Here is a 109108-nt window from a genome sequence, read left to right on the forward strand (position 1 = left end):
GGAGCCCACTCTCCGCGGGGGGCGCTGCTTCGATGTTCCCGAAATATGCCCGCCGGAGGCACCGGCGGCGCGGCCTGGCCGACGCGTGGGACAGGGCGGTCGGATGATCGCCGGGGGTCCGGGGGGCGTCCCCCGGCCGTGCCGCGGGCGCGGCCGGATCAGGCAACGCGGCGGATGCCCATGACGCGGGCGCGGGCGCGGGGGTCCGCGTCGAACAGCGCGGCCAGCTGTTCGGTCATCGCCCCGGCAAGCTGTTCGACATCGGTGATCGTCACCGCGCGGTCGTAGTAGCGCGTCACGTCGTGCCCGATGCCGATGGCCAGCAGTTCCACCGCGCGGCGCTTCTCGACCATGGCGATCACGTCGCGCAGGTGCTTCTCGAGGTAGTTTGCGGGGTTCACGCTCAGGGTCGAGTCGTCCACTGGTGCGCCGTCCGAAATCACCATCAGGATCTTGCGCGCCTCGGGACGGGCCACCATCCGGCGATGCGCCCATTCCAGCGCCTCACCGTCGATATTCTCCTTCAGGAGACCTTCCTTCATCATCAGCCCCAGATTGGGCCGCACGCGCCGCCACGGCGCATCCGCCGACTTGTAGACGATGTGCCGCAGGTCGTTGAGCCGTCCCGGCGCGGCCGGGCGGCCCGCCTTGAGCCATTCCTCGCGCGCGAGCCCGCCCTTCCACGCGCGCGTCGTGAACCCGAGGATCTCGACCTTCACGCCGCAGCGCTCCAGCGTCCGGGCCAGCACGTCGGCGCAGATCGCAGCGATGCTGATCGGTCGCCCGCGCATGGACCCGGAATTGTCCAGGAGCAGCGTCACGCAGGTGTCGCGGAACTCGGTGTCGCGTTCCATCTTGAAGCTGAGCGGCGTGGTCGGGTTCGCCACCACCCGCGCCAGGCGTCCGGCATCGAGGATGCCCTCCTCGAGGTCGAACTCCCAGGACCGGTTCTGCTGCGCCTGAAGCCTGCGTTGCAGCTTGTTGGCCAAGCGCGAGACGGCGCCCTTCAGGGGCTCGAGCTGCTGGTCGAGATAGGCGCGCAGACGCTCCAGCTCCTGCGGCTCGGCCAAGTCCTCGGCCCCGACGATCTCGTCATGGGCGTCGGTGAAGACGGTGTAGTTCGGGTCCGCATCCGAGACGGGCGGGGGCGGGGGCGGGTCCATCGACTCCTCCGCCTCGGGCATCTCGGCCTCTTCGCCGGCCTCCTGATCGGCCATGTCGTCCATCGACACGTCGGCCTGGGCGGGGTCGTCCTGCTGGTCCTGCGACTGCTCGGGCGAGGCCTCGTCGTCCTGCTCCTGATCGTCGTCGTCGCCGGTCGAGTCGGGCTGCTCCTCCTCATCCTCGGGCTGGCCCTCGTCCTCGGGATCGTCCTCGGCATCCGGGTCGTCGCCGAGCTGGTCGCCATAGCCCAGATCGTCGATCATCTGGCGCGCCAGTCGCGCGAAGGCCTGCTGGTCGCCCAGCACGTCCTGCAACCCGTCGAGACGGTTGCCCACGCTTTCCTCGATGAAGCCGCGCCAGAGCTCGAGCGCGTTCTCGGCCCCGCGCGGCAGATCGCGCCCCGTGGCCATCTGGCGGATGAAATAGCCCGCCGCCGCCGCCAGCGGGATCTGCGCCTTGTCGGTGACGTCGCCGTAGCCCTTGCGCGTCGCCTCGACCCCGATCTTCGCGTCGATATTGCCCGCCGTGCCCGGCATCGCGCGGGCGCCCACGGCCTCGCAGCGGGCCGTCTCCATCGCGTCGTAGAGCTCGCGCGCCATGTTGCCCTGCGGCAGGTAGCGCGCATTGGTCGAGGCATCGTGATGCCGGTGGCGCAGCGCGAACGCATCCGCCGTGCCGCGCGCCAGCAAGACCTCGTCCCGGGTCATCCGACGGCTGACCTGCGGCAGGCGGACGGCATCATTCGTCTGCCCCGGCGGATCGACCGAATAGGTCACCGCCAGTTCGCTGTCGTTGGCCATCGTCTTAGTGGCTTCGGCCAGGGCCTTCTTGAACGGATCGGCCGGGTTGTCGCTGGGCTTGCTCATGTCATGCCTCGATTTGCGCATCCGGGTGCGGTCCGGGCCCGCCGGGCGCGCGCGTGCCCCGGCCCGCCAATCGTCATCCCAGGCTCAGGCTTACGGCGCTCTCCGGCAGCTCCTCGTCGAAGCAGCGCTGGTAGAATTCGGCGACGGTCTGGCGTTCCAGCTCGTCGCATTTGTTGAGGAAGGTCAGGCGGAAGGCATAACCGACATCGCGGAAGATCTCGGCGTTCTGGGCCCAGGCAAGCACCGTTCGCGGCGACATCACCGTCGAGAGGTCGCCGTTCATGAACGCCGTGCGCGTCAGGTCGGCGACGGTGACCATCTGGCCGATCGTGCGGCGACCTTTCTCGGTGTTGAAATGCGGCTGCTTGGCCAGCACGATCGCCGCCTCGGCGTCGTGGCTGAGATAGTTCAGCGTCGCGACCATGGACCAGCGGTCCATCTGGGCCTGATTGATCTGCTGGGTGCCGTGGTAGAGCCCGGTCGTATCCCCGAGGCCGACCGTGTTCGCCGTCGCGAACAGCCGGAAGGACGGGTGCGGCGTGATGATCTCGTTCTGGTCCATCAGCGTCAGCTTGCCGTCATGCTCCAGAACGCGCTGGATCACGAACATGACGTCGGCGCGGCCGGCGTCGTATTCGTCGAAGACGATGGCCACGGGATTGCGCAGCGCCCAGGGCAGGATGCCCTCGTGGAACTCGGTCACCTGCACGCCGTCGCGCAGCTTGATCGCATCCTTGCCGATCAGGTCGATCCGGCTGATGTGGCTGTCGAGATTGACGCGCACGCAGGGCCAGTTGAGGCGGGCGGCGACCTGCTCGATATGGGTCGATTTGCCGGTGCCGTGATAGCCCTGGATCATCACGCGCCGATTCCATCCGAACCCCGCGAGGATGGCGAGCGTGGTGTCGGGGTCGAACTTGTAGGTCATGTCGATGGCGGGCACGCGATCGGTCCGATCGGTGAACCCCTTGATCTTCATGTCGCTGTCGATGCCGAAGAGCTCGCGAACCGAGACCTCGTCGGTGGGCTTCGCGCCGATATCCATGCTGCCATCCGCCATGCGCCGCGTCCTCCGTTCCCGACCGCCCGTCGGATTGCAACATATGCCGGGGCACCGCAAGGGCCAGCGCCGACCGTCGCGCCGGGCGCGCGGATATGGCATGATCGGGCACATGAAACGCATCGTGATCTTCTGCGACGGCACGTGGAACGCGGCGGCTGCCGACAACCCGACCAACGTAGTCCGCATCGCGCAGGCCCTGTCGCCCGTCGATACCGACGACATCCAGCAGGTGCCGATCTACGTGCCGGGCGTCGGCACGGGGCGACGGGGTGTCACACCCGTGGGGCGCTGGACCGACCGTGTCCTGGGGGGCGCGCTGGGCCTCGGGTTCGCGGCCAACATCATCGAGGCTTACGAGGCGCTCGTCTTCATGCACGAGCCGCGGGACGAGGTCTTCGTCTTCGGCTTCTCACGCGGGGCCTATGCGGCATGGACGCTGGCGGTGTTCCTGCGGCTGGTGGGGCTTTTGGGGCGGGGCGACCTGCACCGGCTGGACGAGGTGGTGGCCTGGTGGCGAGCGCATTCGCGCGGGCGCCAGTCGCCCGACACACCCGAAGCCATGGCGCGGCGCTTCGCCTTCTCGCCGCAGGTCACCACCGGGCCCGAGGACGCCGCCTTCTGGGCCGCGCAGGGCGTCCCCGAGGCCGAGCCCCTGAACATGCGCTATCTGGGGCTTTTCGACACGGTCGCCTCCTTGGGGGTGTCGTGGCTGGTCAATCGCCGGGACATGCCCTCGGACACGCGCCTGCCGGATTTCGTCGGTCTGTGCCGTCACGCGCTGGCCCTCGACGAGCGGCGCGCGACGCTGCGTCCGACTGTGCTGGCCCCCGCGCCGGGCCATGATGACCGGCTGGAGCAGCTCTGGTTTGCGGGCGAACACGGGGCGGTCGGCGGGGGCGGGCGGCTCGACGGGATGTCGTCCATTCCGCTGAGCTGGATGATCGAGGGGGCCGAGCGGCAGGGCCTCTATTTCGACAGCCACCTGCCGAAAGAATACGCCCGGCGGCACGCGCCGCTTTCATCGGTCTATGACAGCGAGCCGCCGCGGGGCGGACTGCCCTCGGCGATCCTGCGGAGGGCAGGCCCCGATCGTGTCGGTCCCGACTGGCCCGAGGCGGTGGCGCCGTCCGCCGTCACCCGCTGGACGGACCTGCGGCCGCGCTGGCGACCCGGCAGCCTCCGCCGGGTCGCGCGCGACTTGCCGGACGGGCCGGACGACCCCTCCGCCGATACGTAGATCCCTCGGGGACGACGTGAACGCCGTGCCGCAACTACTTGAAGTTGCGGCTGTCCTTGAGCTGATCCCAAGCCCAGACGACCTCGGCCAGCTGCTCCTCCTGGCTGCGGTCGCCGCCATTCATGTCGGGATGCAGAACCTTGATGAGCGACTTGTACGCCTTGCGGATATCCGCCTTGGTCCAGTCGTCCTTGGCCTCGAGAATGTCGATCGCCTTGCGCTCGGTCGGCGGCAGCTTGCGCCCCACCACGCCGCGCCCCGGGTTGCGCGTGGCGTTGCCGCCCAGCACCTGATGCGCGTCCTCGATCCCGAGCCGGGCCCAGGCCCGCTCCTCGACCGTGCGGCGGAACGGCTTGGTCGGCTTGTCGCGCGCCTCCTGTGCTGCGATCTCGGCCTCGGTCGCGCCGTCGAAGAAGGACCACTTGGCGTTGTACTCGCGGACGTGGTCCTTGCAGAACCAGTAATAGTCGTCGCTCGTGTCCCGCGATTTCGGAGCGCGGTATTTTCCGCCTTCCTCGCAGCCGTCGTGGTCGCAGATCCGCGTCGACGTCTCGACAGCGCCGGACATGCCCCGCTTGCCTCGCGGATTCCGCTTCTTGGCGGTCGACACACGCATGTCGAAATTGAACGGATCGCTCTTGCTCATGGACGGCCCCTTCCGGTCGGAGGCGTCACACTCTAAGCATGGCTGGCCGGAAGGAAAGGCCTTGACGTGCGAAAAGGCGGGGGAAACGTCATGACGATGGAAACACTGATGCGGGAACGGCTGGAGGCGGCCCTCGCGCCGACGCGTCTGGAGGTCGTGAACGAGAGCCACAGGCACGCCGGGCATGCCGGCGACGACGGCTCGGGCGAGAGCCATTGGCACGTCGTCATCGCCGCCCCGGCCTTCGCGGGCCAGTCGCGCATCGCACGGCATCGCATGGTCCATGCCGCGCTGGGCGACGTGATGCCCCGGATACACGCCCTTTCGATGGATCTCAGCGAAGGGTAGGGATTGCCCGACTTGGCCGCCGTGATGGTCATGGTATTTCATGAAATCGCCACACGAGTCGGGGAGACGAGCACATGTCCGCATCGGAATACCTCCGCACTCTGCCCGAGCAGCCCGAGATCCGGGCGCTGACGCGTGCTCATGGCGCGCTGGGTCTGGGCGCGGGCGAGACCGATGGCCTGGACGCGGCGCTGGCCGAGGCCGCGCCCGAGACGACGCGCGCCGACCGCGTGGCCCTGCATGTCGAAACCAACCCCGACGCGCGCGCCGCGCTGATCACCCGGATCATGACCGCGCCCGAGGACGGTATCGGACCGATGGGCCTGGCGCTGGTGATCGCCTGCCTCGGATCGCACGGTGCGATGCCCCGCGTCCTCGCGCGGGTCATCGGCCACGCGACGGCTGGCGCGATCCTGGTACAGTTCGACGATGGTGTGGACCTTGCTGACATGGATTGCGCACTGATCCTCGACGTCGCCTATCCCGCGCCCGGCCAGATGACGGCGACCGTCTCGACCGCGCTCCGGTCCGAGGCCGAGGCCCGCATCGCGCGCGGCAAGCTGCACAATGCGGGCGGCGGCATCGTCGTGGTGCATGGCGGATTGCGTGGGCTGCTGCGACGCACGGGGCTCTGGCTCGACAACGGGCTCGAGCGGCTGGCCGGTGCGGTGGGCGAGGCCTGGCTCGCCGTCTCGACCCATATCTCGGGCCAGATGATCCACGCGATGGGCCGCGCGATCGAGGCGGTCGACCTGGCCGCCGCGCTGGAACACGATCCCGACCTGCGGGCCGCGTCCCCCGGCTCGGACCGCGGCCGCAAGGATGGCGCCGAGGTGGGCGCCTCGCTGGCCTTCCTCGCGGGGCTGGCTTTCGGCGGCGCGGAATGGACCAGCGCACGGGCCTTCGCGTTCGCGGGTGACGGGCACGGCTTCGACGACTGGACCCGTGTCCCGTTCGAGCCGATCGCCGATCCCGAGCTGACTACTCCGCAGCCAGTTTAGGCGCCGCGCGCGCGGCCAGAATGTCGATGATCTCGGCCTCGTGGACCTCCTGATCCTCGAACCCGGCCCATTCCGGCGCCGACCGCGTCAGGAGAAGCGGCGGCCGCGGGGCCTCGATCACCGGCTGGACGACGATCGGCTGCGGCGGCGCGGTCGCACGGCGAAACACCAAAAGCGCGTAATACCGGGTTTCGGTGCCGGTCAGGCCGACGCGCTCCTCGGACGGGAGGGTGTCGGCGCGGACATATTCCCAGCCCTCGGCCCCCATTCGGTTGAAGAGACGCGACATCGCGAGCGCGAACCGTCCCTCGCCGGAGCGGACGCCCTTGGCCTTCTCGCCCTTTCGCGGGGCCGGGACCACGCGATATTCGTAGGTCTGGAGCGGATCGTCGGCGTCATCTGACATGGGGCGCGACGTTACGCGGCGCCCGCGCCGGAGTCCCGCCAACCGACGCGAACAAGGTGTTTCCGCGCGGGATACGGTTCAGGGCAGGGCCAGCACCTGGTCGCCGTCGCGCCGGGTCTTGCGTGTCGTGATCGCCGCCGTGGGCCGGCCCGCGACGACCTGCGCCATATCGGCCATCGCCACCGGATCATCGAGCCACCACCCGTGCGACCGGATCACGCCCGGATCGCCGGGCCGGATGCGCGCGTCGTAGTACACCCGGCCGTCCACGTCGCCTTGCGCTGGCAGGCGGTGGCCCATCAGCCCGTCCTTGCCCAGCCGCGGCCCGAAGCCCCAGACCGCCGAGGACGCCAGCAGCACGCGGTCGAGCGCCGAGTGATAATTCGTCACCCGCCGCGCGGCGACGCTCAGGGCCTGGCGATAGAGCGTGCCCGGTTTGGCGTCGGCGGCGCGCACGTCGGCGGCGCAGAACATCACCTCGTCGAGCGGGCGCAGCATCCGCACCCCGTCGGGACGCACCTTCGAGATCGCCTCGAGGAAGAGATAGGCGCCCATCGAATGCGCAAGCAGGCTGATGCGGCTGGCGGGCAGGGCACGCTGGACGGGCGCGATCAGGTCGGCGATCAGCGTTGTGGCCACCCGCTCTGCATCGGAGCGGTCGCCGTTATAGACGAAGAAGTTGCCGTCGCTGGGCCAGTCGAGCCCGACCACGAGATCGTCGCGCCCCTCGGCGGCCAGCCCCTTGGCCAGGCGCGTCATCGCCGCCAGCATCCGCGATTGCGGCGTGTTGTAGCCATGCAGGTAAAGAACGACACCGCGCGTCCCCGCCGCCGCCCGGACCTCCGCGATCCAGCGGTCCCGTCCGATCAGCCGCCGCTCCCACCCGTCACCGTTGCCGGTGGCGCGCACGTCGAGGTGATGGGGCGTGTGGGAGACCGCGTCGCGGAACGTGCCGCCGATGATCCGGCGACGGCTGAGGACGAAAGGCATGGGCCGACCCCGAACTGGACCGGGTCAGCCTAGCACGGGGCCGCGACGGCGCAAAATGTGGGGCGCTAGAGCCCCAGCTTCGCGGTCACGATCTGGTTCACGGCAGCCGGGTTGGCCTTGCCGCCGGTGGCCTTCATCACCTGTCCCACGAACCAACCGGCGAGCTTGGGGTTCGCCTTGGCTTTCTCGACCTGCGCGGGGTTGGCGGCGATGATCTCGTCGACCGCGGCCTCGATGGCGCCGGTATCCGTGACCTGCTTCATGCCTTCGGTCTCGACGATCTCGGCGGGGTCGCGGCCGCTCGTATAGGCGATCTCGAACACGTCCTTGGCGATCTTGCCCGAGATGTCGCCCGCCTCGATCAGTTTGAGGATCCCGCCCAGCTGCGCGGGCCTCATCGGGCTCGCCTCGATTTCGGTCTCGTCCTCCTTCAGGCGCCCGAAGAGGTTGTTGATGACCCAGTTGGCGCTGGCCTTGCCATTGCCCGAGACCGCCGCGACCTCCTCGAAATAGGAGGCGGAATCGGTGTCCGCCGTCAGCACGCTCGCATCATAATCCGACAGGCCGAAATCGCCCACGAACCGCGCCTTCTTGGCGTCGGGCAACTCGGGCAGGTCGGCTGCGATGTCGTCGACCCAGCCCTGCTCGATCTCCAGCGGTAGAAGGTCGGGATCGGGGAAGTAGCGGTAATCATGCGCCTCTTCCTTCGACCGCATCGACCGCGTCTCGCCCTTCTCGACATCGTAGAGCCGCGTCTCCTGCGTGACCGCGCCGCCCGCCTCGACGATGGCGATCTGGCGCCGCGCCTCGACCTCGATGGCGGCCTGGATAAAGCGCAGCGAGTTCATGTTCTTGATCTCGCAGCGCGTGCCGAGATGCGAGAAATCCTGCGTCTCCTGGTACTTCTCGTACTGGCCCGGACGGCAGATCGACACGTTCACGTCCGCGCGCAGGTTGCCGTTCTGCATGTCGCCGTCACACGTCCCCAGATAGCGCATGATCTGGCGCAGCTTGGTGACGTAGGCGGCGGCTTCCTCGGGGCCGCGGATGTCGGGGCGGCTGACGATCTCCATCAGGGCGACGCCGGTGCGGTTCAGGTCCACGAAGGACATCGCCGGGTCCATGTCGTGGATCGACTTGCCCGCGTCCTGCTCGAGGTGGATGCGTTCGATGCGCACGACCCGCGCGGTGCCGTCGCCCAACTCGACCAGCACTTCGCCCTCGCCGACGATGGGGTGATAGAGCTGGCTGATCTGGTAGCCCTGTGGCAGGTCGGGATAGAAGTAGTTCTTCCGGTCGAAGGCCGAGTTCAGGTGGATCTCGGCATTCAGGCCCAGCCCGGTCCGCACCGCCTGCGCGATACAGAATTCGTTGATGACCGGCAGCATTCCGGGCATCCCGGCATCGACGAAGGCGACGTTGGAATTGGGCTCGGCGCCGAAGCGCGTCGACGCGCCCGAGAAGAGCTTGGAGTTCGACGCGACCTGCGCATGGACCTCCATGCCGATCACGAGTTCCCAGTCGTGGCGTTCGCCCGCGATGACCTTCGGGCGCGGGGCGGGCAGGGCGGTGTCGAGCATGGAAGCCTCCGGATGGACGGGCCGGGTTTACGGCCCCGGCCGGACGGGAGCAAGCGGGAGGACGGGATGCGTGTGGAACTGCCGGCGTGGAGCCGGATGGCCGGGGCGCTTGCGCCGGGGGACTACGTCGATTGCTTCGCGCGTGACACCGGGGGTGAGGTGCCGCTCGCCCGCTTCGTCAGGGCGTTTTTCGGGTCGCGGATGTTTGCGCCCGAGGGGGCGATTCTCCGCGCGGTTCTCGGCAAATCGGGCGATCTTGAGGCGTTCGCGCTGGGTGAAACGAATTGTTTCGCCGCCTGGACGGTCGCGGATCGCGATACGCGTCAGCTCTGGCTGGCCGATGTCGCAGGGGCGACCCAGACATGGCTCGCCGTGGCACCCGAGCTTGGAAAAACCCGTTTGTTTCTAGCATCTCGCGTGGTCGCACGGTCCGGGACGCTCGGTTGGCCGACCCGCGCGCTCATCCCCGCGCACCGGGCCTATTCGCGCGCCCTTCTCGGGGCGGCGGTTCGTGGCCTGCGCTGACGTCTCGCCTCGCTCGTCTTTGCCGTAAGGTTGCTTTCTGCTAGGACAGCCGGGCCCGACGGGGGCCTCGGCCGCGGCCGATTCCCGCCGGGCCGTTCTCATGCGCGGTTGCCGGGTCTTGCCGGCGTCCTAGCTGGCGGGCGAGTTCGGGTGGCATCGCGACGATGCGCCCACGGCTGGAAACGGTGTCCGGGGGGACGATGGAACGAGCGACGGCAATGGGGCAGGCCCGCAGGGTGCTGACCGGACTTCTGGCCGCGTTCGTGTGCTCAGCCGGCATCGCCACGGCCGAGACACGCCCCGTCGCACGCCTCCTCGAGACGACCGGCAGTTCGATGTCGCTCGCCGTCACGCCGACCCCGCCCGACCTGTCGCTGCTGGCCCCCGATGCCTCGCTCCGCCCGATCCTGCGCCCCCGCGTCGAGGAGATGCCCGATCTGCGCTGGGACCACGTCCGCGGCTCGTCGCGCTGGACCCGCGCCGCGATGCGCGCGCTCGACAGCCATGGCGACCGGCTGATCGACACGGTGCCGCGCGATATCGAGCAATGGTGCCCGGCCTATCCCGAGGCCGATCGTTGGACGCGCAAGGCGTTCTGGGCCGGCCTTCTGTCGACCCTGTCGAAGCACGAGAGCACGTATCGCCCGACGGCCGTCGGCGGCGGTGGGCTCTGGTACGGCCTCGTCCAGATCCTGCCCGCGACGGCGCGCGGCTACGGCTGTCAGGCCCGTTCGGGCGAGGCCCTCAAGGACGGCGCGCTCAACATGTCCTGCGCGGTGCGCATCCTCAACGTCACCGTGCCGCGCGACGGCGTGGTCTCGCGGGGCTATCGCGGCGTCGCCGCCGACTGGGGCCCGTTCCACTCCAACAAGAAGCGCGAGGACATGCGCCGCTGGCTGACCCGCCAGCCGTTCTGCAACGGGTTGCACCGCTCGGCGCGACCCGTGCTGCGCCCCGACTGGCTGCTGGAGCCCGCGGGCGAGCCCGAGGAGATCCCGACCTTCGTCGCGTGGGAGCTGGACAAGGCGTTCTTCTCGCGGGTCCGTCTCGAAGTCTCCGCCGAAAGCGAGATCGCGCAGGTCGCCGCGGTCGACGGCTGACCCGGCTCAGAGCACCAGAAGCCAGCCCGACGCCGTCAGCACCGACAGGGCGGTTCCGATCAGAACCGCCGAGGCCCCGATCCGCACCGCGCGCCCGTGCATCGCCGCGAAGAGATAGCTGTTGACCCCCGGCGCCATCGCCGCCGTCAGCACCGCACCCCGCAGCTGGCCCTCGCTCAAGGCCAGCGCCGTGCCCACGCCGTAGGTCCAGGCCGGATGCACCAGCAGCGACAGCCCGCAGACCAGCACGATGCCCCGCGCGTCGCCCTCGGGCCGGTACTGCACGAGGACACCGCCCAGCGCGAAAAGCGCCGTCGGCAGGGCCGCGCGGGCGATCAGGTTGGTCGCCTCGTCCACCGGGCCGGGCAGGGGCAGCCCGGTCAGGTTGACCAGAAGCCCTAGCCCCACGCCGATCATCAGCGCGTTGGTCGACAGCGCCCGTGCGACCGATTTCATGCCATGCACCATCCCGCCGCCCCCGGCGCGCACGATCTCCATCGCGGTCGTGCCCAGCAGGTAGCAGAACGCCGCATGGACGGCGATGATCGCGAAATTGGGCGTGAGGCTGCCGATACCGTAGGCGCGCTCGGCGATCGGCAGGCCCAGCAGCACCGTATTGGCGAACATCGCCGCGAAGCCGATCGCGACCGCGTCCTCGGGGCCGCGCTTGAGCCAAAGCCGCGCGCCCAATATGCCGCCCGCGAAACAGAGGATCGAGCCCGAGTAATAGGCCGCCAGCAGCCGCCAGTCGAAGCCCGCCGCGAGGTCCAGCCGCGCGATCCCCAGAAACAGCAGCGCCGGAATTGCGAAGCGCTGGGTGAAGACCATCAGCCCGTCGACCTGGGGCTGCGTGAAAAGACCGCGCCAGACCGCGAGATAGCCCGCGCCGATGATCAGGAAGACGGGCAGCGTGACCGAAAGGACGTCGAGCATCTCAGGCGCGATCCCCGCCGGGCACCCGCTCAGTCATCCTCGAGCTCGATGACCATGCCGTCGAAGGCGGCGGAGACGTGGTCGGGCGTCTCGGCCTCGACCGTCGCGTGGTCGAGGTCGATATGCATGTTTGTCAGCACCGCCCGCTCCGGCGTCATCCGCTCGATCCAGGCCAGCGCCTCGCCATAGCTCAGATGCGACGGGTGCGGTGTCCGTCGCAGCGCGTCCAGCACCCAGACCTTCAGATCGGTGATCAGCCATTCGGCCTCGGGCGGGATCGTGTTGACGTCCGGCATGTAGACCAGATCCCCGATCCGCAGGCCCAGCGCCCCCATGTCGCCATGTCCCACCGGCACGGGCGTCACCGTCACCGGCCCGCCCGCCCCGTCGACGGTGATCGTGCCCTCGAACGGATGCCGCGTCAGGATCGGCGGATAGGACGACCCCGGCGGCGTCTCGAACGCGTAGCCGAAGCGGTGGTCCAGTGCGGCCCATGTCGGCGCGTCGGCCCAGACATCCAGGATGCGGCGCCGGTTGAAGACGATCATCCGAAGGTCGTCCAGCCCGTGGACATGGTCGGCATGGGCATGGGTCCAGACGACGCCGTCGAGATGCCCCACGCCCGCATCCAGAAGCTGCGCGCGCATGTCGGGCGAGGTGTCGATGAGCACCGTCGTGGTGCCTTCCGCAGTCACCCGCTCGACCAGCATCGAGCAGCGCCGCCGGCGGTTCTTGGGGTTCGCGGGATCGCAGTCGCCCCAATGCCCGCCCAGACGCGGAACCCCGCCCGAGGAGCCGCAGCCGAGGATCGTGAAACGCAGTCGGGCCATGCCCGCTTCATGCGCCCCGCGCGCGGCGGGGGCAAGGGCGCGGTCGGGCGCGCATGCCCTTCGATGTTCCCCAAATATGCCGGGGGTCCAGGGGGCGGAGCCCCCGGCGTCCCGCCAGGCGGATCAGAGCGGCCAGAAGACGAGGATGGCCGGGATCGACACCGCCACCACCAGGATCTCAAGCGGCAGGCCCATCCGCCAGTAATCCCCGAACCGGTAGCCGCCGGGTCCGAGGATCAGCGTGTTGTTCTTGTGCCCGATGGGGGTCAGGAACGCGCAGGACGCCGCCACCGCGACCGACATCAGAAACGGGTCGGGCGACACGTCGAGCGTCTGCGCCATCGAGATGCCCACGGGTGCGGCCACGATCGCCGTCGCCGTGTTGTTGAGCACATCCGACAGCGTCATCGTCACGACCATCAGCACGGTCAGCGCGACCCAGGCCGGCTGCCCCGCCGTCAGCGTCGTCAGCCATCCCGCGATCAGTTCGGTCCCGCCCGAGGTCTGGAGCGCCGCGCCCAGCGGGATCATCGAGCCCAGCAGCACGACCACCGGCCATTCGATATGGTCGTAGAGCTCGCCCAGCGGCACGATCCGGGTCACGACATAGGCCATCACGACCACCCCCAGCGCCACGGTCAGGTCGACCAGCCCGAAGCTCGCGAAACCCACGGCGGCGGCGAAGAACCCGACCGCCGGCCAGATCTTGCGGTTCTCGGTCACGGCCAGGCCCCGATCCGCCAGCGGCAGCACGCCCAGCCATGCCACCACGTCCTCGGCCTGTTCGGTCGGGGCGAGCAGCAGGAGGATGTCGCCCGTCCGCACCTTGGTGCGCCGCAGCCGGTCGGTGATCCGCCGCCCGCGCCGCGAGATGCCCATCATCACCGTCCGCTGCCGCCAGGCGAGGCCGATCTCCTGCGAGGTGCGCTTGTTGATGCGCGAATTCTCGGGAACGACCACCTCGATCAGCGACAGCCCCTGTTCGGCGGCATCGAGGAGCGTCATCCGGCGATTGTCGGCAAAGGTGAGGTTCGCACCCGCCCGGAACTCGTCCAGCGCATCGGGCTCGGCCTCCAGAACGATCGCGTCCCCGGCCTTCAGCGCGACTGCGCGGGCCGAGCCGAACATCCGGCGCCCGTCGCGGATCAGGCCCATGACCTGCACGCCCGTCTCGTCGGCCTCCTCGTGGAGATCGCCCAGCTTGGTGCCGATCAGCTTCGAGCCCTCGGGCACCGAGAGCTCGGCCATGTAGGACGCGACCTCGATCTCGGTCTCGCCACCCTGCGCGCCCTCGGCCACGCCGGGGATCAGCCGCCAGCCCACGATGGCCACGAAGATCAGGCCCGCCGCCGCCGTCACGAGGCCCACGGGCGCGAAGTCGAACATCGAGAAGCTTTCGCCCAGCTGGTCGCGCCGGATGCCCGCAATGATGATGTTGGGCGGCGTGCCGATCAGGGTGATCATGCCGCCGAGGATCGTCGCGAAGCTCAGCGGCATCAGCGTGGCCCCCGGCAGGCGACCGGCCTTGCGCGCCGTCGCGATATCCACCGGCATCAACAGCGCCAGCGCCGCGACGTTGTTCATGAAGGCCGACAGCACCGCGCCGATGCCGCCCATGATCGAGATATGTGCGAAGATCCCGCGCGAGCTGTCGACCAGCGTCCGGGTGATCAGGAGGACCGCGCCCGACCGCACCAGCCCCGCCGAGACGATCAGCACGAGCGCGACCACCAGCGTCGCGGGATGTCCGAAGCCCGAGAAGGCGTCGTCCTTCGGCACCACGCCCAGCAGCACGCCCAGCAAGAGGGCCGAAAAGGCGACGATGTCGTAGCGGAACCGGCCCCAGAGCAGCATCGCGAAGACGCCGCCGAACAGGGCGAAGAGAATGATCTGGTCGGTTGTCATGGCGCCCCTCGTTTCGGAGTGATCTAGCAGTCGGCGGGCCGCCGTCCAAACCTGTCTTCGGGGTGAGTGGGTGCGGGGGTGCCGCCCTCAGGCGATGGGCTGCCCGAAGAACAGGAGCGTGCCGCCCGGATCGAGCACATGCAGTTCGCGCTGGCCGTAGGACTGATCGAAGGGCGCGCGGACGCGGTCCTCGGGCAGCGTGTCGAGGAACGGGCGCAGCGCCGCGTAGGTCGCGTCCACATCCGTCACGTCGAGATAGACCATGTGTTGCCGCGCTGCCGCCGCCGCCTCCGGCGCATCCGTCTCCAGCAGACGGACGGCGCCGCCCTTCGCGCGCATGAACGCGTAGCCGGGCTCGGTGCCCCGGAAGGTGCAGGAAAAGCCCAAGCCTTCGTAGAACGCGATCCCCGCATCGAGCTCGGGCAAAAGGATGAACGGCGTCAGGGTCTGGATCTCGAGCATGGCGACCTCCTGTCGGGAACGCGCGCCAGTCTAGGCGGTCGCCTCAGGCCTTGGAACCGGCCTGCGTGGGGCCCCGCACGGTGCCGCCATTCCCGCGCCGCGACCCGCGCCGGACCCCTCACGGGGTTGCGGAGGGTCGGGGCAGGGCGCTATCTCGCGCGCAGACGCGGGACCAGACGGGAGGCCACCCATGGCGGGCCACAGCAAATGGGCGAACATCCAGCACCGGAAGGGGCGGCAGGACAAGCTGCGCGCCAAGATCTTCAGCCGCCTCTCGAAGGAGATCACCGTCGCCGCCAAGATGGGCGACCCCGATCCCGACAAGAACCCGCGCCTGCGCCTCGCGGTGAAGGAAGCCAAGTCCAACTCGATGCCCAAGGACAACATCGAGCGCGCCATCTCCAAGGCGACCGGCGGTGACGGCGAGAATTACGACGAGATCCGCTACGAGGGCTACGGCCCCGGCGGCGTGGCCGTCATCGTCGAGGCGATGACCGACAACCGCAATCGCACCGCGTCCTCGGTCCGCTCGCTCTTCTCCAAGAACGGCGGCAACCTGGGCGAGACGGGCAGCGTCGGGTTCATGTTCGACCGCAAGGGCCAGGTGATCTACCCCGCCGCCGCGGGCTCCGAGGACGACCTCATGATGGCCGCGATCGAGGCGGGCGCCGAGGATGTCGAGAGCGACGAGGAAAGCCACGTCGTCTGGTGCGCCGATACCGATCTCAACGCCGTGTCCTCGGCGCTGGAAGAGGCCTTGGGCGAGAGCGAGAGCACCAAGCTCGTCTGGCGGCCGACGACCACGACCGAGCTCGATCTCGAGGGGATGCAGGCGCTCATGAAGCTGATCGACGCGCTCGAGGATGACGACGACGTCCAGAACGTCACCGCCAATTTCGAAGCCAGCGACGAGGTCATGGCCGAGCTCTAGGCGATCCGGCATCGGAACCGCAGGTTCGCCCCGGCGGTTCGCCCTCCGACCCCGAACCGGAGGATGCCCGCCATGGACGCCAATCTCGACCCCCGCGACATCCCCGAGAATCCCGGCGACCCGCTCCCCGAGCATCCCGACATCCTGCGCGGGATGGCTTGGATCGCCATCGGCGGCTGTGTGATCTTCACCCTCTCTATCCTGATCGCCGATTTCGTCGTGCCGCATCACGACTGGATGGCCGACACGATCAGCGACCTCGGCGCGGGCGAATACGAGTACATCGTCGATATCGGCATCTACTGCTTCTCGGCCGCGCTGATCGCCTGCGCGGTCGGCGCGTCCCACGCCCATCTCGGCGGGCGCGGCTGGACGACCGGCATCTACGGGCTGATCGTCACGGGGCTGATCGTCTTCCTCGTGGGCGCCCGCAACGAATACGGCGACCAGGATCAGGACGGCACCGTCATCCACATCTACCTCGTCTATGCGCTGGGCGTGGCCTTCGCGATCATCCCCTGGGCCATGTCCTACGGCGCGGGCGCGATCTCGTCGCGGCTGGGGCTCGCCTGCAAGACGGCGACCGTGCTCTGGATCCCGATGGCGCCGATCTTCTTCTTCCTGCCGGACAGCATCGACGGTCTCTACGAGCGGGTGCTCGGCGGCATCACATTTCTCTTCGTGATCGCCATCGCCCTGACGCTGCGGGGCCGCGCCGCGGCAATCGAGGCGCGCTGATCCCGCTCAGCCGTCGGACCGGATCAGCGCCGCCCGCGCCGCGCGCCGCATCGCGCGCGTTAGCGGCGACAGCACCTCCGCCATCGCGCGCCCGACCTGCCAATGGAGCGGCGTGTCAAGCGGCGTGTCCGCGATCATCTCGACCAGCCGCCCCGAGGCGAGATCGCCCGCGACCGCGACCTCGGGGTTCAGCCCCCAGCCGAGCCCCGCGCGCGTCGCGTCGGTGAAGGGCCCCGGCGCTGGGATGCGATGCGCCGGCGGCGGCCTGCCCGGCGCGTGGGAGGCAAGCCAGCGATGCTGGAGCGCGTCCATCGACGTGAATTGCAGGACCGGCGCCGCGGCGATGGCCGCTGCCGTCACGCCATCCGCGAAATACCGGTCCCGAAAGTCGGGCGTGCAGGTCGCGCGGTAGCGGAGCGCGCCCAGCGGATGCGCCAGGCAGCCGGTGATCGCGCGCGCCTCGGAGGTGACGGCCGCGCTGACCTCGCCCCGGCGCAGCGCGTCCGCCGTGTGATCCTGATCCAGAACGACGACGTCGAACCGGAAGCCCGGCGCATCGGCCAGCGCATCGACGGCCCATGTCTCGAGGCTGTCTGCATTGATCGCAACGGTCACCGGGCGCGGGCCCGCCGTCGCGCCCAGATCGGCGGCGAGGTCGGCCTGCAAGGCTGCGACATCGCGCGCGTGGCGCAGAAGGCGCAGGCCCAGGGGCGTCGCTTCGGCGGGCCGCGTGCGCGTCAGCACCGGGCCGCCCGCCGCCTCGGTCAGCGTTCGCATCCGCTGGCTGATGGCGGGCGGGGTGACGCCCAGCCGTGCCGCGGCCCGCTCGAAGCTACCGGTCTCGATCACGGCGGTCAGCGTCTCGAGCAGGGCTGGCGCAAACATAAACGTTTCTTATCCGACACGTCCGATCCTAAATTGCGTATTTCTCGTCGGGCGTCCATTCCCGCCCCCATGACCGCCTCGCTCCTCTCCGGCTTCGGCCTCGGCCTCTCGCTCATCTTAGCCATCGGCGCGCAGAACGCCTTCGTCCTGCGCCAGGGCCTCCGGGGCGAGCATGTCGTCGCCGTCGTTCTCGTCTGCGCGCTCTCCGAAAGCATCCTCGTGACCTCCGGCGTCCTCGGCTTCGGCGCGCTCGTTTCCGCCGCGCCCTGGATCGTGCCGGTCTTCCGCTGGGGCGGCGCGGCGTTCCTGGTGGCCTATGGCGCACGCGCCGCGTGGTCGGCCTGGACCGGTGGCGCGGCGCTCGCCGCCGAAGGGCAGGGCGGGGACCTGCGCCGCACCGTCCTGACCGCGCTCGCGATCACCTGGCTCAACCCGCATGTCTATCTCGACACGGTGATGCTCCTCGGCTCGATCTCGACGCAGGCGCCGGTGCCGCTCGCCTTCGGGGCGGGAGCCATCGTCGCGGCCTGGGTCTTCTTCGGCGCGCTGGGATTCGGCGCGACGCTCCTCCGGCCGCTCTTCGCCCGCCCCGCGGCGTGGCGCGTGCTCGACGCTTGCATCGCGCTGGTGATGTGGGCCATCGCGGCGGGCCTCCTCCTCGGCTGAGACCCGGCCCCCTTGCCATCGCCCGAACCCGGGCGCAGGGAAGGGCCATGACGACGCCGTCCCGCCCGCTGCAAGGCATCCTGTGGATGATCGCGACCGGGCTCTGCTTCATCGCGGTCACGGCCATCGTCAAATACGCCGCCCAGGACCTCCCCGCCGCCGAGGCCGCCTTCCTGCGCTACCTTCTGGGGCTCGTCTTCCTTCTGCCGGTCGCGCGCACGCTGCTGTCCGAGCGCGTGTCGCTCGGCGATCTGCGGCTCTTCGGGCTGCGCGGTCTCGTCCACGCGCTGGGCGTGATCCTTTGGTTCTACGCCATGACCCAGATCCCCATCGCCGAGGTCACGGCCATGAACTACCTCAACCCCGTCTACGTCACGCTCGGGGCCGCGATCTTCCTCGGCGAACGGCTGGCCATCCGCCGCATCGTCGCCGTCCTCGTGGCGCTCTGCGGTGTCGTCGTGATTCTGCGGCCCGGCTTTCGCGAGATCGAGACGGGGCATCTCGCCATGCTCTTCACCGCGATCCTGTTCGGGGCGTCCTATCTCTGCGCAAAACCGCTCTCGGGGCGCTATTCGGCGGCAATGGTGGTGGCGATGCTGTCGATCACGGTAACGATCGGCCTGGCGCCCTTCGCCTTCGCCGTCTGGGTCACGCCGACGCCGACCGACATCGCCTTCATGTTCGCCGTCGCCTTCTTCGCCACCGCCGGGCACTATGCCATGACGCGCGCCTTCGCGGCCGCGCCGATTTCGGTCACGCAGCCGGTGACGTTCCTCCAGATGGTATGGGCGGTGCTGCTGGGCTGGCTCGTCTTCTCCGAGCCGCCGGACGGCTTCGTCATCCTCGGGGCGGGGATCATCATCGCCTCGGTCAGCTTCATCGCATGGCGCGAGGCACGGCTCCGGCGGCAGGTGACGCCCTCCTCCTACGCGACCAAGGGGTAACCGGGCCACAGGTGTTAACCTTTCCCTAACGTTGCCGCTTGAACCGGCGCGATCCGGGGGGCATCTCCCGGCCATGTTCAGACTTTGTTCACTCCTTCTGGCCGGCGCGCTCGCTGCGCTCCCCGCCGCCGCCGAGACCCTCTCCGGCCCGATCCGCGTAATCGACGCCGACACCATCGATATCGGCGCGGCCGCGAATATCCGTCTGGTCGGCATCGACGCCGCCGAGGGCGAGCAGACCTGTCGTGACGGGGCCGAGATCCTGCCCTGCGGCCGCATCGCGACCGATGCGGCGCGGGCGTTGTATCAAGGCCTTACGGCGCGTTGTTCAACCGAAGGGCGCGACCGGTTCGACCGCTACCTTGCGCGGTGCCGGGTCGGTGGCGTCGAGATGAATGCCGAACTCGTGCGTCTCGGCCTCGCGCGCGTCTACCGCGACGACCCCACCTATTTCGAGGAGCAGAAGGAGGCCGTCCTGATGGAGCGTGGCCTCTGGCGCTACGACATGCAGGACCCGGCCGCGTTCCGGGCCGAGGCGCGCGCCACACGCGCCGGTGACGCGCCGTCCGCGACCGGCACCTGCGCCATCAAGGGCAACATCTCGGGCAACGGTCGCATCTACCATATGCCCGGACAGGAGTTCTACGACCGCACCCGGATCAATCCCGCGCGGGGCGAGCGGATGTTCTGCACCGAGGGCGAGGCCCGCGCCGCCGGCTGGCGCCGCGCGCAGCGCTAGGGCCGGGCGCCAGAAATCTTCGGCGAAGATTTTTCGCCCGCGTCAGGCGCTGGCGTCGGTGCCCTCGACCTGCGCCTGGAAATTCTCGAAGAACTGGTCGGCCATCTTGGCCGCGAAGCTGTCGATCAGGCGCGAGCCCAGCTGCGCGATCTTGCCGCCGACCTTGGCGTCGACGGCATAGCTGAGCGCCGTGCCTTCGGGCACTTCGGCCAGCCGCACATCCGCGCCGCCCTTCGCGAAGCCCGCGACGCCGCCCTTGCCCTCGCCCGCGATGCGGTAGCTTTCGGGCGGGTTCACGTCCGAGAGGGTGACCGCCCCCTTGAACGTCGCCTTCACCGGACCGACCTTCTGCTTGACCACCGCCTCGAACCCCTCCTCGGGCGAGCCGGTCAGCTCCTCGCAGCCGGGGATGCAGGCCTTCAGCGTTTCGGCATCGTTGAGCTTGGCCCAGACGATGTCGCGCGGCGCGGCGATGGTACGGGTGCCGGTCAGTTCCATGTCTCACTCCCTCGGTTCCGCCCAAGACTTGGCGCGGACGCGCGCGCGCTACAAGTCGTAAGGCAACCGCCCGCGATCATCGGGGTCGATGCGCACCGGACGCTCCAGCGGCGGGACGGCGCGCTGGGCGCAGGCGACGCGCTCGCAGATCCGGCAGGAGATGCCGATCGGCTCGAACCCCGATCCGAGGTCCAGCCCATCCGCATAGACCAGATGGCGCGCGTGCTTGACCTCGCAGCCAAGCCCGATCGCCTGCCGCCGCGTCGGCGCGCCGAAGGATCCGCCCGGCTTCGAGACGTCCCGCGCCAGGCAGAAATAGCGCACGCCGTCCGGCGTCTCGGCCAGCTGCCGCAGGAACCGGCCCGGCGTCTCGAAGGCGGCATGCACATTCCAGAGCGGGCACGCCCCGCCGAACCGCGCGAATTGCAGCCGCGTGGCCGAATGGCGCTTGGTGATCTGGCCCGCGGGATCGACGCGCACGAAGAAGAACGGCACGCCCTTGGCGCCCGGCCGCTGCAGGGTCGAGAGGCGGTGTCCGACCTGTTCGAGCGACGCGCCGAAGCGGCGGGCCAGCGCCTCGAGGTCGTGGCGGAGCTCGGCCGCGGCTGCGCGGAACGTAGCATAGGGCATCAGCGCGGCCCCTGCGAAGTAGTTGGCGAGGCCAACGCGCGCGATGGCGCGCGCATCGTCGGAGGCGAAGCGCCCCTCGTCGAGGATCGCGTCCAGAAGGTCCGCGCGCGTCACGAGGGCGAGCTGGTGGAGTTGCTGGAATCGCAGGGTCGGCGCGTCGGCACGGGCCGCGAGCGTCAGCGTTCCGGCTCCCGCGTCGTGGTGGCGCAGGCGGTCGCCCTCGGCCAAGACGACGCGGATGTTCCGCCGATCCCAGACCCGCGCGAGCCCCGCATCGACGTCGGGCCCGAGCTTGCCCGCGACCTCTTCAGCGGCCCGGTCCAGCGCGTCGAGATAGTTGTCGCGGTAGTGGAAGAAGTCGCGCACCTCCTCCCACGGCGAGGGCGCCGACAGACCCGTCTGCCCCAGCGCCGCGTCGAGCGAGGCCAGCCGCTCGGCCCCGTCCCGGTAGGCGCGGTGCAGCGTCAGGAACGCGCGGGCGAGGCCGGGCGCGTTCAGTCCAGCCATCCGCAGATCGGCCAGCGGTACGGCATCGGCGAAGATCGGGTCGGCCAGCGCCTCGCGCATGTCCGAGACGAGGCGTTCGTCGTCGCCCGCACCCAGCTCGGTCACGTCGAAGGCGAATTCGCGTGCCAGGGCCAGCAGCACCGTCGTCGAGACGGGCCGGTTGTTGTTTTCCATCTGGTTGAGATACGGCAGCGAGACGCCGAGGCGCGCGGCGAAGTCGGTCTGGGTCAGGCCGAGGCGGGTGCGGACCTCGCGAAGCTTCGCCCCGGCATAGAGTTTCGGCGCAGCCATGGCGTCCCCCTGTTTGCAAACCCGCGCTTAGCAGGCTTAGCAGGTAGGGGTCGAGAGTCTGTCAGCCCGCTCCGGCCAGCCGGGCGTTCCGCCGGATCGTCAGCACCGTCGCCGTGACCGAGGCCGCACCCGACGCCACCATCAGGATCACCAGCGGCAGCGCGCCGCCGCCGAAGCCCAGAAGCCAGCCCGCGATGGCCGAGAGCGCGGCACCTCCGCCGATCATCATCGCCCCGCCCAGCCCGCTGGCCGTGCCCGCGAGATGCGGCCGCACCGAGAGCATGCCCGCCGTGGCGTTCGGGATCACGAGGCCATTGCCAAGCCCCACGAAGGTCATGAACCCGAAGAAAACCCAATGCGAGGTGAAGCCCGAGAGCGTCAGTACGAGGAGAAGCGAGAGGCCGAATACCTGCCCCAGCGCGCCCCATAGGATCATCCGGTCGATCCCGAACCGCTGCGAGAAGCGGCCCGACAGGCCGTTGCCCACCAGGTAACCCAGCGCCGGCGCGCCGAAGAAGAGGCCCAGCGTCGCCGGGTCCATGCCGAAGACCTGCGTGCCGACAAAGGGCGCGCCGCCGAGATAGGCGAAGAACGCGCCCGACGCGAAGGCCGAGGACGCGCAATAGCCCCAGAAGCGGCGCGAGGTCAGGAGTTCGGGATATTCGCGGACCTGGTCGCGGAACGAGCCGCCGGTCTTGGGCGCCGTCTCGCCGAGATCGGTGTATGTCACGACCCAGAGAAGCGCCCCCGCCCCGAGCAGCAGCCAGAAGTTCGCCTGCCAGCCAAACCAGCCCTCGAGGACGCCGCCGATGGCCGGGCCGACCATGGGCACGACCGACATGCCCATCGTGACGTAGCCGAGCATCGAGGCGGCCTTGTCCTGCGGGTAGAGGTCGCGCACGACCGCGCGGCTCAGCACCATGGCGACCACGATCGCGGCCTGCGCCATGCGGAAGGCGAGGAAGATCTCGACCGTGGGCGCGAAGATGCAGCCGACCGTCGCGATCATGAAGAGCACGAGCCCCGTCAGGATCACCGGGCGACGGCCGTAGCGGTCCGAGACCGGCCCGACGACCAGTTGAAGGACGGCGTTCACCGCAAGGTAGAGCCCGACCGAGAGCTGGATCAGGCCGTAATCGGCAGCGAAGAATTCGGCCATCGCGGGCAGCGACGGCAGGAACACGTTCATCGACAGCGTCGAAAGCCCCACGAGTGCCACGAGCGTGAGGATATGCGGCGGCGTGCGGGCCGCTGGTGCGGTGTCGGTGAGGATGGCCATAGGGTGGGAGATATGCCGCAAAGCGCCGCGCGTCCAACCCGGTCGTTGCACAGGCGGGTGTGCGCGATGCGCGGCGATGGCGGACGCGGCCACGGCGCCGCGGGTTTTGCTGATTTGCAGATCAGGGGCGGGTGCTGACTCCGCCTTTGCAAATTATCCAGATCGGGCTTTTCCGCCCCCGGCCGCGCGCGTAGGCATGGGGAAACGGGAGGGTCTCTGCCATGAAGGACATACTCGGAGAGCTGGAGGCGCGGCGCGACGAGGCGCGGCAGGGCGGCGGCCAACGCCGCATCGACGCCCAGCACGCCAAGGGCAAGCTGACCGCGCGCGAGCGGATCGAGCTTCTGCTCGACGACGGTTCGTTCGAGGAGTTCGACATGTTCGTGGCCCACCGCGCCACGGATTTCGGGATGGCCGAGGACCGGCCCGCGGGCGACGGTGTCGTCACCGGTTGGGGGACGATCAACGGGCGTCTTGTCTACGTCTTCAGCCAGGATTTCACCGTCTTCGGCGGCTCGCTCTCCGAGACGCACGCCCAGAAGATCTGCAAGATCCAGGACATGGCGATCCAGAACGGCGCGCCGGTCATCGGGCTCAACGACTCGGGCGGCGCGCGCATCCAGGAGGGGGTGGCCTCGCTCGCGGGCTATGCCGAGGTGTTCCAGCGCAACATCGATGCATCCGGCGTCATCCCCCAGATCAGCGTCATCATGGGACCGTGTGCGGGTGGCGCGGTGTATTCCCCCGCGATGACCGACTTCATCTTCATGGTGAAGGATTCGTCCTACATGTTCGTCACCGGCCCCGACGTCGTGAAGACGGTCACGAACGAAGTCGTCACCGCCGAGGAGCTGGGCGGCGCGGTCACCCATACGAAGACGTCCGGCGTGGCCGACGGCGCGTTCGAGAACGATGTCGAGGCGCTGGCCGAGGTGCGGCGGCTCTTCGATTTCCTGCCGCTCTCGAACCGCGAGATCCCGCCGGTGCGGCCATTCTTCGACAGTCCCGACCGGATCGAGGACAGCCTCGACACGCTGATCCCAGACAATCCGAACGCGCCCTACGACATGACCGAGCTGATCGCCAAGCTGGCCGACGAGGGTGATTTTTTCGAGATCAAGGCCGCATTCGCCAAGAACATCCTGACGGGCTTCATCCGCATCGAGGGGCGCACGATCGGCGTCGTCGCCAATCAGCCGATGGTGCTGGCCGGCTGCCTCGACATCGACAGCTCGCGGAAGGCCGCGCAGTTCGTGCGGTTCTGCGACGCCTACGACATCCCGCTGCTGACGCTCGTGGACGTACCGGGCTTCCTGCCGGGGACGAGCCAGGAATATGGCGGCGTCATCAAGCACGGCGCGAAGCTGCTGTTTGCCTATGGCGAGGCGACGGTGCCCAAGGTCACGGTCATTACGCGCAAGGCCTATGGGGGGGCCTATGACGTCATGGCGTCGAAGCACCTGAAGGGCGATTTCAACTATGCCTGGCCCACCGCCGAGATCGCGGTGATGGGGGCGAAGGGCGCGGTCGAGATCCTCTACCGCTCCGAGCTGGGCGACGCCGAAAAGATCGCGGCGCGCACGAAGGATTACGAGGACCGCTTCGCCAATCCGTTCGTGGCCGCCGAGAAGGGTTTCATCGACGAGGTGATCCAGCCGCGCGCCACTCGCAAGCGCATCGCCCGCGCCTTCGCCTCGCTCCGCCACAAGCGGCAGGAGCGGCCGTGGCGCAAGCACGACACGATCCCGCTGTGAGCGGATGGATCCCCGACGGGCGCGGCTGGCAGGCCCGCCGAGACGGCGCGACCTTCGCGTTGACGCGGCGGGTGCCCGTGCGCTGGGATGTGGCAGCCGAGACGCGGCTGCCCGATCTGGGGCGGCGGCGACTGGCCCATGCCGTGCGGCAGGACCTCTGGCGGGCCCTGCGTGATTTGCGGGGGTTCGCGCCCGCCGTCGAGGTGACGCGCGACGCGGGTGGCTGTCACGTCCGCGCCGGGGGCCGGGTCGAGGGCGCCGTGACGGTTGGGCTGACGGCACGGGTCGCGGCGGTGCTGGCCGATCCGGACCTGCGGGCCGGTTGGGTCCGCGCGGCGCGGCATCGGGAGAGAGCGGCATGATCGGACGGAGCATTCTCGCGGCGCTGGTCCTGGCCGGGCCCGCCGCGGCGCAGGACACCATTCCGTCCGGCCAGGCCGTCGTGCTCTGGCAGGTGCTCTGGGAGCGCGTGGAGGGGCAGGGGACCCAGGCGATCCTGCGTTTCATCGCGCCCGGCGTCGCCCGCGACGGCGGCACGGTGGATTTCGAGGCGGCGCAGGCCGACATGGACTGGCTCTGCGCGACCCATGCCGTGCCGATCGCCGCATTGCCCCATGCGCGCACCGAAAGCGTGCTGGTCAACCTGATGGACCGGCCCGTGCCGCGCGGCGCGACCGATCCCGAGGCCCAGCAGTTCTTCACCGTCTACACCATCGAGAACGGCGCATGTTCGCCGGAGGCGTTCTAATGCAGGTTGAGGAACCACGTCGTCCGGGTATGTGTTACGGTCAGGGGGGAGCCGCGAATCCGCACCGCATCCCGACCCGAAACGACAGGAGAGAGACTCTATGCGTAAGCTCATCAAGACCGTCGCCGTTCTCGGCATCACCGCCACCCTCGTTGCCTGTGGCGCGCCCGCCGAAGAAGAGATCGTCTTCGTCGAGCCGGTCACCGTCGACCCGGTTTCCACGAAGTTCTGATCGCGCGACGGGCCGCGCGCACGCGTCCGGCCCGTCCGCCCACCGGGAACAATCCCGGCGGATCGACGCCATTGATGCCACGTCGCCACAAGGGCCCCATGCAACTGGGGCATTTCTGGGGCACCCGTATCGCGGTGATCTGACGTCTGATAAGTTCTCCACAGGCCGCAGCCATGCGGTCCGCATCACGGGCGGCGTGAGGGTTGAACCCCTCGCGCCGCCCGTCAACGTCAGGAGACCTGGATGTCCAACGTCATCAAAGCCGTCGTCGGTCTGGCCGCGCTCACCGCGCTGTCGGGCTGCTTCCTCTCGAATCCCGAGCCGGAAGAGATCATCATCGTCGAGCCCGCACCCGTCGTGGTCGAGCCCGTCAGCGGCAAGTACTGATACGCGCACGGGGCGGGGCTTCGACCTCGCCCCGGCCACCCCGACCGCGGGCGCCGCGACATGAGCGGCGGGCGCGATCCGATGCACAAGCATCGCGGTTTTCCGGGCCGTCTTCCGGGCACCGATCTCCAGTTCACCATCCGGCGCGCGAACCCCAAGGGCGTGACGCCTCTGAAGCGGCTCGAACGCTACCGCGACCGGCGCCATACCGATCGGCTGGCGGACGCAGCGTTTCTCGGCGCGCTCTGGGACCATTTCGAGGACCAGCCTTTCGAGCGCGGCAATCTCGACGCCGGACGACTATCCTGGCTCTTCGGGCGCGAGGTGGTCCCGGCGGAGGAGCCGTTCGATCCCGCCTCCTACGACGCGATGCTCCGGATCGACGAGCGTCAGGCCCGTGCCTCCTTTCCGGACGTGTTCGCCGAGGATGATGCGCCATCGGGCGATACGGATGACGAGGATTGGGCGTGAAGGCGCCGATCCGGACCCCCCATGGGCGGAGGAGCGCCGATGGCGCCGAGCGCGCCATTTTGCGTTTTGACGTGCGCCCCGCCCGGCGCAGCGTGACGTCGTGCCCCACCGGCCCGATCCTCTCCGGGAGATGGCCGGACACGCACGAGTGGAACCGTACCCCTTCCCCTCCCGGACGATGGGTCTGCCTGCGGGCCGAGCCATCGTCCGGACCCTTTTCCGACTGCGCCATACAGGCAGAAGCGCGGCGGTTCGGGGGAGGATGCGGACCCGCTCTGACAATAACGAAGAAGGCAGGAGCAGTTCCATGTTCAACACACCCATTCGGGCCGCCGGCATCGTCGCCGCGCTGGCCCTGTCCGGCTGCATCGGGACCGATGTGGAGCGTGCCGCGGGCGGCGCGGTCCTCGGCGGACTCGGCGCCAAGGCGCTGGACGGAAACGTCGCGGCGGGCGTCCTCATCGGCGCGGCCGGCGGCGCGCTGGCCGACGACGTGGCGGATTGGGGGCGGTAATCCGCCACGGCCGCGGAACTTTTCACGCGGCCTTGCAACCCGGTGCCAAATCGGTGCGTTACGGTCAGGCATAACCTACGGAGATTTTCCATGCATCGTACCTTCATCGTGCCCGCCATCGCCCTCGTCACGCTGCTCGCAGCTTGCAACACCGGCTCGGATCTCGAGCGCGCGGCCGTCGGCGGCCTCATCGGTTGTGCCGTGGGCGAGATCGTTCAGGACGGCGCATGTGTCGCGGGTGGTGCCATCGGCGCCGCGGGCGGCGCGCTGGCCAACGACATCTGATCACCGGCCCCTCGGGGCCGCCGAAACCAGCTTCGGGGCTGTCCGGTCATGTGACCGGGCGGCCCTTTTTTGCGTCGGCCCGGCGGAAGACCGGGCGAGGGGGACCGCATGTTCGAGAAGATCCTGATCGCCAACCGGGGCGAGATCGCCTGCCGCGTCATCAAGACGGCGCGCCGCATGGGCATCAAGACGGTGGCCGTCTATTCCGACGCCGATCGCAATGCGCTGCACGTCAAGATGGCGGACGAGGCGGTGCATATCGGCCCGCCGCCCGCCAACCAGTCCTATATCGTGATCGACCGCATCATGGATGCCATCCGCCAGACCGGCGCGCAGGCGGTGCATCCGGGCTACGGCTTTCTCAGCGAGAACCCGAAATTCGCCGAGGCGCTGGAGGCCGAGGGCGTCGCCTTCATCGGCCCGCCCAAGCGCGCGATCGAGGCGATGGGTGACAAGATCACGTCGAAGAAGATCGCCCAGGAGGCAGGGGTCAGCACGGTGCCCGGCCATATGGGCCTGATCGAGAACGCCGATGAGGCGATCCGCATCTCGGGCGAGATCGGCTATCCGGTGATGCTCAAGGCCAGCGCGGGCGGCGGCGGCAAGGGCATGCGGATCGCGTGGTCCGAGGACGAGGTGGCCGAAGGCTTCCAGGCGTCGAAGAACGAGGCGGCGTCGAGCTTCGGCGACGACCGCATGTTCATCGAGAAATTCGTCACCCAGCCGCGCCATATCGAGATCCAGGTGCTGTGCGACCAGCACGGCAACGGCGTCTATCTGGGCGAGCGTGAGTGTTCCATCCAGCGCCGCAATCAGAAGGTTGTCGAGGAGGCGCCGTCACCGTTCCTCGATCCCGAAACGCGCCGCGCCATGGGCGAGCAGAGCCTCGCGCTGGCCCATGCGGTCGGCTACGCCAGCGCGGGCACGGTCGAGTTCATCGTCGATGGCGACCGCAATTTCTATTTCCTCGAGATGAACACCCGGCTTCAGGTCGAGCATCCGGTGACCGAGCTGATCACCGGCGTCGACCTCGTGGAGCACATGATCCGCGTCGCCGCGGGCGAGACGCTCGCTATGGCGCAGGAGGATGTGACCCTGACCGGCTGGGCGATGGAGAGCCGTCTTTACGCCGAAGATCCCTATCGCGGCTTCTTGCCCTCGATCGGCCGGCTGTCGCGCTACCGCCCGCCCGCCGAAACCGAGGGCTACCTGCCCGGCACCGCCGGTGGCGCGGTGGGCGACGTCGTCGTGCGCAACGATACCGGCGTCTACGAGGGCGGCGAGATCAGCATGTTCTACGACCCGATGATCGCCAAGCTCTGCACCTGGGGCCCGGATCGGGCAGCGGCCATCGCGGCGATGCGCGACGCGCTGGATGGGTTCGAGGTCGAGGGGATCGGGCACAACCTGCCCTTCCTCAGCGCGGTGATGGACCACCCCAAGTTCGTCGCGGGCAACATGACGACCGCCTTCATCGCCGAGGAATATCCTGACGGGTTCGAGGGCGTGGACCTGCCCGAGGATCATCTGCGCCGCATCGCCGCCGCCTGCGCCGCGATGCACCGGGTGGCCGAGATCCGGCGCACCCGCGTGTCGGGCCGGATGGACAACCACGAGCGAAAGGTCGGCTCGGATTGGGTGGTGACCTTGGGCGGCGCGCGATTCGAGACGGTGATCGCGGCCGATCCCGACGGCTCGGACGTGACGATCGAGGGCGAGACGCTGCGCGTCACCGGCGCCTGGACGCCGGGCGACGCGCTGGCCCGGATGGAGGTCGCGGGCGCGCCCGTGGTGATGAAGGTCGGCAAGATATCGGGCGGGTTCCGCATCCGCACGCGCGGCGCGGACCTGCGCGTCCATGTCCGCACGCCCCGGCAAGCCGAGCTGGCCGCGCTGATGCCCGAGAAGGTGCCGGCGGATACCTCGAAGCTGCTTCTCTGCCCGATGCCCGGCCTGATCGTGCGCGTCGACGTGGCCGAGGGCGACGAGGTGCAGGAGGGGCAGGCGCTGGCCGTGGTCGAGGCCATGAAGATGGAGAACATCCTGCGCGCCGAGCGCCGCGGCACCGTCTCGAAGGTCAATGCGGCGGCGGGCGACAGCCTCGCGGTGGACGACGTGATCCTCGAGTTCGAGTAGGCGGGTGCAGGACGGCTGGCCCATTTTCCTCGGGGCGGTGGCGGTGTCGGCCGTCATCCTGTTCGGCTTGTCCGCCGGGTGGTTCGAGGGCCTGAGCGCACGGGCGCTGAGCGACTGGTTGCGGGGGCTGGACGCGCGCATCTGGCAGGCGGTGATCGCCGGCTTCTTCGTGGCGGCAGGTTGGCTGGTGAACGGGTGGCAGAACCGGCGGGTTGCGGCCAAGCTGCGGGCCGAGCGGCTGCGCGATGCGCACCGCGCCATCTTCGCCGAGATCGACGCGAACCTGTCGAACCTGCTGGACGAAGGCGCATTGCGGCGGGCGGGCGCGCAGATGGTGCGGCGGATGCGGGCGGACGCGGGTTTCGTGCCCCTTGTCCCGCGCGAGAAGCATGACCGGATCTTCAGTGCCCTCGAGGCCGAGATCCATATCCTGCCCCGGGTGACCATCGACCCGATCGTGGCCTATTACTCGCAGCTCGGCAGTCTGGCCGACCATGTGGAGGACATGCGGGACGGCACGTTCACCATCCTGTCAACGCGTCGGAAGATCGCGATGTATCTGGATTATCTCTACATGAAGATCGCGGCGTTACGCCTTGGTCGCAAAGCCGTTTGGCTGATCGAGGTCTACGCGCGCGATGGCAAGGATGCGGCCGAAGCGGAGGTCCGGCGGCTGAACGTCAGTAGCCTTCGGGCCGGGGCCCGGTCCGGCCGGTGACCGGCGGGGTCGGAACATACGGGATGTCGTCCGGCGAGGCCTGGCGGGGTGTGGCTGTCTTGGACATGGCGTCCTCCTTGGACAACAACATAAGCGTCGGCCGGGTGCGTCGCAACTCCTGCAGCACCTACGACCCCTCGCGCAACTCGCGCTGGCGCATGGGCATCTTGTCGATCGAGCGCGACAGCTCGCGCGTTGTCCAGGGCAGGGGCTTGCGCAGTTTGACCTGCCCGTCCTTGCCGATCAGCACCAGCATGAAGCCGCGCGGGCGCAGCCGCGTCCGCAGCTCCGACCGGGCGGCGGGATCGGTGTCGACGACGACCACCACGTCCCGGTCGACCATCTCGGAGAGCCCGTCCTCCAGCTCGCCCATCTGTTCGATGAAGGCGGGGTCGCGCGGCGAGTTGGCGAAGACCACGACGGGCCGCGCGGCATACAGGAACTCCGCGAGGTCGATCTCGGTCGCGTCGAAGACGAGGGTCGGATCCTCCTCCCACGCGGCCAGCGGATCGAGCGTATCGGCCGCGTGCCCGCCCGCGCCGAAGGTCAGGGCGGCGGCGAGGATCGGCAAAAATGTCTTGAGCGTCATGGGCGTCCGTGTCCGTGCGGTTGCCCTAGATATAGGGGCACGGGCGCGCGGGGCGAAGGCCCCACGTCACGGATGCGGCGCTTTTGCCTTGAATTCGCGGGTTAACGCGCCGGTCAGGCATGGTGGGGCAGGCTCCGGGCCGACCCGATATCGCGCCCCGGAGGTTCCATGCCGCGCCTGACCCAGACCCCGCCCGTTACCCTTCACCTCGGCGCCCATCGCAGCGCGTCCTCGTCACTGCAGCGCCTCCTCGAGCGCAACGAGACCCATCTGGGCCGCTGCGGCACCGCCATCTGGACGCCGCGCCGCACCCGCGCGGGCCTTCTGACCGGCGTGCTGGGCGATCCGGGCCGCCAGGAGGCGCGGCGCGACGCCGCGGCACATCGCGCGGCGGGCCGGGTGGCGATGCTGCGCCACGAGATGTCGGGCCAGGGCATGAGCCGCCTGATCGTCTCGGACGAAAACGGCTTGGGCGGCCTGCGCGAGAACGTGTTGATGGCGCGGCTCTATCCGACGGTGTCGGGGCGGTTGGCCCGCTTGTCGCTGGTCCTGCCGGGGATCGACCGGGTGTGCCTCTGCATCCGTTCGCCCGACAGCTGGTGGTCCAGCGCCTTCGCCTTTCTCATGACGCGCGGCTTCGCGCCGCCCGACCGCGCCACGCTGGACGCCATCGTGGCCGCGCGGCGCGGCTGGCGTGACGTGATCGCCGACCTTGCGGCGGCGTTGCCGGATGCGCGGCTCACGGTTTGGGACTATGATGGCCTGGGCGGGCACCCCGAGACGGCCTATGCGCATATGACGGGCCACGCGGCGCGCTACGCCGATGCGGGCCGGGTGAACGCGTCGCCGGGCCTGGCCGATCTTCGGGCGCGCCTGCGTGACGAGGGCTGTTTCGAGACCGTCGCCGGCGAGGGCGACCGTTTCATGCCCTTCGCGCCCGCGGCGCGCGACCGGCTCCGGACGCGCCACGCGGCGGATCTCGCCTGGCTGCGCGCGGGCGCGGACGGGCTTGCGACCTATATCGAAGGGGCACGCGACGACGATGCCCCACGGGACGATGGGAAAGGACGACGGCATGAGCGCCAAGGACACCTCCGACAGGACGGACGGCTCGGGCGGGCCGAGGGACAGATGGGCGCGGCTGGCCGAGGGTGAGCTGCGCAACAGGTCGCTGGACGACCTGACCTGGGACACGCTGGAGGGCATTCCCGTCCAGCCGGTCTACACCGCCGACGATCTCGACGGGCTGGACCATCTGGGCACGATCCCGGGCGAGGCGCCGTATACGCGGGGCGTGAAGGCCACGATGTACGCGGGCCGGCCCTGGACGATCCGGCAATATGCAGGCTTCTCGACGGCCGAGGAATCCAACGCGTTTTACCGCCGCGCGCTGGCTGCCGGGCAGCAGGGTGTCTCGGTCGCCTTCGACCTCGCGACCCACCGCGGCTACGACAGCGACCATCCGCGCGTCGTCGGCGATGTCGGCAAGGCGGGTGTCGCCATCGACAGCGTCGAGGACATGAAGATCCTGTTCGACGGCATCCCGCTGGACCAGGTCAGCGTCAGCATGACCATGAACGGTGCGGTGATCCCGATCCTCGCGAATTTCATTGTCGCGGGCGAGGAACAGGGCGTCGCGCGGTCGGCCCTGTCGGGCACGATCCAGAACGACATCCTCAAGGAATTCATGGTGCGGAACACGTATGTGTATCCGCCCGAGCCCTCGATGCGGATCATCGCGGACATCATCGAATACACCGCCGACGAGATGCCGAAGTTCAACTCGATCTCGATCTCGGGCTACCACATGCAGGAGGCGGGCGCGAACCTCGTCCAGGAGCTGGCCTTCACGCTGGCCGACGGGCGCGAATATGTCCGAACCGCCATCGCGCGCGGCATGGATGTCGACCGCTTCGCCGGGCGGCTCAGCTTCTTCTTCGCCATCGGTATGAACATCTTCATGGAGGCCGCCAAGCTGCGCGCCGCGCGCCTCCTCTGGCACCGCATCATGTCGGAGTTCGAGCCGAAGAACCCCAAATCCTCGATGCTGCGGACCCATTGCCAGACGAGCGGCGTCAGCCTGCAGGAGCAGGATCCCTACAACAACGTGGTCCGCACGGCCTACGAGGCGCTGGCCGCCGTCCTCGGCGGGACGCAATCGCTCCACACCAATTCCTTCGACGAGGCGATCGCGCTCCCGACCGAGAACTCCAGCCGGATCGCGCGCAACACCCAGCTCATCCTCCAGGAGGAGACGGGGGTCACCAACGTCGTCGACCCGCTAGCCGGGTCCTACTACGTCGAACGGCTGACGGCCGATCTGGCCGAGGCCGCCTGGACGCTCATCGAGGAGGTCGAGGAGATGGGCGGCATGACCAAGGCCGTGGCCTCGGGCATGCCCAAGCTGCGCATCGAGGAGAGTGCCGCGACCCGCCAGGCCCTGATCGACCGGGGCGAGGAGGTGATCGTCGGCGTCAACAAGTACCGCCGCGAAACCGAGGACGCGATCGACATCCTCGATATCGACAATGACAAGGTCCGCGAAGCGCAGGTCGCCCGGCTGGAGCGCATCCGCGCGTCCCGCGACACGGCCGCCTGCGACGCGGCGCTGGCCGAGGTGACGCGCCGCGCCGCCGAGGGCGGCAACCTTCTGGAAGCGGCGGTCGAGGCGGCTCGCGCGCGCGCCACGGTGGGGGAGATCTCGATGGCGATGGAAGACGAGTTCGGGCGCCACCGCGCCGAAGTGAAGACCCTCGCGGGCGTCTACGGCGCCGCCTACGAGGGCGACGAGGGCTTCGCCGCGATCCAGAAGGATGTGGACGCCTTCGCCGAGGAGGAGGGGCGCCGCCCCCGGATGCTGGTCGTGAAGATGGGACAGGACGGGCACGACCGGGGCGCCAAGGTGATCGCCACGGCCTTCGCGGATATCGGCTTCGACGTCGATGTCGGCCCGCTCTTCCAGACCCCCGAGGAGGCGGCGCAGGACGCCATCGACAACGACGTCCACGTGGTCGGCATCTCGAGCCAGGCCGCCGGGCACCGCACGCTCGCCCCGAAGCTGATCGAGGCGCTGGCCGCGGCCGACGCCTCCGAGATCATCGTGATTTGCGGCGGTGTCATCCCCCAGCAGGACTACGATTTTCTCAAGCGTGCAGGGGTCGCGGCGATCTTCGGGCCGGGCACCAACATCCCCGCCGCGGCGCGCGATATCCTCGGGCTGATCCGGGCCGCACGGGACTGAAACGGGCCGGGTCGCAAGGCCGGATTTTTCCCTTGCGACCCTTTGGACCCTCAACTATCTCACGCCGCACGGTTGGGGTGTGGCGCAGTGGTAGCGCGACGGTTTTTGGTACCGCAGGTCGTAGGTTCGAATCCTACCACCCCAGCCAATCCGCACATCCCCGACAGATCCCTTCCTCCCATGCCGTGCCCGGGTCCTGCACGATCCCGGGCTCGCGCGGCGTCGCGTTCCGGCTATGCTGCCCCGCGACAGCAGGGAGAGTGCAATGGTCAGGACCGTCATCATCGAGGCCGCCGGGGGCGCGGAGCAGTTGAAGCTCGTGGACCGCGAGGTCGGCGCGCCGGGCGCGGGCGAGGTGCGGATTCGGCACCGGGCCTGCGGGCTGAACTTCATCGATGTCTATCAGCGGATGGGCCTCTACCCGCTGGAGCTGCCCCACGCCCTCGGGATGGAGGCGGCGGGCGACGTGGTCGCGGTGGGCGAAGGCGTCACCCACCTGTCGGACGGCGACCGCGTCGCCTATGCCGCCACGCCTCCGGGCGCCTATTGCGAGGAGCGGGTGATGCCCGCGGCTCAGGTGTGCCGCCTGCCGGACGAGGTCTCCTACGAGACGGCGGCGGCGATGATGCTCCAGGGCATGACGGTCGAATACCTGTTCCACCGGGTCACGCCGCTCGGGCGCGGCGACCGGGTCCTGTTCCACGCGGCGGCGGGCGGCGTCGGGCTGATCGCCTGCCAATGGGCCCGATCCGAGGGGATCGAGCTGATCGGCACCGCCGGTGGCCCCGAGAAATGCGCGCTGGCGCTGGAGCATGGCGCGACCCATTGCATCGACTACACCGCCGAGGATTTCGTTGCCCGCGTGAAGGAGCTGACGGGCGGCAAGGGCGTCGACGCGGTGATGGACGGGGTCGGCGCGGACACGTTCGACGGCTCGCTCGACTGCCTGCGCCCGATGGGCTTCATGATCTCGTTCGGCAATGCGTCGGGGCCGGTGCCGCCGGTAAGCCTGCTGACCCTGGCGCAGAAGGGCTCGCTCAAGCTGACGCGGACGACGCTGTTCAACTTCATCGCGCGCCACGAGGACTGCCAGGAGATCGCGGCCCATCTCTTCGAGAAGGTGGCGGCGGGGGCGGTGAATGTCCGGATCGGCCAGACCTTCCCGCTCGGCGAGGTGGCCGAGGCACATCGCGCGCTGGAGGGGCGGCGCACCACCGGCTCGACGATCCTGACGCTCTGAGGACAGGGCCGGGGCCCGGACGGGCGACCGTGCCGGTCCCGTGCGCCATCCGAGAGACGGGCGCGGATCGACGATGCGCTCGCATCCCCGTCCGTGTCCCATTAGGGACGGCATCGGGCGGCAGGGGATCGCCGACGGGGGGATCATGACCGAGACGACACGCATCCTCGTGGTGGGCGCGGGCCTCGTGGGGCGGCGCCACGTCACCGCGATCGGGCAGGTGGCGGGGGCCGCGCTGGCCGGTATCGTGGACCCCGGTCCCGAAGGCGCGGCCTATGCCGCCGGGATCGGCGCGCCCCATTTCGTGGATCTGGATGCGGCCCTCGTGGCAGGGGCGGACGGCGTCATCCTTGCGACGCCCACGCCGCTCCATGTCGGGCAGGGCCTCGCCTGCATCGCCGCGGGCGTCCCGGTCCTGATCGAGAAACCGTTGGCGGTCACGGCGGAGGAGGCCGAACCGCTCGTCGCCGCCGCGCGCGCGGCGGCCATTCCGCTCGCCACAGGGCACCACCGCCGCCACAACCCCCTGATCGCACGCGCGCACGAGTTGATCTCGGGCGGGGCCATCGGCGCGGTCCGGGCCGTGCAGGCGAGCTGCTGGTTCCAGAAGCCCGACAGCTACTTCGCCGAAGCGCCTTGGCGGACGCAGCCGGGTGCGGGTCCGATCTCGGTCAACCTCGCCCATGATATCGACCTGATCCGCCATCTCTGCGGCGAGGTCGCGTCGGTGCAGGCGCAGGCCGCGCCCTCGGCGCGGGGCCACGCCAACGAGGACGTGGCCGCGGCCGTCTTGCGGCTGGCGAACGGCGCGCTGGTCACGATCACGGTCAGCGACGCGATCCCCGCACCCTGGTCGTGGGAAATGACGTCGGGCGAATACCCGATCTATCCGCGCGTGCCCGAAGCCTGCCTGCGGATCGGCGGCACGACCGGCTCGCTCTCGGTGCCGGATCTGACGATCTGGCGGCACCGGGACGACGGAGGCTGGTGGACGCCGCTTACCACCGAGGTGGCTCCGGTCGCGGCGGCGGACCCGCTGATCGTTCAGATCGCGCAGTTCGTCGAGGTCATCCGAGGCCGCGCCGACCCGCTGGTGTCGGGCGAGGAGGGCCTGCGGACGCTGCGCGTGATCGAGGCGATTCAGGTGGCCGCGCGCGACGGCGGCACGGTCGCGCTGACGCCCGCCTGACGCGCGGCCGCGATGGCGCGGCCCGCCGCGACGCCCGACGCCCAGGCCCACTGGAAGTTGTAGCCCCCGAGCCAGCCGGTCACGTCCACCGCCTCGCCTATGGCATAGAGGCCGGGGACCGCGCGGGCCTCCATCGTTTTCGACGAGAGCCCGTCCGTGTCGATGCCGCCCGCCGTCACCTCGGCCTTGGCATAGCCCTCGGTTCCCGTCGGGTGGAAGGTCAGCGCGCTCAGCGCCGCCGCCACACGGTCCAGCGCCGCGTCCGAGGCGTTGCCCAGTTCGGACCCGAGCCCGATGCGGTCGGCCAGCACCTCGGCCAGACGGTTCGGCAGGTGTTCGGACAGGGCGGCGCGCAGACGGGCGCGCGGCATCCGGGTCCGTGCGTCGCGCAGGCGGGCGCCCGCTTCGGGCAGGATATCGAGCGTCACCGCTTCGCCCGGCGACCAATAGGACGAGACCTGCAGGATCGCGGGCCCGCTCAGGCCCTTATGCGTGAAGAGCGCCGCCTCCTCGAAGCGCGCGCCGCCCGCCATCGCCACCGACGGCACGGCGACGCCCGCGATGCCCAGCATCTCGCCCTCGGCCAGGGTGAAGGGCACCAGCGCGGGGCGCGGGGGCACCACCGCCAGCCCGAAGCGCCGCGCGATCTCGAAGGCCACGCCGGTCGCGCCCATCTTCGGGATCGACGGCCCGCCCGTCGCGATCACCAGCGCGGGCGCCTCGGCCCCCGCGACGCGGAAGATGCCGTCGCCATGCCCGATCTCGCCGACCTCGGTGCCGAGCCGGATCTCGACCCCGCCCGCCGCGCATTCTTCCAGCAGCATCGCCACGATCTGCCGCGCCGACCCGTCGCAGAAGAGCTGACCCAGCGTCTTCTCGTGCCAGGCGATGCCGTGCCGCTGGACGAGGTCGAGAAAATCCCACTGGGTGTAGCGGCTGAGCGCGGATTTCGCGAAATGCGGATTCTCCGAGAGGAAGCACTCTGGCTCCACGCCCATATTGGTGAAGTTGCAGCGCCCGCCGCCCGAGATCAGGATCTTCTTTCCTGCCTTCGCCGCGTGGTCGATCACCAGCACCCGCGCGCCCGCCTGACCGGCAGTCGCCGCCGCCAGAAGGCCCGCCCCGCCCGCGCCGAGGATGATCGCATCATATCGCATCCGCGCCTTCTATGCGGCCCCGCGCGCGGCGAAAAGCCATGGCCCCGCTGCCGCATCCGTGATGGCGGCACCGCTGGCCCCCGGCGACCGGGATGCTATGACCGGCCCCATGCGTGTGCCCGATCCGATCCTGACCCGCGACCTCCTCCTGATCGGGGGCGGGCACGCCCACGCGCTGGTGCTGCGGCGCTGGGGCATGGACCCGCTGCCGGGCGTGCGCGTCACGGTGGTCAATCCGGGGCCGACGGCGCCCTATACGGGCATGCTGCCCGGCCATGTCGCGGGGCATTACATGCGGGACGACCTCGATATCGACCTCGTGCGGCTCTGCCGGTTTGCGGGGGCGGCCCTGATCGACGGGGCGGTGACCGACATCGATGCGGACGCGCGAATCGTGCGGATCGGAGACCGGACCGTCGCGTATGACGTGGCTTCGGTCGATATCGGCATCCATTCCGAAATGCCCGAGATCGAGGGTTTCGCCGACCATGGCACGGGGGCCAAACCGCTTGACCGCTTCGCGGCGGCGTGGCGCGCGTTCCGCGACGATGTCCGCGCGGGCCGGACCCCGGCCGAGGTCGCTGTGATCGGCGGCGGGGTCGCTGGCGTCGAACTTGCGATGGCGATGGCCCACGCCCTGCGCGACCGGGCCCCGACCGTGACGGTGATCGAGGCCGAAGCCCGCCTGACGGGCATGTCGGACCGCACCCGCGCCCGCCTGCGGGACGCGATGGCCGACCTGGGCGTCGAGCTGCAGGCGGACGCGCGCGTCGCCCGGATCACCGGCACGGAAGTGGCGTTGGAAGATGGCGCAACCATCCCCGCGCGCTTCGTCACGGGGGCCGCGGGCGCGCGCCCCCACGGGTGGCTCGCGGACACGGGCCTGCCGCTGGTGGACGGGTTCGTGGCGGTCGGCCCGACCTTGCAGGTCGAAGGGCATGATACACTCTTCGCCGCGGGCGATTGCGCGCATATGAGCCACGCGCCGCGTCCGAAGGCGGGGGTCTTCGCCGTGCGCGCCGCCCCGGTCCTCCACGACAATCTGCGCGCCGTCCTGTCGGGACGCGGGTTGCGCCCGTTCAGACCCCAGCGCGGCTACCTCAAGCTCATCTCGCTCGGCGGCAAATCCGCCTTGGCCGAGAAGGCGGGTGTGACGCTGGCCGGGCCGCTGCTCTGGCGCTGGAAGGATGGGATCGATCGCAGCTTCATGGAAAAGCTGACGGACCTGCCCGCGATGTCCTTGCCCGAGCCCAAGGGCCCCCGCGCGCTGGGTGTCGACGATGCGCCCAAGCCGCTCTGCGCGGGCTGTGGGTCTAAGGTGACGGGCGCCGCGCTGGGTCAGGCCCTTGCCGTCTTGCCGGAGGTTCGGCGGGACGACGTCCTGTCGCGCCCCGGCGACGACGCGGCGGTGCTGGCCATAGGCGGCGCGCGGCAGGTCCTGACGACCGATCACCTGCGCGGCTTCACGGGCGATCTGGACCTCATGGCGCGGATCGCGACCGTCCATGCGCTGGGCGATGTCTGGGCGATGGGCGCGACCCCGCAGGCGGCGCTGGCCTCGGTCACGCTGCCGCGCATGTCCGAGCCGCTTCAGGCGCGCAGCCTCGAGACCATCCTCGGGGCGATGGCGGATGTGCTGGGCGACGCGGGGGCCGAGCTAGTCGGCGGCCATTCGACCATGGGCGCTGAGACCACGCTCGGCCTTTCGCTGACCGGCCTCGTCGCCTCGGACCCGATCGGCCATGACGGTGCGCGGCCCGGCGACGCGCTGATCCTGACCCGGCCCATCGGGACGGGCACGATCCTCGCCGCCGAGATGGCGGGCGCCGCACGGGGCCGCGACGTAACCGACATGCTGCATGCGATGGCGCGGCCCCAGGGTGACGCCGTCGCGATCCTGTCTGCGGCGCGGGCGATGACGGACGTGACGGGCTTCGGGCTGGCCGGGCACTTGATGGCGATCTGCCGTGCGAGCGGGGCAGGGGCCACGCTGACGCTCGATGCAATCCCGCTCTACTCCGGGGCCGCGGCGCTGGCCGAGGCGGGGCACCGCTCGACGCTCTGGGCATCAAACCGCGAGGCCGCACCGGTCACGGGCGGGGCAGGTGCGGCGCTGACGCTGCTCCACGATCCACAGACGGCGGGCGGGCTTCTGGCCGCTGTGCCCGAGGGGCAGGCCGACGCTCTGGTGGCGGCGTTGCGTGACGCGGGCCACGACGCGGCCCGGATCGGTGAGGTTACCGAAGCCGCGCCGGGCATCGTCTGCGTCTAGGTCGCGCCGGTCAGTGCCAGGGCCTCGGTCGCGGCGCGCGCGAGGTCGTCGTCGGTGAGGTCGGTCAGCGTGACCTGACCGATGGCCGTCCGGCCCTCGCGCGGGATGCGGTTGTATTTCGGGTCGTAGTGATGCGCGATCAACTCGGCGGCGAGCGCGGCATGACGGCCTTCGCGGGCCAGCATATGCCATGCCTCGATCCGGTCACGCGGTTGGTAGGGGCGCAGGCTGTCGATACGCGGGGTCAGCCGGGCTGCGTCATCCATCAGGTCGGGATATGTCGTCGTCAGGAAGCGCGCGCGGGCCTCGAGCGGCGCCTCCAGCCGGATTACCTCGGCCCGGCCCATCGCCGCCCAGAGCGAGGGCGGCACGCGCAACTGGCCGATGGCATTGCTCTCGGCCTCGACGAAGACGGGCCGCGTGGGATCGGTCTCGGCGAGCAGGGGGAGCAGGCGGCTTTCGAACATCTTCTGGCCGGGCTGCGGCTCGGGCCAGCCGCCGAAATTGGACCCGCGATGATGCGCAAGTCCTTCGAGGTCGAGGACCTGCCCGCCGGCCCGCGCGATATGCTCCAGCAGCACCGTCTTGCCCGTGCCGGTGCCGCCGTCGATCAGCACGATGCGGCGGTCGAGCGGCGTGTCGTAGAGCGTCTCGACCACCGCGCGGCGATAGGCGCGATAGCCGCCGTCGATCGTGTCGGCGCGCCAGCCGACCTGCTTGAGGATCGTTGTGAACGAGCCCGACCGCTGCCCGCCGCGCCAGCAATAGACCAGCGGACGCCAGCCGCCGCCGCGATCGGCCAGCGGCCCCTCGAGATGGGCGGCGGCGTTGCGCGCGACCAGCGCCGCGCCGATCTTGCGGGCGAGGAAGCGGTCCTCCTGCACGTAGGTCGTGCCGACGCGCGCGCGCTCCGCGTCCGACAGCACCGGCAAGTTGATGGCACCGGGAATGTGATCCTCGGCGAATTCCGAGGGCGCGCGGACGTCGATGATCTCGTCGAAGGGCAGGTCGCGCAGCGGCAGGGCCGGAAGCTCGATCGGCATCAGCCGCGGTCGGCGAGCCAGCGCACGGCCACCGGGTAGCCCGCGACGCCGAGCCCCGCGATCACCGCGTCGGCGCGGCCGGAGACATGGCTGTGGTGGCGGAACGCCTCGCGGCGATGGATGTTCGAGACATGGACTTCGACCACTTTGCCCTCGAAGGCGTTCAGCGCGTCGAGGATGGCGATCGACGTATGGCTGTAGGCGCCGGGATTGATGACGATCGCATCGGCGTCGCCGCGCGCCTCCTGGATCCAGTCGACCAGTTGGCCCTCGTGGTTCGATTGGCGGAACGTCAGGTCGGCCGCGTCCAGCGCGCGGCACGTTGCCTCGACATCGGCCAGCGTGTCGCTGCCGTAGATCTCGGGCTCGCGCTGGCCCAGCAGGTTCAGGTTCGGGCCGTTCAGGATCAGGATCTTCATGGCGCTCACATGTCGAGGAACACGGTCTCGGCGTCTCCTTGCAGACGGATGGTCATATGCCAAGCCCCGTCCGCCGCGTGCGCCAGAAGCGTGGCGGCGCGGTCGGGCGGGTCGATCGCGGCCAGGAGCGGGTCGGTCGCGTTGGCCGGGTCGCCGTCGAAATAGAGCCGGGTGTGGAGCCCGAGGTTGATGCCGCGGGCCATGATCCAGAGCGTCAGGTGGGGCGCGTGGGGCCCGATGGCGCCCGGGCGGACGGTGGACAGGTGGACCGTGCCCGCGTCGTCGCAGGCCCGCCGGGCCCAGCCCGCCAGATGCGGATCGCGCGAGGGCAGATGGCCCGCCGCATCGGCCTGCCAGATCTCGACCAGCGCGTCGGCCAGCGGTTCGTCCGCTCCGTCGAGGATGGTGATCGCAACCTCGATCCGCTCGCCTTCGGCCGCGCCGGTGATCATCTCGGCCCCGAGATCGGCGCCGCCATACATCCCGATCCCGGCCGCATTGGGCAGCAGCCCGATATGGACGTAAGGCCCTGCCGTCTGGCTGGCGCTCTCCCTCATCGGCCCGCCTCGAACGGCGTTTCGCGGCGGCCGCGCAGCACGATGTCGAAGCGGTAGGCCCGCGCGTCCATCGGGATCGTCGCATCCATGTCGAGCCGGGCCGTCAGCCGGTCGATGGCCGCCGGATCGGGGATCGACTGAACGATGGGGCAGAGCGCGATGTGGGGATCGCCCTCGAAATACATCTGGGTGATGAGCCGCTGGCCGAAGGCGTGGCCGAACAGGCTGAAATGGATATGGGCGGGCCGCCAGTCGTTGCCGCCGTTGGGCCAGGGGTAGGGGCCGGGGCGGACGGTGCGGAACGCGAAAGCGCCGTCGGCGCCCGTCATGCACCGCCCGCAGCCACCGAAGCCGGGGTCGAGCGGCGCCAGATAGCCGTCCTTCTTGTGGCGATACCGCCCGCCCGCATTGGCCTGCCAGACCTCGACCAGGGCGTCGGGAACCGGCCGCCCGGTCTCGTCACGGACATGGCCCAGCACGATGATCCGCTCGCCGATGGCATCGCCGGTGCCGAAATTCCGGATCAGGTCGGCGTCCATCTCGCCGATGGTGTCGTGCCCGAAGGTCGGACCCGCCTCCTCGGACGGGGTGGAGGGGAACGCGATCGGCGCATGGCGCGGCGACCGGAGCGCGGTGCTGCGATAGGGCGGGTGGAGCGGTGGCGGGTGGTTGCCGGGCGCGCGGGGGATCAGGCGGCCGCCGCCGGCGGTCATTCGGACCGCTCCGCAAGGATGCGCTTGGCCAGCTGGATCGCGTGATTGGCGCGCGGGATGCCCGCGTATATGCCGACATGCTGAATCAGCTCGGCCACGTCCTCGGCGGTGGCCCCGGTATTGGCGGTCGCGCGCAGATGCAGCTCGAATTCGCCCCAGTTGCCTGTCGCGGCAAGGATGGCGAGCGTCAGCATCGACCGCTCCCGCAGCGTCAGCGCGTCCGATGCCCAGACGGTGCCCCAGGCGGAAACCGTTGTCAGGTCGACGAATTTCGCCTCCAGCCCGTCGGGGTCGGATTGCGAGCGGTCCACATGGGCGTCGCCCAGGACCTGGCGGCGGCGGGCCTCGCCGCGGATGCGTCTGTCATCGGTCATGTGGGCAAGGATGGCGCGCAGGCCCCGGAGGCGCAAACGAAAAGGGGCGACCCGAAGGCCGCCCCGTTCCGTGGTCCCGCAAGGGGATCAGCAGCTGTAGTACATGCCGTACTCGACCGGGTGCGGCGTGTGCTCGTAGGCGTAGACCTCGTCCCACTTGAGCGCCATATAGCCCTCGATCTGGTCGCGGGTGAACACATCGCCGGCCAGAAGGAACTCGTGATCCTTCTCCAGTTCATCGAGCGCTTCGCGCAGCGAGCCGCAGACGGTCGGGATCGACGCCAGCTCCTCGGCGGGCAGGTCGTAGAGATCCTTGTCGGACGGCTCGCCCGGATGGATCTTGTTCTGGATGCCGTCGAGACCGGCCATCAGCAGAGCGGCGAAGCAGAGATAGGGGTTCGCCGCCGGGTCCGGGAAGCGGGCCTCGACGCGCTTGGCCTTGGGGTTCTCCGTCCACGGGATGCGGACACAGCCCGAGCGATTGCGCGCGGAATAGGCGCGCAGCACGGGCGCCTCGAAGCCGGGGATCAGGCGCTTGTAGCTGTTGGTCGCCGGGTTCGTGAACGCGTTCAGCGCCTTGGCGTGCTTGAGGATGCCGCCGATGAAATACAGCGCCTCCATCGACAGATCGGCGTACTGGTCACCCGCGAAGAGCGGCTTGCCGTCCTTCCAGATCGACATGTTGACGTGCATGCCGGTGCCGTTGTCGCCCGCGATCGGCTTGGGCATGAACGTGGCCGACTTGCCGTAGGCGTGGGCCACGTTGTGAATGACGTACTTGTACTTCTGAAGCTCGTCGGCCTGCTTGGTCAGGGTGCCGAAGATCAGGCCCAGCTCGTGTTGGCAGGACGCGACCTCGTGGTGATGCTTGTCGACCTTCATGCCGATCCGCTTCATCGTCGAGAGCATCTCGGAGCGGAGATCCTGACTCGCGTCGGTCGGGTTCACGGGGAAGTACCCGCCCTTGACGCCGGGCCGATGGCCCATGTTGCCCATCTCGTATTCGCTGTCGGTATTCCACGCGGCGTCGGCCGCATCGACCTCGAACGAGACCTTGTTCATCGTGTTCGAGAACCGGACGTCGTCGAACAGGAAGAACTCCGCCTCGGGGCCGAAGAAGGACTGGTCGCCGATCCCGCTGGAGATGAGGTAGGCCTCGGCCTTCTCGGCGGTGCCGCGCGGGTCGCGGTCGTAGCTCTCGCCCGTATCCGGCTCGACGATGGAGCAATGCACGCAGAGCGTCTTCTCGGCGTAGAACGGATCGACATAGGCGCTGTCGGTATCCATCATCAGCTTCATGTCGGAGGCTTCGATCGACTTCCAGCCCGCGATGGACGAGCCGTCGAACATGAAGCCTTCCTCGATGAAGTCGGCATCGACCTGATCGGACATGACGGTCACGTGTTGCAGCTTGCCGCGCGGGTCGGTGAAGCGGATGTCGACATACTCGATGTCCTCATCCTTGATCTGCTTGAGGACGGCATCCGTGCTCATGGGCGTTTCCCTTCCTGGTTTGATTTGATTCTGTGCGTGGGGTCAGATCGCGTCCTGACCGGACTCGCCGGTGCGGATGCGGATCGCCTGTTCGACGGGCGAGACGAAGATCTTGCCGTCGCCGATCTTGTCGGTCTTGGCCGCACCCACGATGGCGTCGATGGCCGCGTCGACCATGTCGTCGGCCAGCACGACCTCGATCTTCACCTTGGGCAGGAAATCCACGACGTATTCGGCCCCGCGATAGAGCTCGGTGTGGCCCTTCTGGCGGCCGAAGCCCTTGACCTCGGTCACCGAGAGACCCTGAATCCCGATCTCCTGCAGCGCCTCCTTCACCTCGTCGAGCTTGAATGGCTTGATGATGGCTTCGATCTTCTTCATGGCGTCCTCCCGCAGCGTCCGGGGTGGCTTTGCAGGCTGGACGGGGGGCGTCCATCGGGTAGCCTTTCGGCAGGCGGGGTCGGACGGGGAATCCCCAGCGACCGCCTCCAGATCGGGCAATGTGCCTAATTAATGTGCGATTGGCGAACTCATGGCGGACATCCTCCTGACCGCGGTCCAGATGCGCGCCTTGGAACGGGCCGCCATCGATTCAGGTGCGGTGCGGGGGATCGACCTGATGGAGCGGGCGGGCCGGGGCGCGGTCGAGGCGGTCCTCGCGCATTGGCCCGCGCTGGCCGCCGCACCTTGCCGCGCGGTCGTGCTCTGCGGGCCGGGCAACAATGGCGGCGACGGGTTCGTGGTCGCGCGCCTGCTTCATCAGCGGGGATGGGAGGTCGACGTTCAGCTCCATGGCGGGGCCGAGGCCCTGCCGCCGGATGCCCGTGCCAACCACGACCGCTGGCGTGCGCTGGGCGAGGTCGGGGCGCTCGCCGTCGGCCACGCCCCGGAGGCCGATCTCGTCGTCGACGCGCTCTTCGGAGCGGGGCTGTCGCGCGACTTGCCGGACGACGTTCTGGACCTTGCGACGCAGTGGACCGACGCGCGGGCCGCCCGGGTCGTCGCCCTGGATGCGCCGACCGGTCTCTGCCTCGATTCGGGTCGCCGTCGCGGCGGCTGCCTTCCGGCGGATCTCACAGTCGCGCTCCACGGCCTGAAGCCCGGCCACGTGCTCGCCGACGGCTCGACCGCCTGTGGCACGGTGCGGGTCGTCGGGATCGGGCTAACCTCGCCCGACGATCCGGCGCTGGCCCGTCTGGTCGCGGGCGATCGTCGGGTCCTCAAGGTCGCGGGGCACAAGTACGACCACGGGCACGCGCTCGTCCTGTCCGGCGGGCTCGGGCTCGGGCGCACCGGTGCTGCCCGGCTGGCCGCACGCGGTGCGCTGCGGGTCGGCGCGGGGCTGGTGACGTTGGGCGCGCCGGGGGCGGCCTTGCTGGAATGCGCGGGCCAGGTCACGGCGATCATGCTGCGACGATGCGATGACGGCGCGGCGCTGGCGGCGCGACTGGACGACGCGCGGATCACCGCCCTCTGCCTCGGGCCGGGGCTGGGAATCGACGCACGGGGTAGCGATCTGGTGGCCGCCGCGCTCGCCTCCGGTCGCCCTGCGGTGCTCGACGCCGACGCACTGACCCTCCTCGCGGGGGCGGGCATCGGCGCGCCCCATGGCCGCTGCATCCTGACGCCGCATGACGGCGAGTTCGCACGGCTCTGTCCCGAGATCGCCGCACGCCTCGCCGCGCCGCCGGGCGAGGGGCCCGCGATGTCGCGCCTCGATGCCGCGCGCGCCGCGGCCGCGACGCTCGGGGCGGTGGTCCTGCTCAAGGGGCCGGCCACCGTCATCGCGGCACCAGACGGTCGCGTCGCGGTGAATGCGGCCGTGGGCGCCCGCGCCGCGCCGTGGCTCGCCACCGCCGGGAGCGGGGACGTTCTGGCGGGGATCGCGACGGGGCTGCTGGCGCGCGGTTTCGCGCCGTTCGACGCGGCCTGTCAGGCGGCGTGGCTGCATGTCGAAGCCGCACGCGCCTTTGGGCCGGGCCTGATCGCCGAGGACCTGCCAGAAATGCTGCCGCACGTGTTTTCGGAGCTTGCGCGGGCAGGCTAGATCAGGCCGATCGAGCACGGATCGTGTTGGTTTCGGGCGTTCTACTCGCCACCCGCTGCGCCATCGCTCTGGAGAGGTCCTGAACCGCGATGAAGGCCCGGTGCCACGGGCGGCTGATCTCAACGCGGTTGGGCGAGGGCGCGCGCGGACAGCCGCTTTGTGCCCTTCGTTTGAAGGCGACAGGAAGACCATTGGAATGCGGAGGGCCGACGCGCCGGAGCGGGTGAAACCGCCGTCGAGCAGGGTGTTTTGCGGCCTGCACACCGAGCCGCCGCGACGACCCGCCCTGCGCCCCGTGTCAGGCGGCGGGGATCGCGTCGCGCGCGCCAGAGACGATCTCGATCCCGTCGACATAGAGCGCGGAGGGGGCATCTAGCACCAGCGAGTAGGTCGTCATCGCCGGAGCGCAGACCCGGCGGATGATCGCGCCATCGACCAGTCGCGTCGCGGCGATCCGGGCCTCGCGCGCGTTGTAGATCGTCTTGGCCCGCCAGTCGCGGATGACGACCGGCTGGTCCGGCGGCAGGTGAAGATCCCGCTCGGGCTGGTCGCGGCCCATCGCGCCGGCGGGAATGGCGACCATCGCGGCTCCGGCGGGGACGTCGTTTCTGACGATGTCGCGGAGCTGCACCATGCCGCGATCACGGGTGACGATGCGGTCACCGGGGCGCAGCGTTTCGACACGACATTCGCCCGTCGCGGTCAGAACGCGGCTTCCGGACGGAAGGGCGTGACGGAAGGATCGGTCGGCCAGGACCGGGACCCCGGGCGCAGGCGCCGGGCTTGAATCTGTGGTCATGTCACTGCTCGCGCGATTGTTCGCTTGTCGTGACATCAGGCTAGCCCCCACGGCCATGCGGAGCACCAGGTTTCTCCGCGGCATTCATCATGCCGGGGAAAGTGTTGCGAAATCGTTAATGCGGACGTGAAAAGGCCCGGGCGGGGGGCCCGGGCCAGCGCTCGAATTCTGCCGGTTCGAGAGCGTTCAGTCCGCGTCGGTGATCTCGATCACGCCGGTCTCGGTGCGGCCCGTCGCCGTCTCGAGCCCGTTGGCATAGACCGTCAGCGCGCCGTCGAAGGCGAGCCGGAAGAACGCGACCTCGCCGAAGGCGGCGATCTGCTTGCCGTCACACAGACGCCGTGCCGGCACCATGGCGACATCGGCGTCGAACAGCGCCTTGGCGCGCCAGTCGCGGACGGTGACATGCTGGTCGGCGGCGACGGTCGTGTCGCGCTCGGGGCGGGCGAGCCCCAGGCTGTCGGTGCGGATGGTGCAGGCGGGGGCCTCGATGGCCTCGATGGCGCGGATCACGGCCATGCCGCGCTCGCGGGTGATGACGCGGTCGCCGACCTTGAGCTGTTCGATCGGCATCTCGCCCTTGGCGGTCAGGATCATCGATCCCCGCGCAATGCCGCCGCGCACGGTTGCCTCGGCCACGGGCGACGCCGTCTCGGTGAGCGTGTCTGCATTCTGTCGGAGCTGAACGGTCATGGCAGTGATCCCGTGTCGGTGATTTATGGCAGTAACCATAATCTCTGCGCCAATTGCGGCACGATCTGGGCACGGGTGAGGACTCTTTCGGACACTTCAATGTCCAAATCGCGGGTGCTACAGGGACCGCGGAGCGGGTGTGGCGGAATTGGTAGACGCACCAGATTTAGGTTCTGGCGCCGCGAGGCGTGGGGGTTCGAGTCCCTTCACCCGCACCATACTGACGCCCGAAGGGGCCCGAATTGCGGCAGCGCGCGGGCGATTGCGGGCCATTCCGGGCGGGGGCGGCATGCGGGACGGATTGCGCGACATCTTCATGGCCGGCGTGGCGCGGGCCGATCCGGCGGCGGCCGTCGCGGCGGCCATGCCCGCGGCGCGGCCCGACCTGATAATCGCGCTGGGGAAGGCGGCGGTGGCGATGGCGCGCGCGGCGCTGGCGCGGCATCCGGGCGTGCCCTGCCTCGTCGTGACCAACCCCGAGAACGCGGCGGAGGTGCCGGGCGCGACCGTCCTTCTGGGCGGGCATCCGGTGCCCGATGCGGGCTCGGCCGAGGCGGGGGCGGCGCTTCTGGATGCGGCCGGGGCGCTCGGGGCGGGCGAGCGCTGCCTTGCGCTGATCTCGGGCGGCGGATCGGCGCTGGCGGTGGCACCGGTGGCGGGTGTGACGCTGGAGGACAAGGCGGAGGTCTCGCGGCTGCTGCTCGCGGCCGGGCTGGATATCGCGGCGATGAACCGGGTGCGCCAGGCCCTCAGCCGCCTGAAGGGGGGCGGGCTCGCGCGGGCGGCGGCCCCGGCGACGGTCGAGGCGCTGATCCTGTCAGACGTTGTGGGCGACGACCTCGCGGCGATCGCGTCCGGTCCGACCGTGGCACCGTCGGGCGGCGCAGAGGAGGCGCGGGCGATCCTCGAAGCGGCGAGCCTCTGGTCGCGCATCCCCGAGAGCTGTCGCGCCGCACTTGCGAGGAACACGGACGTGGCGACACCACCCGCGACGGCGCGGCTGATCGGGTCCAACGCCCTCTCGGTCGCGGCGATGGCCGAGGCGGCGTCCGACGCGCGCGTCGATCCGGACCCGCTGGTCGGCGATGTGGCCACGGCGGCGGCGCGGGTCGCAGCGGTCGCGGCGCGGGGCGCGGGCACGACGCTCTGGGGCGGCGAGACGACGGTGATCCTGCGGGGCAACGGGCAGGGCGGCCGCAACCAGGAGCTGGCGCTGCGCGTGGCGCGCGCGCTGGAAGGGATCGACCGGCCCTGGGCGTTCCTCTCGGGCGGCACGGACGGGCGCGACGGGCCGACCGACGCGGCGGGCGCGCTGGTCGATAACGGTACGCTCGGGCGCATCGCGGCGGCGGGTCTCGACGTGGATGCGATGCTGGCGCGCAACGACAGTTATCCCGCGCTGGCGGCGGCGGGCGATCTGCTGATCACGGGCGGGACGGGGACGAATGTCGCCGATCTCCAGATCCTGCGGGTGGGGTGACAGGGTGGGGGCGCGCCCTAGGTGAGCGGCATGGTTGGACGCATTCTCATCCTCGCGGCGCTGGGCGCCGGGGCCGCCGCCGCGATCGGCATCCGCAGTGCCGACATGTCCGCCGAGGCGTGGCATGTCGACCCGGATAGCGGGGCGCGGACGGGCAAGCCGAACGACTACCTCGTGGCCGAGGGCGGCGACCGCGCGCCCTTCGTGTCGTCGCTGGCCCCCGCGGACCTGGGTGCGCGGCTGGACGCGGTGGCGCTGGCCGAGGCGCGGACCGAGGTGCTGGCAGGCTCGGCAGCGGAGGGCTGGGTCACCTATCTGCAGCGCTCTGCCATGATGGGGTTTCCGGACGCCGTGTCGGTGCGGATCGCGCCGGAGGGCGATGGGTCGCGGCTCACGGCCTGGAGCCGCTCGCGCTACGGGCATTCCGATCTCGGGGTGAACAAGGCGCGGCTGGAGCGCTGGCTGGCGGCGCTGGAGGCGGGCTGAGCGCCGGTCTCGGCGGTCAGGCGAGATGCGAGACGGGACGAACGGCGATGCCGGCGCGCGACTCGGCCGGCGCATGGGACGATGGCGCGGAGACCGCCGGGGCGCATCGTGGCAGGCCGGACGGGGCCGGCGGCGGATACGCCGGGGGCCGTGTGCCAGTATCTCGCGAGATCGGTCAGAGAGTGACGCGGCGCCGCGTGCGGGCGGACGTCCCTTCGGATGGATCACCCCCGTGCCACGAGGAGCGATGTCGGATCGGGCCCGATCCGCGTGGTCACGGCGTTTGAGCCGCGACCCCTCGGGATCGTCCTAGGTCGTGATGCTGCAGCGGAGCCCTGTATTCGGACGAGCGGTGAATGGTTCGTTAACGCGCCACGCTCAATAGGGCAGCGGATGCGCCTTATGGGTTTCGTCTATGGCGGCGACCAGCTCCTCCGAGAGCGTCACGTCGGCCCCTGCCAACTCATGCGCGAGCTGGTCGGTGGTCGAGGCACCGATGATCGCCACGCAGCGGAAGGGGCGCGTCCGGAGCCAGGCCAGCGCCATGTGGACGGGATCGACGCCGTGATCGCGCGCGAGGTCAAGATAGGCGGCCACGGCGGGATGAAGCCGGTCGGTCCAGCGGCCGCCAAGGCTGTCGTTCACCGACCGGCGCGAGCCGTCGGGGACGGCGCCGTCCTGGTACTTGCCGGTCAGGATCCCTGCGGCCAGCGGCGAGAAGGCCAGCATCGTGATCCCCTCGTGCACCAGCGTTTCGGCAATGTCGGTATCGGCGAGGCGGGCCAGCAGCGAGTATTCGTTCTGCAGCCCGACGACCGGCGGGCCGCCCGTCGCCTCGGCGGCGGCGTTCCATTGCATCATGCCCCAAGACGATTCGTTCGAGAGGCCGAAATGGCGGATCGTGCCGCGCTCGACCTCGCGGGCCAGCGCGCCTGCGCAATCGGCGAAGTTCTGGCGGATCGCGGCGCGCTCGCCTTCGGGAACGTAGGTCCAGTTCTTGCGGAACTGGAAGCTGCCGCGATTGGGCCAGTGGAACTGGTAGAGGTCGATCGTATCGACCCGCAGACGCTTGAGGTTGCCTTCGAGCGTGACGGGAATGCTCTCGGCGGTGATGGGCGCGCCGTCGCGGGGATGGGCGCCCTCACCGGAATGCTTGGTCGCGATCCGGAGGCCCGTGCCGCCCGCGGCGATCCAGTCGCCGATGATCTCCTCGGTGCGACCGATCGTTTCGGGGCGGATCGGATTGACCGGATACATCTCGGCTGTGTCGAGCCACGTGATCCCCGCATCGACCGCCATGTCGAGTTGGGTGTGGGCGTCGGCGGGCGAGGTCTGGGTGCCGAAGGTCATCGTGCCGAGGATGAACTCGGAGACGGTGTCATCGGACCCGAGGGGGACGGTGCGCATGGAGATGTCTTTCGTGCAGCGGGCGGCCCGGCGGGCGGGCGGCCGGTCAAATGTCGAGGTCGAGCCAGACGGGAACATGGTCCGACGGCTTGGTGCGTCCACGCATCTCGGCCTGGATGGTGCAGTCGGTCAGGCGGTCGGCGATGGCGGGCGACAGCAGGAAATGGTCGATGCGGATGCCGTCGTTCCGGTCCCATGCGCCTGCCTGGTAGTCCCAGAAGCTGTAATGCCCGGGCGTGGGGTTGCGGGTGCGAAACGCCTCGGTCAGCCCCAGATGGCAGAGGCGGCGCCACGCCGCACGGGTCTCGGGGCGGGCGAGGGCGTCGTCGCGCCATGCCTCGGGGCGGGCGGCGTCGCGGTCGTCGGGGATGACGTTGAAATCGCCGGTCATGAGGAACGGCTCCTCGGCGGCCAGAAGGTCGCGCGCCCGCGCTTCGAGCCGGGCCATCCAGCCCAGCTTGTAGTCGTATTTCGGCCCCGGCGCCGGGTTGCCGTTGGGCAGGTAGAGGCCGCAGATGCGGACCGCGCCCGTCTCGCCGATCGCCGTGCCCTCGATATAGCGGGCCTGTTCGTCCGAATCGTCGCCCGGCAGACCGCGCACGACATCCTCGAGCGGGGTCTTCGACAGGAGGGCGACGCCGTTGAAGCCTTTCTGCCCGTGCGTGTGCAACTCGTAGCCCGCATCTTCGACGACCTCGCGGGGGAAGGCCTCGTCTACGGATTTGATTTCCTGCAGGACGGCCACGTCGGGCGCATCCTCGGCCAGCCAGCGGGCGACGGTCTCGTGCCGGGCCTTGATGCCGTTGATGTTGTAGGTCGCGATTTTCATGGGACCGGGCTTAGGGCAGTCGGCGGGGCAAGTCACGGGGCCGGGTGCGGTCGGGCGCGGCTTACCTGTTATCGCATAGCGGCGCGGCGGCCTGCGGCGGTGATCGCATGTCGCGGCGGACGGGACCTATCTGCGCCCATGCCGACAGGCGGCGCACCCGGACGAAGCGGGGCGGCGAGGGTCGGACGACTTCCAACCCCGAACGGCCCCGAGACGGCCGCACCAGGAGACCCGACCATGAAACTGCATCTTGCGCTTGCCGCCCTTCTGACCTCGCTTGCCGCCTGCGGTCCCGGCGGCCCCATCGACAGCGACGTGGAGCGCGGCCTCGTCGGCGCGGCCATCGGCTATGGTGCTGCAAAGGCCGTGGACGGCAACGGCGACCGCGGCGCGATCGTCGGAGGCCTCGCGGGGATCTTCTGCGACGATCTCGGCGGCTGCGCCCGCTCGCGCTGACTCCCAGGCTGCGCGGCCCGGCGGGTCGCGCGGCCCTCAGTCCCGGATCAGCCCGGTGTCGAACCCGTCGATCGTTTCGGCGTTCTTGCGGCGCCAATAGGCGGCGATCTGGTCGTCGTCGAGGCCGTCCCAATAGGGCACCAATTCCTCCATCGCGCGGTCGGCGGTCAGCGTCATGCGCGGCACCCCGGTCCCGCAGGAGGTCTGCACGGCCTCGATCGCGACGTCGAAGATCTGCCGGCTGCCCGACAGGTCGGGAAAGGCCGCGAGCCGCGCCGTCCAGTCTGCATCGTGGGGATGGATGACGCGCGCCGTGCCATAGAGCCGCAGGATCAGCGCATCGCCCTCGAAGGCGCAGAACATCAGCGTGATGCGGTTGAGCTGTGCGACATGGCCCGCCGTCTCGTTGCCGCTGCCCGAGAGGTTCAGCCAGCTCAGATGCGTGTCGTCCACGATCCGCAGCGTGTCGGCCCCCTTGGGCGAGAGGTTGACCCGCCCCTCGGCGGCCGCGCTGGCCACGAAGAACATCGGCTGGCGTTCGATGAACGCGCGGAGCGTGGGGTTGAGCTTGGAGCCGAGCGCCATGACGTCCTCCGTCCGGATCGAGAGAACGTTAGCGGAACATCTGCACGGCGGCAATGCCGGGGTCAGTCGCCCTGAAGCCGGTCCGCGCGCTTCTTGGCCAGCACGGTGCGCAGATCGTGCATCGCCATCAGCAACCGGTCCGTCACCGCGTCGAGCTGGTCGTCGGTGGCGCGCGCCTGCGCCCAATGCGCCGTGAGGTTCAGGTGGTCGACGGTGCGAAGGATGTCGTCGACGTCGCGCGCGGCCAGCGTCGCGCTCCGCTCGGCCATCCACGCGTCGATCGCGGCCTTGTCCGCGGGCGTGAGGATCGTGTCGCCCTGCGGCTTCACGGCACCGTTGTTGATATTCAACGTCGCGATCTGATCGAGTTCCAGCCGCCGCTGCCGGTTCTCGGCATCGACGCGGAACACGAGCGCGCCGTTCTCCTTCACGCGGAAGTAGTAGGGGGGCAGGCCGCTCATGCGAGGATGCTCAAGACAGCCCCTCGCAGAACCGCTTGATGCGGGCGCAGGCCTCGGTCAGCGCCTCGTCCGAGGTCGCGTAGGAGACGCGGAAATGGGGGCTGAGGCCGAAGGCCGCGCCGAACACGACCGCGACGCCTTCTTCTTCGAGCAGCGCCGTCGCGAACGTCTCGTCATCGGCGATCTCGGTGCCGCCGGCGCTGGTCTTGCCGATGCAGCCTGCCACGCTGGGATAGACGTAAAACGCGCCCTCGGGCTTGGGGCAATCGATGCCGGGGCAGGCGTTCAGGCCCGCGACGACCAGATCGCGGCGGCCCTTGAAGAGCGCCTGGTTCGGCCGGATGAAGGCCTGCGTTCCTTCCAACGCCTCGACCGCGGCCCACTGGCTGATGGAGCAGGGGTTGGACGTGGATTGCGACTGAACCTTCCGCATCGCGGCGATCAGCGTCTCGGGGCCCGCGGCATAGCCGATGCGCCAGCCGGTCATGGAATAGGCCTTGGAGACGCCGTTCATCGTCAGCGTCCGGTCGATCAGCTGCGGCTCGACCTGCGCGGGCGTGGCGAAGACGAAATTGTCGAACACGAGATGCTCGTACATGTCGTCGGTCAGGATCCAGACATGGGGATGGCGCAGGAGCACGTCGGTCAAAGCTTTCAGCTCGGAGGCCGAATAGGCGGCCCCCGTCGGGTTCGACGGCGAGTTGAAGATGAACCACTTGGTCTTGGGCGTGATCGCCGCCTCCAGCGCCTCGGGCGTCAGCTTGAAATTGGTCTCGATGCCGGCTTCCGCGATCACCGGCTCGCCGCCCGCCAGAAGGACCATGTCGGGATAGCTCACCCAGTAGGGGGCCGGGATCACCACCTCGTCGCCGGGGTTCAGCGTGGCCACGAAGGCGTTGTAGAGCACCTGCTTGCCGCCGGTCCCGACGGTGACCTGCGCGGGCGTGTAGTCGAGGCCGTTGTCGCGCTTGAACTTGGCACAGATGGCGGCCTTCAGCTCGGGGATGCCGTCGACGGCGGTGTACTTGGTCTTGCCCGCCTCGATGGCGGCGACCGCTGCGGCCTTGATGTTCTCGGGGGTGTCGAAATCGGGCTCGCCCGCGCCGAGGCCGATCACGTCGCGCCCCTCGGCCTTCAATTCGCGGGCCTTGTTGGTCACCGCGATGGTCGGCGACGGCTTCACGCGGGAGAGGGTGTCGGACAGGAAGGCCATTGGGTCGTCTCCGGTTGGCAGCGGGCTCGTGCCCGTCCTAAGTTGCGCGGGACCCGCGATCAAGGAGCCGAGCGCATGAGCGACACCGACACCGCCGAGGGCGACTGGTACGACCCCGACGAGACCACCTTCGGCGACCGGCTGTCCGGAGCGCGATCGGCATCGGGCTACACGCAGGCGCAGCTGGCCGAGAATATCGGCGTGAAGCTCAAGACGATCCGCGCCTGGGAGGAGGACCGTGCCGAGCCGCGCGCCAACCGCGTGTCGATCCTCGCGGGGGTGCTAAACGTGTCGCTGGTCTGGCTTCTGACCGGCGAGGGGGACGGGCCCGCCGATGACGACGCGATGCCGGTGCGCGACGCCCGCCTCGTGCGCGAGGTCCAGATCCTGCAACGCGACGCGCTTCGGATCGCGCGGCGGCTCGACATGCTGGAACGGCGGCTGCGCGAGCGGCTGGATACCCCGTCGTGACCACGCCGGCCGAGGCCCGCATCAAGCGGATGCGCATCCGCGCCTGGCGTCGCGGGATCAAGGAAATGGACATGATCTTGGGCGGTTACGCCGATGCGGAGCTGGGCAATTTGGACGCCGAGGGGCTCGATCTCTTCGAAGCGGTGCTGGGCGAGAACGACCACGACCTGTTCGCCTGGGTCACGGGGCAGGACGAGGCGCCCGCCCGCTTCGCGCCGTTGATGACCGAACTGGCCGCGCGGGTGCCCGGCGGCGCGCGGTGAGAAATCGAATGGCAGTTTAACGGAATATTCGGAAATTTCGGCCAGAGAGGGGGCGAACGACCAAGCCGGGATGACCTGCCATGAGCCGACTCGAGAAGTTCCAGCCGCGCCACACGCCGGATTTCATGTCCGGCTATCTCGATGCCCTGACCCTGGTGGAGCGGCTGCATCGCCTGCTTCTCGATGTCATCAAGGACGAGTTCGAACGCCTCAACATTCTCGAGATCAATGCGGTGCAGGGGCTTTTGCTGTTCAACATCGGCGACAATGAGGTCACGGCGGGCGAGCTGAAGACGCGCGGCTACTATCAGGGCTCGAATGTCAGCTACAATCTCAAGAAGCTGGTCGAGATGGGCTACATGCACCACCAGCGCTGCGAGATCGACCGGCGCGCCGTCCGCGTCCGGCTGACCGCCCGCGGCCGAGAGGTGCGGGACGCGGTGGCCGCGCTCTTCTCGCGCCATGCCGACGGCATTCGCCACACCGGTGTCCTGTCGGATGCGGGCCTGATCGAGATCGTGGGGACGCTGAGGCGCGTCGAGCGCTACTGGGGGGAACAAATCCGCTATATCTACTAGCGCGCCGTTTGCGGCGCGGCGCGGCGCAGTTGGCGGGCACCGGAGCGGGGGCGTGCGAGGGCGGTTGGCCGTGCTCGGTGCGATCCCGACCTTGGGCGTATCCATCCAAACGCACCATGGGTTGATCCGCCTCGCCACCGCGTCATTCGCATCGCGGGACGCCACCCGGTAGCGAGCCGAGGCGACCGCGCGCACCTCGCGCCTGGCCCCGCCGCATCGGGCCGACCGTCGCCGTGCCGGTGCCGTCGCCGCACCCCGTCGGGCCTCGGGAATCCGCTTGCTTCCCCCCACCCGCCTCCATAGACAGGCGCCGATTTGCACCCGCCGCTTCCCGGCGGGGTTTTCGCTTATGGGGGGCCGCGAGCGGCCCGGTATCAAACGACAAGGACGAGACACATGCAGGTGACCGAGACCCTGAACGACGGCCTCAAGCGCGGCTACACCATCACGGTCCCCGCCGCCGATCTCGACGCCAAGGTCAACGAGAAACTGACCGAGGCGCAGCCCACGATCGAGATGAAGGGCTTCCGCAAGGGCAAGGTCCCGATGGCCCTCCTGCGCAAACAGTTCGGCGAGCGCCTGATGGGCGAGGCCATGCAGGAGACCGTCGACGGCGCGATGGCCGGTCATTTCGAGACGTCGGGCGACCGCCCCGCCATGCAGCCCAGCGTTGTGATGACCAACGAAGACTGGAAGCCGGGCGACGATGTCGAGATCACCATGACCTACGAGGCGCTGCCCGAGGTGCCGGATGTCGACTTCTCGGGCGTGAAGATCGACCGCCTGGTGGTCGAGCCCGCCGATGCCGATATCGACGAGGCGCTGGAAAGCCTGGCCAAGACCGCCAAGACCTTCGTCACCAAGAAGGGCAAGGCCGCCAAGGGCGACCAGGTCGTGATGGATTTCGTCGGCAAGGTCGATGGCGAGGCCTTCGAGGGCGGCTCGGCCGAGGATTTCGCGCTAGAGCTCGGCTCGGGCCAGTTCATCCCCGGCTTCGAGGAGAAGCTGATCGGCGTGAAGGCCGGTGAGGAGGCCGCCGTCGAGGTGACCTTCCCCGAGGAATACCAGGCCGAGCATCTGGCCGGTAAGGCCGCCGTGTTCGACTGCACGATCAAGGAAGTGAAGAAGCCCGGCGAGGCGAAGATCGATGACGAGATGGCCAAGACCTTCGGCGCCGAAAGCCTCGACGCCCTGAAGGGTCAGATCTCCGAGCGTCTGGGTGCCGAGTACCAGGGTGCCGCGCGTCAGGTCGTGAAGCGCCAGCTTCTCGACCAGCTCGACGGTCTGGTGACCTTCGAGCTGCCGCCGAGCCTCGTCGAGGCAGAGGCGGGCCAGATCGCGCACCAGCTCTGGCACGAGGAAAACCCCGAAGTCGAAGGCCACGATCATGAGAAGGTCGAGCCGACCGACGAGCACGTCAAGCTGGCGGAACGCCGCGTCCGCCTTGGTCTTCTGCTGGCCGAGCTGGGTCAGAAGGAAGAGGTTCAGGTCTCCGACGCCGAAATGACGCAGGCCATCATGAACCAGGCGCGCCAGTATCCCGGTCAGGAGCGCGAGTTCTTCCAGTATATTCAGCAGAACGCCCAGGCGCAGCAGCAGGTCCGCGCCCCGCTCTTCGAGGACAAGGTCATCGACCTGATCCTCGAGCGCGCGAAGGTCACCGACAAGACGGTGACCAAGGAAGAGCTGCAGGCCGAGGTCGAGAAGCTCGAAGACGCGTAAGCGCCGCAGATCGCATGACCGGAACGGGGCGCCCATTGCGGCGCCCCGTTCTGCTTCAGGGGGTTATCGGGCGACGTTCATGTCGCGCGCGCGTCGGCGATCCGAGTTCCATCGTGGCGGGCCTCGTCGGTTCGGATCGCTTGTAACGGGAGCCCCGTCAGGTGGCCGGAGGCATCGCGCCGCCCCTCGGGGGCGGCTGTGACGGTCCTTGCGGACCATCACCTTGCCGCCGCGGCTTCGCCTGGACGGCGAAGCCCTTATTCCGGCGTGACGTGGAAGACGCTGCCGTTCTCGAAATCGGTCAGGATGATGAAGCTGCCGTCGGGCTGGACCTCGATATCGCGGACGCGGCCGATGTCGCGCAGGAGGCGTTCCTCCTCGACCACCATCCCGTCGGCGTCGAGAGACAGGCGGACGACGCCGCCGGGCTTCAGCGAAGAGGCGAGGATGTCGCCGTTCCAGTCGGCGAAGGTCTCGCCCGCGTGGAAGGCCATGCCGCCGGGCGCGATGACCGGGTCCCAGAAATAGACCGGCTGCTCCATGCCGTCCTGCACGGCCTCGCCCGATCCGATCGGGCCGCCGCCTGTGAAGCCGTAGCGCTCGCCGTAGGAGATGACCGGCCAGCCGTAGTTCAAACCAGCCTCGGGGCGGTTCAGCTCGTCGCCGCCGGCGGGACCGTGCTCGATGGTCCAGAGCGTACCGCTCGCGTCGACGGCCGCCCCCTGGATGTTGCGGTGGCCCAGCGACCAGATCGTGTCGATCGCGCCGTCCTGGCCGACGAAGGGATTGTCGTCCGGCGTGCTGCCGTCGGCATTGACGCGGATGACCTTGCCGTAGGTCTTGTCGAGATCCTGCGCGAAGGGCCGCTCCTCGTCGGAGAAATGCTCGCCCGTGGTGATGGCCACGGTGCCGTCTTCGAGGAAGACGGCGCGGCTGCCGAAATGCATCGGGTTCTGGCTGGCGGGGGTCTGGACGAAGATATCCTCGACACCCGAGACCGATGCGAGGTCTTCGGCGAGCATCATGCGGGCGGCCGCGGTCGCCGAGCCGCCATCCACGGGCTTGGCGTAGGTGACGTAGATCATCCGGCTGTCCGCGAAATCGGGGGCCAGCATGACGTCCAGAAGACCGCCCTGACGCGCGGCGACGACCTCGGGCGTACCGGAGATCGGATCCGACAGCGTGCCGTTGGTCCCAAGGTGGCGCAGGCGGCCCGGTCGTTCGGTCACGAGCCAGCCACCACCCTCCGGCAGCGTCGCAATGCCCCAGGGATGCACCAGCCCGCCGGCGAGGAGCTCGGTCTTCAGCGAGACGTCGGAGGAGACGAGCTCGGCACGGAACTGCTCGGGGAAGGCGGGCGGGAAATCGGTGTTCCGCTCGCCATAGGTGAACCCCTGCGCAGTGGCAGCGAGGGGCAGGGCGACGAAAGCGATTGTAAGGGCGGTATGGCGCATGGGATGGCTCCGGGTCGGCGTTTGCAGTGCCCGAAGATCTAGGGCGCGGATCCCGGTCGTCACCTCAGCGCGCGCGGCGCAGCGAATTGATCAGATAGCGGAATTTCTCGCCCTGCACGGCGACATGGGCGCGCATCAGGTCGGCGGCGGCCGCGGCGTCGCCGTCGGTCAGGGCGGCGAGGATCGCCTCGTGCTCGCGCATGGCCTGCGCCAGACGGCCCCGGACATGGAGCTGGATGCGACGGAACGGGCGCAGGCGGCGGTTCAGGCGCTCGGTCTCGGCGGCGAGGAAGGTGTTGCCCGATTGCTGCCGGATGAGGTCGTGGAAGGTGGCATTGTGGTCGTAGAACTCGTCGGCGTCGCGGCGGTCGACGGCAGCCCGGCAGGCGTCGTTCGCGGCCCCCAGGTCGGCGATGGCGGCATCGGTGGCGCGCGCGGCGGCAAGGCGGGCGCAGGTCGCCTCGAGCTCGGCCATGACCTCGAACATCTCCATCAACTCGACGGGGCCCGGCTCGCGCACGAAGACGCCGCGGCGCGGCAGTTGCTCGACGAGACCGGATTGGGACAGGCGCTGGAACGCCTCGCGGACCGGGGTGCGCGAGACGCCGAACCGCGCCGCGACCTGCACCTCGTCCAGCCGGTCGCCATCGACGTAGTCACCGTCGAAGATCGCCTGCTCGAGGTCGCGTGTCACGCGATCCGCGCGGGTATGGGTGGGGGTTGCGCCGTCCATCGGGGTATGGTGCCCCGGAATATCCACGTATGCAAGGCGGCGGTATTGTATGCAAGAACGTTGACAACGCATGCGGCCGCCGCCTACCCCTAGGGCAAGCGCGCCCCGGGGAGGGGGCGGCGCAGATCAGGGAGAACAGCATGAAACTCGCACTCACGGCCACCGTGGCCGCCTTCGCGTTGACCGGTGCCGTCACGGCCGCCGAACTGCGCATGTCGCATCAATGGTCGACCGGCGATATCCGCCACCAGGTGGCCGAGATGGTGGCCGAAGGCGTCGCCGCCGCCGATGTCGACCTGGAGATCAAGATCTTCCCGTCCGCCTCGCTCTTCAAGGCGCGCGAGCAGTACCAGCCGCTGAGCCGGGGCCAGCTCGACATGACGGTGCTGCCGCTGAGCTATGCGGGCGGCGTCCAGCCGTCCTACAACCTCACGCTGATGCCCGGCCTCGTGAAGAACCACGACCACGCCGCGCGCCTCAACGAGAGCGCGTTCATGGCCGCGATCGAGGAGAAGATGGCCGAAGACGACGTGATGGCGCTGGTCCACGGCTATCTCGCGGGTGGCTTCGCGGGCAAGGATTCCTGCATCACCTCGCCGGACGACATGGAAGGCAAGCAGACCCGCGCCGCCGGCAAGGCGTTCGAGCAGATGCTGGCAGGGGCGGGCGCTTCGATTGCCTCGATGGCCTCGTCCGAGATCTACAACGCCATGCAGACGGGCGTGCTGGACGCGGCGAATACTTCGTCCTCGTCCTTCGTCAGCTACCGCATCTACGAGCAGGTCGCCTGCTACACGCCTGCGGGCGACTACGCGCTGTGGTTCATGTATCAGCCGCTTCTGATCAACAAATCGACCTTCGAGGGGCTCACCCCCGAGCAGCAGGCGGCGTTGACCGAAGCCTCCGCCGCCGCCGAGGCCTTCTACCTGGAAGAGGCCAAGAAGGAGGACGCCGAATCCCGTCGCGTCTTCGAGGAGGCGGGTGTCGAGATCGCCGACATGACCGCCGAGGAGTTCGAGGCCTGGCGCGCGCTGGCGACCGAGACGTCCTACAAGGCCTTCGTCGAGGAGACGCCCGGCGGGCAGGAGCTGCTTGACCTGGCGCTCAGCGTCGACTGATCCCGGCTCGGGCGGGGCGCCCCGCGCCCCGCCCGACGGCACGCCCGCGCCGCGCGCCCCGTCCACCCGAACCGATCGGAGGCCCCATGGCCGGCCAGACCACAGCACAGGCCGCCCGCGACGGCGGCAACCCGTTCCTGCGCATCGTCGCCTGGATCAGCACGCTCGCCGGTTGGGTTTCGGCGGCGATGATCGTCGCCGCGGTCGCCATCACCTGCCAGATGATCTTCGTGCGCTTCGTCCTGAACGGCTCCACCGTCTGGCAGACCGAGGCGGTCATCTACCTGATGATCGCGGCGACGCTGGTGGGGCTTCCCTACGTTCAACGCCTGCGGGGGCATGTGAATGTCGACCTGATCCCGCTGGCCCTGAAGCCGCCGATGCGGCGGGTGCTGGCCATCGTGACGCTCTCGGTCTCGGCGCTCGTGATCGGCGTGATGCTCTTTTACGCCTACGAATTCTGGCATCTGGCGTGGTCGCGGGGCTGGAAGTCGGACACGGTCTGGGGCGTCCGGCTCTGGATCCCGTACCTGTCGCTGGTCGTGGGCCTGGGGCTCCTTCTGCTCCAGCTTCTGGCCGACCTTCTGGCCGTGATCCTGCGGATCGACGCGCCCTTCGGACTGGAGGACTGACGCCATGGATCCGCTCGTTCTCGGACTGCTCGTCGCCCTCGCCACGATCTTCGTCCTCTTCTCCGGCGTCTCGGTCGCCATCGGCCTGCTGATCGTCTCGGGGGGCTTCCTGATGCTGTTCGACGGCCTCCGCTCGCTGGAGCTGATGCCCGAGATCATGTTCGGCAAGCTCGACAATTTCGCCCTGCTGGCGATCCCGATGTTCATCATCATGGGGTCGTCCATCGCCTCGACCCGCGCGGGCGCCGATCTCTACGAGGCGCTGGAGCGCTGGATGACGCGGGTGCCCGGCGGCCTCGTGATCTCGAACCTCGGGGCCTGTGCGCTCTTCTCGGCGATGTCCGGGTCCAGCCCCGCGACCTGCGCGGCCATCGGCAAGATGGGCATCCCCGAGATGCGCAAGCGGGGCTATCCCGACGGCGTGGCCGCAGGCTCGATCGCGGCGGGCGGCACGCTGGGCATCCTGATCCCGCCCTCGGTGACGATGATTGTCTACGGCATCGCGACCGAGACCTCGATCGGGCGGCTGTTCCTCGCGGGCGTGATCCCCGGCCTTCTGCTCGTCGGTCTCTTCATGGCGTGGTCGCTCTACTCGACCTGGCGGTCGGGAGACGTGAACCTCTTGACCCCGCGCGTCTACACCTGGCGCCAGAAGGTCGAGATCCTGCCCCGCGTCCTGCCATTTCTCGCGATCATCGTGGGCGTGCTTTACGCGATGTATGGCGGCATCGCGACGCCATCCGAGACGGCGGCCGTGGGCGCGCTGCTCTGTCTTCTGATCGCGATGGTGATCTACCGGCTGTGGTCGCCCGCGAAGCTCTGGGACGTGCTGCGCGACTCGACGCGGGAATCGGTGATGATCCTCTTCATCATCGCGGCGGCGGGCGTCTTTTCATACATGCTGTCCTCGCTCTTCATCACGCAGAGCATTGCGGAGTGGATCGGTACGCTCGAGGTGAACCGCTGGGTCCTGATGGGCGCGGTGAACGTGTTCCTGCTGATCGCGGGGTTCTTCCTGCCGCCGGTCGCGGTGATCCTGATGGCGGCGCCGATCCTGCTGCCGATCATCCTGACGGCCGGGTTCGACCCGATCTGGTTCGCGGTGATCCTGACGATCAACATGGAGATCGGCCTGATCTCGCCCCCCGTCGGCCTGAACCTCTACGTCATCAACGGCATCGCGCCCGACATTCCGCTCAAGACGATCCTGATGGGCTCGCTGCCCTTCGTGGCCTGCATGGTGGTCGCCATCATCCTTCTGTGCATCTTTCCCGGCCTCGCGACATGGCTGCCGACGGCGGTGATGGGGTGATGCGGCTGGGCGGCCTTCTGGGACGGGTCCTCGACCGGCCGCTATCGCTGGGACGGACCGCGCCCGACAGCCGTCCGCTGGACGCGCTCTGCCGCGCGCTGCTGGATGAGGCGGGCGAGGCGACGGGCCTGTCGCTCACGCGCACGATCCTCGACCGCTACGACGCGCTGGACGATGCCGGGCGGTTGGAGTTCTTCGGGATGCTGGCGCGGGACATGGATGTCGACGCGGGCGAGGTGCGCGGCACGCTCGACGCCTATGCGGACGCGCCCGGCCGGGCCAGCTACCGCGCCTTCGCCCGCGCCGCCGAGCCCGCCCGGCAGGAGTTCATCCGCCGCCTGAACCGGGCGCCCGGTGCGACGGCGCGGCTGGTGCGGATGCGGGCCGACCTCTTGCGGCTAGGCGATCTGGACGGGGTGCTCGGCGCGCTCGACCTCGATTTCCGGCACCTCTTCGCGTCGTGGTTCAACCGGGGATTCCTGCTGCTGTTGCCCGTCGATTGGCGAAGCCCTGCGCTGATCCTCGAGAAGATCATCGCCTACGAGGCCGTTCACGACATCGACGGTTGGGACGATCTGCGCCGACGCCTTCAGCCGCCCGACCGGCGCTGTTTCGCGTTCTTCCATCCGGCCATGCCCGACGAGCCGCTGATCTTCGTCGAGGTCGCGCTGACGCGGGGCGTGCCCGGCTCGATCCAGACGCTGCTGGCCGATGACCGCGCGCCGATCGAGGCCGAGGACGCGGATACCGCGGTCTTCTACTCGATCTCGAACTGCCAGGCGGGGCTGGCGGGGATCTCGTTCGGCAACTCGCTGATCAAGCAGGTGGTGGCGGACCTCTCGGCCGATCTGGCGGGACTGTCGACCTTCGTGACACTGTCGCCGATCCCCGGCCTGATGAATTGGCTGACCGAGGGCACCCGGAGCGCCGACACCACCGATCCCGAGACGGTGCGGCGGCTGGCGGCGCTCTATCTGCTGGACGCCAAGCGGGGGCAGGGGCCGCGCGACCCGGTGGCGCGCTTCCATCTGGGCAACGGCGCGCAGGTCCACGCGATCCATGCCGGGGCCGACACCTCTCAGAAGGGGATGCGGCAATCCGCGGGCGCGATGGTCAACTACCTTTACGACCCCGCCCGGCTGGCCCAGAACCACGAGGGGCTGGCCAATCGCGGCGCGATCGCCGCCAGCGGGCCCGTGAAGGCGCTGGCCGCCGCCGCCCGCCGCCAGAGCTGACGGAGGCCCGCGATGAACCCGCTCTACGACAGGCTGTTCGGTCGCCACGCGTCCCGAGACGCACCGTTCCTCCACCTGTCCGACGGGCGCGCGATCAGCCATCGCGACTTCGGTCACATGGCGGGACGGATGGCCAACGCCCTGGCGGCGCGCGGGCTGGTGCCCGGCGACCGGGTGGCGGCCCAGATCGACAAGTCGCCCGAGGCGCTGGCGCTCTATGCCGCCTGCGCGCGGGCGGGGCTGGTCTTCCTGCCGCTCAACACGGCCTACACCGCGGACGAGGTGGGATATTTCGTCACCGATTCCGGGGCGCGGCTGTTCGTCTGCGATCCGGGCCGGGCGGGCGAGATGGCCGAAGTGGCCAAGGCCGCGGGCGCAACGTTGGCGACCCTGTCGGGCGACGGGCGCGGCAGCCTGGCCGAGGACGCCGCCTCGGCCCCGTCGGAGTTCGCGACCGTGGCGCGAGGGGGCTCGGACCTGGCGGCGTTTCTCTACACCTCGGGGACGACGGGGCGCTCGAAGGGCGCGATGCTGAGCCAGGACAACCTTCTGTCCAACGCCGAGACGCTGGCCGAGGCGTGGCGATTCACCGAAGGCGATGTTCTTCTGCACGCCCTGCCGATCTTTCACACCCACGGGCTGTTCGTCGCGACCAACGTGACGCTGGTGGCGGGGGGCGCGATGATCTTCCTGCCGAAGTTCGATGCGGGCGAGATGATCGCGCAACTGCCGCGCGCGACGGCGATGATGGGGGTGCCGACGTTCTACACCCGCCTCTTGGCGGAGCCGCGCTTCGACCGCGATCTCGTGGCGCATATGCGGCTCTTCGTGTCCGGCTCGGCCCCCCTCCTGTCCGAGACGCACCGCGCCTTTACCGAACGCACCGGGCATCGCATCCTCGAGCGCTACGGCATGACCGAGACGAACATGAACACCTCGAACCCCTACGAGGGCGAGCGACGCGCGGGGACCGTGGGCCAGCCCCTGCCGGGCGTGGAGCTGCGCATCATGGACGGCGGAGTCGAGGTCGCGCCCGGCGAGACCGGGACCATCGAGGTGCGCGGGCCGAACGTCTTCCAGGGCTACTGGAACATGCCCGAGAAGACCGCCGAGGAGCTGCGCCCCGACGGCTGGTTCATCACCGGCGATCTCGGGACGCGGTCCGAGGACGGCTACGTCACGATCGTCGGGCGCGGGAAGGACCTCATCATCTCGGGCGGGTTCAATATCTATCCCAAGGAGGTCGAACTGTTGCTCGACGACCAGCCGGGCGTTCTCGAAAGCGCGGTCGTGGGCGTGCCGCATCCCGATTTCGGCGAGAGCCCCGTGGCCGTCCTGGTGCCCGCGCCGGGGGCCGCGCCGGATGTCGACGCGATCCGCGCGGCGGTGAAGGACGGGTTGGCGCGGTTCAAGCATCCCGCCCGCTACGAGGTCGTGGACGAGCTGCCGCGCAACACCATGGGCAAGGTGCAAAAGAACGTGCTGCGCGACCGCTATGCCGGTGCGTTCGGCTGAGGCCGGTTTGGGGGGCGCCGCCCCCCGTCCTGCGGACTCCCCCCGAGGTATTTCGGGCCAGAGGAGGGGGCGTTGCGCTGGCTAACGCGTCGTGAATGCCTCGGTCACATCGTCATGCGGAAGCGCAGGAAGCCCTCGTCCGAGGTGCCCGCTTCCTCCAGCGTGACGCCGGGCACGCCGTCGGCATAGGACGCGCCGCCGGGACCGGTCTCGAATATGGCGGTCGTGCCCTCCATCGGGACGAAGCTCCAATTGGCATCCGCCGAGGGGCTGATCGTGCCCTGTTCGACGATGTAGCGAACGATGACGTCGCGGTTGGTGTCCGGCGCCTCGAGCACGATGGTCGAGCCGTCCGCACCGGGGAAGCTGCCGCCGCCGGAGGCGCGGTAATTGTTCGTGGCGATGATGAATTCCTGTTCGGGATCAATGTCCTGCCCGTCGAACTTCAGGTCGGTGATGCGGTTGGCATCGGGCGCCACGACCGCGCCCTCGGGGTCGAAGCGGGCGGGTTGGCTGAGGTCGATGCGGTAGGTGACGCCGTCGATCACGTCGAAGTTGTAGCTGGGGAAGTCGGGGTTCAAGAGGATGGCGTCCTCGGCCCCCGGCTCGACCTGGTTGAACATGCCCGCCGAGCGCTCGAGCCAATCCTTGACCTGCGCGCCGGTGACTTTCACGGCGCGGACGGTGTTGGGGTAGAGATAGAGGTCGGCCACGTTCCGGATGGCCACGTCGCCCGCGGGCACGTCTGTATAGTACTCCGGTCCGCCGCGGCCGCCGGCCTTGAAGGGCGCGGCGGCGGAGAGGACGGGCAGGCCCTCGTTCTCGGTGCCCGCAAGAAGCTGTTCGACATACCATTTCTGCGCGATCGACACGATCTGGACCGACGGATCGTCGGCCACGAGAGCGAAGTAGCTGTGAAGCGGGGCATCGGTCTTGCCGACCGCACGGCGCACGTATTCCAGCGTCGCCTCGTGATCGGCCTCCGTCGCGGCGAGGACGGCGGCGACGCTTTCGACCTGCGGCTGCCAGGAGCGATCCTCCTGCCGGACGGCGATGGGCCGCAGCTCTGAGGTGGAGGAGGCGATCCGCCAGCCCGCGCCGTCCCGTTCGAGCATCAGGTCGATCAGGCCCATATGGCTGCCCCAGAAGCCGGGCATCACGGCGGGCTTGCCGTGGATCGTGCCCGCGGCGGCGTCGACATTCGGGATGTCGGAATAGGCGTCGCCCGGGAACTCGCGGTGGTGGTGGCCGGTCAGGACGACGTCGATGCCGGGCACGGCGGCGAGGGGAACGGAGGCGTTCTCCATCATGTCCTCGCGCTCGGCGGGGCCGATGCCGGAGTGGCTGAGCGCGATGATGATGTCCGCGCCCTCCTCCTTCATCTGGGGGACGTAGGCTTCGGCGGTGGCGACGATGTCGCGGGCGGTGACGTTGCCTTCCATGTGACGGCGGTCCCAGAGCATGACCTGCGGCGGGGTGAACCCGATGATGCCGATGCGGATGGGCGCGGTCTCTCCGGCGCCGTCCGTGATCTCACGGTCGAGGATGACGTAAGGCGGCGCGAAGGTCGTGTCGGCGGTGATCTCGGCGGCTTCTTCCCGGACGATATTGGCGAGGACGACGGGGAAGCCTGCACCCGCCAGCGCCTTCTCGAGGAAATCGATGCCGTAGTTGAACTCGTGGTTGCCGATGGTGGCGGCGTCGAAGCCGACGGCGTTCATCGCGGCGATCACGGGGTGGACGTCGCCGGCCTTGAGACCCCGCTCATAGGCCATGAAGTCGCCCATCGGGTTGCCTTGCAGAAAGTCGCCATTGTCGAGGACGAGCGTGTTGCCCGCCTCGGCGCGCACATCCTCGATCAGGGCGGCGGTCCGGGCGAGGCCGACGGTGTCGATCTCGCGGTCGCCGTAATAGTCGTAGGGCCAGACATGGACATGGAGGTCGGTCGTCTCGGCGATGCGCAGATGGGCCTGTCCCGCCTGGGCGCGGGCGGCAAAGGGGTGAACCATCACGAGGGTCGCGGCCCCGGCGGTGGTGGTCAGGAAATTGCGGCGGCTGAGGGACATGGGACAGGCTCCGATCCGGGGTTGGGTCGCGAGCATGATACGCGCCCTTGTGACGATTGCACGTCGTCCGTCGAGAGCGTGCGGGGCGCGCAGCGGATTGCCGCGAACGGGCGCGGCGACGGATGTCGGGGCGTGGCTATCCGGGGACCGGAGGCGCGCGCGCAGCCTGTGCGATTCGGCATAATTCTCCACTCGATGGGCTGCGGGTTTGCCGGGTAGAGGGTCGGGACGTGGTTCGCCATCTGCCCGATAAACCGGCGATGATTGTTTCCCTGTGGCGACCAATGCTGACGTTTGTGCCGATGTTCCGCTCAAGCCCCCGATCCATCGGTTGAATTCGGCTCAAAATTGCCTAGATTTAGCCATGTCCTCGACACCCTGCCAAACGGGGACGCTTCCTCGTTTCGACAGCTTCTCATCCGGATGAGAGACGACGCATGCCGATTTTCTCAGTTGGATTCATTCCATTTTCGGACATGAACGCGCTGCGGGGCAATCCGCTCAGCACGAGCGCGACGGCCGGTGCGTCGGGCCGGTTCTCGGTCGATGCCGATGCGGAACCGGTTCTCATCCAGATCGACGATGACGACAACGAGTTCGACGATGGCTTCATCGATCCGGGTACGCCGCAGACGCTCGCGGTCCCGGTCACGGTGAACGGGACGACCTTTCCGGCCGGGTCGGTCGTGGAGTTGGAGTTCGCGATCATCGCCGATCCGCGCGGTGGCGGGACGGGGCCGGATCAGGTCTTCTACTACGTCCGCATCGATGGCGTGAACGTCGGGATGACCGGTACGAACCTGCCGCAGCCGGGCATAAGCTACGACATCGATGCGTCGTCGGACGGGCAGGAGGTGGCATATGCCTCGATCCCCTGTTTCGCGAACGGCACGCTGATCGAGACGAAGGCCGGTGCGCGGCCCGTCGAGACGCTGGCGGTCGGGGACATGATCCGGACGATGGACCACGGGTGGCAGCCGATCCGCTGGATCGGATGCCGCCGTCTCGCAGATCGCGACCTGGCGGCGCGGCCGGATCTGAAGCCCGTGCGGATCGCGCCCGGCGTGCTCGGCAACGATCGCGCGCTTCGGGTCTCGCCACAGCACCGAATCTGCGTAAGCGGGTGGCGGTCCGAGCTGTGGTTCGGCGAGCCGACGGTGTTCGTCCCGGCCAAGGCGCTGATGGCGTGCGACGGGGTGCATCGCGACGAGGCGCCCGGTGGCGTGACCTATTATCACCTGCTCTTCGACCGCCACGAGGTGATCTATTCCGAAGGCTGCGCCACCGAGAGCTTCCATCCCGGCGACATCGCCCTCGACGCCGTGGGGCAGGGGCAACGGGCCGAGCTGGAGGCGATCTTCGGGGCCGCGACGCTCGATGCCTTTGCGTCCCGGCGGACGGCCTACCCCACGGTCAGCGTGCGCGAGGCGCGGGCGGTCTATACCGCGCACTGAGCGCCGACCGACGGTGCCGGACAACGAAAAAAGGGCCGCCCCGAGGGGCGGCCCTTTCGACTCAAATGGTGAGGGCGATCAGCCCTGAAGCGGCTCCTCGTCGTCGCCTTCGGACATGTCCGCGGAGGGCGCGGGGGCGTCGCCCTCGCCGAACTCGTCCGCGGCCGCACCGATATCGTCGAAGAGCTGGCTGACCTCGAATTCGGCCGCGGCCTCTTCCTCGGCGGCGAGTTCCTGGATCGACTTGCCGGCGGCCTGAAGCTCGGCCTCTTCGGGCGAGCGGGCCACGTTCAGCTCGATCTCGACCTCGACTTCGGGATGCAGCTTCACGGTCACCATGTGGAGGCCGAGATACTTGATCGGCTCTTTCAGTGCGACCTGACCGCGGGCGACGTCGAAGCCACCGTCGGTCGCGGCCTCGGCGGCGTCACGAGTGGTGACGGAGCCGTAGAGCGCGCCGGCGTCGGAGGCCTGGCGGATGATGACGAACTGCTCGCCGTCGAGCTTGTCGCCCAACTTCTGCGCTTCGTCGCGCGAGGCGTCGTTGTCGGCCTCGAGCTGGGCCTTGCGGCCCTCGAACGCGGCGACATTGGCGTCGGAGGCCGAGAGCGCCTTGCCCTGCGGCAGCAGGTAGTTGCGGGCGTAGCCGGGCTTGACGTCCACGACCTCGCCCATCTGGCCGAGTTTGGCCACACGTTCCAGAAGGATCACTTGCATGTCGCGCTCCTCACTTCACGGCGTAGGGCAGCAGCGCGAGGAAGCGCGCACGCTTGATCGCGCGGGCCAGACGCCGCTGGTTCTTGGCCGAAACGGCCGTGATGCGGGACGGCACGATCTTGCCGCGCTCGGAAATGTAGCGCTGCAGGAGACGCGTGTCCTTGTAGTCGATCTTGGGCGCGTTGGGGCCCTCGAACGGATCGGTCTTGCGACGGCGGAAGAAGGGTTTGGCTGCCATTGTTCCGGTCTCCTATCGACGTTCGCGGCGGTCGGGCCGCTCGTCGCGCTTCTGCATCTGGATGGACGGGCCATCCTCGTGGGCGTCGACCTTAACGGTCAGCACGCGCATGACATCGTCATGCAGGCGAGCCAGGCGCTCCATTTCCTGTACGGCATCCGACGGCGCGTCGGTGCGCAGGAAGGCGTAATGGCCCTTGCGGTTCTTGTTGATCTTGTAGGCCATCGTCTTGACGCCCCAGTACTCGCTTTCGACGACGGTGCCGCCGTTATCCGCGAGGACGGTGCTGAAATGTTCGACGAGGCCCTCGGCCTGCGCGTTGGACAGATCCTGACGCGCGATCATGACATGCTCATAGAGCGGCATGCGATCTCCTGACGTATCGGTGCGTGTTTCATAGACCGGGCCATTCCCGCCGCCGGGTCACGAGAGCCACGCAGATGAAAGATGTGGCGGGATGGGCGGGGTATAGCGATGTCGGGGCAGGGCGCAAGGGGCAGCGGGCCGGGTCCGGGCACGAAAAAGGGGGCCGCGCGGGCCCCCTTCCTGTCGTGTCGCCGATCGGGCGGTCGGGTCAGTCCCAGAAGCCTTCGTCGACGCCCGGCAGCTGCTCGAGCTGCTCTTCGGAGAAGCGGGTGACGTAGGCATAGCTGCGATCGTCGATGGCCTGCAGGCGCAAGTCGTCCACCGGAAGCACCACGTGCTTGTCGCCGATGTCGAGGAAGCCACCGATTTCGGCAATCAGGCCGATCATCTGGCCCGAGCGGTCGAGGACGATATCCTCGATCTCGCCGATCTGGTTCACGCCGTCGGAATTGACATCCCAGGCATCCATTGAGCCGGCCGTGTCACCCCAGGTCGCCTCGTCGTACTGAGCGGCAATGGAATAGATCGGGCCACCGGTGATGTCGCGGGTGCGGATCATCTGGGCCATGTCCTCCTCGCTCATCACATGGCCGTCGGCCAGTGCGGGCGTGGCGAGGGTGAGAGGGGCGGCGAGGGCCGCGGCGATGGCGGTCGAGGTCAGAGTGCGAAGCATGTTGCAGGTCTCCTTTGCACGTGGATGCGGTATTGCGTCCTATCAACGCCTTGGCCCCCCACCGCGGTTCCGGCGGATGCCGGCTCACCCTGCGTCACCGCACAGGGTCTGTTGATGTCCCGGCCTTGTCTTCCGCGCGTCCGAAGCTCTCATTTGAGCACGACGCAACCGCCCGTTTCCCAAGGAGATATTCCGATGATCCGCACGACCCTTGCCGCCGCCGCCCTGCTCGCCGCCGCCCCCGCCTTCGCCGATCCCGAGGCCTATGTGCTCGACGCCAGCCACAGCCAGATCGTCTTCAACTACAACCATCTGGGCTTCTCGACGACCTGGGGGATGTTCTCGGGCTTCGAGGGCGAGATCATGTTCGACGCCGATGACCCGGCCAATTCCTCGGTCAACGTCTCGATGCCCGCGTCGATGATGTTCACCGGGTGGGAGCAGCGCGACCAGCATCTCCAGTCGCCCGACTTCCTTGACGTCGCCGCCAACGACACCGTGAGCTTCAGCTCGACCGGGATCGAGGTCACGGGCGAGGATACCGCGCTGATCACCGGCGACCTGACCGTCGGCGGCGTCACGCAGGAGGTCGTGCTCGACGCCAAGCTGAACCAGCAGGCGGATCACCCGATGGAGAACAAGCCGTGGCTCGGCTTCGACGCCACGACGACGCTCCTGCGGTCCGAGTTCGACGCGGGCCAGTTCGCGCCCTTCGTGTCGGACGAGGTCAACGTGATCATCTCGATCGAAGCGCAGAAGGCCGGCGCCTGACGCCACGCGGCCGGGCGGGTTGACCCCGCCCGGCCCCCCATGCCCCATGGGGCGCATGACGACACTTTCCTCCATCGACGACGTACAGGCGGCCCTCGCGGCCCAGGATTACGTCTGCGGCCGCCCGCTCGCGACGGTCGTGTTCCTGTCGCTCAGGCTCGGGCGGCCCCTGTTTCTCGAAGGCGAGGCGGGAACCGGCAAGACCGAGATCGCCAAGGCCATCGCGGCCGCGCTGGGCCGTCGCCTGATCCGGCTGCAATGCTACGAGGGGCTGGATGCGGCGAGTGCCGTCTACGAATGGAACTTCGCCGCGCAGATGGTCGCGATCCGCCGGGCCGAGGCCACAGGCGAGACGCCGCCGGACCTCTTTTCCGACGACTTCCTGATCGCGCGCCCGCTGCTCGAGGCGATGCGGCCCCATCCCGATGGCGCGCCCGTCCTCCTGATCGACGAGATCGACCGCACGGATGCGCCCTTCGAGGCGTTCCTTCTGGAAGCGCTCAGCGATTTCCAGGTCACCATCCCCGAGACCGGCACCGTGGCGGCCCCCGAACCGCCGATCGTCATCCTGACCTCGAACCGGACGCGCGAGGTGCATGATGCGCTCAAGCGGCGGTGTCTCTATCATTGGGTCGACTATCCGACCCATGCCCGCGAGATGGAGATCCTCGCCGCCCGCGCGCCCGAGGCGTCCGAGGCGCTGAGCCGTGAAGTCGTGGCCTTCGTGCAGGCGCTGCGGACAGAGGATCTCTTCAAGAAGCCCGGGGTGGCCGAGACGCTGGACTGGGCCAAGTGCCTTCTGGCGCTGGACATGATCGAGCTCAGCCCCGAGGTGATCGCCGACACGCTGGGCGCGCTGCTCAAGTATCAGGACGACATCCAGAAGCTTCAGGGCTCCGAGGCCAAGCGCATCCTCGACGAGGTGCGCGCCGAGGTGGCGGCCGAATAGCCCGCGCCGCTCAGCCCTCCTCCTCGCGGCGGATGAGCTGCCCTTCGGAGTAGCGGTTCGAGATCTGGCCGAAGGCGCCCGGCTGGAAGCGCGGATCGGAGGGCAGGCAGCCGAGGCCGCAGATCTGTCGCACTTCGCCCCGGTCGATATCCACGAACCAGAACCGCCCGCCGGGCGTGGCGACGTAGCCGTCGATCCCCTCGTCGGTATCGGCATATAGGTCGTCGAGCGATGGCACTTCGGCATCGGCATCCAGGTCGAAGCGGCCATGCGTGTGGTAGGAGGCCAGAAGTTCGACCAGCCCCGAGCTGTCGCGCGGCCGACAACCGTCGCGACCGCCCCGGCGGGGCGGTGTCGCCACGATGCGCCCGGCGGCGTCGGTCCCGATATAGCCGCAATATTCGCGATTGCTCTGGAAGCTGGGTCCTTGCGCCTGCGTCAGCAGCGAGCGGGCGGCACTGGTCGTGGCGCGGTCCTGGGCCGCCGCGACGGCGGGCAGAAGGCAGAGGATTGTGGCAGTGGCGGCGGCGATACGCATGGAGCTTCCTTTCGAACCGGAACGCCGCGCAGACTACGGCGTCATGCGGGTCTGTCCAGCGGCGCGGGCGCGCCCTATCGTGCGGGCGATGGAACACGCACCCCTCGATCTGCCCGATGACCCGAAGCTCGGCGGCAACATCGCCCATTTCGCCGCCGCGCTGCGCCGGGCCGGGCTCCCCGCCGGTCCGGACCGCGTGATCCTCGCGACCGAGGCGGTGGTGGCGGCGGGATTCACCGACCGGACCGACTTCTTTTACGCGCTGCAGGCGGTCTTCGTGCGGCGTCCCGAGCATCGCGCGACCTTCGCACAGCTTTTCCGGCTCTATTGGCGCGATCCGCGCTATCTTGAACACATGATGGGGCTTCTGACGCCAACGGTGCGCGGCGTGCAGGAAGAGCGGCGCGCCAAGCCGGCCGAGAAGCGGGCGGCCGAGGCGCTGCTGGATCAGGCCGAGCCGCCCCCGCGGGAGGAGGAGCCTGCGGCGGAGGAGCTGACGCTCGACGCGGCCGCGACGGCAAGCGGACGCGAGCGGCTGCGGACCCTCGACTTCGAGCAGATGTCGACCGCCGAGATGGCGGCGGCGCAGCGGATGCTCGCCACGCTGTCCCTGCCGGTCCGACCGCTCCCGAGCCGCCGCAGGCAGGCCGCGCCGACGGGCCGGATCGACGCCCGCGCAACCCTGCGCGCCGCCCTCCGGCAAGGCGACCTGGGCGTGCTGCGCCACGCAAGGCCGCGCGTGCGCTGGCCGAACCTCGTCGCGCTCTGCGACATCTCGGGGTCGATGTCGTCCTATAGCCGGGCGCTCCTGCATTTCCTGCATGCCGTCGCCAACCGGCAGGGTCAGGGCTGGGCCGAGGTGCATGGCTTCACCTTCGGCACGCGGCTGACCAACATCACCCGGCACCTGCGGACGCGGGACGTGGACGCGGCGCTGGCGGCGGCGGGGGCCGAGGCCCAGGATTGGGAAGGCGGCACCCGGATCGGCGACGCCCTGCACGCCTTCAATCGCGATTGGTCGCGGCGCGTTCTGGGGCAGGGGGCGATCGTGCTTCTGGTGACCGACGGGCTCGACCGGGGCGATGCGGACCGGCTGGCCTTCGAGGCGCGGCGCCTGCACCTGACGGCCCGGCGGGTGATCTGGCTGAACCCGCTTCTGCGTTTCGACGGCTTCGCGCCGAAGGCCGCGGGCATCCGCGCGCTCCTGCCCCATGTCGACAGCCTGCGCGCGGGCCATTCGATCGCGGCCCTGGAAGGTCTGGCCGAGGCCCTGTCGCGCCCCTATGACGGGGGCGAACTGGCGCGCCTCAGGTCTTAGCGCAGCTTCCGGGTCGGAGGGCGCGCCGGATCGCACCATCCTTGCGTCACAGCAAGGAGAGCCCGCATGCGATTCGATCCCTACGACCAGAATTTCGTCGACGCCGTGCGCGCCGGCGGCCCCGATGCCAATGGCCAGCCCGCCGAGCACGCCGTCTCGGACGGGGCGGGCAATCCATGCCGCTCCTGCCTGCGCGACATCGCGCGCGGCGAGGCGATGCTGGTCCTTGCGGCGCGGCCGTTCCCCGTGCCGCAGCCCTATGCCGAGACCGGACCGATCTTCCTGCATGCCGAGACCTGCACGCCGTGGCGGGGCGACGGCCTCCCTCCGGTTCTCGAAACATCTCCGGATTGTCTGGTGAAGGGCTACGGCGTGGACGATCGCATCCGCTACGGCACCGGAGCGATCGTTCCGCGCGACCGGGTCGCGACCGAGGTGGCGGCGCGGCTGGCGCGCGACGACGTGGCCTATGTCGATTTGCGGTCGGCGCGAAACAACTGCTTCCTGACGCGCGTGCGGGATGCGGCCGATATCGGATAACCGCCCGGCGCTTTGGAACATCGCCCCGGACCCGGCGTTTATTTCGGCATACCAAACTCACCGTCAGCCGGAGGCCGCCATGCGCCGTTCGATCCGTTCCACCACAGCCCTCGTCGCCAGTCTTGCGCTGACCCTGCCGGGTCTGACCCCGGCCTTCGCGCAGGAGGAGGACCCGATCCGAGCGGAGATCGACCGTCTCTGCATCGAGGAGTTCGGCAATGCGACGGCCGAGACGCTGCGCGATTGCCGGATCGAGAACCTGCCGGCGTTCGGGCTTGAGCAGACGGAGGCCGATCTGGACCTCGCGACCTATGCCGAGCTGACCGCCGACGGTGCGGTCGATGCGACCGTCGAGGCGGACGCGACCGTCGAGGCCGAGGCCCCGGCGTCCGAGGAGGTCGTCGTCGAGGAGGCGGCCCCCGTTGCGGAGGAGCCGGTGGTCGAAGTCGCCGAACCCGAAGCCGAGGTGGAGGTCGCCGAGCCGGAACCGGTCGTGGAAGAAGTGACCGAAGAGGCGGTCGTCGAGGCGGCGCCTGTCGTCGAGGAAACGGCAGAGGAAGTCGTGACCGAAGAGGCGACCGCCGCCGAGGAGGCCGTCGAAGAGGCCGTGGTCGAAGAGGCCCCGGTCGTCGAAGAGGTGGTCGAGGAGGCCGCGGTCGAGGACGCGCCCGCCGTCGAGGCGCTGACGGAAGAGACCATCGAAGCCCCGGCCGCCGTCGAGGCCGAAGAAGCGCCCGCCGCCGCCGCACCTACCGAGACCGTCGAAGCGCCGGCACCGCTGGCCCCCGAGACGGGCGAGGTCGCGGCCGATGCCGCTGCCCCCGCCGCGCCGATGCCGCTCACCCGGCAGGTGGCCCGCGAACAGTGCCGCGCCGAGGTGTCGGGCCGCGAGAACGTGCGCGCCTGCATGATCGACGCGCTGACCGCCGACGGCCAGACCGATCTGGCGCAGCGCCTGCAGGATCGCTGGGCCTCCGAAGATGCCAGCGGCGCCGAGACCGAGAGCGCCATCGCCGCCGAGATCGCGGCCCAGCCCGAGCCAGAGCTGACCGCCGAGCAGGAAGAGGCGCGCACCCAGACCGAGGCCGCGCTGGCCACGCTGGGCGCCGAGGCCGGGGGCGACGAGGCTCCCGCCGCGGCGGCCGCCGCTTCGGCGGAGACCTCAGATGCTGCGGGCACGACCGAGGAGGAGACCGTGACGGCCGAGGACGTTCGCAGCTCGGCCGAGGACTTCGCCACCTCCGCCGTAGTCACCGAAAGCGACGATGGCGGCCTGACGCGCAACCAGAAGTTCGCGCTGGGCGCGTTGGGCGCACTGGCCGTCGGTACGATCCTGAACAATCGCACCCGCGTCGTGTCGAATTCTGGGGACAGGGTCGTGGTCCAGCGCGACGACGGCGACCTGCAGGTTCTCAAGGATGACGACGCGCTCCTGCGGCAGGAAGGCTCGAACGTCAGGACGACGACCTTCGACGACGGCTCGACCCGGACGATCGTGACTCGCGCCGATGGCAGCCAGGTCATTACTGTGCGCGATGCGTCCCTGCGCGTCCTGCGCCGGGTGCTCGTCCAGACGGACGGGACGGAGTACACGCTTATCGACGACACCGCGCCGGTCGAGCGGGTCGACGTGTCGACCCTGCCGCAGATCAATCCGGCCAGCGTCTCGACCCGGACGGGTGACGACGCGCTCCGGGCGGCACTCCAGCGCGAGATGGGCCTAGATCGCCGCTTCACGCTGAGCCAGGTCCGCTCGATCCCGCAGGTCCGCGCGCTGGCCCCGGCCTTCGAGGTGAATACCGTCACCTTCCCGTCCGGGTCGGCCGCGATCACTGCCGAGCAGGCGGGCAATCTCACGGGCCTCGCCCAGCAGGTGCTCGACCTGATCCGCGCCAATCCGCGCGAGGTCTTCCTCGTCGAGGGGCACACCGATGCGGTCGGGGATGCGGCCTACAACCTCGCGCTTTCGGATCGCCGGGCCGAGACGCTGGCGCTGGCGCTGAACGAGTATTTCGGTGTTCCCGTCGAGAACATGGTCGTCCAGGGCTATGGCGAGCGCTTCCTGAAGGTGCCGACCCAGAGCGATGAACAGGCGAACCGGCGTGCGACTGTCCGTCAGATCACGGGGCTGCTCCAGACCGCAGCCGCCAACTGACGCGCGAACACGCGCCGAAGAACGGCCCGTCCCTTTCCGGGGGCGGGCCGTTCTGGTTTGGTAGGCCGGTGCCGACGAACCCGAGGACAATATGACCGCATTGGACGACGCGCCGCGCGCGGCCCTCGACTGGCACCGCGCCGGGCAGGGGGCCGCGCTGGCCACCGTGATCGAGACCTGGGGCAGCGCGCCGCGTCCGCGTGGATCGCAACTCGCGATCTCGTCGGACGCGAAGCTCGTCGGCTCGGTCTCGGGCGGCTGCGTCGAGGGCGCGGTCGTGGCCGAGGCGCTGGACGCGATGGGTGATGGTCGGCACCGGGTGCTGGAATACGGGGTCAGCGACGACGAAGCCTTCGCGGTTGGACTGGCCTGCGGCGGCACGATCCGCATCCTGCTGGAGCCCGTGGGCGGCACACTGCCCGAAGACGCGCTGGCCGAGATCGTCGCGCGGCGCGCCCGGTCCGAGGCCGTGGGGCAGGCGGTGGACGTGGAGAGCGGTGCCGTGCGGGTGCTGGATGCCGACGCGCTGACGGACCGCATCCGTGAGGAACGCAGCGGCTTCGATCCCGACGGCAAGGTCTTCGTGACCGTCCACGCGCCGCCCTTGCGGCTGGCCGTGGTGGGTGGCGTCCATATCGCGCAGGCGCTGGTGCCGATGGCACGGCTCGCGGGCTACGCGCCCACCGTGATCGACCCGCGCGAGGCCTTCGCATCGCCCGAGCGGTTCCCCGATACGGTGCTGGTCCACGACTGGCCGGACGAGGCGATGGAAGCCTTCGCGCCCGATGCCCGATGCGCCGTCGTCCTTCTGACGCACGATCCCAAGCTCGACGATCCCGCGTTGGTGGCGGCACTTGCGTCCGACGCGTTCTACGTGGGCGCACTGGGCTCGACGCGGACCCATGCCAAGCGGGTCGAACGGCTGCGCGAGGCGGGCGTTCCGCAGGACCAGATCGACCGCATCGACGCGCCGATCGGCCTCGATATCGGCTCGCGCACGCCAGGCGAAATCGCGGTGGCCGTGCTGGCCGCGATGACGCAGGCGCTCCGGCGGCCATGAAGTTCGGGCCGGTCCCCCTCGACGATGCGCTGGGCGCGGTGCTTGCGCATTCCGTGGCCACGCCGCTCGGGCGGCTGCGGAAGGGCCGCGTGCTGGATCAGCGCGACATCGACAGCCTGCGGAACGGCGGCACGGCCGAGGTGACGGTCGCGCGACTCGAAACGGGCGATATCGACGAGAACGCCGCCGCCGCCCGCCTCGCCGCCGCGCTGAGTGGTGGGGGGCTGACGGTGCGCGATCCGTTCACCGGCCGGGCGAACCTCCATGCGGCGCGCGCGGGCGTGCTGACGATCGACGCCGAGCGGCTGGCCACGGTCAACGCGGTGGACGGCGCGATCACGGTGGCGACGCTGCCCGCGCTGCGGCGGGTCGAGACGGGCGTGATGGCGGCGACGGTCAAGATCATCGCCTATGCCGTGTCGGGCATGATGCTGGAGCGGGCCTGCGAGATCGGGCGCGGGGCGCTGGCAGTGGCGGCGCCGGTGATCGACCGGGCGGACCTGATCGTGACCGAGCTCGACGGGGCCGCGACCGGCATCGCCGCGGTGACCGAACGGCTGCACCGTCTGGGGGCGCAGTGCTCGGTCATCCGCGTCCCCCACGCGCCCGAGCCTCTGGCCGCGGCACTGCGGGACGGGACGGCGCCGCTGCGCCTGATCCTGACCGCCTCGGCGACCTCGGACGAGGCCGATGTCGGGCCGGACGCGCTCGTGCGGGCGGGCGGGCGCCTGATCCGCTTCGGGATGCCCGTCGATCCGGGGAACCTGCTGTTTCTGGGCGACATGCCCGGCGCGCGCGTGGTCGGACTGCCGGGTTGCGCGCGGTCGCCCGCGCTCAACGGCGCCGACTGGGTGATCGAGCGCGAAATCTGCGGCCTGCCGGTCACCAGCGCCGAGATCGCGGCGATGGGGGTGGGCGGTCTGCTGAAGGAAATCCCGACCCGTCCGCAACCCCGCGAGACGTGATCGGCGCGGTCGATCCGCCGCTGCGACGAATTGGTGGTTCTCACCCCGCGACCCTTGTGCTTTCCTGACGGCAAGAAACAGGGAGGGATGACCATGACCAAGGTCACGATGACGGTGAACGGCAAGAGCCGGTCCGCCGAGGCCGAGGGCCGCACGCTGCTGGTGGACTGGCTGCGCGAGGGGTTGCGCCTGACGGGCACCCATGTCGGCTGCGACACGTCGCAATGCGGCGCCTGCGTGGTGCATGTGAACGGCAAGCCGATGAAGGCCTGCTCGGTCCTCGCGCAGGAGATCGACGGCGCCGAGGTGACCACGATCGAGGGTATGGCGGGTGCGGACGGGACGCTGGGCCGCGTCCAGCAGGCGTTTCAGGACTATCACGGGCTCCAGTGCGGGTTCTGCACGCCGGGCATGGTGATGTCCGCGGCCGCGCTGCTGGAGGAGAACCCCAAGCCCTCCGAGGCCGAGGTGCGCCACTATCTCGAGGGCAATATCTGTCGCTGCACGGGCTACCACAACATCGTCAAGGCGGTGATGGCCGCCAGCGGTCAGACGGTCGAGCCGGTCGCGGCTGAGTGAGTTTCGCCCGCGCGCGGGCCGGAAGGGCCCGCGCGTGGAGACACGACGGAGGCGAGGCATCGGCCCCTCCGACACCAGACAGGGAGAGATGACATGCCGAAGGACACCGGAATCGGAGCCAGCCCCAAGCGCCGGGAAGATGTGCGCTTCCTGACGGGCAAGGGGCGTTATACCGACGACATCAACGTGGCGGGGCAGGCGCATGTCGTTTTCCTGCGCTCGGACGTGGCCCACGGGACGATCAACGGGATCGACACCTCGGCCGCCGAAGCGATGGACGGCGTGATCCGCGTCTTCACCGCCGCCGATTTCGACGGCGTGGGCGGCATTCCCTGCGGCTGGCAGATCACCGACCGACAGGGCAACCCGATGCAGGAGCCCAAGCACCCGATCCTGGCCGAGGGCAAGGTTCGGCATGTGGGCGATCCCATCGCGGCCGTCGTGGCCGAGACCGCGAGCCAGGCGCGCGACGCCGCCGAGGCGATCGTGCCCGACATCTCCGAGCTGCCGGCCGTCATCGACATGAAGAAGGCCGTGGCTGAGGGCGCGCCCAAGGTCCACGACGACCTGACCTCGAACCTCTGCTACGACTGGGGTTTCGTCGAGGAAAACCGCGAGGCGGTCGATCAGGCCATCGAGGATGCGGCCCATGTCACGACGCTCGAGCTGGTGAACAATCGCCTCGTCGCCAACCCGATGGAGCCGCGCGTGGCCGTCGGCGACTACGCGGCCCATGACGACCATTCGACGCTCTACACGACGTCGCAGAACCCGCATGTCATCCGCCTGCTGATGGGGGCGTTCGTCCTCGGCATCCCCGAGCACAAGCTGCGGGTCGTGGCGCCCGATGTGGGCGGCGGCTTCGGCACCAAGATCTTCCATTACGCTGAGGAAGCGTTCTGCACCTTCGCGGCCAAGCAACTGGAGCGTCCCGTCAAGTGGACCTCCAGCCGCTCGGAGGCCTTCATGTCCGACGCCCACGGGCGCGACCATGTCACCAAGATCGAGCTGGCGCTGGATGCGGATCACAACTTCACCGCGATCCGCACCGAGACCTACGCCAACATGGGCGCGTATCTGTCGACCTTCGCACCCTCGGTGCCGACTTGGCTCCACGGCACGCTGATGGCGGGCAACTACAAGACGCCGTTGGTCTATGTGAACGTGAAGGCCGTGTTCACCAACACGGTGCCCGTCGACGCCTATCGCGGCGCGGGCCGCCCCGAGGCGACGTTCCAGCTCGAGCGCGTCGTCGACAAGGCCGCGCGCGAGCTGGGCGTCGACCCGGTCGAGCTGCGGCGCAAGAACTTCGTCACCGAGTTTCCGTACCAGACGCCGGTGGCGGTCGAGTACGACACCGGCGACTACAACGCGACGATGGACAAGCTGGTCGAGATGATCGACCGCGACGGCTTCGAAGCCCGCCGCAAGGAGAGCGAGAGCCGCGGCAAGCTGCGCGGCCTCGGCATCAACAGCTATATCGAGGCCTGCGGCATCGCGCCGTCGAACCTCGTGGGTCAATTGGGCGCCCGCGCGGGCCTCTATGAAAGCGCCACGGTGCGCGTGAATGCCACCGGTGGTCTGGTCGTCATGACCGGTTCGCATTCCCACGGGCAGGGTCACGAGACCGCTTTTCCGCAGGTCATCGCCGACATGATCGGCATCCCCGAGGATCAGATCGAGATCGTCCATGGCGACACCGATCGGACCCCGATGGGGATGGGCACCTACGGCTCGCGCAGCCTCGCCGTCGGCGGGTCGGCGATGTATCGTGCCACCGAGAAGATCATCGCCAAGGCCAAGAAGATCGCGGGTCACATCCTCGAGGCCGGGGACGAGGATATCGAGCTGAAGGACGGCACCTTCACCGTCGCGGGGACCGACAAGTCGCTGGCCTGGGGCGACGTGACGCTCGCGGCCTACGTGCCGCACAACTACCCGCTCGAGGATCTGGAGCCGGGGCTGGAGGAGACGGCGTTCTACGATCCGAACAACTTCACCTATCCCGCGGGTGCCTATGCCTGCGAGGTGGAGGTCGATCCCGAGACGGGCAAGGTCGACGTGCTGGCCTTCGCCGCCGCCGACGATTTCGGCAACGTCGTCAACCCGATGATCGTCGAGGGGCAGGTCCATGGCGGGCTGGCCCAGGGCATAGGTCAGGCGCTTCTCGAGAACTGCGCCTATGACGAGAACGGTCAGCTCCTCTCGGCCAGCTACATGGATTACGCCATGCCGCGCGCCCATGACCTGCCGATGTTCCAGGTGGACCATTCCTGCCAAACGCCCTGCACCCACAATCCTCTGGGCGTGAAAGGCTGCGGCGAGGCGGGGGCCATCGGTTCGCCGCCCTCGATCGTGAACGGCGTGATCGACGCGCTGGCCTCGGGCGGGTTCGACGTGGGCCATATCGACATGCCGCTGACCCCCGCGCGGGTCTGGCACGCCATGCAGGGCGGTGCGCCGAACCAGGGCGCCGCGCAGCCGGCGGCGGGATCGGACAACACGGCCTACGACCGCTCGGTCGGCGGCCCGGCCTGACATCTTCGGCCAGGGGGGCTTCCTCTGGCCGTAAATACCTCGGGGAGCGCGAGGGGCTGGCCCCTCGCTCCGCCCTCACCGCAAGAGATTACCGGAGACGGACATGTACAACTTCGAACTCACCAAGCCCGCGACGCTTCAGGACGCGGTGAATGCCCTGAAGGACGAGGAGGCGCAGGCGCTCGGCGGGGGCCAGACGCTCCTGCCGACGATGAAGGCGCGGCTGGCGCAGATGGACACGCTGGTCGCGCTGTCGCAGATCGACGAGTTGCGCGGCATCTGCACCGATGATGACGGACGCGTCTGCATCGGTGCGGCCACCACCCATGCCGAGGTCCAGACGGGCTGCGCCGACAGCTACCCGGCGCTGGCCTCGCTGGCGGGCCGGATCGGCGACCCGGCGGTCCGCGCGCGGGGCACGATCGGCGGCAGCCTCGCCAACAACGACCCCTCCGCCTGCTACCCGGCCGGCGCGCTGGCCTCGAACGCGACGATCCGCACGGACCGGCGCGAAATCGACGCCGACGACTTCTTCCTGGGCATGTTCGAGACCGCGCTGGAAGACGGCGAGATCGTCACCGAGGTGAAGTTCCCGGTCCCCGAGCGCGCCGCCTACGAGAAGTTCATCCAGCCCGCCTCCCGTTTCCCGCTGGTCGCGGTCTACGTCGCCAAGTTCTCGGACGGGGTGCGCGTCGCGGTGACGGGTGCGTCGTCGGACGGCGTCTTCCGCTGGACCGAGGCCGAACAGGCGCTGTCGTCGGACTTCTCGGCCGACGCGATCAAGGGCCTCGCCGCACCCGACGCGGGCGGCATGATCTCCGACCTGCACGGCTCGGGCGAGTATCGTGCGCATCTCGTGACGGTGATGACCGCGCGCGCGGTGAAGGCCGCGGGCTGACCGACCGCGAGGCGATGCGGGGCGGGGACTGGTATCCCGCCCTGACGCCCGAACTGGAGGCGATGCGGCGGACGGCCCGCATCGCCTGCCATGCCCACAGGACGTTGGCCCCGGACGCGCGCGGCGCTATGGCGCCTGAACTGGCCGCGCTCTTGGCCCGCGTGGGGCGCGACTGCTTCATCGAAGCGCCGTTCCACTGCTCCTATGGCTGCCATATGGAACTCGGCGACGGGGTCTACCTGAACGCAGGCTGCGTCATTCTCGACAGTGCACGCGTCACGATCGGCGATCGCACGATGCTGGGTCCGGGCGTGCAGATCTACTGCGCCGATCACCACCGCGACGCGACGGAACGGGCGAAGGGCATCGAGCGGGCGCGTCCTGTCGATATCGGCGCGGATGTCTGGATCGGCGGCGCGGCGATCCTTCTGCCGGGGGTGCGCATCGGTGCAGGCGCGATCATCGGCGCCGGTGCGGTGGTCACGCGCGACGTCGCGGCGGGCGCGCGGGTGGTGGGCAACCCGGCGCGCCCCGTCTGACGGTCCGGACGGCCAAACGCGAAAGGGCGCCCGAAGGCGCCCCGATTGCGAACCATTTGGCTTTTTCAGCGCGCGGACGGGCCGATCATCATCACCATCTGCCGGCCTTCCATCTTGGGGAAGTTCTCGACCTTGCCGACGGTCTCGGTGTCCTTGGCGACCCGCTCGAGCAGCTCTCGACCGAGATTCTGGTGCGCCATCTCGCGGCCGCGGAATCGCAGGGTGACCTTCACCTTGTCGCCGCCCTCGAGGAACCGGAAGACGTTGCGCATCTTGACGTCGTAGTCATGCGTGTCGGTGTTGGGGCGGAACTTCACCTCCTTCACCTCGATCGTCTTCTGCTTCTTTCGGGCCTCGGCCTCTTTCTTCTGGGTCTCGTACTTGAACTTGCCGAAATCCATGATCTTGCAGACCGGCGGATTGGCGTTCGGACTGATCTCGACGAGGTCCAGACCGGCATTCTCGGCCATCTCTCGGGCGCGGGCGGGGCTGACGACCCCGACGTTTTCGCCTTCGGCGCCGATCAGGCGGATTTCGACGGCGCGGATCTTGTCGTTGACACGGGGGCCGGTGTCGCGCTGCGGAGGCGCGTTGTGGGGTCTGCGGGCGATGGTCGTTGTCCTCTCAGATGTTACGACAGGGCGACAAGGTAGCTGTCCTCCGCCGCCGCTTCAAGGCGAGAGAATAGCGTGGAACCCGAAGGTGCGCTTTCGGATTGAGGGTGTAGGGGCGTTGCGCCATGCAACCCCAGGACGAGAATCGCACCGAGGAGTACCGCACATGTCCCGCAACCTGATCGTCGGCCTGGCCGTCGTGGTCGTCGCCATCCTGGCCTGGATCGTGATCGACCGCATGGATGACGGCGAAGTGGCCGCCGTCGAGAGCGACGTCGAAGGCGCCGTCGTCGAGGCCGAAGCCGAAGCGGTCGAGACGACCGAAGAGGTCGAAGCCGCCGCCGAAGAGGCCGCTGCCGAAACCGAAGCCGCCGCCGAAGAGGCCGCTGCCGAGACCGAAGCCGCCGCGGAAGAGGCTGCCGAAGGTGCAGCCGCGCTGGCCGAAGATGCCGGTGAGGCGGTCGAGAACGCCGCCGACGCGACCGCCGAAGCCGCAGGCGACGCTGTCACCGCCACCGGCGAAGCGGTCGAGAACGCTGCCGAGGCCGTGGAGAACGCCGCCGAGGGCGCCGCTGCCGAGGTCACCGAATCGACTGTCGCCATCACCGATGACGCCGCCGTCGAAGCCACCGATGGTGTCGAGGTCACGACGACGACCGTGCCGCTGGAAGGTGGTGACGCCGACCTGAACACGCTGCTGACCGCCGAAAACTTCGATGGCGAGCAGATCCTGGTCTATGTCGACGAATCCGATCTCGACCCGGTCGTGAAGACGACCCTGCGCACGGCCGTCGAGCAGGCCGAGAACAACCCCGACATGGTCGACGCCGTCGTCCTTCAGCTGCGCACCCGCCTTCTGGGCGAGTGATCGCACCCACCTGAAACGAGAAGGGGCCGCGTCCGGTTTGGACGCGGCCCCTTTTTCATGTCCGGCGAGCCATACGGCGTGGCGGGCGTCAGCCCACGAACGCCTTTTCGACGACGTAGTGCTTCGGCTCGGAGTTCGCGCCTTCCTCTAGGCCGAAGCCTTCGAGGATCTCCTTCAGATCGGTATTCAGACCCATCGAGCCGCAGACCATCGCGCGGTCCGTCTCGGGCGTGATCGCGTCGATGCCGAGATCGCGGAGCACCTCGCCCGAGCGCAGAAGCTCGGTGATCCGGCCCATCTTGGGCGACGTCTCGCGGGTGGTCGTCGGGTAGTAGCGCAGCTTGGCGATGTTCTCGGGCCCGATCAGCTCGGCCAGCATCTCGTCGCTCCGCACCTCCTCGATCAGGCGGCGGCCGTATTCCAGCTCGGCCACGTCGCGCACGGTATGGGTGACGATGACCTCTTCGAAGCGCTCGTAGGTCTCGGGGTCGCGTAGAAGCGAGGCGAAGGGCGCAAAGCCCGTGCCCGTGGCGAAGAACCACAGCCGTTTGCCCGGCAGCAGGGCGTCATGGACCAGCGTGCCCACCGGCTTGGGCCGCAGGATGATCTGGTCGCCCGGCTGGATGTGCTGGAGCTTAGAGGTCAGCGGGCCGTCCTGCACCTTGATGGAATAGAATTCCAATTCGTCGTCCCAACTGGGCGAGGCGATGGAATAGGCGCGCAGCAGGGGCTTCTGTCGCCCCGTCTCGGGATGCGGATCGCCCATCAGGCCGATCATGACGAACTCGCCCGACCGGAACCGAAGCGAGGCGGGGCGCGTCACCCGAAAGCTGAACAGCCGGTCGGTCCAGTGGGTGACGGCGGTGACCGTCTGGGCGTCGGGCAGGACGGGCTGCGCGGTGGCATTCACCGGGGTGGCGGGCTGCTGGGTCACGGGGCTCTGCTCGGTCATGGGCTGTCGGACGCCGGTGTGGCGCCCCTCCGGGGTCTAGTCGTTGATCTGGGTCAGGGGAAGGTCAGGCGGCGTCGCGCGTGCGCCCCAGCCGGGCCTGATAGTCATGCGCGCGCCAACCGGCGCGGGCGCGCCATTGGTCCGCAGGCTGGCGGGCGGCGAGGGCCTCGTCGATCTCGACCTCGTCGAACCCCGCGCGCCGGGCCATGGCGTATTGGTCGGCGAGAACGTGCCCCGCGGCCCTCAGACGCCCGGCGAAGCCCGCGCGCCGCAGCTGTCGTGCGATGGTGAAGCCCCGCCCGTCGGCGAAGCTGGGAAACGCCACGCGGATCGTCACGACCTCGGCCAACCGGTCGAGGACCGGCGCGAGGTCGGCATCGGGGGCGATGTCCACGGCGAGCGGCCCATTGGCCGGCAGCGCGTCCGAGGGAACGAACTGCGCGTTCAGGTCGTCGGCGGCGAAGCCGGTATCGGTCACGATGGGCATGGGGTCAGTCCTTGCACGGCCGCGCGGGCCAGATGCGCGCGCCGTCAAGATGGATGCCGCATTCGGTCTTCTCGGTCCGGCGCCAGCGTCCCGCCCGCATGTCCTCGCCCGGCAGCACGCTTTCGGTGCAGGGCGCGCAGCCGATGGACGCGAAGCCCTTGGCGACCAGCGGGTGACGGGGCAGGGCGTGGGCGTCCATATGGGCGGCGATATCCTCGCGCGACCACGCGGCCAGCGGGTTGAACTTGAGCGCGGCGCCGTCGGCCTCGACCACGGCGAGGTCCGCCCGGTCGCCGCCGTGATGACGCTTCCGCCCGGTGATCCAACCGTCGAAGGCCTGCAACGCAAGTTCCAGTGGCTTGACCTTGCGAATGGCGCAGCAGGTGTCGGTGTCCGACTGGTGCAGGAGGCCGTCGGGGTCATGTGCGAAGGTATCCGCGGGATCGGGTCGGATGATACGGATATCGGTGAGGCCGAGGATCTCGGCCACCTCGGTCTGGTAGGCGAGCGTTTCTACGAAGAGCATTCCCGTTTCGAGAAACAGGACCGGACGTGCGGGATCGACGCGCGACAGCAGATGCAGGAGGACGACCGATTCGGCGCCGAAGGACGAAACCATGGCGATCTCGCCCGTCCCGAGCGCGCGGACTAGGATGGCCTCGGCGGGGGCGTCGGCCAGCTCGGCGTTCAGCGCGGCCGCGCGGGCGGCGATCAGGACATGGGCATCAAGCGGCACCGCGGGCCTCCGTGGGATAGAGCGCGGCCTTGAACGGGGCGGCGCCGAGCCGTTTGTAGGTCTCGAGGAAGATCTCGTCGGGTCCGTCCCTCAGGTCGAGATAGGCGAGGATCAGGCGCTCGATCGCCGGCACGATCTGGTCGTAGGCGAAGCCGGGACCGGTGCGCGCGCCGATCGCCGCGTCCGGGCCCTGATCGCCGCCCAGCGTGATCTGGTAGTTCTCGACGCCCGCGCGATCCAGCCCGATGATGCCGATATGGCCCACATGGTGGTGCCCGCAGGCATTGATGCAGCCCGAGATCTTGATCTTCAGGTGGCCGACATCGTGCTCGATCTTGAGGTCGTCGATGCGGGTCGCGATGGCTTGTGCGACGGGGATCGAGCGGGCGGTGGCCAGCGCGCAGTAGTCCATGCCGGGGCAGGCGATGATGTCGGAGGCCAGCCCGATATTCGCAGTTCCGAGCCCTGCGCCGCGCAGTGCGGCATGGATCGCGGGCAGCGCGTCGCGCGGCACATGCGGCAGGATGACGTTCTGCTCGTGGCTGATGCGGAGCTCGCCATAGGCATGGGTCTCGGCCAGGTCCGCGATCAGGCGCATCTGGTCGGCCGTGGCGTCGCCGGGCGTCGCGCCATGGGCCTTTAGCGAGATGGTGACGACGGCGTGGTCGCCCCGGCGGTGGGCCTCGGTATTGGTGTCGATCCAGGACCGCAGGACGGGGTCGAGGGTGGGGGTCGCCTCGTTGTCGCGGAAGGCCGGCGGGGCGAACTGCGCCTCGATCCGCGCCAGCGCGGCCATGGCGCTTTGGTCGAAGAGCGGGCGGATCTCGGCGAAGCGGGCGTCGATCATGGCCCGGATCTCGTCCAGGCCGGTCTCGTGGACGGTGATCTTGATGCGCGCCTTGTACTTGTTGTCGCGCCGCCCGAGCCGGTTGTAGACCGACACGATCGCCTCGCAATAGGGCAGCAGATCCGCCAGCGGCAGCCAGTCGGTCAGCACCTTGCCCACCATCGGCGTGCGACCGAGGCCGCCACCGATCAGGACGCGGATGCCGATCTCGTTCCCGCGCGCGACCAGTTGCAGGCCGATATCGTGGGCGCGGGTGACGGCGCGGTCCATGGGCGAACCCGTGACCGCGATCTTGAACTTGCGCGGCAGGAACTGGAATTCCGGGTGATCGGTGGACCATTGGCGCAGAAGCTCGGCCACGGGGCGGGGATCGGCCACCTCGTCGGCATGGGCGCCTGCGAAATGGTCGGCGGTCACGTTGCGGATCGTGTTTCCGGAGGTCTGGATCGCGTGCATCCCGACCTCGCCCAGCCGGTCGAGCATGTCGGGGATGTCGCGCAGTTCGGGCCAGTTGTACTGGATGTTCTGGCGCGTGGTGAAATGGCCGTAGCCCTTGTCATAGGTCTCGGCCAGGTCGGCCAGCACCCGCATCTGCGCGCTGGACAGCGTGCCGTAGGGGATCGCCACCCGCAGCATGTAGGCATGCAGCTGCAAATAGACGCCGTTCATGAGGCGCAGCGGCTTGAACTCGTCTTCGGTCAGGCTGCCGTCGATGCGGCGCTCGACTTGGGCGCGGAACTGGGCGTTCCGCTCGGCGAGGAAGGCGCGGTCGAAATCGTCGTACTGGTACATCAGGATGCCTCGTGGGCTTTGCCGTGGGCGTAATTCGTGGGGCCGCTGGCGCGGAAGGCCTCGCGGAAATGGACGGGGGCCGGGCCATTCTCGGTCCGCGTCACCTCGGCGAGGTAGGCGCCGACGATATGCGGCTGGGCCAGCGCATCGAGGAGGCGGGCCTCGGCCACGGCCTCGTCGGTCAGCATCTCGGCGTCGGAGAGGGCGGTGACCCAGGTGTCGGCAGCGGACAGATAGACCACGTCGCCTTCGAGCAGGCGATTGGCGGTGACGACCTTGGGGGCGAAGGGGCGGCGGCTCATAGCGCGATCTCCCGAAGGGTTGCGGCGGCCGCGCGGGGGGCGAGGCCGTGGAGAAGGAGGGCGGGGCCGGTCACGTCGGCCAGCACGTCGGGCAGGGTGGCAAGGGTCGCGGGGATCGTCCGCTGATCGGTGCGGGAGGCGTTCTCGACGATGGTGACGGGGGTGCCGGGCGCCGCGCCGTGCATCATCAGCCGGCCCTGCATCCAGCGCGCGGCGCGCTTGCCCATGTAGATGCCCGCGACCGCGCCGGGGCGGGCCAGCGCCGCCCAGTCCTGGTCCGCGAAGCCCTGCATATCGTGGCCCGTCAGCATCCGGACCGATCCGTTCCGCCCGCGCTTCGTCAGGCTCTGCCCGATCGAGGCGACGGCGGCGGATGCGGCGGTGATGCCCGGCACGATGGTCCACGCGACGCCGGCGGCGTCGAGCGCCTCGATCTCCTCGTCGAGCCGGCCGAAGATGGTCGGATCGCCGGATTTCAGCCGCACGACATGCGCGCCGCCGCTGGCATGAGCCACCATCAGGTCGTTGATCGCGTCCTGCCCGGTCGAGGGGCCGAACCCCTCCTTGCCGACGTCGAGGATGACCGCCTCGCGCCGCGCCAGCTCGAGGATCTCGGGTGCCACGAGCCGGTCGTGGATCACCACGTCGGCGCGGTCGAGGGCCCGGCGGGCCTTGACCGTCAGAAGCTCGGGGTCGCCGGGGCCCGCGCCCACGAGGTCGACATGGCCGGGACGCGCGTCCCCGGACAGGTGCCGATCGAGGAGCGTGTCGAGCGTGTCGCGGATCGCGGACTCGCCCCGGTCGGCGGCGCGGGGACCGGCCTCGTTATAGTACTCGGCCCAGAAGCGGCGGCGCACGGCCCCCATCGGCAGCGCGTCGGCGGTCGCGCGGAAGGTCTTGGCGATCCGCGCGAGCAGGCCCGTGGCGGCGGGCAGGCGGGCTTCGATATCGGCCTTGATCTTGCGGGCGAGGACGGGGGCCGCCCCTTCGGTCCCGATGGCGACGACGACCGGGTCGCGGTCGACGATGGCGGGCGTGATGAATTGCGAGTTCTGGAGGTCGTCGACGACGTTGACCAGCGCGCCGTCGGCGGTGGCGAGACGCAGGGCCTCGGCGTCGCGGGTTGCATCCTCATGCGCGGCATAGGCCACGACGCAGCAGAGCGCGTCACCGGGCTCCTGGGCGCGGGGGATCAGGGTCAGGCGGCCGTCGGCAGCCCAGTCCGTGATCTCGGGGGCGGGATCCTCGGCCAGCACGGTGATATGCGCTTCGGTCTTCAGAAGCAGGCGCAGCTTGGCGATGGCGGCATCCCCGCCGCCCGCAACAAGGACGCGGCGACCGGCGAGGGCGAGGAAGACGGGGAAGTGCTGCATGGGGCCGGAACCTGTGTTTCGTCTTTCCCGAATGTAGAACATCGTCCTCGGAATGGGCAGGTGGGCGGCGATGACAAGAACGTTGTCATCGTGGATATCTATCGGATATGCGTTCGTTCCGAACAGCGAAGGATTTGCGAATGGCGGCCCGATTGGATGAGCTGGATCGGAAGATCCTCCGGCGGTTGCAGGCGGATGCGGGCGAGTCGCTCGACGCGATCGCCCGCGAGGTGGGGTCGTCGAAGACCCCGGTGTGGAACCGGATTCGCAAGATGCGAGAGGCGGGCGTGATCGGCCCGAGCACGGTGATCGTCGATCCCGACGCGCTGGGGCTGGAGGCGTGTTTCTTCGTGCTGATCCGCACCTCGGAACACGAGGCGGAGTGGCAGGCGCGCTTCCTCGCCGCGCTCCGCGCTCGCCCCGAAGTGCAGGAGGCGCACCGGCTGGCGGGCGAGATCGACTACATCCTGAAGGTCCGGGTCGAGAACGCGCGCGCCTACGACACGTTCTACCAGGCGCTGATCTCGGAGGTGCGGGTGTTCAACGTCACCGCGCTCCTGTCGATGGAGGAGCTCAAGGCCGAGACCGCGCTCCCTGTCTGACTAGGGGCGTCAGCCGAGGTCCTTCGGGGTCACGAAGGCCAGCACGGCGCCATCGTCGCCAATCACGCAGCACGCGCCCGGCGGGTAGTGCCCGAACGCGGGATGGTCGGGGGGCGGTGCGGCCAATTCGGCGGCGGCTTCGGCGATGCCCGGATTGTGGGCGACGATCATAAGCGGTGCGGTGGCATCGCGCGCGTGGTCGAGCAGCACGCGCGTCGGCGCGTTGTAGAGGTCGTCGGGGAAGGCCGTCTCGGCGGCGAGGTCGAGGGCATCGAGCGTCTCGCGCGTACGGGTCGCTGGCGAGCAGAGGATGCGCGCGGGCAGGTGGCCGTCGGCTCGCAGCCAATCCCCGATCCGGCGGGCATCCGCGATGCCCTTCTCGGTCAGGTGCCGCGCGCGGTCGGGGCGGCCGCCGCCGGCCTGTGCGTGGCGCAACAGGATCAGCATGGGTGAAACGCCGCCATGTGATGCGCGGCCTGCGCGTCCGGCCGGGGCGGCGAGGCGGGGCAGGCGCGGCGGACGGCACAGCCGCGCGCCATGCAGTCGTTGCGCGGATCGTCGAGCCAGGCGTGACAGGCCGGGAGGTCATAGCCGTCGGATGTCAGAGCAAGGACGGGACAGGCCGTGGTACAGGGCGCAGGGCATCCCACGCAGGGCGACGGGCCGGGCGCGGGGAGGACGATCCGGCGCGGCACCCGGATCGCGCCGCGAAAGCTGACGTTGAGGCCTTGGGTCCGGTGCACGAGCAGGCCCACCGGCGAGACATGGCACGCCCCGGTGCCCGTGGCCCAGGTCATGAAGGGCTGGCGCGGCGTGCCGAAGGGAAAGAGCGCCGTGCCCCCAAGATCCCGCGCCAGCGCCGTGAGCACGCGAGCGGACCAGCGATCGATCGGGTCCGGCGCATGGGCTTCGGGTGAGGCTTGCAGAACTCTCCAGAAGCGCGCGGGGTCAGGTCCGTAGAGAAGGAGTGTGCCCTCGCCCTTCTGCATTCCGCCCAGCAGTTCCAATCCCAGCACGGTGGCCTCGGCGGCCAACGCGTCCCAGGTGGCGGCCTCAGCCACCGGTATGGCTCATGTGGCGCGACATCTGCCCCGCGACCCGCTGGCGCGAATAGTCGAAATCGTGGCCCTTGGGCTTGCGCGCGATGGCCGCCCGTATCGCGGCCTCGACGGGTGCGTCCTCGGGCGCGGCCCGAAGCGGCGCGCGCAAGTCCGCCATGTCTTCCTGTCCGAGGCACATGAACAACTGGCCCGTACAGGTCAGCCGCACCCGGTTGCAGCTTTCGCAGAAATTATGGGTCAGCGGCGTGATGAAGCCCAACCGCTGACCCGTCTCGGCAAGCGTGAAATACCGGGCTGGCCCGCCGGTGCGATGCGCGGATTCCGTCAGCGTGAAGCGCTCGGCCAGCCGGGCGCGCAGATCGGCGAGCGGCCAATATTGGTCGAGCCGAAGCGTGCCATCTGTGCCGTCGCCCATATCGCCCATCGGCATGACCTCGATGAAGGTCAGGTCGAGGTCCTCGGCGGCGGCCCAGGCCACGAGGTCGAAGAGCTCGCCGTCGTTCACGCCCTTGAGCGCGACGGCGTTGATCTTGACGCGCAGCCCCGCGGCTTGAGCCGCGGCAATGCCGCGACGGACCTTGGCGAGGTCGCCCCAACGGGTGATCGCGCGGAACCGGTCCGCATCGAGGGTATCGAGCGAAACGTTGACGCGGCGCACACCGACGGCGGCGAGATCGGCCGCGAAGCGCTCGAGCTGCGATCCGTTGGTCGTCAGCGTCAACTCGTCAAGCCCGTGGCCCAGATGCTGGGACATGCCTTCGAAGAAGGACATGATGTTGCGGCGCACCAAGGGCTCGCCGCCGGTGATGCGCAGCTTGCGCACGCCCATGCGGACGAAGGCCGTGCACAGGCGCTCCAGCTCCTCGAGGGTCAGAAGGTCCTTCTTGGGCAGGAAGGTCATGTGTTCCGACATGCAGTAGGTGCAGCGGAAATCGCAGCGGTCGGTAACCGACACCCGGAGGTAGTCGATGGTTCGGGCGAAGGGGTCGATCAGCGGTGCGGACATGGCGTGACGGTAAGCCCCGCCGACGGGGCGCACAAGGCGAGACGAGGGGCTGACAGCCGTCCCGCATTGGCTAGGATGGCCGCCAGGCAACCCAGACGCGAAGGCGCACCCGATGATCCGCACGATTCCCCTTCTTGCCCTGATACTTGCGGGCTGTGCGCAGATCCCGTTCCTGAACCGCGGCGCCTCGACGTCGACGGGAAGCGCGCCGACCGAGGTGCCCGCGCCCTTGCCCGCGGGCAGCGCGACCGCGCCCGACACGGTGGTGGCCCCGCCCCGTGCGGTGACGGCGTCGGCGGCGGCACTCGACACCGTCTCCGAGGAACAGAAGGCCGCCGCCCGCGCCGAGGCCGCTGCCGCGCCGGCCGGGGGTGAGCTGGGGACAGTGACCGTGGCGCTCGGCGATCCGGCCGATCCGGGGCTCTGGGTCAAATCCGACCTCGTGAGTGCCGACACCCCCGGAACCGTGCGCACCGGCGACGGCGATGCGATCGCCGTGACGCTGCGCCCGCTCGGGTCGGACGGCGGCGCGCAGATATCGCTTCCGGCGCTCCGCGCGCTGGGCCTGCCGTTGACCGGGCTGCACCCGGTGACGCTAGCCTCCACATGACCGGGGCCGAGCGGGCGATCCCGTGACACCCGGCCGCCGCACCATCCCCGAGCTTGCGGACTGGGACGCCATGCGCGCGGCCTTTCGTTGGGACATTCCCGACCGCTTCAACATCGCCGAGGGCATCTGCGACGCCTGGGCCGAGACCGAGCCGGACCGTGTGGCGATCATTGATCTCTCGGACGGACGGGACGTCTGGACCTATGGCCGCCTCCGCGACGTCTCCGACCGGCTCGCGGGCGGGCTCTCGGCAGCGGGCGTCGGGCCGGGCGACCGCGTTGCGATCCTGATGCCGCAGCGGGCCGAGGTGATCGTGGCGCATCTGGCGGCGATGAAGCTCGGGGCGGTGTCGCTGCCGCTCTTCGCGCTTTTCGGGGCCGAGGCGCTGGACTACCGGCTGCGCGATTCCGGGGCGGTCGCGGTCATCGGCGACGCGGCGGGGCTCGCGCGGCTGGACGCGCTCGATCTGCCGGACCTCGCGCATCGCGTCGATGTCGACGACTGGGACGCGATGCTGGGGACGCCCGTGCCGTGTGCGGACACCGCCGCCGACGACCCGGCGATGATGATCTACACCTCGGGCACGACCGGGACGCCGAAGGGCGTGCTCCATGCGCATCGCTTCCTTTACGGCCATCTGCCCTGCGTTGAGACCGCGTTCGAAGGCTTCCCGCAACCGGGCGACGTGGCGTGGACGCCCGCAGACTGGGCGTGGATCGGCGGGCTGATGGACCTCGCGATGCCCGCGCTCTGGTTCGGCGTACCGCTGGTCGCCAAGCGCTTCGCCAAGTTCGAGCCGGGTGACGCGTGGGATCTGATTGTCGCCGAGGGCGTGACCTGCGCCTTCCTGCCGCCGACGGCGCTCAAGATGCTGCGCCGGAGTCCGGCTCCGAAGGGGCTGGCGCTCCGCGCGGTGATGTCGGGCGGCGAGGCGCTGGGCGCGGATCTCCTCGGGTGGGGACGCGCCGCACTCGGGGTGCCGATCAACGAGATCTACGGCCAGACCGAGTGCAACCTCGTGATGGCGGCCTGCGCGGGCACCCAGACGGTCGAGCCGGGCACGCTGGGCCGCGCCGTGCCCGGCGTCGAAGTGGAGATACGCGATGGCGACGGGCCGGTCGCCGAAGGCGCGGTGGGCGAGATCTGCACCCGCGGCTCGCCCGCGACCTTCCTGCGCTACTGGAACAAGCCCGAACAGACCGAGGAGAAATGGCGCGATGGCTGGCTGCGGACCGGCGATCTGGGTCGGGCAGGGGCGGATGGCGTGATCACCTACATGTCGCGCGACGACGACGTCATCACGTCATCGGGTTACCGCATCGGCCCGACCGAGATCGAAACCTGTCTCACTGGCCATCCGCAAGTCGTGATGTGCGCCGTCGTCGGTCTGCCCGACCCCGATCGCGGCGAGGCGGTGACGGCATTCGTCGTGGCCGAGGGTGAGACAGAGGGGCTGGCGGCTGCCCTCGTCGATCGCGTCCGCGCCCGCCTCTCGCCGCACATGGCGCCGCGCGCCGTCCGCTTCGTCGACGCGTTGCCGATGACGACGACCGGAAAGATCATGCGCCGCGCCCTTCGGGATGCCTGACGGATGCCGTGGATTAAGATTCCGTTATCAAAACGGGCGACATAGGCGCGCCCATACCGTAGCCTGTCGGCGAGCAGGTAAGATCGAGGCGTGCGGTCCGGCACGCGTCGAACAGGAGGTTCGCGACGTGGCAATCGACGCACCCGGCGGCAGGCCGCAGCCCGGAAACGCGAGCATGATGAAGGTCCCGCCGCGAGTGGCCTATTGGACCGATCGACCGGATGTCGCGACCGAGATTTCGGCGGCCGCGGCGCGGCTCGACGTGCCGCTGCAGCCTCTGGGGCGTGGGGTTCGGCGGCCTCAGGCGGACATCTGGATCATCGATACGGACTGGGTCGAGAGGGGCGTTCAATGGGGCGAGGCGCTGCTCGCGGATGAGGCCGTGACCGTCATCCTCTACGGCGAAGGCGAGGGGGCCCATGTGCGCTTGCCCGTCTATCGCAAATTCGTCGCCCGGTCGGAGCAGAGCGCCGCGCTCGACGACGCGCTGTCCCGCGCCATCGGCGCGCTGGGTCACCGCTCCGGCGGGGCCCTACGGGGCGCCGTCAAGCCGATTTCCGCCGACGCCGCGGACTGACCGATCCGTCAGGCCGCTGGCATCCGGCGCTCGACGATCTCGGCCCACCACGAACATCCCGCCGGAATGGCCTCATCGGTGAAGTCGTATTCGGGATGGTGGACGGGGGCCGTGTCGCCATTCCCGACGAGGATGTAGGCGCCCGGCCGCTCCTCGAGCATGAAGGCGAAATCCTCGCCCCCCATGACCAGCGGCGCGTCCTCGCAATCCCCGGAGACCGCACGCGCCACTTCGGCAGCGAACTCCGTCTGTTCGTCGTGGTTGGCCATCACCGGGTAGTTGCGCTGATATTCCACCCGCACGGTGCCGCCGAAGGTCGCGGCGATGCCCTCGGAGATTTCGGTCATCCGCCGCTCGGCCAGGTCGCGCATGTCGTCGTCCATCGTGCGCACGGTGCCCTTGATATGCACCCGCTGGGGGATGACGTTGAAGGCCTTCGACGAGGTCTCGAAGGAGGTGACCGAGACGACGATGTTCTTCGTCGGATCGGCGTTGCGGCTGACGATCGACTGGAGCGCGGTGACGAGTTGCGCGGCCATCAGCGTCGTATCCACGACCTCCTGCGGCTTGGCCGCGTGGCCGCCGCGCCCTTCGAGGTGGATGTCGAACACGTCCGTGGCCGCGAAGAACGCGCCGGGCCGGATCGAGAAGCTGCCCACGGGTTTGCCGGGCCAGTTATGCATCCCGTAGACCTCCTGGATGTTCCAGCGATCCATCATGCCGTCCTCGCACATCTCGCGACCGCCGCCGCCGCCCTCTTCGGCGGGTTGGAAGATCACGACGACCGAGCCGTCAAAATTGCGCGTCTCGGAGAGGTATTTCGCCGCGCCCAGCAGCATAGCGGTATGACCGTCATGGCCGCAGGCATGCATCGCGCCGTCGGTCTTGGAGGCATAGGCCACGCCGGTCTGCTCGTGGATCGGCAGGGCGTCCATGTCGGCGCGCAGGCCGATCACCTTGCCGCCATCGGTCTTGCCCCGGATGACGCCGACCACGCCCGTCCGGCCGATGCCCTCGACCACCTCGTCGCAGCCGAATTCGCGCAGCTTGTCGGCGACCACCTTCGACGTGCGATGCGTGTCGAACAGGATCTCCGGGTTCTCGTGCAGGTCGCGCCGCCATTCGGTGATCTCGGGCAGCAGTTCGGCGAAGCGGTTCTTGACGGGCATGTCGGCTCTCCGGTGTGAGGGGTCGGGCGCAGGACACACCCGATCCGCGGGGGCCGCAAGGGGTCACTCCGCCGCTTCGCGCGCCTTCGGCGTCTCAAGCGCGCCGTCCATGTGCAGCGTCTGCGTGGGAAAGGGGATGTCGATGCCGTTCGCGGCGAAGATGTCCTCGACGGCGAGCATCACCGCCGAGCGGACATGCACCGTGTCGGACTGGGTCGACTTGGTCCACCAGCGCAAACGGACGACCTTGGCGAAATCGCCGAGATTGACCGACAACGCCTCGGGGGCGGGATCGGATTCGACGCCGTCGACACCGTTCGCGGCCTCGACCGCGACCCGCATAGCAAGCTTGGTGTCGGCGTCGTAGTGGATGCCGAAATCGTATTCCGACCGCCGGGTGGGGAAGGCCGTGTTGACGGTGACGGCGTTGGTGTAGACGTCCGAATTCGGGATCACGACGCGCTTGCCGTCGAAGGTGCGGATCAGGGTCGCGCGGGTCTCGATATGCTCGACCGTTCCTTCGTAATCGCCGGCGACGATCTGGTCGCCGACCTCGAAGGGCTGGCGGATCAGGATCAGGAGGCCCGCCAGCATGTTCTGGAGGATGTCCTTGAACGCAAAGCCGATCGCGACCGACCCGATGCCAAGCCCCGCGATCAGGTCGCCCGGCTTCAGGGACGGCGTGACGATGGTCAGCGCCAGCATCGCGCCTGCGATCCAGATCGCCCATTTCGCGAGGCTGCCGGTGACGGCGCCCAGATCGGCACGATCGCGCGACTTGCCGCTGCGGCGGATGCCCCATGCGACGGCGAGGCCCAGACCGACGAAGAGCGCGAGGACGAACGCGGCGACGGCGAGGTTTGGGATAAGGCGGAAGAACCCGTCGAGCCAGCCATCCAGCTTTTCGAGGATCAGTTGCGGGTCCGCGTCGATCGGATCGGCCCCGGTGAGCGTCTCGCCCCCGGTCTCGGTGTCGTCCTGTTCCATGGGGTCTCCGGCGTTGTGCTATGGGCAAACCACCCGGCGTGGTTGCGGTTCCCCGCGCCGGGCTACTCGGTCAGGGTGGCCACGACGCGGCGCAGGAGCGCCTCGCCCGCCTCGAACTGCTCGACCGCGATCCATTCGTCGGGCTGATGCGCTTGCGCGATGTCGCCGGGGCCGCAGACCACGGCGGAATAGCCGCGCTCCTGGAACTGGCCGGCCTCTGTGCCGTAGGTGACGACATGGGTGCCGTTGTCGCCGGTCAAGCGGCGGATGAGGGTCTCGGCCCGGCCGCCGTCCTCGGGGCGGAGCGCCGGCACGCCGAAATTGCGATCGAAGGTCACGCCCGCGTTCGGATGGCGCGCCCGAAGGCTCGCGTCGAGTTCGGTCAGAAACGCGTCGAGCGCCTGCGCGTGGCGCTCGGGATCGTCACCCGCCGGACAGCGGAAGCCGACGCTCAGATGGCAGTCCTTCGCGGTGATGTTGTGGGCGGTCCCGCCCTCGATCGTGCCGACATGCACCGTGGTGAAGGGCGGGTCGAAGGCCGCCGAGACGGCGTTCGGCGCCTCGGCCCGGATGGCGTCGTTGCGGTCATTGACCCAGCCGAGGATGCGCCCGGCCTCGTGCACGGCCGAAACCCCTTCGGGCAGCTTCGAGGAATGGACCTCGTAGCCGTGGACGTGGATCGCGAAGAGGACGCTGGCATTGTGGCCGGTGACCGCGCGCAGCATCGTCGGCTCGCCGATGATGGCGGCGGCGGCGCGGGGCAGGTGGCCCAGCATGTCGTCGATCATGGGCGGGGCGCCGACGCATCCGACCTCCTCGTCGTAGCTGAGCGCGATCTGAAGCGGGCGCTTGAGATCGAGCGACAGCGCGTGCGGCACCATGGCCAGCGCCAGCGCGTCGAAGCCCTTCATGTCGCAGGTGCCGCGCCCGTAAAGCTTGCCGCCCGCCTCGACCACGGTGAAGGGATCGGTGGACCAGTCCTGCCCGTCGACGGGTACGACGTCCGTGTGACCCGACAGGACCAGCCCGCCCTCCACCTCGGGCCCGACATTGGCATAGAGCGCGGCCTTGGTGCCGGTGGCGTCATAGACCCGCCGCGCGGAGACGCCGTGGCCGGCCAGGTAGTCCTCGACCCAGTCGATCAGGTCGAGATTCGAGTCGCGGCTGACCGTCGGGAACGCCACGAGGCGGTCGAGGATCTGTCGGGCGGTCAGGTCCATGAATTTCTCCTTCGGATGCAACGGGTGCGCCCTCGACGTGCAGCGGTCAAGCGGGACGGCGCGAAACCGGGCAGCGGCGAAGTGGACGCCCGGTAATTGGGCGAAGGCCTTGCACGGCAGGCGCGCCGTGGTAGCGTTGCCCCCGACGACGCCGCGCGCCCATGACGCGGTGCGACAGCACGGGGAGCGGGGATGCCGAACGGCGAGACCCGGAACGTCTTGGAGGTCCGAAACCTTCAGACGGTGTTTCATACCCGCGGCGGGGAGGTCCACGCCGTCAATTCCGTGAGCTTCGACGTGAAGCCCGGCGAGCTGCTGGGTGTCGTGGGCGAAAGCGGATCGGGCAAATCCGTCACGATGATGTCGCTGATCGGCCTGCTGCCGTCGCCGCCCGCCGAGGTGCGCGCGGGCGAAGTCCTGCTCGACGGCGAGGATCTTCTCCAGGCCTCGAACGCCCGGCTGCGGCAGGTGCGCGGCGGCGAGGTCGGCTTCATCTTTCAAGACCCGATGACCTCGCTGAACCCGGTCTTCAACGTCGGCTTCCAGATCATGGAGCCGCTGCGGCGGCACATGGGACTGAACAAGAAACAGGCGGCCGAGCGGGCCGTCGAATTGCTCGAACTGGTCGGCATTCCTGGCGCACGGGGGCGGCTGGGGGATTATCCGCACCAGTTCTCGGGAGGGATGCGGCAGCGGGTGATGATCGCCATCGCGCTGGCCTGCGACCCGAAGGTCCTGATCGCCGACGAGCCGACGACCGCGCTCGACGTCACGATCCAGGCGCAGATCCTCGAGATCGTCGAGGATCTGCGCGCCAAGCTCGGGATGGCGATCGTCTGGATCACCCATGACCTCGGCGTGGTCGCAGGCATCGCCGACCGGGTGCTGGTGATGTATGGCGGCCAAGTCGTCGAGCAGGCGCCGGTGCATCCGCTGTTCAACGATCCGCGACATCCCTACACACGCGCGCTTCTGAAGACGATCCCGAGCGTATCGGGCGCACGGGCCGACATGCTGCAGGTGATCGAGGGGCAGCCGCCGATCCTCGGGGCGGCGCCCACGTCCTGCCCGTTCCTCGACCGCTGTCCGCTGGCCCATGCGCGCTGCCATGTCGAGAACCCGCGCCGCGAGGATGTCGGCGGCGGCCATGACGTGGCCTGTTTCCACCCGCTCGCGCATACCGCGAAGGAGGCGGTGGCATGACCCGCCCCCTCGTCGAGGTGCGCGACCTCAAAATGCATTTTCCGATCCATGCCGGGCTTCTGCGACGGCAGGTCGGGGCGGTGAAGGCGGTCGACGGCGTGTCCTTCGACATCATCGAGGGCGAGACCCTCGGGCTCGTGGGCGAGTCGGGCTGCGGCAAGTCCACCTGCGGCCGCGCGGTGCTGCGGCTCTACGACATCACGGAGGGCGAGATCGTCATCGACGGGCGCGCCATCGGCGGTGATAGCCAACGTTCGCTGCGGACGATGCGCCCGACGATGCAGATGGTCTTCCAAGACCCGCAGGCGTCGCTGAATCCGCGCATGACCGTCGGCAACATCATCGGCGAGCCGTTGCAGGAACATACCGACATGGACGCCACCGCGCGGCAGGCGCGCGTGGCCGAGCTGATGGACCAGGTCGGCCTCAACCGGACCTTCCTCAACCGCTACCCCCACGAGTTCTCGGGCGGGCAGCGGCAGCGGATCGGGATCGCCCGCGCACTTGCGCTGAAGCCGAAATTCATCGTCTGCGACGAGCCGATCGCGGCGCTCGACGTGTCGATCCAGGCGCAGGTCGTGAACCTTCTCGAGGAGCTGCAGAACGAGCTGGGGCTGACCTATCTCTTCATCTCCCACGACCTCAGCATGGTGCGGCACATCGCCGATCGCGTGGCGGTGATGTATCTCGGCAAGGTGGTCGAGCTTGCGCCGCGCGACGCGCTCTACGACCACCCGCTCCACCCGTATACCGAGGCGCTGCTTTCGGCCGTGCCCGAGCCTGATCCCGCCAAGGCCGGCCAGAAGAAGAACCGGATCGTGCTGCAGGGCGACGTGCCCAGCCCCGCAAACCCGCCCGAAGGCTGCAACTTCTCCACCCGCTGTCCCAGGGCGATGGACCTGTGCCGCCGGGTCGATCCGGCCTTTCGCGAGGTCGAGCCGGGTCATTGGGCCGCGTGCCACCTGCACGATCCCGAGCATCAGGCCGACATGGTGCCACCGCCCGTCGCCGGGCCTGACACGGATGCCGGGCCGGACCCCGACGCCGCACCTGCACCCGAGGGGGATGGATGAAATTCCAATTTTCACTGAAGATTGGGGGGCCGACGCGACGCAGATCGCGCGGAACGAGGACGATGAGCATCAACGCTTCGCGCGATACGCGAACGATCAACACGGAGATCAACACATGACAACCAGATCCGCATTGCTGTGCGCCGCCGCCAGCTTCGCCCTGGCCCCGATGGCATATGCCGACGGCCACGAGGGCAAGCGCGGCCGCGACGGCCAGGTCAATATCATTTACTGGCAGGCGCCCTCGACGCTGAACCCGTTCCTGTCGGGTGGCACCAAGGACGTCGAATCCGCCTCGCTGATCGTCGAGCCGCTCGCGCGCTTCGACGAGACGGGCACCATCCAGCCGTGGCTCGTCACCGAGATCCCCACCGTCGACAATGGCGGCGTCACCGAAGATCTGACGCAGATCACCTGGAAGCTGCGTGACGACATCCTCTGGTCGGACGGCACGCCCTTCACCAGCGCCGACGTCGCCTTCACCCACGAGTATTGCACCCACCCCGAGGGCGGCTGCGCGCAGATCACGAAGTTCGAGTCGGTCGAGAGTGTCGAGACGCCCGATGACTTCACCGTGGTCGTGAACTTCAAGGAGCCGACGCCCTATCCCTACACCGCGTTCGTCGGCGGCGAGAGCCCGATCCTGCAGAAAGCGCAATTCGAGGGCTGCCTCGGCGCCGCCGCCTCGGCCTGCACCGAGCAGAACTTCAACCCGATCGGCACCGGTCCGTTCGTCGTGGACGAGTTCCGCACCAACGACGTGATCTCGCTCTCGGCCAACCCGAATTACCGCGAGGCGGGCAAGCCGGCCTTCGCCAGCGTAAACTTCAAGGGCGGCGGCGACGCCGACGCGGCGGGCCGTGCCGTGATGCAGACCGGCGAGTTCGACTACGCCTGGAACCTGCAGCTGGCCCCCGAGGTCATCGCGCAGATGGAAGCGGGCGGCTTGGGCACGCCGGTCGCGGGCTTCGGTCCGCTGGTCGAGCGCATCATGCTCAACAACACGAACCCCGATCCGGCGCTCGGCCCGGACGAGCGCTCGGTCGTGCGGCCGCATCCGTTCCTGTCGGACCCGGCGGTCTACCAGGCGCTGTCGATGGCGATCGACCGGCCGCTTCTGGTCGAGATCGGCTACGGCCAGGCGGGTCGCGTGACCTGCAACTGGATCCCGGCCCCCGAGGCGTTCTCGTCCACCTCTATGACCTGCGACACGCAGGATCTCGAAGGCGCGAAGGCCATGCTCGAGGAAGCCGGCTGGGTCGACAGCAACGGTGACGGCGTCCGCGAGAAGGACGGCGTCGAGCTGCGCGTGCTCTACCAGACCTCGACCAACGCCGTCCGTCAGGACTTCCAGGCGCTGATCAAGGAGTGGTGGGAAGAGCTGGGCGTCGCGACCGAGCTGCGCAACGTCAATTCGTCGGTGTTCTTCGGCGGCGATGCGGGTTCGCCCGACACGTTCCAGAAGTTCTATGCCGACGTCGAGATGTACGCCAACACGTTCAACGGCACCGACCCGCAGGCCTATCTGGCCAACGGCCTGTGCGACAAGGCGCCGTCGCCCGACACCCAGTGGCAGGGCGAGAACATCTCGCGCTTCTGCATGGAGGAGTACGACACGCTCTGGAACGAGCTGGCCCAGACGGCGGATATCTCCGAGCGTCAGCGCATCGCCAAGGAGCTTAACGACATGATCGTGCAGAACGGCGGGATGATCCCCCTCGTGCACCGCGGTCGCCTGTCGGCCCACGCCAACTCGCTCGGCGGCATCAAGCTGAACGTGTGGGACAGCGAGCTGTGGAACATCGCCGACTGGTACCGCATCGGCGAATGACCTGACCCCGGGGGCGGCGTTCGCGCCGTCCCCGCCCCCGCCGCGCCCGTGGCGCGGTGGGTTTCTCCCGGTCCCCGGCTGCGCGCGGGGGGCTCGGCGAGACCCACCGGAACCCTTCGACCCGAGGACGGCCCATGCTGACCTTCACCATCCGACGACTGGTCTTCGCGATCCCGACGCTGCTCTTCATCGCGCTGGTGATCTTCATGCTGCTGGAGCTGGCGCCCGGCGACCCGATGGCCAACGTCCCGCTGACCGTGCCGTCGGAGGTCAAGGAGCAGATGCGCCAGGCGCTGGGCCTGGGCGAGCCGGCGCCGATCCGGTTCTGGAAATGGATCGTCCAGTTCTTCTGGATCGAGCCCCTGAACGTGGTCGACGGCCTCTTCGGGACGACCTTCGCGGAAGGCAAGCTGCGCATCATCTCGTGGCAGAACCGCGCGCCGGTCTTCATGACCATCGCCGAGCGCATTCCCCAGACGCTCTGGGTCGTCGGCACCGCCTATATCGTGGCCATCGCCATCGCGATCCCCGTGGGTATCTACTCGGCCTACAAGCAGTACTCGGTCTTCGACCAGGCGGGCACGTTCGTCACGATGGTCGGCTTCTCGGTCCCGCCGTTCTTCTCGGGCGTGCTCGTCATCATCATCTTCGCGGTGCAGCTTCGGTGGTTCCCGTCGATCTACGACACGACACTGGTCGTCGATTCATGGGACGCGCTGAAACAGCAGATCTGGCAGATGTTCCTGCCGGTGATGATCCTCGCCCTCCAGATTACCTCCCAGCTCAGCCGGTTCATGCGCGCCTCGATGCTCGATAATCTCGGGCAGGACTACGTGCGAACCGCCCGCGCCAAGGGCCTGCGCGAGCGGACGGTCGTGCTGGTCCACGTGCTGCGCAACTCGATGATCCCGGTCGTGACCGTCATCGCGCTGGGCGTGCCGCAGGTCTTCGGCGGCGCCATCATCACCGAGCAGGTTTTCAAGGTAAACGGCATCGGCCAGCTTCTGATTACGGCGCTGCAGGCCAACGACCTGCCGATGGTGCAGACGCTGACCTTCATCTTCGCGGTGCTGATCGTGCTCTTCAACCTGATCGCGGATGTGCTCTACGGCATCCTCGACCCGAGGATCCGCTATGACTGACGCCCGCGAACCCGTGACCGCATCCGGCGTCGAGCCCGCCGTCACCGCCGCCCCCGGCGCCGTTGGCGGCACCGAGCCCGTTCTGTCCAAGCCCGAGCGCAGCCAGTGGTGGGACGTCTGGGACCAGTTCCGCACGCACAAGGGCGCGATGTTCGGCGCCATCGTCTTTCTGGCCATCGTGGCGCTGGTCGTATTGGGACCCTTCGTCTGGGACATGGAATCGGGGGTGAAGACCGACATGCGGTCGCGCAACCTCGGGATGAGCTGGGAGCACCCGCTGGGCACCGACCGGCTGGGCCGCGACATGTTCGCCCGGATGATCGCCGGCGGGCAGATCAGCCTCGCCGTGGGGCTCACGGCCATGGCGCTCAGCCTTGTGCTGGGCACACTGATCGGCGTTCTTGCGGGCTATTTCCGCGCGCTCGACGGGGCTTTGATGCGGTTGACGGACCTGTTCCTCGCGCTGCCGCTCCTGCCGCTGCTCCTCGTGATGGTCCTCCTCTTCCGCGAGCCGCTTTCGGCGGCCTTCGGGGTCGAGACCGGCATCTTCATCCTGATCGTCTCGGCCATCGGGATCACGTCCTGGATGCAGACCGCGCGGATCGTGCGCGGCGACGTGCTCGCCCTGAAGGAGCGGGAGTTCGTGCTGGCGGCCCGTTCGGTCGGGACGCCGTCGCGGCGCATCATCTCGCGGCATGTGCTGCCCAACGTGCTGTCGCCGATCATGGTGTCGGCGACGCTGGGGATCGCGACTGCGATCATCACCGAAAGCGCGCTCTCCTTCCTGGGCCTGGGCTTCCCGCCCGACTTCCCAACCTGGGGCCGCCTGCTGAACGATGGGGTGCCCTTCCTCGAGCTGAACCCCGGCCTTGCCTTCTGGCCGGGCGTCGCGATCAGCCTCGTGGTGCTCTCGATCAACTATGTCGGCGACGGCCTGCGGGACGCCCTCGACCCGCGCATCCGGGGCCGCTGAGCCGGCGTCAGGCCTGCCGAAACGGCTGCAGCGCGTCACGGTGGACGAGGTGCAGCTTGTTGCCGTCGGGATCGCGCAGGTAGGCGCCGTAGTAGTCCGGTTCATAATGGGGCCGGGGGCCGGGCGGCCCGGCGTCGGTTCCGCCTGCATCCAGCCCCGACGCGTAGGCCGCATCGACCGCCGCTCGCGACGGCGCGATCAGGGCGATCATGGTGCCGTTTCCTGCCGTCGCCGCCCGCTCGTCGAAGGGCGTCGCGATATAGAGGCGCGGCGCGTCGAGGCCCGCGACGTGAAAGCAGAGCATTTCGGGGCCGCCATCGTCCTCGAACGCCCGCTCCACCAGGTTCATCTCGGCGGCGATCGCACGGTAGAACGGGGCCGCGCGCGCGAGGTCGCGCACACCCAGCGTCACGTGGCTGATCACGGTGCGGTGGCCACGCCCACGCCGATCATGCTGTCGCGGGTCACCAGGGCGGCCAACGCGGCCTCGTCCAGACCGTCGGTCCCGGTGGGCCGCGCGGGGATCACGACGTAGCGCATGTCGGCAGTGCTGTCATGGACGCGGACGGTGGTGTCGTCGGACAGCTCGAGCCCGAATTCCGACAGGACGGCGCGCGGCTCGCGCACCGTGCGCGAGCGGTATTCGCGGGACTTGTACCAGTCGGGCGGCAGGCCCAGCAGGTTGCGCGGATAGCACGAGCACAGGGTGCAGACGACGACGTTGTGGGTGTCGTCCGTGTTCTCGACCGCGATCAGGCGCATGGGGCCCACGTCGAACCCCATTTCCGCACAGGCGGCGGACCCGTCGGCCAGCAGGCGATCCCGAAAGGCCGGGTCGGTCCAGGCGCGCGCGACGAGGGCGGCGCCCTGCGCGGGCGAGCGGGCGTCCATCGCGTCGATCTGGGCCGTGACCTCGGCGGGGGTGACGACGCCCTTCTCGACCATCAGCTCGCGCACGGCGATCTCGAGCGTCTGCCAATAGGTCAGCGGTCCGTCCTGATCGGGCCGGTAGGGGTGACCCGAGGGGCTCAGGTGGTCGTGATGGTCATGGGGCATCAGACGGGCTCCAGCCAATGGGCGTAGATCTCGGCGTCGAGCGTGTCGCCGGGGCGTTCGGGTGCCTCCCAGATGTCGTCCATCCGGAAGCGTACGCGATAGAGCGGCAGGCGCGCGGCGTCGTGGGAATAGGCGAGCTGTTCGGGATTGCCGAACGGCCCGAGCACCCGCTCGACGGTGCCGGTCCGGCCACGCAGGTAATGCGGCGTGCGGACATGGCCCGGCGGCGTCATGGTGCGAACGCGGACCCGCGCGCCGGGGGTAAGGGGCTCAGCGTCCGGCATCTGCGGCCTCGCCATAGGTGGTGCCGCGGGCGGCGACCTCCTCCATCTTGGCGCCGAGTTCGGCCACGGAATAGACGCCACGTTCCAAGAGGTTCTGGTTGAGCGATGCCACCCAGCGCTCGTAATAGCTCATGGTCTCGAACGCGTCCTCGCCCATGTCCTCGAGCACCCGCCGCAAGCCGTCCACCGAGAAGACGCCCGCCAGCCCCGCGAGGATCACCAGCGCATCGACCCGCTTTTCCCACAGCGCGAAATCGTGATCGGCATCGGGAACCGGACCGGCGAGGTCGCCGCCCATGTCGTGCCAGCGCCGTGCGGGACCGTCGGTCATGCCTGCGCCTCCAGCTGTTCGATCTGCGGGCGGAGTCCCTCCAACGCGTAGCCCGCGCGCGCCGTGGCGGCGAGGATGTCGTTCGCAGGCATCCGGCCCGCCATGGCCAGCGCCCAGAGCACCGCGCTGCGCGTGCCCGATGCGCAATAGGCCACGACGGAGCCCTCGGCGGCGTCGATGGCGTCGGCCTGCTCCTCGACGGCGGACAGCGTCAGGTTGGGCATCGCGACGGGGTTGAAGGTGAAGGCGAGGCCCGCGGCCTCGGCGGCGGCCTGCATCGCGGCGGCCTGATGCGAAGGCGGCACCTCGCCGTCGGGACGGTTGCAGATGATCGCGGTCACGCCATCCGCGGCCAGCTCGGCCATGTCCTCGGGGTCGAGCTGGGGCGCGACGGAGGTCGTGTCGTCGAGGGGGCGCAGATCCATGGGCGGCGGTCCGGTTTGGTCGGTTACGTCCGCGAAGATGCCCGCAGGGTGCGCGGAAGGAAAGACGCGGATCGCGCGCGCGTCACAGCCGGTTGACGGGCAGCTTCAGCGCGACGTTCCCGTCGGCATCCGGCTCGGGCATCCGGCCGCCCCGCATGTTCACCTGCAGCGACGGCAGGATCAGCTTCGGGGCACCCAGCGTCGCGTCGCGCTCGGTCCTGAGCTTGAGGAAGGCCTCGCGCCCATCGGTGACGTGGCGGTTGCGCTTCTCTGCGGCGACGCTGGTTTCCCACGCGAACTCGTCGCGGCCCGGCGCCTTGTAGTCGTGGCCGACGAAGATGCGGGTGGCATCGGGCAGGGCGAGGATCTTCTGCATCGAATCCCACAGCGTCTCAGCCGAGCCGCCGGGGAAATCGCAGCGCGCGGTGCCGAAATCGGGCATGAACATC

117 protein-coding genes and 2 tRNA genes (1 of these 119 cut by a window edge) are annotated in these 109108 nt (G+C 69.2%); 62 read left to right on the forward strand and 57 right to left on the reverse strand.

What is annotated here, in order from left to right; all coding sequences use genetic code 11:
- Positions 1 to 158: 158 nt before the first annotated feature.
- Positions 159 to 2030, reverse strand: a complete 1872-nt coding sequence (gene cobT / locus Q0833_RS05080) for a cobaltochelatase subunit CobT (RefSeq protein WP_298430904.1) — start codon at positions 2028 to 2030, stop codon at positions 159 to 161.
- Between the two features lie 73 nt (positions 2031 to 2103).
- A complete protein-coding gene (gene cobS, locus Q0833_RS05085) occupies positions 2104 to 3090 on the reverse strand; it encodes a cobaltochelatase subunit CobS (protein WP_298430906.1) in 987 nt (328 codons plus the stop codon).
- Positions 3091 to 3202: 112 nt separating this feature from the next.
- On the opposite strand from cobS, the gene Q0833_RS05090 reads away from it, so the two are divergent.
- Positions 3203 to 4330, forward strand: a complete 1128-nt coding sequence (locus Q0833_RS05090; RefSeq protein ID WP_298430908.1) for a DUF2235 domain-containing protein — start codon at positions 3203 to 3205, stop codon at positions 4328 to 4330.
- Between the two features lie 34 nt (positions 4331 to 4364).
- Here the strand turns inward: Q0833_RS05090 and Q0833_RS05095 are convergent, their stop codons facing one another.
- Positions 4365 to 4976: a J domain-containing protein gene (locus tag Q0833_RS05095; protein WP_298430910.1), complete on the reverse strand. Its 612-nt coding sequence runs from the start codon at positions 4974 to 4976 to the stop codon at positions 4365 to 4367.
- Positions 4977 to 5066: 90 nt separating this feature from the next.
- Here Q0833_RS05095 and Q0833_RS05100 point away from each other — a divergent pair, with 90 nt between their 5' ends.
- Positions 5067 to 5324, forward strand: coding sequence for a BolA family transcriptional regulator (locus Q0833_RS05100; RefSeq protein WP_298430912.1), 258 nt, complete (start codon positions 5067 to 5069; stop codon positions 5322 to 5324).
- Between the two features lie 74 nt (positions 5325 to 5398).
- Entirely contained in the window at positions 5399 to 6325 is a 927-nt protein-coding gene (locus Q0833_RS05105) for a hypothetical protein (protein WP_298430914.1), read from the forward strand.
- Here the strand turns inward: Q0833_RS05105 and Q0833_RS05110 are convergent.
- The 3 genes from Q0833_RS05110 to gatB form a co-directional block, all read right to left on the reverse strand.
- Positions 6306 to 6731: a DUF4177 domain-containing protein gene (locus tag Q0833_RS05110; RefSeq protein ID WP_298430916.1), complete on the reverse strand. Its 426-nt coding sequence runs from the start codon at positions 6729 to 6731 to the stop codon at positions 6306 to 6308. The two genes, Q0833_RS05105 and Q0833_RS05110, sit on opposite strands and share 20 nt — an antisense overlap.
- Before the next feature lie 78 nt (positions 6732 to 6809).
- Positions 6810 to 7721 (reverse strand): alpha/beta hydrolase, encoded by a 912-nt coding sequence (locus Q0833_RS05115; protein ID WP_298430918.1) that lies wholly within the window; start codon positions 7719 to 7721, stop codon positions 6810 to 6812.
- A 65-nt stretch (positions 7722 to 7786) separates the two neighbouring features.
- Positions 7787 to 9301: an Asp-tRNA(Asn)/Glu-tRNA(Gln) amidotransferase subunit GatB gene (gatB, locus tag Q0833_RS05120; protein WP_298430920.1), complete on the reverse strand. Its 1515-nt coding sequence runs from the start codon at positions 9299 to 9301 to the stop codon at positions 7787 to 7789.
- A gap of 66 nt (positions 9302 to 9367) precedes the next feature.
- Between gatB and Q0833_RS05125 the strand changes: the two genes are divergently transcribed.
- Positions 9368 to 9826 carry a hypothetical protein gene (locus Q0833_RS05125; protein ID WP_298430922.1) on the forward strand — a complete coding sequence of 153 codons (459 nt, stop codon included), beginning with the start codon at positions 9368 to 9370 and terminating at the stop codon, positions 9824 to 9826.
- A gap of 200 nt (positions 9827 to 10026) precedes the next feature.
- Positions 10027 to 10926: a transglycosylase SLT domain-containing protein gene (locus Q0833_RS05130; protein WP_298430924.1), complete on the forward strand. Its 900-nt coding sequence runs from the start codon at positions 10027 to 10029 to the stop codon at positions 10924 to 10926.
- A 6-nt stretch (positions 10927 to 10932) separates the two neighbouring features.
- On the opposite strand, the gene Q0833_RS05135 is transcribed toward Q0833_RS05130, so the two are convergent.
- The 4 genes from Q0833_RS05135 to Q0833_RS05150 form a co-directional block, all read right to left on the reverse strand.
- Positions 10933 to 11859 carry an AEC family transporter gene (locus tag Q0833_RS05135; protein WP_298430926.1) on the reverse strand — a complete coding sequence of 309 codons (927 nt, stop codon included), beginning with the start codon at positions 11857 to 11859 and terminating at the stop codon, positions 10933 to 10935.
- A gap of 29 nt (positions 11860 to 11888) precedes the next feature.
- Positions 11889 to 12689: an MBL fold metallo-hydrolase gene (locus Q0833_RS05140; protein ID WP_298430928.1), complete on the reverse strand. Its 801-nt coding sequence runs from the start codon at positions 12687 to 12689 to the stop codon at positions 11889 to 11891.
- A gap of 123 nt (positions 12690 to 12812) precedes the next feature.
- Entirely contained in the window at positions 12813 to 14624 is a 1812-nt protein-coding gene (locus Q0833_RS05145) for an SLC13 family permease (RefSeq protein ID WP_298434980.1), read from the reverse strand.
- Between the two features lie 57 nt (positions 14625 to 14681).
- Complete coding sequence (locus tag Q0833_RS05150; protein ID WP_298430930.1) at positions 14682 to 15056, reverse strand: VOC family protein; 375 nt, start codon at positions 15054 to 15056, stop codon at positions 14682 to 14684.
- A gap of 190 nt (positions 15057 to 15246) precedes the next feature.
- Between Q0833_RS05150 and Q0833_RS05155 the strand changes: the two genes are divergently transcribed.
- A complete protein-coding gene (locus Q0833_RS05155) occupies positions 15247 to 15987 on the forward strand; it encodes a YebC/PmpR family DNA-binding transcriptional regulator (RefSeq protein ID WP_298430932.1) in 741 nt (246 codons plus the stop codon).
- A 72-nt stretch (positions 15988 to 16059) separates the two neighbouring features.
- Positions 16060 to 16725 carry a DUF998 domain-containing protein gene (locus tag Q0833_RS05160; RefSeq protein WP_298430934.1) on the forward strand — a complete coding sequence of 222 codons (666 nt, stop codon included), beginning with the start codon at positions 16060 to 16062 and terminating at the stop codon, positions 16723 to 16725.
- A gap of 6 nt (positions 16726 to 16731) precedes the next feature.
- Here Q0833_RS05160 and Q0833_RS05165 read toward each other — a convergent pair whose 3' ends face one another.
- Positions 16732 to 17610 carry an ArgP/LysG family DNA-binding transcriptional regulator gene (locus Q0833_RS05165; protein ID WP_298430935.1) on the reverse strand — a complete coding sequence of 293 codons (879 nt, stop codon included), beginning with the start codon at positions 17608 to 17610 and terminating at the stop codon, positions 16732 to 16734.
- A 69-nt stretch (positions 17611 to 17679) separates the two neighbouring features.
- On the opposite strand from Q0833_RS05165, the gene Q0833_RS05170 reads away from it, so the two are divergent.
- The 3 genes from Q0833_RS05170 (at position 17680) to Q0833_RS05180 (ending at position 19959) form a co-directional block, all read left to right on the forward strand.
- On the forward strand, positions 17680 to 18276 hold the full coding sequence (locus Q0833_RS05170; protein ID WP_298430937.1) for a LysE/ArgO family amino acid transporter: 597 nt from the start codon (positions 17680 to 17682) through the stop codon (positions 18274 to 18276).
- A 47-nt stretch (positions 18277 to 18323) separates the two neighbouring features.
- A complete protein-coding gene (locus Q0833_RS05175) occupies positions 18324 to 19220 on the forward strand; it encodes a DMT family transporter (RefSeq protein ID WP_298430939.1) in 897 nt (298 codons plus the stop codon).
- A 73-nt stretch (positions 19221 to 19293) separates the two neighbouring features.
- The gene (locus tag Q0833_RS05180; protein ID WP_298430941.1) at positions 19294 to 19959 is read left to right on the forward strand and encodes a thermonuclease family protein; all 666 of its coding nucleotides are present in this window, start codon (positions 19294 to 19296) and stop codon (positions 19957 to 19959) included.
- Positions 19960 to 20001: 42 nt separating this feature from the next.
- Here the strand turns inward: Q0833_RS05180 and Q0833_RS05185 are convergent, their stop codons facing one another.
- The 3 genes from Q0833_RS05185 to Q0833_RS05195 all read right to left on the reverse strand — a co-directional run bounded on the left by Q0833_RS05185 (position 20002) and on the right by Q0833_RS05195 (position 23164).
- Complete coding sequence (locus Q0833_RS05185) at positions 20002 to 20457, reverse strand: CoxG family protein (RefSeq protein ID WP_298430943.1); 456 nt, start codon at positions 20455 to 20457, stop codon at positions 20002 to 20004.
- Positions 20458 to 20505: 48 nt separating this feature from the next.
- Positions 20506 to 21885 (reverse strand): short-chain fatty acyl-CoA regulator family protein, encoded by a 1380-nt coding sequence (locus Q0833_RS05190; protein WP_298430945.1) that lies wholly within the window; start codon positions 21883 to 21885, stop codon positions 20506 to 20508.
- 61 nt (positions 21886 to 21946) lie between these two features.
- Complete coding sequence (locus Q0833_RS05195; protein ID WP_298430947.1) at positions 21947 to 23164, reverse strand: multidrug effflux MFS transporter; 1218 nt, start codon at positions 23162 to 23164, stop codon at positions 21947 to 21949.
- A 221-nt stretch (positions 23165 to 23385) separates the two neighbouring features.
- Between Q0833_RS05195 and Q0833_RS05200 the strand changes: the two genes are divergently transcribed.
- The 10 genes from Q0833_RS05200 (at position 23386) to Q0833_RS05245 (ending at position 30409) form a co-directional block, all read left to right on the forward strand.
- Positions 23386 to 24918, forward strand: a complete 1533-nt coding sequence (locus Q0833_RS05200; RefSeq protein ID WP_298430949.1) for an acyl-CoA carboxylase subunit beta — start codon at positions 23386 to 23388, stop codon at positions 24916 to 24918.
- The gene (locus Q0833_RS05205; protein ID WP_298430951.1) at positions 24915 to 25280 is read left to right on the forward strand and encodes a hypothetical protein; all 366 of its coding nucleotides are present in this window, start codon (positions 24915 to 24917) and stop codon (positions 25278 to 25280) included. The genes Q0833_RS05200 and Q0833_RS05205 overlap by 4 nt, the downstream gene beginning before the upstream one ends.
- A complete protein-coding gene (locus Q0833_RS05210) occupies positions 25277 to 25666 on the forward strand; it encodes a DUF6497 family protein (RefSeq protein ID WP_298430953.1) in 390 nt (129 codons plus the stop codon). Before Q0833_RS05205 ends, Q0833_RS05210 begins: the two co-directional genes overlap by 4 nt.
- A 100-nt stretch (positions 25667 to 25766) precedes the next feature.
- A complete protein-coding gene (locus Q0833_RS05215; protein WP_298430955.1) occupies positions 25767 to 25898 on the forward strand; it encodes a hypothetical protein in 132 nt (43 codons plus the stop codon).
- 243 nt (positions 25899 to 26141) lie between these two features.
- Entirely contained in the window at positions 26142 to 26285 is a 144-nt protein-coding gene (locus Q0833_RS05220) for a hypothetical protein (protein WP_298430957.1), read from the forward strand.
- 81 nt (positions 26286 to 26366) lie between these two features.
- Entirely contained in the window at positions 26367 to 26756 is a 390-nt protein-coding gene (locus Q0833_RS05225) for a hypothetical protein (RefSeq protein ID WP_298434983.1), read from the forward strand.
- Positions 26757 to 27063: 307 nt separating this feature from the next.
- Entirely contained in the window at positions 27064 to 27270 is a 207-nt protein-coding gene (locus Q0833_RS05230) for a hypothetical protein (RefSeq protein ID WP_298430959.1), read from the forward strand.
- Between the two features lie 90 nt (positions 27271 to 27360).
- Positions 27361 to 27555, forward strand: coding sequence for a hypothetical protein (locus Q0833_RS05235; protein ID WP_298430961.1), 195 nt, complete (start codon positions 27361 to 27363; stop codon positions 27553 to 27555).
- A gap of 108 nt (positions 27556 to 27663) precedes the next feature.
- Entirely contained in the window at positions 27664 to 29691 is a 2028-nt protein-coding gene (locus tag Q0833_RS05240; RefSeq protein WP_298430964.1) for an acetyl/propionyl/methylcrotonyl-CoA carboxylase subunit alpha, read from the forward strand.
- A 43-nt stretch (positions 29692 to 29734) separates the two neighbouring features.
- Positions 29735 to 30409 (forward strand): hypothetical protein, encoded by a 675-nt coding sequence (locus Q0833_RS05245; protein ID WP_298430966.1) that lies wholly within the window; start codon positions 29735 to 29737, stop codon positions 30407 to 30409.
- A gap of 127 nt (positions 30410 to 30536) precedes the next feature.
- Here the strand turns inward: Q0833_RS05245 and Q0833_RS05250 are convergent, their stop codons facing one another.
- The gene (locus Q0833_RS05250; RefSeq protein WP_298430968.1) at positions 30537 to 30998 is read right to left on the reverse strand and encodes a DUF4174 domain-containing protein; all 462 of its coding nucleotides are present in this window, start codon (positions 30996 to 30998) and stop codon (positions 30537 to 30539) included.
- A 168-nt stretch (positions 30999 to 31166) separates the two neighbouring features.
- On the opposite strand from Q0833_RS05250, the gene Q0833_RS05255 reads away from it, so the two are divergent.
- The 5 genes from Q0833_RS05255 (at position 31167) to Q0833_RS05275 (ending at position 36668) form a co-directional block, all read left to right on the forward strand.
- Positions 31167 to 32153, forward strand: a complete 987-nt coding sequence (locus tag Q0833_RS05255) for a hypothetical protein (RefSeq protein WP_298430970.1) — start codon at positions 31167 to 31169, stop codon at positions 32151 to 32153.
- Positions 32074 to 34239: a methylmalonyl-CoA mutase gene (gene scpA / locus Q0833_RS05260; protein WP_298430972.1), complete on the forward strand. Its 2166-nt coding sequence runs from the start codon at positions 32074 to 32076 to the stop codon at positions 34237 to 34239. Before Q0833_RS05255 ends, scpA begins: the two co-directional genes overlap by 80 nt.
- Before the next feature lie 73 nt (positions 34240 to 34312).
- Positions 34313 to 34387, forward strand: a tRNA-Gln gene (locus tag Q0833_RS05265).
- Positions 34388 to 34504: 117 nt separating this feature from the next.
- Entirely contained in the window at positions 34505 to 35479 is a 975-nt protein-coding gene (locus tag Q0833_RS05270; RefSeq protein ID WP_298430974.1) for a quinone oxidoreductase, read from the forward strand.
- 145 nt (positions 35480 to 35624) lie between these two features.
- The gene (locus Q0833_RS05275; protein WP_298430976.1) at positions 35625 to 36668 is read left to right on the forward strand and encodes a Gfo/Idh/MocA family oxidoreductase; all 1044 of its coding nucleotides are present in this window, start codon (positions 35625 to 35627) and stop codon (positions 36666 to 36668) included.
- Here Q0833_RS05275 and Q0833_RS05280 read toward each other — a convergent pair.
- Entirely contained in the window at positions 36620 to 37825 is a 1206-nt protein-coding gene (locus Q0833_RS05280) for an NAD(P)/FAD-dependent oxidoreductase (protein WP_298430978.1), read from the reverse strand. The genes Q0833_RS05275 and Q0833_RS05280 overlap by 49 nt on opposite strands.
- Positions 37826 to 37934: 109 nt before the next feature.
- Between Q0833_RS05280 and selD the strand changes: the two genes are divergently transcribed.
- Positions 37935 to 40097, forward strand: a complete 2163-nt coding sequence (gene selD, locus Q0833_RS05285) for a selenide, water dikinase SelD (RefSeq protein ID WP_298434986.1) — start codon at positions 37935 to 37937, stop codon at positions 40095 to 40097.
- Here the strand turns inward: selD and mnmH are convergent.
- From mnmH to Q0833_RS05320, 7 genes are all read right to left on the reverse strand, one after another.
- The gene (mnmH, locus tag Q0833_RS05290) at positions 40094 to 41140 is read right to left on the reverse strand and encodes a tRNA 2-selenouridine(34) synthase MnmH (RefSeq protein WP_298430980.1); all 1047 of its coding nucleotides are present in this window, start codon (positions 41138 to 41140) and stop codon (positions 40094 to 40096) included. The genes selD and mnmH overlap by 4 nt on opposite strands.
- Positions 41140 to 41559, reverse strand: a complete 420-nt coding sequence (gene aroQ, locus Q0833_RS05295; RefSeq protein WP_298430982.1) for a type II 3-dehydroquinate dehydratase — start codon at positions 41557 to 41559, stop codon at positions 41140 to 41142. The genes mnmH and aroQ overlap by 1 nt, the downstream gene beginning before the upstream one ends.
- Positions 41560 to 41564: 5 nt before the next feature.
- Positions 41565 to 42116 (reverse strand): protocatechuate 3,4-dioxygenase subunit alpha, encoded by a 552-nt coding sequence (pcaG, locus tag Q0833_RS05300; protein WP_298430985.1) that lies wholly within the window; start codon positions 42114 to 42116, stop codon positions 41565 to 41567.
- On the reverse strand, positions 42113 to 42829 hold the full coding sequence (gene pcaH, locus Q0833_RS05305; RefSeq protein WP_298430987.1) for a protocatechuate 3,4-dioxygenase subunit beta: 717 nt from the start codon (positions 42827 to 42829) through the stop codon (positions 42113 to 42115). Before pcaH ends, pcaG begins: the two co-directional genes overlap by 4 nt.
- Positions 42826 to 43203, reverse strand: coding sequence for a carboxymuconolactone decarboxylase family protein (locus tag Q0833_RS05310; protein WP_298430989.1), 378 nt, complete (start codon positions 43201 to 43203; stop codon positions 42826 to 42828). Before Q0833_RS05310 ends, pcaH begins: the two co-directional genes overlap by 4 nt.
- A gap of 87 nt (positions 43204 to 43290) precedes the next feature.
- A complete protein-coding gene (glnA, locus tag Q0833_RS05315; RefSeq protein ID WP_298430991.1) occupies positions 43291 to 44697 on the reverse strand; it encodes a type I glutamate--ammonia ligase in 1407 nt (468 codons plus the stop codon).
- A gap of 42 nt (positions 44698 to 44739) precedes the next feature.
- The gene (locus Q0833_RS05320) at positions 44740 to 45078 is read right to left on the reverse strand and encodes a P-II family nitrogen regulator (RefSeq protein WP_298430992.1); all 339 of its coding nucleotides are present in this window, start codon (positions 45076 to 45078) and stop codon (positions 44740 to 44742) included.
- 151 nt (positions 45079 to 45229) lie between these two features.
- On the opposite strand from Q0833_RS05320, the gene Q0833_RS05325 reads away from it, so the two are divergent.
- Complete coding sequence (locus tag Q0833_RS05325) at positions 45230 to 46744, forward strand: NAD(P)H-hydrate dehydratase (RefSeq protein ID WP_298430994.1); 1515 nt, start codon at positions 45230 to 45232, stop codon at positions 46742 to 46744.
- 298 nt (positions 46745 to 47042) lie between these two features.
- On the opposite strand, the gene Q0833_RS05330 is transcribed toward Q0833_RS05325, so the two are convergent.
- Both Q0833_RS05330 and Q0833_RS05335 read right to left on the reverse strand, forming a co-directional pair.
- Positions 47043 to 47543 carry a Hint domain-containing protein gene (locus Q0833_RS05330; RefSeq protein WP_298430996.1) on the reverse strand — a complete coding sequence of 167 codons (501 nt, stop codon included), beginning with the start codon at positions 47541 to 47543 and terminating at the stop codon, positions 47043 to 47045.
- 186 nt (positions 47544 to 47729) lie between these two features.
- The gene (locus Q0833_RS05335; RefSeq protein WP_298430998.1) at positions 47730 to 48236 is read right to left on the reverse strand and encodes a Hint domain-containing protein; all 507 of its coding nucleotides are present in this window, start codon (positions 48234 to 48236) and stop codon (positions 47730 to 47732) included.
- A 133-nt stretch (positions 48237 to 48369) separates the two neighbouring features.
- On the opposite strand from Q0833_RS05335, the gene Q0833_RS05340 reads away from it, so the two are divergent.
- The 3 genes from Q0833_RS05340 to Q0833_RS05350 all read left to right on the forward strand — a co-directional run bounded on the left by Q0833_RS05340 (position 48370) and on the right by Q0833_RS05350 (position 50202).
- Positions 48370 to 48454: transfer RNA gene (locus tag Q0833_RS05340), tRNA-Leu, on the forward strand.
- Between the two features lie 71 nt (positions 48455 to 48525).
- Entirely contained in the window at positions 48526 to 49716 is a 1191-nt protein-coding gene (locus Q0833_RS05345) for a DUF4147 domain-containing protein (RefSeq protein ID WP_298431000.1), read from the forward strand.
- A 30-nt stretch (positions 49717 to 49746) separates the two neighbouring features.
- A complete protein-coding gene (locus tag Q0833_RS05350; protein WP_298431002.1) occupies positions 49747 to 50202 on the forward strand; it encodes a DUF1499 domain-containing protein in 456 nt (151 codons plus the stop codon).
- 378 nt (positions 50203 to 50580) lie between these two features.
- On the opposite strand, the gene Q0833_RS05355 is transcribed toward Q0833_RS05350, so the two are convergent.
- Entirely contained in the window at positions 50581 to 51609 is a 1029-nt protein-coding gene (locus Q0833_RS05355; protein ID WP_298431004.1) for an aldo/keto reductase, read from the reverse strand.
- Positions 51610 to 51655: 46 nt separating this feature from the next.
- On the reverse strand, positions 51656 to 52438 hold the full coding sequence (gene xth / locus Q0833_RS05360) for an exodeoxyribonuclease III (RefSeq protein WP_298431006.1): 783 nt from the start codon (positions 52436 to 52438) through the stop codon (positions 51656 to 51658).
- Between the two features lie 237 nt (positions 52439 to 52675).
- Here xth and Q0833_RS05365 point away from each other — a divergent pair, with 237 nt between their 5' ends.
- Complete coding sequence (locus Q0833_RS05365; RefSeq protein ID WP_298431008.1) at positions 52676 to 52894, forward strand: hypothetical protein; 219 nt, start codon at positions 52676 to 52678, stop codon at positions 52892 to 52894.
- A 36-nt stretch (positions 52895 to 52930) separates the two neighbouring features.
- Here the strand turns inward: Q0833_RS05365 and Q0833_RS05370 are convergent, their stop codons facing one another.
- The 3 genes from Q0833_RS05370 to Q0833_RS05380 all read right to left on the reverse strand — a co-directional run bounded on the left by Q0833_RS05370 (position 52931) and on the right by Q0833_RS05380 (position 55153).
- Positions 52931 to 53479, reverse strand: a complete 549-nt coding sequence (locus Q0833_RS05370; protein WP_298431010.1) for a pyridoxamine 5'-phosphate oxidase family protein — start codon at positions 53477 to 53479, stop codon at positions 52931 to 52933.
- A 62-nt stretch (positions 53480 to 53541) separates the two neighbouring features.
- The gene (locus tag Q0833_RS05375) at positions 53542 to 53940 is read right to left on the reverse strand and encodes a hypothetical protein (protein WP_298431012.1); all 399 of its coding nucleotides are present in this window, start codon (positions 53938 to 53940) and stop codon (positions 53542 to 53544) included.
- Positions 53941 to 53950: 10 nt separating this feature from the next.
- A complete protein-coding gene (locus Q0833_RS05380; protein WP_298431014.1) occupies positions 53951 to 55153 on the reverse strand; it encodes a pyridoxal phosphate-dependent aminotransferase in 1203 nt (400 codons plus the stop codon).
- A 75-nt stretch (positions 55154 to 55228) separates the two neighbouring features.
- Here Q0833_RS05380 and Q0833_RS05385 point away from each other — a divergent pair, with 75 nt between their 5' ends.
- From Q0833_RS05385 to tig, 4 genes are all read left to right on the forward strand, one after another.
- A complete protein-coding gene (locus tag Q0833_RS05385; protein ID WP_298431016.1) occupies positions 55229 to 55624 on the forward strand; it encodes a helix-turn-helix domain-containing protein in 396 nt (131 codons plus the stop codon).
- On the forward strand, positions 55621 to 55887 hold the full coding sequence (locus tag Q0833_RS05390; RefSeq protein WP_298431018.1) for a succinate dehydrogenase assembly factor 2: 267 nt from the start codon (positions 55621 to 55623) through the stop codon (positions 55885 to 55887). Before Q0833_RS05385 ends, Q0833_RS05390 begins: the two co-directional genes overlap by 4 nt.
- An 80-nt stretch (positions 55888 to 55967) precedes the next feature.
- Positions 55968 to 56465 carry a winged helix DNA-binding protein gene (locus Q0833_RS05395; protein ID WP_298431020.1) on the forward strand — a complete coding sequence of 166 codons (498 nt, stop codon included), beginning with the start codon at positions 55968 to 55970 and terminating at the stop codon, positions 56463 to 56465.
- A 396-nt stretch (positions 56466 to 56861) separates the two neighbouring features.
- Positions 56862 to 58187, forward strand: a complete 1326-nt coding sequence (gene tig / locus Q0833_RS05400) for a trigger factor (protein ID WP_298431022.1) — start codon at positions 56862 to 56864, stop codon at positions 58185 to 58187.
- A 257-nt stretch (positions 58188 to 58444) separates the two neighbouring features.
- Here the strand turns inward: tig and Q0833_RS05405 are convergent, their stop codons facing one another.
- Entirely contained in the window at positions 58445 to 59641 is a 1197-nt protein-coding gene (locus Q0833_RS05405; protein ID WP_298431025.1) for a PQQ-dependent sugar dehydrogenase, read from the reverse strand.
- 64 nt (positions 59642 to 59705) lie between these two features.
- A complete protein-coding gene (locus Q0833_RS05410; RefSeq protein ID WP_298431027.1) occupies positions 59706 to 60374 on the reverse strand; it encodes a GntR family transcriptional regulator in 669 nt (222 codons plus the stop codon).
- 140 nt (positions 60375 to 60514) lie between these two features.
- On the opposite strand from Q0833_RS05410, the gene dctP reads away from it, so the two are divergent.
- The 5 genes from dctP (at position 60515) to Q0833_RS05435 (ending at position 66186) form a co-directional block, all read left to right on the forward strand.
- Positions 60515 to 61492, forward strand: a complete 978-nt coding sequence (dctP, locus tag Q0833_RS05415) for a TRAP transporter substrate-binding protein DctP (protein WP_298431029.1) — start codon at positions 60515 to 60517, stop codon at positions 61490 to 61492.
- Positions 61493 to 61578: 86 nt separating this feature from the next.
- Positions 61579 to 62124 (forward strand): TRAP transporter small permease, encoded by a 546-nt coding sequence (locus Q0833_RS05420; protein WP_298431031.1) that lies wholly within the window; start codon positions 61579 to 61581, stop codon positions 62122 to 62124.
- Between the two features lie 4 nt (positions 62125 to 62128).
- Complete coding sequence (locus Q0833_RS05425; protein ID WP_298431033.1) at positions 62129 to 63436, forward strand: TRAP transporter large permease; 1308 nt, start codon at positions 62129 to 62131, stop codon at positions 63434 to 63436.
- A complete protein-coding gene (locus Q0833_RS05430; RefSeq protein WP_298434989.1) occupies positions 63436 to 64671 on the forward strand; it encodes a malonyl-CoA decarboxylase in 1236 nt (411 codons plus the stop codon). The genes Q0833_RS05425 and Q0833_RS05430 overlap by 1 nt, the downstream gene beginning before the upstream one ends.
- 12 nt (positions 64672 to 64683) lie before the next feature.
- Entirely contained in the window at positions 64684 to 66186 is a 1503-nt protein-coding gene (locus Q0833_RS05435) for a malonyl-CoA synthase (protein ID WP_298431035.1), read from the forward strand.
- Between the two features lie 104 nt (positions 66187 to 66290).
- On the opposite strand, the gene Q0833_RS05440 is transcribed toward Q0833_RS05435, so the two are convergent.
- Positions 66291 to 68252, reverse strand: a complete 1962-nt coding sequence (locus Q0833_RS05440; protein WP_298431037.1) for a bifunctional 2',3'-cyclic-nucleotide 2'-phosphodiesterase/3'-nucleotidase — start codon at positions 68250 to 68252, stop codon at positions 66291 to 66293.
- A gap of 476 nt (positions 68253 to 68728) precedes the next feature.
- Here Q0833_RS05440 and Q0833_RS05445 point away from each other — a divergent pair, with 476 nt between their 5' ends.
- Positions 68729 to 69706, forward strand: a complete 978-nt coding sequence (locus Q0833_RS05445) for a Hint domain-containing protein (RefSeq protein ID WP_298431039.1) — start codon at positions 68729 to 68731, stop codon at positions 69704 to 69706.
- Between the two features lie 78 nt (positions 69707 to 69784).
- Here the strand turns inward: Q0833_RS05445 and rplI are convergent, their stop codons facing one another.
- The 4 genes from rplI to Q0833_RS05465 form a co-directional block, all read right to left on the reverse strand.
- A complete protein-coding gene (gene rplI, locus Q0833_RS05450) occupies positions 69785 to 70423 on the reverse strand; it encodes a 50S ribosomal protein L9 (RefSeq protein ID WP_298431041.1) in 639 nt (212 codons plus the stop codon).
- 10 nt (positions 70424 to 70433) lie between these two features.
- Positions 70434 to 70661: a 30S ribosomal protein S18 gene (gene rpsR / locus Q0833_RS05455; protein ID WP_298431043.1), complete on the reverse strand. Its 228-nt coding sequence runs from the start codon at positions 70659 to 70661 to the stop codon at positions 70434 to 70436.
- Between the two features lie 12 nt (positions 70662 to 70673).
- Positions 70674 to 71027 carry a 30S ribosomal protein S6 gene (gene rpsF / locus Q0833_RS05460; RefSeq protein WP_298431044.1) on the reverse strand — a complete coding sequence of 118 codons (354 nt, stop codon included), beginning with the start codon at positions 71025 to 71027 and terminating at the stop codon, positions 70674 to 70676.
- Between the two features lie 208 nt (positions 71028 to 71235).
- Positions 71236 to 71700, reverse strand: coding sequence for a PRC-barrel domain-containing protein (locus Q0833_RS05465; protein WP_298431046.1), 465 nt, complete (start codon positions 71698 to 71700; stop codon positions 71236 to 71238).
- A 198-nt stretch (positions 71701 to 71898) separates the two neighbouring features.
- On the opposite strand from Q0833_RS05465, the gene Q0833_RS05470 reads away from it, so the two are divergent.
- The gene (locus tag Q0833_RS05470) at positions 71899 to 72471 is read left to right on the forward strand and encodes a YceI family protein (RefSeq protein WP_298434992.1); all 573 of its coding nucleotides are present in this window, start codon (positions 71899 to 71901) and stop codon (positions 72469 to 72471) included.
- A 55-nt stretch (positions 72472 to 72526) separates the two neighbouring features.
- The gene (locus tag Q0833_RS05475; protein ID WP_298431048.1) at positions 72527 to 73420 is read left to right on the forward strand and encodes a MoxR family ATPase; all 894 of its coding nucleotides are present in this window, start codon (positions 72527 to 72529) and stop codon (positions 73418 to 73420) included.
- Between the two features lie 10 nt (positions 73421 to 73430).
- Here the strand turns inward: Q0833_RS05475 and Q0833_RS05480 are convergent, their stop codons facing one another.
- Positions 73431 to 73958 carry a DUF4329 domain-containing protein gene (locus tag Q0833_RS05480; RefSeq protein WP_298431050.1) on the reverse strand — a complete coding sequence of 176 codons (528 nt, stop codon included), beginning with the start codon at positions 73956 to 73958 and terminating at the stop codon, positions 73431 to 73433.
- Positions 73959 to 74046: 88 nt separating this feature from the next.
- Between Q0833_RS05480 and Q0833_RS05485 the strand changes: the two genes are divergently transcribed.
- The 9 genes from Q0833_RS05485 (at position 74047) to Q0833_RS05525 (ending at position 84550) form a co-directional block, all read left to right on the forward strand.
- Positions 74047 to 75276: a VWA domain-containing protein gene (locus tag Q0833_RS05485; protein WP_298431052.1), complete on the forward strand. Its 1230-nt coding sequence runs from the start codon at positions 74047 to 74049 to the stop codon at positions 75274 to 75276.
- Between the two features lie 66 nt (positions 75277 to 75342).
- Positions 75343 to 75816: a DUF1203 domain-containing protein gene (locus Q0833_RS05490; protein WP_298431054.1), complete on the forward strand. Its 474-nt coding sequence runs from the start codon at positions 75343 to 75345 to the stop codon at positions 75814 to 75816.
- A gap of 79 nt (positions 75817 to 75895) precedes the next feature.
- Positions 75896 to 77971, forward strand: a complete 2076-nt coding sequence (locus tag Q0833_RS05495; RefSeq protein WP_298431056.1) for an OmpA family protein — start codon at positions 75896 to 75898, stop codon at positions 77969 to 77971.
- Positions 77972 to 78062: 91 nt separating this feature from the next.
- Entirely contained in the window at positions 78063 to 79031 is a 969-nt protein-coding gene (locus tag Q0833_RS05500) for an XdhC family protein (RefSeq protein WP_298431058.1), read from the forward strand.
- Entirely contained in the window at positions 79028 to 79996 is a 969-nt protein-coding gene (locus Q0833_RS05505; RefSeq protein ID WP_298431060.1) for a molybdopterin-binding protein, read from the forward strand. The genes Q0833_RS05500 and Q0833_RS05505 overlap by 4 nt, the downstream gene beginning before the upstream one ends.
- Before the next feature lie 93 nt (positions 79997 to 80089).
- Positions 80090 to 80575: a (2Fe-2S)-binding protein gene (locus Q0833_RS05510; protein WP_298431062.1), complete on the forward strand. Its 486-nt coding sequence runs from the start codon at positions 80090 to 80092 to the stop codon at positions 80573 to 80575.
- A 93-nt stretch (positions 80576 to 80668) separates the two neighbouring features.
- Positions 80669 to 83113, forward strand: coding sequence for a xanthine dehydrogenase family protein molybdopterin-binding subunit (locus Q0833_RS05515; protein ID WP_298431064.1), 2445 nt, complete (start codon positions 80669 to 80671; stop codon positions 83111 to 83113).
- Between the two features lie 103 nt (positions 83114 to 83216).
- The gene (locus tag Q0833_RS05520) at positions 83217 to 84011 is read left to right on the forward strand and encodes a xanthine dehydrogenase family protein subunit M (protein ID WP_298431066.1); all 795 of its coding nucleotides are present in this window, start codon (positions 83217 to 83219) and stop codon (positions 84009 to 84011) included.
- 14 nt (positions 84012 to 84025) lie between these two features.
- Complete coding sequence (locus Q0833_RS05525) at positions 84026 to 84550, forward strand: sugar O-acetyltransferase (RefSeq protein ID WP_298431068.1); 525 nt, start codon at positions 84026 to 84028, stop codon at positions 84548 to 84550.
- 65 nt (positions 84551 to 84615) lie between these two features.
- Here Q0833_RS05525 and infC read toward each other — a convergent pair whose 3' ends face one another.
- Positions 84616 to 85161, reverse strand: a complete 546-nt coding sequence (infC, locus tag Q0833_RS05530; RefSeq protein ID WP_367274960.1) for a translation initiation factor IF-3 — start codon at positions 85159 to 85161, stop codon at positions 84616 to 84618.
- 169 nt (positions 85162 to 85330) lie between these two features.
- Between infC and Q0833_RS05535 the strand changes: the two genes are divergently transcribed.
- On the forward strand, positions 85331 to 86032 hold the full coding sequence (locus Q0833_RS05535) for a hypothetical protein (protein ID WP_298431070.1): 702 nt from the start codon (positions 85331 to 85333) through the stop codon (positions 86030 to 86032).
- 88 nt (positions 86033 to 86120) lie between these two features.
- Here the strand turns inward: Q0833_RS05535 and Q0833_RS05540 are convergent, their stop codons facing one another.
- The 6 genes from Q0833_RS05540 to cysG all read right to left on the reverse strand — a co-directional run bounded on the left by Q0833_RS05540 (position 86121) and on the right by cysG (position 91521).
- Positions 86121 to 86984, reverse strand: coding sequence for a ferredoxin--NADP reductase (locus Q0833_RS05540; protein WP_298431072.1), 864 nt, complete (start codon positions 86982 to 86984; stop codon positions 86121 to 86123).
- A gap of 64 nt (positions 86985 to 87048) precedes the next feature.
- Positions 87049 to 87471, reverse strand: a complete 423-nt coding sequence (locus Q0833_RS05545) for a DUF934 domain-containing protein (protein ID WP_298431074.1) — start codon at positions 87469 to 87471, stop codon at positions 87049 to 87051.
- Between the two features lie 4 nt (positions 87472 to 87475).
- Positions 87476 to 88207 carry a phosphoadenylyl-sulfate reductase gene (locus Q0833_RS05550; RefSeq protein WP_298431076.1) on the reverse strand — a complete coding sequence of 244 codons (732 nt, stop codon included), beginning with the start codon at positions 88205 to 88207 and terminating at the stop codon, positions 87476 to 87478.
- A complete protein-coding gene (locus tag Q0833_RS05555; RefSeq protein WP_298431078.1) occupies positions 88197 to 89846 on the reverse strand; it encodes a nitrite/sulfite reductase in 1650 nt (549 codons plus the stop codon). Before Q0833_RS05555 ends, Q0833_RS05550 begins: the two co-directional genes overlap by 11 nt.
- Complete coding sequence (locus Q0833_RS05560; protein WP_298431081.1) at positions 89846 to 90148, reverse strand: DUF2849 domain-containing protein; 303 nt, start codon at positions 90146 to 90148, stop codon at positions 89846 to 89848. The genes Q0833_RS05555 and Q0833_RS05560 overlap by 1 nt, the downstream gene beginning before the upstream one ends.
- On the reverse strand, positions 90145 to 91521 hold the full coding sequence (gene cysG, locus Q0833_RS05565; RefSeq protein ID WP_298431083.1) for a siroheme synthase CysG: 1377 nt from the start codon (positions 91519 to 91521) through the stop codon (positions 90145 to 90147). Before cysG ends, Q0833_RS05560 begins: the two co-directional genes overlap by 4 nt.
- Before the next feature lie 140 nt (positions 91522 to 91661).
- On the opposite strand from cysG, the gene Q0833_RS05570 reads away from it, so the two are divergent.
- Positions 91662 to 92123, forward strand: coding sequence for an Lrp/AsnC family transcriptional regulator (locus tag Q0833_RS05570; protein ID WP_298431085.1), 462 nt, complete (start codon positions 91662 to 91664; stop codon positions 92121 to 92123).
- Between the two features lie 9 nt (positions 92124 to 92132).
- Here Q0833_RS05570 and Q0833_RS05575 read toward each other — a convergent pair whose 3' ends face one another.
- Genes Q0833_RS05575 through moaA form a run of 3 tightly spaced genes read right to left on the reverse strand, consistent with a single transcriptional unit; the run spans position 92133 to position 94190 of the window.
- Entirely contained in the window at positions 92133 to 92570 is a 438-nt protein-coding gene (locus Q0833_RS05575; RefSeq protein WP_298431087.1) for a histidine phosphatase family protein, read from the reverse strand.
- On the reverse strand, positions 92564 to 93184 hold the full coding sequence (locus Q0833_RS05580) for a ferredoxin (protein WP_298431089.1): 621 nt from the start codon (positions 93182 to 93184) through the stop codon (positions 92564 to 92566). The genes Q0833_RS05575 and Q0833_RS05580 overlap by 7 nt, the downstream gene beginning before the upstream one ends.
- A complete protein-coding gene (gene moaA / locus Q0833_RS05585) occupies positions 93177 to 94190 on the reverse strand; it encodes a GTP 3',8-cyclase MoaA (RefSeq protein WP_298431091.1) in 1014 nt (337 codons plus the stop codon). The genes Q0833_RS05580 and moaA overlap by 8 nt, the downstream gene beginning before the upstream one ends.
- 112 nt (positions 94191 to 94302) lie before the next feature.
- Between moaA and Q0833_RS05590 the strand changes: the two genes are divergently transcribed.
- The 3 genes from Q0833_RS05590 (at position 94303) to Q0833_RS05600 (ending at position 96965) form a co-directional block, all read left to right on the forward strand.
- On the forward strand, positions 94303 to 94800 hold the full coding sequence (locus Q0833_RS05590) for a D-galactarate dehydratase (protein ID WP_298431094.1): 498 nt from the start codon (positions 94303 to 94305) through the stop codon (positions 94798 to 94800).
- A 70-nt stretch (positions 94801 to 94870) separates the two neighbouring features.
- Complete coding sequence (locus Q0833_RS05595) at positions 94871 to 96388, forward strand: AMP-binding protein (RefSeq protein ID WP_298435000.1); 1518 nt, start codon at positions 94871 to 94873, stop codon at positions 96386 to 96388.
- Between the two features lie 175 nt (positions 96389 to 96563).
- A complete protein-coding gene (locus tag Q0833_RS05600) occupies positions 96564 to 96965 on the forward strand; it encodes a hypothetical protein (protein ID WP_298431096.1) in 402 nt (133 codons plus the stop codon).
- Between the two features lie 8 nt (positions 96966 to 96973).
- On the opposite strand, the gene Q0833_RS05605 is transcribed toward Q0833_RS05600, so the two are convergent.
- The 3 genes from Q0833_RS05605 to argE form a co-directional block, all read right to left on the reverse strand.
- On the reverse strand, positions 96974 to 98134 hold the full coding sequence (locus tag Q0833_RS05605) for a M20 aminoacylase family protein (RefSeq protein ID WP_298431098.1): 1161 nt from the start codon (positions 98132 to 98134) through the stop codon (positions 96974 to 96976).
- 63 nt (positions 98135 to 98197) lie between these two features.
- Positions 98198 to 99121 (reverse strand): mechanosensitive ion channel family protein, encoded by a 924-nt coding sequence (locus Q0833_RS05610; protein WP_298431100.1) that lies wholly within the window; start codon positions 99119 to 99121, stop codon positions 98198 to 98200.
- 62 nt (positions 99122 to 99183) lie between these two features.
- The gene (argE, locus tag Q0833_RS05615; protein ID WP_298431102.1) at positions 99184 to 100341 is read right to left on the reverse strand and encodes an acetylornithine deacetylase; all 1158 of its coding nucleotides are present in this window, start codon (positions 100339 to 100341) and stop codon (positions 99184 to 99186) included.
- A 192-nt stretch (positions 100342 to 100533) separates the two neighbouring features.
- On the opposite strand from argE, the gene Q0833_RS05620 reads away from it, so the two are divergent.
- From Q0833_RS05620 to Q0833_RS05640, 5 genes are all read left to right on the forward strand, one after another.
- The gene (locus Q0833_RS05620) at positions 100534 to 101544 is read left to right on the forward strand and encodes an ABC transporter ATP-binding protein (protein ID WP_298431104.1); all 1011 of its coding nucleotides are present in this window, start codon (positions 100534 to 100536) and stop codon (positions 101542 to 101544) included.
- A complete protein-coding gene (locus tag Q0833_RS05625; RefSeq protein WP_298431106.1) occupies positions 101541 to 102617 on the forward strand; it encodes an ABC transporter ATP-binding protein in 1077 nt (358 codons plus the stop codon). Before Q0833_RS05620 ends, Q0833_RS05625 begins: the two co-directional genes overlap by 4 nt.
- A 115-nt stretch (positions 102618 to 102732) precedes the next feature.
- Positions 102733 to 104448, forward strand: coding sequence for a peptide ABC transporter substrate-binding protein (locus Q0833_RS05630; protein ID WP_298431108.1), 1716 nt, complete (start codon positions 102733 to 102735; stop codon positions 104446 to 104448).
- 134 nt (positions 104449 to 104582) lie between these two features.
- Positions 104583 to 105590, forward strand: coding sequence for an ABC transporter permease (locus tag Q0833_RS05635; protein WP_298431110.1), 1008 nt, complete (start codon positions 104583 to 104585; stop codon positions 105588 to 105590).
- Positions 105583 to 106563 carry an ABC transporter permease gene (locus tag Q0833_RS05640; RefSeq protein ID WP_298431112.1) on the forward strand — a complete coding sequence of 327 codons (981 nt, stop codon included), beginning with the start codon at positions 105583 to 105585 and terminating at the stop codon, positions 106561 to 106563. The genes Q0833_RS05635 and Q0833_RS05640 overlap by 8 nt, the downstream gene beginning before the upstream one ends.
- A 7-nt stretch (positions 106564 to 106570) precedes the next feature.
- On the opposite strand, the gene Q0833_RS05645 is transcribed toward Q0833_RS05640, so the two are convergent.
- From Q0833_RS05645 to Q0833_RS05670, 6 genes are all read right to left on the reverse strand, one after another.
- Positions 106571 to 106987: a VOC family protein gene (locus Q0833_RS05645; RefSeq protein ID WP_298431114.1), complete on the reverse strand. Its 417-nt coding sequence runs from the start codon at positions 106985 to 106987 to the stop codon at positions 106571 to 106573.
- Positions 106984 to 107619, reverse strand: a complete 636-nt coding sequence (gene nthA / locus Q0833_RS05650; RefSeq protein ID WP_298431116.1) for a nitrile hydratase subunit alpha — start codon at positions 107617 to 107619, stop codon at positions 106984 to 106986. Before nthA ends, Q0833_RS05645 begins: the two co-directional genes overlap by 4 nt.
- Complete coding sequence (locus Q0833_RS05655) at positions 107619 to 107903, reverse strand: SH3-like domain-containing protein (protein ID WP_298431118.1); 285 nt, start codon at positions 107901 to 107903, stop codon at positions 107619 to 107621. The genes nthA and Q0833_RS05655 overlap by 1 nt, the downstream gene beginning before the upstream one ends.
- Entirely contained in the window at positions 107890 to 108234 is a 345-nt protein-coding gene (locus tag Q0833_RS05660; RefSeq protein ID WP_298431121.1) for an SH3-like domain-containing protein, read from the reverse strand. Before Q0833_RS05660 ends, Q0833_RS05655 begins: the two co-directional genes overlap by 14 nt.
- A complete protein-coding gene (locus Q0833_RS05665; RefSeq protein WP_298431123.1) occupies positions 108231 to 108659 on the reverse strand; it encodes a TIGR01244 family sulfur transferase in 429 nt (142 codons plus the stop codon). The genes Q0833_RS05660 and Q0833_RS05665 overlap by 4 nt, the downstream gene beginning before the upstream one ends.
- 82 nt (positions 108660 to 108741) lie before the next feature.
- Positions 108742 to 109108, reverse strand: partial view of an MBL fold metallo-hydrolase gene (locus tag Q0833_RS05670; RefSeq protein WP_298431125.1) — the end only. Its footprint extends 494 nt past the window's final position; 367 of the gene's 861 nt are visible here — the last part of the coding sequence; its start codon lies beyond the right edge, outside the window; the stop codon is at positions 108742 to 108744.

Source organism: uncultured Jannaschia sp. (assembly GCF_947503795.1).
Lineage (GTDB): Bacteria > Pseudomonadota > Alphaproteobacteria > Rhodobacterales > Rhodobacteraceae > Jannaschia.

Excerpts from the sequence above, each read along its gene's own strand:
- Q0833_RS05555 (WP_298431078.1), bottom strand. The coding sequence starts at position 89,846 with ATGTACCAGTACGACGATTTCGACCGCGCCTTCCTCGCCGAGCGGAAC.
- pcaG (WP_298430985.1), bottom strand. The coding sequence starts at position 42,116 with ATGAGGGAGAGCGCCAGCCAGACGGCAGGGCCTTACGTCCATATCGGG.
- Q0833_RS05135 (WP_298430926.1), bottom strand. The coding sequence starts at position 11,859 with ATGCTCGACGTCCTTTCGGTCACGCTGCCCGTCTTCCTGATCATCGGC.
- Q0833_RS05640 (WP_298431112.1), top strand. The coding sequence starts at position 105,583 with ATGACTGACGCCCGCGAACCCGTGACCGCATCCGGCGTCGAGCCCGCC.
- Q0833_RS05610 (WP_298431100.1), bottom strand. The coding sequence starts at position 99,121 with ATGGAACAGGACGACACCGAGACCGGGGGCGAGACGCTCACCGGGGCC.
- Q0833_RS05600 (WP_298431096.1), top strand. The coding sequence starts at position 96,564 with ATGATGAAGGTCCCGCCGCGAGTGGCCTATTGGACCGATCGACCGGAT.
- Q0833_RS05150 (WP_298430930.1), bottom strand. The coding sequence starts at position 15,056 with ATGCTCGAGATCCAGACCCTGACGCCGTTCATCCTTTTGCCCGAGCTC.
- Q0833_RS05310 (WP_298430989.1), bottom strand. The coding sequence starts at position 43,203 with ATGACCGATGACAGACGCATCCGCGGCGAGGCCCGCCGCCGCCAGGTC.
- Q0833_RS05215 (WP_298430955.1), top strand. The coding sequence starts at position 25,767 with ATGCGTAAGCTCATCAAGACCGTCGCCGTTCTCGGCATCACCGCCACC.
- Q0833_RS05595 (WP_298435000.1), top strand. The coding sequence starts at position 94,871 with ATGCGCGCGGCCTTTCGTTGGGACATTCCCGACCGCTTCAACATCGCC.
- Q0833_RS05665 (WP_298431123.1), bottom strand. The coding sequence starts at position 108,659 with ATGGATCTGCGCCCCCTCGACGACACGACCTCCGTCGCGCCCCAGCTC.
- Q0833_RS05320 (WP_298430992.1), bottom strand. The coding sequence starts at position 45,078 with ATGAAGAAGATCGAAGCCATCATCAAGCCATTCAAGCTCGACGAGGTG.
- selD (WP_298434986.1), top strand. The coding sequence starts at position 37,935 with ATGCGTGTGCCCGATCCGATCCTGACCCGCGACCTCCTCCTGATCGGG.
- Q0833_RS05220 (WP_298430957.1), top strand. The coding sequence starts at position 26,142 with ATGTCCAACGTCATCAAAGCCGTCGTCGGTCTGGCCGCGCTCACCGCG.
- Q0833_RS05155 (WP_298430932.1), top strand. The coding sequence starts at position 15,247 with ATGGCGGGCCACAGCAAATGGGCGAACATCCAGCACCGGAAGGGGCGG.
- Q0833_RS05515 (WP_298431064.1), top strand. The coding sequence starts at position 80,669 with ATGCCGAAGGACACCGGAATCGGAGCCAGCCCCAAGCGCCGGGAAGAT.
- rplI (WP_298431041.1), bottom strand. The coding sequence starts at position 70,423 with ATGCAAGTGATCCTTCTGGAACGTGTGGCCAAACTCGGCCAGATGGGC.
- Q0833_RS05095 (WP_298430910.1), bottom strand. The coding sequence starts at position 4,976 with ATGAGCAAGAGCGATCCGTTCAATTTCGACATGCGTGTGTCGACCGCC.
- Q0833_RS05335 (WP_298430998.1), bottom strand. The coding sequence starts at position 48,236 with ATGACCGTTCAGCTCCGACAGAATGCAGACACGCTCACCGAGACGGCG.
- Q0833_RS05180 (WP_298430941.1), top strand. The coding sequence starts at position 19,294 with ATGTTCAGACTTTGTTCACTCCTTCTGGCCGGCGCGCTCGCTGCGCTC.
- mnmH (WP_298430980.1), bottom strand. The coding sequence starts at position 41,140 with ATGCCGATCGAGCTTCCGGCCCTGCCGCTGCGCGACCTGCCCTTCGAC.
- glnA (WP_298430991.1), bottom strand. The coding sequence starts at position 44,697 with ATGAGCACGGATGCCGTCCTCAAGCAGATCAAGGATGAGGACATCGAG.
- Q0833_RS05480 (WP_298431050.1), bottom strand. The coding sequence starts at position 73,958 with ATGCGTATCGCCGCCGCCACTGCCACAATCCTCTGCCTTCTGCCCGCC.
- moaA (WP_298431091.1), bottom strand. The coding sequence starts at position 94,190 with ATGTCCGCACCGCTGATCGACCCCTTCGCCCGAACCATCGACTACCTC.
- Q0833_RS05465 (WP_298431046.1), bottom strand. The coding sequence starts at position 71,700 with ATGCTTCGCACTCTGACCTCGACCGCCATCGCCGCGGCCCTCGCCGCC.
- Q0833_RS05560 (WP_298431081.1), bottom strand. The coding sequence starts at position 90,148 with ATGAGCCGCCGCCCCTTCGCCCCCAAGGTCGTCACCGCCAATCGCCTG.
- Q0833_RS05170 (WP_298430937.1), top strand. The coding sequence starts at position 17,680 with ATGACCGCCTCGCTCCTCTCCGGCTTCGGCCTCGGCCTCTCGCTCATC.
- Q0833_RS05370 (WP_298431010.1), bottom strand. The coding sequence starts at position 53,479 with ATGGCGCTCGGCTCCAAGCTCAACCCCACGCTCCGCGCGTTCATCGAA.
- Q0833_RS05500 (WP_298431058.1), top strand. The coding sequence starts at position 78,063 with ATGACCGCATTGGACGACGCGCCGCGCGCGGCCCTCGACTGGCACCGC.
- cobS (WP_298430906.1), bottom strand. The coding sequence starts at position 3,090 with ATGGCGGATGGCAGCATGGATATCGGCGCGAAGCCCACCGACGAGGTC.
- Q0833_RS05405 (WP_298431025.1), bottom strand. The coding sequence starts at position 59,641 with ATGCGCCATACCGCCCTTACAATCGCTTTCGTCGCCCTGCCCCTCGCT.
- Q0833_RS05350 (WP_298431002.1), top strand. The coding sequence starts at position 49,747 with ATGGTTGGACGCATTCTCATCCTCGCGGCGCTGGGCGCCGGGGCCGCC.
- Q0833_RS05385 (WP_298431016.1), top strand. The coding sequence starts at position 55,229 with ATGAGCGACACCGACACCGCCGAGGGCGACTGGTACGACCCCGACGAG.
- Q0833_RS05570 (WP_298431085.1), top strand. The coding sequence starts at position 91,662 with ATGGCGGCCCGATTGGATGAGCTGGATCGGAAGATCCTCCGGCGGTTG.
- Q0833_RS05270 (WP_298430974.1), top strand. The coding sequence starts at position 34,505 with ATGGTCAGGACCGTCATCATCGAGGCCGCCGGGGGCGCGGAGCAGTTG.
- Q0833_RS05250 (WP_298430968.1), bottom strand. The coding sequence starts at position 30,998 with ATGACGCTCAAGACATTTTTGCCGATCCTCGCCGCCGCCCTGACCTTC.
- rpsF (WP_298431044.1), bottom strand. The coding sequence starts at position 71,027 with ATGCCGCTCTATGAGCATGTCATGATCGCGCGTCAGGATCTGTCCAAC.
- Q0833_RS05275 (WP_298430976.1), top strand. The coding sequence starts at position 35,625 with ATGACCGAGACGACACGCATCCTCGTGGTGGGCGCGGGCCTCGTGGGG.
- Q0833_RS05255 (WP_298430970.1), top strand. The coding sequence starts at position 31,167 with ATGCCGCGCCTGACCCAGACCCCGCCCGTTACCCTTCACCTCGGCGCC.
- Q0833_RS05105 (WP_298430914.1), top strand. The coding sequence starts at position 5,399 with ATGTCCGCATCGGAATACCTCCGCACTCTGCCCGAGCAGCCCGAGATC.
- pcaH (WP_298430987.1), bottom strand. The coding sequence starts at position 42,829 with ATGACCGCCGGCGGCGGCCGCCTGATCCCCCGCGCGCCCGGCAACCAC.
- Q0833_RS05235 (WP_298430961.1), top strand. The coding sequence starts at position 27,361 with ATGCATCGTACCTTCATCGTGCCCGCCATCGCCCTCGTCACGCTGCTC.
- Q0833_RS05345 (WP_298431000.1), top strand. The coding sequence starts at position 48,526 with ATGCGGGACGGATTGCGCGACATCTTCATGGCCGGCGTGGCGCGGGCC.
- Q0833_RS05100 (WP_298430912.1), top strand. The coding sequence starts at position 5,067 with ATGACGATGGAAACACTGATGCGGGAACGGCTGGAGGCGGCCCTCGCG.
- Q0833_RS05445 (WP_298431039.1), top strand. The coding sequence starts at position 68,729 with ATGAACGCGCTGCGGGGCAATCCGCTCAGCACGAGCGCGACGGCCGGT.
- Q0833_RS05355 (WP_298431004.1), bottom strand. The coding sequence starts at position 51,609 with ATGCGCACCGTCCCCCTCGGGTCCGATGACACCGTCTCCGAGTTCATC.
- Q0833_RS05510 (WP_298431062.1), top strand. The coding sequence starts at position 80,090 with ATGACCAAGGTCACGATGACGGTGAACGGCAAGAGCCGGTCCGCCGAG.
- dctP (WP_298431029.1), top strand. The coding sequence starts at position 60,515 with ATGAAACTCGCACTCACGGCCACCGTGGCCGCCTTCGCGTTGACCGGT.
- Q0833_RS05430 (WP_298434989.1), top strand. The coding sequence starts at position 63,436 with ATGCGGCTGGGCGGCCTTCTGGGACGGGTCCTCGACCGGCCGCTATCG.
- scpA (WP_298430972.1), top strand. The coding sequence starts at position 32,074 with ATGAGCGCCAAGGACACCTCCGACAGGACGGACGGCTCGGGCGGGCCG.
- Q0833_RS05225 (WP_298434983.1), top strand. The coding sequence starts at position 26,367 with ATGCACAAGCATCGCGGTTTTCCGGGCCGTCTTCCGGGCACCGATCTC.
- Q0833_RS05590 (WP_298431094.1), top strand. The coding sequence starts at position 94,303 with ATGATCCGCACGATTCCCCTTCTTGCCCTGATACTTGCGGGCTGTGCG.
- cysG (WP_298431083.1), bottom strand. The coding sequence starts at position 91,521 with ATGCAGCACTTCCCCGTCTTCCTCGCCCTCGCCGGTCGCCGCGTCCTT.
- Q0833_RS05540 (WP_298431072.1), bottom strand. The coding sequence starts at position 86,984 with ATGACCGAGCAGAGCCCCGTGACCCAGCAGCCCGCCACCCCGGTGAAT.
- Q0833_RS05090 (WP_298430908.1), top strand. The coding sequence starts at position 3,203 with ATGAAACGCATCGTGATCTTCTGCGACGGCACGTGGAACGCGGCGGCT.
- Q0833_RS05380 (WP_298431014.1), bottom strand. The coding sequence starts at position 55,153 with ATGGCCTTCCTGTCCGACACCCTCTCCCGCGTGAAGCCGTCGCCGACC.
- Q0833_RS05140 (WP_298430928.1), bottom strand. The coding sequence starts at position 12,689 with ATGGCCCGACTGCGTTTCACGATCCTCGGCTGCGGCTCCTCGGGCGGG.
- Q0833_RS05535 (WP_298431070.1), top strand. The coding sequence starts at position 85,331 with ATGTCCCGCAACCTGATCGTCGGCCTGGCCGTCGTGGTCGTCGCCATC.
- Q0833_RS05485 (WP_298431052.1), top strand. The coding sequence starts at position 74,047 with ATGGAACACGCACCCCTCGATCTGCCCGATGACCCGAAGCTCGGCGGC.
- Q0833_RS05375 (WP_298431012.1), bottom strand. The coding sequence starts at position 53,940 with ATGAGCGGCCTGCCCCCCTACTACTTCCGCGTGAAGGAGAACGGCGCG.
- tig (WP_298431022.1), top strand. The coding sequence starts at position 56,862 with ATGCAGGTGACCGAGACCCTGAACGACGGCCTCAAGCGCGGCTACACC.
- Q0833_RS05130 (WP_298430924.1), top strand. The coding sequence starts at position 10,027 with ATGGAACGAGCGACGGCAATGGGGCAGGCCCGCAGGGTGCTGACCGGA.
- Q0833_RS05605 (WP_298431098.1), bottom strand. The coding sequence starts at position 98,134 with ATGCCCGTCAAGAACCGCTTCGCCGAACTGCTGCCCGAGATCACCGAA.
- Q0833_RS05655 (WP_298431118.1), bottom strand. The coding sequence starts at position 107,903 with ATGCCGGACGCTGAGCCCCTTACCCCCGGCGCGCGGGTCCGCGTTCGC.
- Q0833_RS05200 (WP_298430949.1), top strand. The coding sequence starts at position 23,386 with ATGAAGGACATACTCGGAGAGCTGGAGGCGCGGCGCGACGAGGCGCGG.
- Q0833_RS05365 (WP_298431008.1), top strand. The coding sequence starts at position 52,676 with ATGAAACTGCATCTTGCGCTTGCCGCCCTTCTGACCTCGCTTGCCGCC.
- aroQ (WP_298430982.1), bottom strand. The coding sequence starts at position 41,559 with ATGAAGATCCTGATCCTGAACGGCCCGAACCTGAACCTGCTGGGCCAG.
- Q0833_RS05440 (WP_298431037.1), bottom strand. The coding sequence starts at position 68,252 with ATGTCCCTCAGCCGCCGCAATTTCCTGACCACCACCGCCGGGGCCGCG.
- Q0833_RS05165 (WP_298430935.1), bottom strand. The coding sequence starts at position 17,610 with ATGTTTGCGCCAGCCCTGCTCGAGACGCTGACCGCCGTGATCGAGACC.
- Q0833_RS05115 (WP_298430918.1), bottom strand. The coding sequence starts at position 7,721 with ATGCCTTTCGTCCTCAGCCGTCGCCGGATCATCGGCGGCACGTTCCGC.
- Q0833_RS05435 (WP_298431035.1), top strand. The coding sequence starts at position 64,684 with ATGAACCCGCTCTACGACAGGCTGTTCGGTCGCCACGCGTCCCGAGAC.
- Q0833_RS05420 (WP_298431031.1), top strand. The coding sequence starts at position 61,579 with ATGGCCGGCCAGACCACAGCACAGGCCGCCCGCGACGGCGGCAACCCG.
- Q0833_RS05210 (WP_298430953.1), top strand. The coding sequence starts at position 25,277 with ATGATCGGACGGAGCATTCTCGCGGCGCTGGTCCTGGCCGGGCCCGCC.
- Q0833_RS05110 (WP_298430916.1), bottom strand. The coding sequence starts at position 6,731 with ATGTCAGATGACGCCGACGATCCGCTCCAGACCTACGAATATCGCGTG.
- gatB (WP_298430920.1), bottom strand. The coding sequence starts at position 9,301 with ATGCTCGACACCGCCCTGCCCGCCCCGCGCCCGAAGGTCATCGCGGGC.
- Q0833_RS05490 (WP_298431054.1), top strand. The coding sequence starts at position 75,343 with ATGCGATTCGATCCCTACGACCAGAATTTCGTCGACGCCGTGCGCGCC.
- Q0833_RS05660 (WP_298431121.1), bottom strand. The coding sequence starts at position 108,234 with ATGACCGACGGTCCCGCACGGCGCTGGCACGACATGGGCGGCGACCTC.
- Q0833_RS05195 (WP_298430947.1), bottom strand. The coding sequence starts at position 23,164 with ATGGCCATCCTCACCGACACCGCACCAGCGGCCCGCACGCCGCCGCAT.
- Q0833_RS05240 (WP_298430964.1), top strand. The coding sequence starts at position 27,664 with ATGTTCGAGAAGATCCTGATCGCCAACCGGGGCGAGATCGCCTGCCGC.
- Q0833_RS05230 (WP_298430959.1), top strand. The coding sequence starts at position 27,064 with ATGTTCAACACACCCATTCGGGCCGCCGGCATCGTCGCCGCGCTGGCC.
- Q0833_RS05505 (WP_298431060.1), top strand. The coding sequence starts at position 79,028 with ATGAAGTTCGGGCCGGTCCCCCTCGACGATGCGCTGGGCGCGGTGCTT.
- nthA (WP_298431116.1), bottom strand. The coding sequence starts at position 107,619 with ATGCCCCATGACCATCACGACCACCTGAGCCCCTCGGGTCACCCCTAC.
- argE (WP_298431102.1), bottom strand. The coding sequence starts at position 100,341 with ATGGACCTGACCGCCCGACAGATCCTCGACCGCCTCGTGGCGTTCCCG.
- Q0833_RS05325 (WP_298430994.1), top strand. The coding sequence starts at position 45,230 with ATGGCGGACATCCTCCTGACCGCGGTCCAGATGCGCGCCTTGGAACGG.
- Q0833_RS05635 (WP_298431110.1), top strand. The coding sequence starts at position 104,583 with ATGCTGACCTTCACCATCCGACGACTGGTCTTCGCGATCCCGACGCTG.
- Q0833_RS05495 (WP_298431056.1), top strand. The coding sequence starts at position 75,896 with ATGCGCCGTTCGATCCGTTCCACCACAGCCCTCGTCGCCAGTCTTGCG.
- Q0833_RS05520 (WP_298431066.1), top strand. The coding sequence starts at position 83,217 with ATGTACAACTTCGAACTCACCAAGCCCGCGACGCTTCAGGACGCGGTG.
- rpsR (WP_298431043.1), bottom strand. The coding sequence starts at position 70,661 with ATGGCAGCCAAACCCTTCTTCCGCCGTCGCAAGACCGATCCGTTCGAG.
- Q0833_RS05160 (WP_298430934.1), top strand. The coding sequence starts at position 16,060 with ATGGACGCCAATCTCGACCCCCGCGACATCCCCGAGAATCCCGGCGAC.
- cobT (WP_298430904.1), bottom strand. The coding sequence starts at position 2,030 with ATGAGCAAGCCCAGCGACAACCCGGCCGATCCGTTCAAGAAGGCCCTG.
- Q0833_RS05185 (WP_298430943.1), bottom strand. The coding sequence starts at position 20,457 with ATGGAACTGACCGGCACCCGTACCATCGCCGCGCCGCGCGACATCGTC.
- Q0833_RS05525 (WP_298431068.1), top strand. The coding sequence starts at position 84,026 with ATGCGGGGCGGGGACTGGTATCCCGCCCTGACGCCCGAACTGGAGGCG.
- Q0833_RS05625 (WP_298431106.1), top strand. The coding sequence starts at position 101,541 with ATGACCCGCCCCCTCGTCGAGGTGCGCGACCTCAAAATGCATTTTCCG.
- xth (WP_298431006.1), bottom strand. The coding sequence starts at position 52,438 with ATGAAAATCGCGACCTACAACATCAACGGCATCAAGGCCCGGCACGAG.
- Q0833_RS05280 (WP_298430978.1), bottom strand. The coding sequence starts at position 37,825 with ATGCGATATGATGCGATCATCCTCGGCGCGGGCGGGGCGGGCCTTCTG.
- Q0833_RS05475 (WP_298431048.1), top strand. The coding sequence starts at position 72,527 with ATGACGACACTTTCCTCCATCGACGACGTACAGGCGGCCCTCGCGGCC.
- Q0833_RS05630 (WP_298431108.1), top strand. The coding sequence starts at position 102,733 with ATGACAACCAGATCCGCATTGCTGTGCGCCGCCGCCAGCTTCGCCCTG.
- Q0833_RS05620 (WP_298431104.1), top strand. The coding sequence starts at position 100,534 with ATGCCGAACGGCGAGACCCGGAACGTCTTGGAGGTCCGAAACCTTCAG.
- Q0833_RS05545 (WP_298431074.1), bottom strand. The coding sequence starts at position 87,471 with ATGCCCATCGTGACCGATACCGGCTTCGCCGCCGACGACCTGAACGCG.
- Q0833_RS05190 (WP_298430945.1), bottom strand. The coding sequence starts at position 21,885 with ATGGCTGCGCCGAAACTCTATGCCGGGGCGAAGCTTCGCGAGGTCCGC.
- Q0833_RS05425 (WP_298431033.1), top strand. The coding sequence starts at position 62,129 with ATGGATCCGCTCGTTCTCGGACTGCTCGTCGCCCTCGCCACGATCTTC.
- Q0833_RS05175 (WP_298430939.1), top strand. The coding sequence starts at position 18,324 with ATGACGACGCCGTCCCGCCCGCTGCAAGGCATCCTGTGGATGATCGCG.
- Q0833_RS05575 (WP_298431087.1), bottom strand. The coding sequence starts at position 92,570 with ATGCTGATCCTGTTGCGCCACGCACAGGCCGGCGGCGGCCGCCCCGAC.
- Q0833_RS05410 (WP_298431027.1), bottom strand. The coding sequence starts at position 60,374 with ATGGACGGCGCAACCCCCACCCATACCCGCGCGGATCGCGTGACACGC.
- Q0833_RS05330 (WP_298430996.1), bottom strand. The coding sequence starts at position 47,543 with ATGACCACAGATTCAAGCCCGGCGCCTGCGCCCGGGGTCCCGGTCCTG.
- Q0833_RS05125 (WP_298430922.1), top strand. The coding sequence starts at position 9,368 with ATGCGTGTGGAACTGCCGGCGTGGAGCCGGATGGCCGGGGCGCTTGCG.
- Q0833_RS05395 (WP_298431020.1), top strand. The coding sequence starts at position 55,968 with ATGAGCCGACTCGAGAAGTTCCAGCCGCGCCACACGCCGGATTTCATG.